This is a genomic window from Corynebacterium sp. c7Ub_26 (genome assembly GCF_053760365.1).
In genome coordinates this window covers 230,687-346,029 of record NZ_JBSNBL010000003.1, presented here as the reverse complement: position 1 = coordinate 346,029, position 115,343 = coordinate 230,687, and the positions used below count along the sequence as shown (strand labels likewise).

At 56.8% G+C, this 115,343-nt stretch carries 93 protein-coding genes, 5 tRNA genes, 1 other RNA gene and 2 pseudogenes (2 of these 101 running past the window's edge); 40 read left to right on the top strand and 61 right to left on the bottom strand.

What is annotated here, in order from left to right; all coding sequences use genetic code 11:
* The 6 genes from ACWORE_RS07230 to ACWORE_RS07205 form a co-directional block, all read right to left on the bottom strand.
* Positions 1–251: the start of a penicillin-binding transpeptidase domain-containing protein gene (locus ACWORE_RS07230; RefSeq protein ID WP_455303293.1), read on the bottom strand. The gene continues 1,213 nt to the left of window position 1, outside the view; the window shows 251 of its 1,464 coding nt (coding positions 1–251); the start codon lies at positions 249–251; its stop codon lies beyond the left edge, outside the window.
* Positions 248–1,705: an FtsW/RodA/SpoVE family cell cycle protein gene (locus tag ACWORE_RS07225; protein ID WP_406605398.1), complete on the bottom strand. Its 1,458-nt coding sequence runs from the start codon at positions 1,703–1,705 to the stop codon at positions 248–250. Before ACWORE_RS07225 ends, ACWORE_RS07230 begins: the two co-directional genes overlap by 4 nt.
* Positions 1,706–3,361, bottom strand: a complete 1,656-nt coding sequence (locus tag ACWORE_RS07220; protein WP_455303292.1) for a PP2C family protein-serine/threonine phosphatase — start codon at positions 3,359–3,361, stop codon at positions 1,706–1,708.
* A gap of 14 nt (positions 3,362–3,375) precedes the next feature.
* Complete coding sequence (locus ACWORE_RS07215) at positions 3,376–3,885, bottom strand: FHA domain-containing protein FhaB/FipA (protein ID WP_448234736.1); 510 nt, start codon at positions 3,883–3,885, stop codon at positions 3,376–3,378.
* A gap of 101 nt (positions 3,886–3,986) precedes the next feature.
* Positions 3,987–4,175: a hypothetical protein gene (locus ACWORE_RS07210; RefSeq protein ID WP_406605401.1), complete on the bottom strand. Its 189-nt coding sequence runs from the start codon at positions 4,173–4,175 to the stop codon at positions 3,987–3,989.
* 21 nt (positions 4,176–4,196) lie between these two features.
* Positions 4,197–5,183 (bottom strand): DUF3662 and FHA domain-containing protein, encoded by a 987-nt coding sequence (locus tag ACWORE_RS07205; protein ID WP_455303291.1) that lies wholly within the window; start codon positions 5,181–5,183, stop codon positions 4,197–4,199.
* A gap of 420 nt (positions 5,184–5,603) precedes the next feature.
* Here ACWORE_RS07205 and ACWORE_RS07200 point away from each other — a divergent pair.
* Together ACWORE_RS07200 and ACWORE_RS07195 are read left to right on the top strand one after the other, a co-directional pair.
* Positions 5,604–5,687, top strand: a tRNA-Leu gene (locus ACWORE_RS07200).
* Between the two features lie 961 nt (positions 5,688–6,648).
* Positions 6,649–8,127, top strand: coding sequence for an NAD-dependent succinate-semialdehyde dehydrogenase (locus ACWORE_RS07195; RefSeq protein WP_455303363.1), 1,479 nt, complete (start codon positions 6,649–6,651; stop codon positions 8,125–8,127).
* 4 nt (positions 8,128–8,131) lie between these two features.
* On the opposite strand, the gene ACWORE_RS07190 is transcribed toward ACWORE_RS07195, so the two are convergent.
* The 4 genes and pseudogenes from ACWORE_RS07190 to eat all read right to left on the bottom strand — a co-directional run bounded on the left by ACWORE_RS07190 (position 8,132) and on the right by eat (position 13,167).
* Positions 8,132–9,571 (bottom strand): glycosyltransferase 87 family protein, encoded by a 1,440-nt coding sequence (locus ACWORE_RS07190; RefSeq protein WP_455303290.1) that lies wholly within the window; start codon positions 9,569–9,571, stop codon positions 8,132–8,134.
* Between the two features lie 50 nt (positions 9,572–9,621).
* Complete coding sequence (gene eutC / locus ACWORE_RS07185) at positions 9,622–10,374, bottom strand: ethanolamine ammonia-lyase subunit EutC (RefSeq protein WP_455303289.1); 753 nt, start codon at positions 10,372–10,374, stop codon at positions 9,622–9,624.
* Positions 10,371–11,686: pseudogene (eutB, locus tag ACWORE_RS07180) on the bottom strand (ethanolamine ammonia-lyase subunit EutB). Before eutB ends, eutC begins: the two are co-directional and overlap by 4 nt.
* Positions 11,686–13,167, bottom strand: coding sequence for an ethanolamine permease (gene eat, locus ACWORE_RS07175; protein WP_455303288.1), 1,482 nt, complete (start codon positions 13,165–13,167; stop codon positions 11,686–11,688). The pseudogene eutB and the gene eat overlap by 1 nt, the downstream one beginning before the upstream one ends.
* Positions 13,168–13,723: 556 nt before the next feature.
* Here eat and ACWORE_RS07170 point away from each other — a divergent pair.
* Positions 13,724–13,924 (top strand): hypothetical protein, encoded by a 201-nt coding sequence (locus ACWORE_RS07170; RefSeq protein ID WP_448234726.1) that lies wholly within the window; start codon positions 13,724–13,726, stop codon positions 13,922–13,924.
* Positions 13,925–14,228: 304 nt separating this feature from the next.
* On the opposite strand, the gene ACWORE_RS07165 is transcribed toward ACWORE_RS07170, so the two are convergent.
* Entirely contained in the window at positions 14,229–14,396 is a 168-nt protein-coding gene (locus tag ACWORE_RS07165) for a hypothetical protein (protein WP_455303367.1), read from the bottom strand.
* A gap of 192 nt (positions 14,397–14,588) precedes the next feature.
* Between ACWORE_RS07165 and ACWORE_RS07160 the strand changes: the two genes are divergently transcribed.
* On the top strand, positions 14,589–15,704 hold the full coding sequence (locus ACWORE_RS07160; protein ID WP_455303287.1) for a TIGR00730 family Rossman fold protein: 1,116 nt from the start codon (positions 14,589–14,591) through the stop codon (positions 15,702–15,704).
* A gap of 31 nt (positions 15,705–15,735) precedes the next feature.
* On the opposite strand, the gene ACWORE_RS07155 is transcribed toward ACWORE_RS07160, so the two are convergent.
* From ACWORE_RS07155 to ACWORE_RS07115, 9 genes are all read right to left on the bottom strand, one after another.
* Positions 15,736–17,148: an aldehyde dehydrogenase family protein gene (locus ACWORE_RS07155; protein WP_455303286.1), complete on the bottom strand. Its 1,413-nt coding sequence runs from the start codon at positions 17,146–17,148 to the stop codon at positions 15,736–15,738.
* Between the two features lie 44 nt (positions 17,149–17,192).
* Positions 17,193–17,570: a DoxX family protein gene (locus ACWORE_RS07150; RefSeq protein WP_296136861.1), complete on the bottom strand. Its 378-nt coding sequence runs from the start codon at positions 17,568–17,570 to the stop codon at positions 17,193–17,195.
* A 110-nt stretch (positions 17,571–17,680) separates the two neighbouring features.
* On the bottom strand, positions 17,681–18,337 hold the full coding sequence (locus ACWORE_RS07145; RefSeq protein WP_406605410.1) for a recombination mediator RecR: 657 nt from the start codon (positions 18,335–18,337) through the stop codon (positions 17,681–17,683).
* Positions 18,338–18,450: 113 nt separating this feature from the next.
* Positions 18,451–18,753: a YbaB/EbfC family nucleoid-associated protein gene (locus tag ACWORE_RS07140; RefSeq protein ID WP_455303285.1), complete on the bottom strand. Its 303-nt coding sequence runs from the start codon at positions 18,751–18,753 to the stop codon at positions 18,451–18,453.
* Between the two features lie 152 nt (positions 18,754–18,905).
* Positions 18,906–21,821: a DNA polymerase III subunit gamma and tau gene (locus ACWORE_RS07135; protein WP_455303284.1), complete on the bottom strand. Its 2,916-nt coding sequence runs from the start codon at positions 21,819–21,821 to the stop codon at positions 18,906–18,908.
* A gap of 113 nt (positions 21,822–21,934) precedes the next feature.
* The gene (locus ACWORE_RS07130) at positions 21,935–22,636 is read right to left on the bottom strand and encodes a hypothetical protein (protein ID WP_406605412.1); all 702 of its coding nucleotides are present in this window, start codon (positions 22,634–22,636) and stop codon (positions 21,935–21,937) included.
* A 43-nt stretch (positions 22,637–22,679) separates the two neighbouring features.
* Complete coding sequence (locus ACWORE_RS07125; RefSeq protein WP_455303283.1) at positions 22,680–23,963, bottom strand: aminotransferase class I/II-fold pyridoxal phosphate-dependent enzyme; 1,284 nt, start codon at positions 23,961–23,963, stop codon at positions 22,680–22,682.
* A gap of 70 nt (positions 23,964–24,033) precedes the next feature.
* Positions 24,034–24,582: a hypothetical protein gene (locus ACWORE_RS07120; RefSeq protein WP_406605413.1), complete on the bottom strand. Its 549-nt coding sequence runs from the start codon at positions 24,580–24,582 to the stop codon at positions 24,034–24,036.
* Between the two features lie 530 nt (positions 24,583–25,112).
* Positions 25,113–25,201, bottom strand: a tRNA-Ser gene (locus tag ACWORE_RS07115).
* A gap of 191 nt (positions 25,202–25,392) precedes the next feature.
* Here ACWORE_RS07115 and ffs point away from each other — a divergent pair.
* The 4 genes from ffs to ACWORE_RS07095 all read left to right on the top strand — a co-directional run bounded on the left by ffs (position 25,393) and on the right by ACWORE_RS07095 (position 28,426).
* Positions 25,393–25,487, top strand: an RNA gene (gene ffs, locus ACWORE_RS07110) — signal recognition particle sRNA small type.
* Positions 25,488–25,854: 367 nt separating this feature from the next.
* Entirely contained in the window at positions 25,855–26,640 is a 786-nt protein-coding gene (locus tag ACWORE_RS07105) for a hypothetical protein (RefSeq protein ID WP_406605414.1), read from the top strand.
* A 423-nt stretch (positions 26,641–27,063) separates the two neighbouring features.
* The gene (locus ACWORE_RS07100; RefSeq protein WP_455303282.1) at positions 27,064–27,930 is read left to right on the top strand and encodes a hypothetical protein; all 867 of its coding nucleotides are present in this window, start codon (positions 27,064–27,066) and stop codon (positions 27,928–27,930) included.
* Positions 27,931–28,243: 313 nt separating this feature from the next.
* Positions 28,244–28,426, top strand: coding sequence for a hypothetical protein (locus ACWORE_RS07095; RefSeq protein ID WP_455303281.1), 183 nt, complete (start codon positions 28,244–28,246; stop codon positions 28,424–28,426).
* Between the two features lie 11 nt (positions 28,427–28,437).
* Here the strand turns inward: ACWORE_RS07095 and dhaM are convergent, their stop codons facing one another.
* The 3 genes from dhaM to dhaK form a co-directional block, all read right to left on the bottom strand.
* Positions 28,438–29,175: a dihydroxyacetone kinase phosphoryl donor subunit DhaM gene (gene dhaM / locus ACWORE_RS07090; protein WP_455303362.1), complete on the bottom strand. Its 738-nt coding sequence runs from the start codon at positions 29,173–29,175 to the stop codon at positions 28,438–28,440.
* Positions 29,176–29,513: 338 nt separating this feature from the next.
* Positions 29,514–30,146: a dihydroxyacetone kinase subunit DhaL gene (dhaL, locus tag ACWORE_RS07085; protein ID WP_406605417.1), complete on the bottom strand. Its 633-nt coding sequence runs from the start codon at positions 30,144–30,146 to the stop codon at positions 29,514–29,516.
* 50 nt (positions 30,147–30,196) lie between these two features.
* Positions 30,197–31,201 (bottom strand): dihydroxyacetone kinase subunit DhaK, encoded by a 1,005-nt coding sequence (gene dhaK, locus ACWORE_RS07080; RefSeq protein ID WP_455303280.1) that lies wholly within the window; start codon positions 31,199–31,201, stop codon positions 30,197–30,199.
* A 381-nt stretch (positions 31,202–31,582) separates the two neighbouring features.
* Between dhaK and trhO the strand changes: the two genes are divergently transcribed.
* From trhO to ACWORE_RS07065, 3 genes are all read left to right on the top strand, one after another.
* Entirely contained in the window at positions 31,583–32,473 is an 891-nt protein-coding gene (gene trhO, locus ACWORE_RS07075; protein ID WP_455303279.1) for an oxygen-dependent tRNA uridine(34) hydroxylase TrhO, read from the top strand.
* A 373-nt stretch (positions 32,474–32,846) separates the two neighbouring features.
* Positions 32,847–33,203, top strand: coding sequence for a trypsin-like serine protease (locus tag ACWORE_RS07070; protein WP_455303278.1), 357 nt, complete (start codon positions 32,847–32,849; stop codon positions 33,201–33,203).
* A 10-nt stretch (positions 33,204–33,213) separates the two neighbouring features.
* Complete coding sequence (locus ACWORE_RS07065) at positions 33,214–33,465, top strand: trypsin-like serine protease (RefSeq protein WP_455303277.1); 252 nt, start codon at positions 33,214–33,216, stop codon at positions 33,463–33,465.
* A 261-nt stretch (positions 33,466–33,726) separates the two neighbouring features.
* Here ACWORE_RS07065 and ACWORE_RS07060 read toward each other — a convergent pair whose 3' ends face one another.
* Positions 33,727–34,713 carry a hypothetical protein gene (locus ACWORE_RS07060; RefSeq protein WP_455303276.1) on the bottom strand — a complete coding sequence of 329 codons (987 nt, stop codon included), beginning with the start codon at positions 34,711–34,713 and terminating at the stop codon, positions 33,727–33,729.
* 449 nt (positions 34,714–35,162) lie between these two features.
* Between ACWORE_RS07060 and ACWORE_RS07055 the strand changes: the two genes are divergently transcribed.
* Positions 35,163–36,812, top strand: coding sequence for a YeeE/YedE thiosulfate transporter family protein (locus ACWORE_RS07055; RefSeq protein WP_406606012.1), 1,650 nt, complete (start codon positions 35,163–35,165; stop codon positions 36,810–36,812).
* Between the two features lie 19 nt (positions 36,813–36,831).
* Here the strand turns inward: ACWORE_RS07055 and ACWORE_RS07050 are convergent, their stop codons facing one another.
* Positions 36,832–38,619 (bottom strand): hypothetical protein, encoded by a 1,788-nt coding sequence (locus tag ACWORE_RS07050; protein ID WP_455303275.1) that lies wholly within the window; start codon positions 38,617–38,619, stop codon positions 36,832–36,834.
* A gap of 212 nt (positions 38,620–38,831) precedes the next feature.
* On the opposite strand from ACWORE_RS07050, the gene ACWORE_RS07045 reads away from it, so the two are divergent.
* Both ACWORE_RS07045 and ACWORE_RS07040 read left to right on the top strand, forming a co-directional pair.
* Entirely contained in the window at positions 38,832–39,506 is a 675-nt protein-coding gene (locus tag ACWORE_RS07045; RefSeq protein WP_406605424.1) for an LppP/LprE family lipoprotein, read from the top strand.
* 214 nt (positions 39,507–39,720) lie between these two features.
* Positions 39,721–41,472, top strand: coding sequence for a hypothetical protein (locus tag ACWORE_RS07040; RefSeq protein ID WP_455303274.1), 1,752 nt, complete (start codon positions 39,721–39,723; stop codon positions 41,470–41,472).
* A gap of 28 nt (positions 41,473–41,500) precedes the next feature.
* Here ACWORE_RS07040 and ACWORE_RS07035 read toward each other — a convergent pair whose 3' ends face one another.
* On the bottom strand, positions 41,501–43,543 hold the full coding sequence (locus tag ACWORE_RS07035) for a fructose-specific PTS transporter subunit EIIC (protein WP_455303361.1): 2,043 nt from the start codon (positions 43,541–43,543) through the stop codon (positions 41,501–41,503).
* A gap of 304 nt (positions 43,544–43,847) precedes the next feature.
* Between ACWORE_RS07035 and ACWORE_RS07030 the strand changes: the two genes are divergently transcribed.
* The gene (locus ACWORE_RS07030) at positions 43,848–45,611 is read left to right on the top strand and encodes a BCCT family transporter (RefSeq protein ID WP_455303273.1); all 1,764 of its coding nucleotides are present in this window, start codon (positions 43,848–43,850) and stop codon (positions 45,609–45,611) included.
* A 38-nt stretch (positions 45,612–45,649) separates the two neighbouring features.
* Here ACWORE_RS07030 and ACWORE_RS07025 read toward each other — a convergent pair whose 3' ends face one another.
* The 11 genes from ACWORE_RS07025 to ACWORE_RS06975 all read right to left on the bottom strand — a co-directional run bounded on the left by ACWORE_RS07025 (position 45,650) and on the right by ACWORE_RS06975 (position 60,340).
* Positions 45,650–47,029: a GntP family permease gene (locus ACWORE_RS07025; protein ID WP_455303272.1), complete on the bottom strand. Its 1,380-nt coding sequence runs from the start codon at positions 47,027–47,029 to the stop codon at positions 45,650–45,652.
* Positions 47,029–47,565, bottom strand: a complete 537-nt coding sequence (locus ACWORE_RS07020; RefSeq protein WP_455303271.1) for a gluconokinase — start codon at positions 47,563–47,565, stop codon at positions 47,029–47,031. Before ACWORE_RS07020 ends, ACWORE_RS07025 begins: the two co-directional genes overlap by 1 nt.
* Before the next feature lie 274 nt (positions 47,566–47,839).
* On the bottom strand, positions 47,840–49,048 hold the full coding sequence (locus ACWORE_RS07015; protein WP_455303270.1) for a glutamate--tRNA ligase family protein: 1,209 nt from the start codon (positions 49,046–49,048) through the stop codon (positions 47,840–47,842).
* 44 nt (positions 49,049–49,092) lie between these two features.
* Positions 49,093–50,376, bottom strand: coding sequence for a tRNA guanosine(34) transglycosylase Tgt (gene tgt / locus ACWORE_RS07010; RefSeq protein WP_455303269.1), 1,284 nt, complete (start codon positions 50,374–50,376; stop codon positions 49,093–49,095).
* A 71-nt stretch (positions 50,377–50,447) separates the two neighbouring features.
* Positions 50,448–51,734 carry a class I SAM-dependent methyltransferase gene (locus ACWORE_RS07005; protein ID WP_455303359.1) on the bottom strand — a complete coding sequence of 429 codons (1,287 nt, stop codon included), beginning with the start codon at positions 51,732–51,734 and terminating at the stop codon, positions 50,448–50,450.
* Positions 51,735–51,888: 154 nt separating this feature from the next.
* The gene (locus tag ACWORE_RS07000) at positions 51,889–53,187 is read right to left on the bottom strand and encodes a class I SAM-dependent methyltransferase (RefSeq protein WP_455303268.1); all 1,299 of its coding nucleotides are present in this window, start codon (positions 53,185–53,187) and stop codon (positions 51,889–51,891) included.
* A 173-nt stretch (positions 53,188–53,360) separates the two neighbouring features.
* Entirely contained in the window at positions 53,361–55,040 is a 1,680-nt protein-coding gene (locus ACWORE_RS06995) for an FAD-binding protein (protein WP_448234700.1), read from the bottom strand.
* Complete coding sequence (locus ACWORE_RS06990) at positions 55,037–55,975, bottom strand: type 1 glutamine amidotransferase (RefSeq protein WP_455303267.1); 939 nt, start codon at positions 55,973–55,975, stop codon at positions 55,037–55,039. Before ACWORE_RS06990 ends, ACWORE_RS06995 begins: the two co-directional genes overlap by 4 nt.
* Positions 55,965–57,506 (bottom strand): MurT ligase domain-containing protein, encoded by a 1,542-nt coding sequence (locus tag ACWORE_RS06985; protein ID WP_455303266.1) that lies wholly within the window; start codon positions 57,504–57,506, stop codon positions 55,965–55,967. The genes ACWORE_RS06990 and ACWORE_RS06985 overlap by 11 nt, the downstream gene beginning before the upstream one ends.
* A gap of 130 nt (positions 57,507–57,636) precedes the next feature.
* On the bottom strand, positions 57,637–59,547 hold the full coding sequence (locus ACWORE_RS06980; protein WP_455303265.1) for a hypothetical protein: 1,911 nt from the start codon (positions 59,545–59,547) through the stop codon (positions 57,637–57,639).
* Between the two features lie 10 nt (positions 59,548–59,557).
* The gene (locus tag ACWORE_RS06975) at positions 59,558–60,340 is read right to left on the bottom strand and encodes an SDR family oxidoreductase (RefSeq protein ID WP_455303264.1); all 783 of its coding nucleotides are present in this window, start codon (positions 60,338–60,340) and stop codon (positions 59,558–59,560) included.
* Positions 60,341–60,388: 48 nt separating this feature from the next.
* Between ACWORE_RS06975 and ACWORE_RS06970 the strand changes: the two genes are divergently transcribed.
* On the top strand, positions 60,389–61,996 hold the full coding sequence (locus ACWORE_RS06970; RefSeq protein ID WP_455303263.1) for a succinic semialdehyde dehydrogenase: 1,608 nt from the start codon (positions 60,389–60,391) through the stop codon (positions 61,994–61,996).
* 57 nt (positions 61,997–62,053) lie between these two features.
* Here the strand turns inward: ACWORE_RS06970 and leuA are convergent, their stop codons facing one another.
* On the bottom strand, positions 62,054–63,895 hold the full coding sequence (gene leuA / locus ACWORE_RS06965) for a 2-isopropylmalate synthase (RefSeq protein WP_455303262.1): 1,842 nt from the start codon (positions 63,893–63,895) through the stop codon (positions 62,054–62,056).
* A gap of 208 nt (positions 63,896–64,103) precedes the next feature.
* Positions 64,104–64,949 (bottom strand): DMT family transporter, encoded by an 846-nt coding sequence (locus ACWORE_RS06960; protein ID WP_455303261.1) that lies wholly within the window; start codon positions 64,947–64,949, stop codon positions 64,104–64,106.
* Between the two features lie 130 nt (positions 64,950–65,079).
* Here ACWORE_RS06960 and ACWORE_RS06955 point away from each other — a divergent pair, with 130 nt between their 5' ends.
* The 3 genes and pseudogenes from ACWORE_RS06955 to ACWORE_RS06945 all read left to right on the top strand — a co-directional run bounded on the left by ACWORE_RS06955 (position 65,080) and on the right by ACWORE_RS06945 (position 68,082).
* Positions 65,080–66,444 (top strand): aspartate kinase, encoded by a 1,365-nt coding sequence (locus ACWORE_RS06955; protein WP_455303260.1) that lies wholly within the window; start codon positions 65,080–65,082, stop codon positions 66,442–66,444.
* Positions 66,445–66,524: 80 nt separating this feature from the next.
* On the top strand, positions 66,525–67,577 hold the full coding sequence (locus tag ACWORE_RS06950; protein WP_296136956.1) for an aspartate-semialdehyde dehydrogenase: 1,053 nt from the start codon (positions 66,525–66,527) through the stop codon (positions 67,575–67,577).
* Between the two features lie 143 nt (positions 67,578–67,720).
* A pseudogene (locus tag ACWORE_RS06945) lies at positions 67,721–68,082 on the top strand (DoxX family protein).
* Positions 68,083–68,244: 162 nt separating this feature from the next.
* Here the strand turns inward: ACWORE_RS06945 and ACWORE_RS06940 are convergent.
* Positions 68,245–68,853, bottom strand: coding sequence for an RNA polymerase sigma factor (locus tag ACWORE_RS06940; protein ID WP_406605442.1), 609 nt, complete (start codon positions 68,851–68,853; stop codon positions 68,245–68,247).
* 204 nt (positions 68,854–69,057) lie between these two features.
* Between ACWORE_RS06940 and ACWORE_RS06935 the strand changes: the two genes are divergently transcribed.
* Together ACWORE_RS06935 and ACWORE_RS06930 are read left to right on the top strand one after the other, a co-directional pair.
* Positions 69,058–70,716 (top strand): catalase, encoded by a 1,659-nt coding sequence (locus ACWORE_RS06935; protein ID WP_455303259.1) that lies wholly within the window; start codon positions 69,058–69,060, stop codon positions 70,714–70,716.
* A gap of 144 nt (positions 70,717–70,860) precedes the next feature.
* The gene (locus tag ACWORE_RS06930) at positions 70,861–71,292 is read left to right on the top strand and encodes an organic hydroperoxide resistance protein (protein ID WP_337448696.1); all 432 of its coding nucleotides are present in this window, start codon (positions 70,861–70,863) and stop codon (positions 71,290–71,292) included.
* Between the two features lie 240 nt (positions 71,293–71,532).
* Here the strand turns inward: ACWORE_RS06930 and ACWORE_RS06925 are convergent, their stop codons facing one another.
* From ACWORE_RS06925 to ACWORE_RS06905, 5 genes are all read right to left on the bottom strand, one after another.
* Positions 71,533–71,718, bottom strand: coding sequence for a hypothetical protein (locus tag ACWORE_RS06925; protein WP_455303258.1), 186 nt, complete (start codon positions 71,716–71,718; stop codon positions 71,533–71,535).
* 203 nt (positions 71,719–71,921) lie between these two features.
* Complete coding sequence (locus tag ACWORE_RS06920; RefSeq protein WP_455303257.1) at positions 71,922–72,518, bottom strand: hypothetical protein; 597 nt, start codon at positions 72,516–72,518, stop codon at positions 71,922–71,924.
* Between the two features lie 2 nt (positions 72,519–72,520).
* Positions 72,521–72,667, bottom strand: a complete 147-nt coding sequence (locus ACWORE_RS06915) for a hypothetical protein (RefSeq protein ID WP_406605447.1) — start codon at positions 72,665–72,667, stop codon at positions 72,521–72,523.
* 198 nt (positions 72,668–72,865) lie between these two features.
* The gene (locus tag ACWORE_RS06910; protein WP_296136973.1) at positions 72,866–73,123 is read right to left on the bottom strand and encodes a hypothetical protein; all 258 of its coding nucleotides are present in this window, start codon (positions 73,121–73,123) and stop codon (positions 72,866–72,868) included.
* Between the two features lie 464 nt (positions 73,124–73,587).
* Entirely contained in the window at positions 73,588–74,658 is a 1,071-nt protein-coding gene (locus tag ACWORE_RS06905; RefSeq protein ID WP_455303256.1) for a histidinol-phosphate transaminase, read from the bottom strand.
* Between the two features lie 260 nt (positions 74,659–74,918).
* On the opposite strand from ACWORE_RS06905, the gene ACWORE_RS06900 reads away from it, so the two are divergent.
* A tRNA-Ser gene (locus ACWORE_RS06900) sits at positions 74,919–75,006 on the top strand.
* A 172-nt stretch (positions 75,007–75,178) separates the two neighbouring features.
* Positions 75,179–75,251, top strand: a tRNA-Arg gene (locus ACWORE_RS06895).
* Positions 75,252–75,747: 496 nt separating this feature from the next.
* Here the strand turns inward: ACWORE_RS06895 and ACWORE_RS06890 are convergent.
* The gene (locus ACWORE_RS06890) at positions 75,748–76,149 is read right to left on the bottom strand and encodes a hypothetical protein (RefSeq protein WP_204087889.1); all 402 of its coding nucleotides are present in this window, start codon (positions 76,147–76,149) and stop codon (positions 75,748–75,750) included.
* A 340-nt stretch (positions 76,150–76,489) separates the two neighbouring features.
* A complete protein-coding gene (locus ACWORE_RS06885) occupies positions 76,490–78,544 on the bottom strand; it encodes an OPT family oligopeptide transporter (protein ID WP_455303358.1) in 2,055 nt (684 codons plus the stop codon).
* Between the two features lie 161 nt (positions 78,545–78,705).
* On the opposite strand from ACWORE_RS06885, the gene ACWORE_RS06880 reads away from it, so the two are divergent.
* Positions 78,706–80,148, top strand: coding sequence for a GuaB1 family IMP dehydrogenase-related protein (locus ACWORE_RS06880; RefSeq protein WP_455303255.1), 1,443 nt, complete (start codon positions 78,706–78,708; stop codon positions 80,146–80,148).
* Positions 80,149–80,151: 3 nt separating this feature from the next.
* On the opposite strand, the gene ACWORE_RS06875 is transcribed toward ACWORE_RS06880, so the two are convergent.
* Positions 80,152–81,189 carry a prephenate dehydrogenase gene (locus tag ACWORE_RS06875; protein ID WP_455303254.1) on the bottom strand — a complete coding sequence of 346 codons (1,038 nt, stop codon included), beginning with the start codon at positions 81,187–81,189 and terminating at the stop codon, positions 80,152–80,154.
* A 38-nt stretch (positions 81,190–81,227) separates the two neighbouring features.
* On the opposite strand from ACWORE_RS06875, the gene ACWORE_RS06870 reads away from it, so the two are divergent.
* From ACWORE_RS06870 to ACWORE_RS06845, 6 genes are all read left to right on the top strand, one after another.
* The gene (locus ACWORE_RS06870) at positions 81,228–81,740 is read left to right on the top strand and encodes a tRNA adenosine deaminase-associated protein (RefSeq protein ID WP_046201914.1); all 513 of its coding nucleotides are present in this window, start codon (positions 81,228–81,230) and stop codon (positions 81,738–81,740) included.
* 20 nt (positions 81,741–81,760) lie between these two features.
* Entirely contained in the window at positions 81,761–82,291 is a 531-nt protein-coding gene (gene tadA, locus ACWORE_RS06865) for a tRNA adenosine(34) deaminase TadA (protein WP_455303253.1), read from the top strand.
* A 35-nt stretch (positions 82,292–82,326) separates the two neighbouring features.
* Positions 82,327–82,488 carry a hypothetical protein gene (locus ACWORE_RS06860; protein ID WP_204087892.1) on the top strand — a complete coding sequence of 54 codons (162 nt, stop codon included), beginning with the start codon at positions 82,327–82,329 and terminating at the stop codon, positions 82,486–82,488.
* 108 nt (positions 82,489–82,596) lie between these two features.
* Positions 82,597–82,684 (top strand) — tRNA-Ser (locus ACWORE_RS06855).
* Between the two features lie 148 nt (positions 82,685–82,832).
* Positions 82,833–84,332 carry a DHA2 family efflux MFS transporter permease subunit gene (locus ACWORE_RS06850; protein WP_455303252.1) on the top strand — a complete coding sequence of 500 codons (1,500 nt, stop codon included), beginning with the start codon at positions 82,833–82,835 and terminating at the stop codon, positions 84,330–84,332.
* A 97-nt stretch (positions 84,333–84,429) separates the two neighbouring features.
* A complete protein-coding gene (locus tag ACWORE_RS06845) occupies positions 84,430–85,905 on the top strand; it encodes a hypothetical protein (protein ID WP_455303251.1) in 1,476 nt (491 codons plus the stop codon).
* A gap of 23 nt (positions 85,906–85,928) precedes the next feature.
* Here ACWORE_RS06845 and ACWORE_RS06840 read toward each other — a convergent pair whose 3' ends face one another.
* Positions 85,929–87,380: a glycosyltransferase gene (locus ACWORE_RS06840; RefSeq protein WP_455303250.1), complete on the bottom strand. Its 1,452-nt coding sequence runs from the start codon at positions 87,378–87,380 to the stop codon at positions 85,929–85,931.
* A 144-nt stretch (positions 87,381–87,524) separates the two neighbouring features.
* Between ACWORE_RS06840 and ACWORE_RS06835 the strand changes: the two genes are divergently transcribed.
* The gene (locus ACWORE_RS06835; protein WP_455303249.1) at positions 87,525–88,865 is read left to right on the top strand and encodes a hypothetical protein; all 1,341 of its coding nucleotides are present in this window, start codon (positions 87,525–87,527) and stop codon (positions 88,863–88,865) included.
* A 52-nt stretch (positions 88,866–88,917) separates the two neighbouring features.
* Here ACWORE_RS06835 and ACWORE_RS06830 read toward each other — a convergent pair whose 3' ends face one another.
* The 7 genes from ACWORE_RS06830 to ACWORE_RS06800 form a co-directional block, all read right to left on the bottom strand.
* On the bottom strand, positions 88,918–90,414 hold the full coding sequence (locus ACWORE_RS06830; RefSeq protein ID WP_455303248.1) for a condensation domain-containing protein: 1,497 nt from the start codon (positions 90,412–90,414) through the stop codon (positions 88,918–88,920).
* Positions 90,415–90,812: 398 nt separating this feature from the next.
* Complete coding sequence (locus ACWORE_RS06825) at positions 90,813–91,139, bottom strand: hypothetical protein (RefSeq protein ID WP_406605456.1); 327 nt, start codon at positions 91,137–91,139, stop codon at positions 90,813–90,815.
* Between the two features lies 1 nt (position 91,140).
* A complete protein-coding gene (locus ACWORE_RS06820; protein WP_455303247.1) occupies positions 91,141–91,734 on the bottom strand; it encodes a gamma carbonic anhydrase family protein in 594 nt (197 codons plus the stop codon).
* 62 nt (positions 91,735–91,796) lie between these two features.
* Positions 91,797–92,597: an SDR family NAD(P)-dependent oxidoreductase gene (locus tag ACWORE_RS06815; protein WP_296137005.1), complete on the bottom strand. Its 801-nt coding sequence runs from the start codon at positions 92,595–92,597 to the stop codon at positions 91,797–91,799.
* A 151-nt stretch (positions 92,598–92,748) separates the two neighbouring features.
* Positions 92,749–94,098: an aminotransferase class III-fold pyridoxal phosphate-dependent enzyme gene (locus ACWORE_RS06810; RefSeq protein ID WP_455303246.1), complete on the bottom strand. Its 1,350-nt coding sequence runs from the start codon at positions 94,096–94,098 to the stop codon at positions 92,749–92,751.
* Positions 94,099–94,327: 229 nt separating this feature from the next.
* A complete protein-coding gene (locus ACWORE_RS06805) occupies positions 94,328–94,675 on the bottom strand; it encodes a metallopeptidase family protein (RefSeq protein ID WP_455303245.1) in 348 nt (115 codons plus the stop codon).
* A gap of 8 nt (positions 94,676–94,683) precedes the next feature.
* A complete protein-coding gene (locus ACWORE_RS06800; RefSeq protein WP_406605459.1) occupies positions 94,684–95,712 on the bottom strand; it encodes a septum formation family protein in 1,029 nt (342 codons plus the stop codon).
* 186 nt (positions 95,713–95,898) lie between these two features.
* On the opposite strand from ACWORE_RS06800, the gene serS reads away from it, so the two are divergent.
* Complete coding sequence (gene serS / locus ACWORE_RS06795; protein WP_455303244.1) at positions 95,899–97,170, top strand: serine--tRNA ligase; 1,272 nt, start codon at positions 95,899–95,901, stop codon at positions 97,168–97,170.
* 103 nt (positions 97,171–97,273) lie between these two features.
* On the opposite strand, the gene ACWORE_RS06790 is transcribed toward serS, so the two are convergent.
* The 4 genes from ACWORE_RS06790 to ACWORE_RS06775 form a co-directional block, all read right to left on the bottom strand.
* Entirely contained in the window at positions 97,274–98,431 is a 1,158-nt protein-coding gene (locus tag ACWORE_RS06790; protein ID WP_455303243.1) for an alpha/beta fold hydrolase, read from the bottom strand.
* An 884-nt stretch (positions 98,432–99,315) separates the two neighbouring features.
* The gene (gene glpK, locus ACWORE_RS06785; RefSeq protein ID WP_296137021.1) at positions 99,316–100,854 is read right to left on the bottom strand and encodes a glycerol kinase GlpK; all 1,539 of its coding nucleotides are present in this window, start codon (positions 100,852–100,854) and stop codon (positions 99,316–99,318) included.
* 170 nt (positions 100,855–101,024) lie between these two features.
* Positions 101,025–101,774: an MIP/aquaporin family protein gene (locus ACWORE_RS06780; RefSeq protein ID WP_455303242.1), complete on the bottom strand. Its 750-nt coding sequence runs from the start codon at positions 101,772–101,774 to the stop codon at positions 101,025–101,027.
* Position 101,775: 1 nt separating this feature from the next.
* Positions 101,776–103,503: a glycerol-3-phosphate dehydrogenase/oxidase gene (locus tag ACWORE_RS06775; protein ID WP_296137026.1), complete on the bottom strand. Its 1,728-nt coding sequence runs from the start codon at positions 103,501–103,503 to the stop codon at positions 101,776–101,778.
* Positions 103,504–104,044: 541 nt separating this feature from the next.
* On the opposite strand from ACWORE_RS06775, the gene ACWORE_RS06770 reads away from it, so the two are divergent.
* The 8 genes from ACWORE_RS06770 (at position 104,045) to glf (ending at position 114,282) form a co-directional block, all read left to right on the top strand.
* Complete coding sequence (locus ACWORE_RS06770; RefSeq protein ID WP_455303241.1) at positions 104,045–106,219, top strand: HAD-IIB family hydrolase; 2,175 nt, start codon at positions 104,045–104,047, stop codon at positions 106,217–106,219.
* Between the two features lie 8 nt (positions 106,220–106,227).
* On the top strand, positions 106,228–107,139 hold the full coding sequence (locus tag ACWORE_RS06765; RefSeq protein ID WP_455303240.1) for an HAD family hydrolase: 912 nt from the start codon (positions 106,228–106,230) through the stop codon (positions 107,137–107,139).
* 94 nt (positions 107,140–107,233) lie between these two features.
* Complete coding sequence (locus ACWORE_RS06760) at positions 107,234–108,268, top strand: aldose 1-epimerase family protein (RefSeq protein ID WP_455303239.1); 1,035 nt, start codon at positions 107,234–107,236, stop codon at positions 108,266–108,268.
* A gap of 58 nt (positions 108,269–108,326) precedes the next feature.
* On the top strand, positions 108,327–109,979 hold the full coding sequence (locus ACWORE_RS06755) for a sodium:solute symporter family protein (RefSeq protein ID WP_455303356.1): 1,653 nt from the start codon (positions 108,327–108,329) through the stop codon (positions 109,977–109,979).
* A gap of 102 nt (positions 109,980–110,081) precedes the next feature.
* Positions 110,082–110,384 carry a hypothetical protein gene (locus ACWORE_RS06750; protein ID WP_012730903.1) on the top strand — a complete coding sequence of 101 codons (303 nt, stop codon included), beginning with the start codon at positions 110,082–110,084 and terminating at the stop codon, positions 110,382–110,384.
* Between the two features lie 100 nt (positions 110,385–110,484).
* On the top strand, positions 110,485–111,669 hold the full coding sequence (gene galT, locus ACWORE_RS06745) for a galactose-1-phosphate uridylyltransferase (protein ID WP_455303238.1): 1,185 nt from the start codon (positions 110,485–110,487) through the stop codon (positions 111,667–111,669).
* A complete protein-coding gene (gene galK, locus ACWORE_RS06740; RefSeq protein WP_455303237.1) occupies positions 111,669–113,054 on the top strand; it encodes a galactokinase in 1,386 nt (461 codons plus the stop codon). The genes galT and galK overlap by 1 nt, the downstream gene beginning before the upstream one ends.
* A 46-nt stretch (positions 113,055–113,100) precedes the next feature.
* On the top strand, positions 113,101–114,282 hold the full coding sequence (gene glf / locus ACWORE_RS06735) for a UDP-galactopyranose mutase (protein WP_455303354.1): 1,182 nt from the start codon (positions 113,101–113,103) through the stop codon (positions 114,280–114,282).
* Between the two features lie 110 nt (positions 114,283–114,392).
* Here glf and betA read toward each other — a convergent pair whose 3' ends face one another.
* A protein-coding gene (gene betA / locus ACWORE_RS06730; protein ID WP_455303352.1) for a choline dehydrogenase crosses the window boundary here: on the bottom strand, positions 114,393–115,343 show its 3' portion. 768 nt of this gene lie beyond the right edge of the window; only the last 951 of its 1,719 coding nucleotides appear in the window; the start codon falls outside the window, past its right edge — the gene reads right to left on this strand; it ends in the stop codon at positions 114,393–114,395.

Here is a 115,343-nt window from a genome sequence, read left to right as displayed (position 1 = left end):
AACGCGTCGGGGTCGCTGACGTATTCGCGGTTGTACATGTCGTTAGCGCCCTTGACGGAGTGTGCCAGGATTTCGCCCCCGGCGCTGATCTGTCCGCGTTGGCGTGACTTCATGTCGTAGTACTGGCGTCGGTCAAGCGAGTTCTTGGCCAGGCGGTCGGTCTGGAACCCCTGAATCCAGGTGAGGTTGGCCACCATGGCGACAACGAGGAGGAGGCAGAAGATGGTGACTGCGCGGATGGACCGGTTCACTGTTGTGCCTCCTTCTGGTTGGTGCTGGCTTGCTGGTTGGTTTTACGGTTCGGTGTCGCGGCTGACCCGCTAACGCTAGCTGGTTGTCGCGCGGAATTGGAAATGCGCAGGATGATGGCCAGCAGCATGTAGTTGGCAAGGAGCGACGATCCACCGTGTGCGACGAATGGCGTCGTCAGTCCCGTCATTGGCAGTAGTCGTGAAATCCCGCCGACGACGACGAACACTTGGATCGCGATGGTGAGCGAGAGCCCAGAGGCGACGAGTTTGCCGTAGGTGTCGCGTGTCTTGAGCGCTGTTTTCATGCCTCTGGTGACGAAGATGGCGTAGAGAACGATGAGCGCGGAGATCCCCACGAGGCCGAGTTCCTCACCAATAGCTGCGAGGATGAAGTCGGAGTGCGCGACGGGTACCTCTTCGGGGTATCCGCGTCCAAGTCCGGTGCCGGTGATCCCACCCCACGACAGGCCGAAGAGCGCTTGCGAGAGCTGGTATCCGCCTTCGTTGTAGTGGCTGATGGGGTCGATGAAGTTATCAACGCGTGTCTGGATCTTGGCGGAGATGTTGTAGATCCCGACGGCACCGATGGCGGCCAGCCCGAGCCCGATAATGATCCATGACGGCCGCGAGGTGGCGATATAGAGCATACCGAGCACGGTTCCGAAGAGGAGGAGTGCTGGGCCGAAGTCGTTTTCGCCGGCCATGATGACGAGGGCGATTCCCCACACGACGAGGATGGGGCCGAGGTCGCGCAGCCGCGGGAATCTCATTCCCAGGAATTTGGTGCCGGCGACGTTGAACAGCGCTCGCTTTGTGGTGAGGAGTGAGGCGAAGAACAGCAGGAGCAGGATCTTCGAGAACTCTCCGGGCTGGATGGAGAACGGCCCGATTTGCACCCACACGTTGGCGTCCGCATTGAGGCTGGTGGGCCACACCATGGGGACGGCCATGAAAATCAGACCAGCGATACCGAGCAGGAATGAGTAGTCCTGGAGGGATCGGTGGTCGCGAAGTCCGACGATGACGGCGACCATCATGGCGACGCCGATCACTGTCCACATGATCTGTGAGCGGACAAGGTTATTTCCCGTGGCCAGGTCCAACCGGTAAATCATGACGAGGCCGATGGCGTTGAGCAGCGCCGCGACGGGAAGCATGATCTGGTCGGAGTAGGGCGCTTTCCACAGGATCACGAGGTGGGCGACGGTGAAGATGATGATGAACCCGCCGAGGAGGTAGGCAACATCCGTGGTCAGCGGGTGGTTAGCCGCGATTTCTACGGCGATGACCGCCAAAGCGAGGATCGCGGTGACGGCCAGCAGCAGCCCGAGCTCGATCCAGCGCCGCGACCGTTTGGGCCGCGCAGTGGGTCCTGTGTTGTCGGTTGCCTGCCCGGTTGTTGTCGCTGGGTACGCAACGGCGTTTCCCGCCGTCGATGGGTGTGAATAGGTCATTTATTTCACCTCCCGGCATGTGTCACCAGGTGTGGTGAGGTCGCCGGGTTGCCCGTTGGCGGTATCTCCCGAGGCGTTGTTGGCTGCGGATTCCCGAGTGCTGGGGGCGCCGGGTGCGGGTTCGCCGCTGGTGGCTGCGTCGGAGGGCGCATGTGGCTCGTCACTGCGGTCGTCGCGTGCTGCGTCGGGGTTATCGGCGTTTCCGTGCGACGATTCGCGGGTCACACATACAGGGAGCGCTTGCTTAGCTAGCCGCTCCATTTGGGTTTGGACGTCGTTGTAGTCCCCCGATGGCAGATTGTCGACGTTGGTCCGCGTCGATGGCGGAAGATCGGTCAGCTGGAAGCGGTGGCATTTCTTAGTGGAGTTCGCGTCCAGCAGCGTGAGGTTGCCCTTGGCATCCAAACATGCGCGTTGGTACGTGCTGTGGAGTGTTTTCCCAAGGATTGTTTCGTCGGCACCTTTATAGACGACAAGTTCGTTGTTGTCGGTGGCGATGTAATAGCGGTTATCTAGCGTTTTCTTCGCCCACCATCCGCCGGCACCGATGATGACGGCGAGGATAAGACCAATGACGCCCACCGTCAGACCGATGCGACGCCCTTTCTTATTGTGTTGCTCGTGGTTATGGCCGTGCCCTCCGGCGACGGCTGAACCGTGTGCGGAGTCAGCGCGATCCCCCGTGCCACTTGCAGGATCAGCGAGGTCACCCCGCGATGCCTGCGCTCCTCCGTTACTGGAGGTTCCACCGTTGTCGGGCGACGCCGGTTGCGATCCGGACCGCCCCCCAGGATTTCGTTGTGCCTGGGCTTCTTTGTTCTGTTGTATGAGCTTCATGCCGACGGCACGGCCGGCGGCGGTATCGGGCCGGGCGACGTCGGTCTGTTCCGGATCGAGCGCGCCGACGAGGAGGGGCGTTGCCGGGGTGTAGTCGTCGTCGCTGGTGTTGACGATCTCTCCGAGGACGACGGTGACGTTATCGGGCCCGCCGCTGCGGAGGGCGAGGTCGATAAGGCGCTCGGCAGCTTGTTCGAGCGTGCCGCGGGAGACGATATCCGCGATGGTGTCGTGGCTGACGGGGTCGGAGAGGCCGTCGGAGCACAGGAGGTATCGGTCGCCGGGGCGGACGTCGCGGAGCATCAGGGTGGGCTCCACGGGCCGGCCTGTCAGCGCTTTCAGGATGAGGGAGCGCTGCGGGTGGTTGGAGACGTCTTCGGGCGCCAGCTGGCCTTCGTCGACAAGAGATTGGACGTAGGTGTCGTCTTTGGTGATTTGCTCTAGTTGCCCGTCGCGGTAGAGGTATCCGCGTGAGTCGCCAACGTGGCAGATGGCGAGGGTGTCGTCGTTGAAGAAGAAGGCGTCGAGGGTGCACCCCATGCCTTCGGTGGCGGGGTTGATGTCGATTTGGTTGGCGATCGCGGTGTTGCCTTCGGCCATCGCGTCGGCCAGCTGTCCGCACATGTCGTCGCCAGGTCCAACATCGTCGACGTGGGCGATGTGGGAAATCATGAGCTGGGAGGCTATTTCTCCCGCCGCATGTCCACCCATGCCATCGGCCAGTGCCAGCAGGTGGGGGCCGGCGTAGGCCGAGTCTTCGTTATTTCCGCGGATCAGTCCTACGTGCGATGCGGCCGCGTAGGTCAGGGCATATGTCATCTAATGATCCCTTCCTACTGCACGTGCAGTGTGGTTCGGCCGACGCGGATGGCATCTCCGCGGGTGAGGGTTTCTAGCTGGTCGATGCGTTGCTCGTTGAGATATGTCCCGTTGCGCGATTCTAGGTCTTCCACGAACCAGTCGTTCCCGTTCTGGATGAACCGTGCGTGACGGGATGAAGCGTAGTCGTCGCTGAGGACAAGTGTGCATGATGATGCCCGTCCGACGAACACTTCGGATTGCGACGTCAGGTCGATCATTTGTCCTCTCTGGGGCCCGTTGGTCACGACGAGTTCTGGGAGCGGGGCCTTATTTCGCTGGTTCCGTCTGCCGTCGGAGTTGGGGGCGACGGTGGGGTCAGGCCCGCTTTGGGGCGCTGCTACGGCGGGTGCCGCGAGTACGGTGGCTGAGGGTGTAGCCGAATCCCGTTTGAGGGCGCGCAGGGTAAGCGCGATAAAGAGCCAGAGCAGGATGAGGATGGCTAGTTTAACGAGAAACAACACCGTGCTTTGCATGGTGGGCATCCTCCTTGGTTGTGCAGCAGCATCGGTCGTGGCTCCATGTGTGCCAGCTGGATAGTGAGCTTACAGGTACACCTGGACATCCCACCGATTCAAGTCGTGCCCTACTTTACCTTCTTTGGTGTACCCGCGCGCCAACCCCGCAGCATAAAGCCCGTGTTTGTAGAGGTGCGGTAAAGCTTTTCGACGGTGTTGGCGTCGGTATTCACACCACTATCGACGACGGTACCGCCGCTGAGTTTGATCTGCGTCGGCCTAATTTTCTCACGCGGACGCGGCCTCTGAGTTCTCACTCCGGCTTTACGTCCGTGGTCCTACTTCTGAGGCGTGTTGATTCGCACCTCTATATAAGAGTGTCCGACGGTGATGACGTCTCCGTCGGCCAGCAGCCAGTTGTCGATCGGGGTGTCGTTGACGGTGGTGCCGTTCGTGGAATGCAGATCCACCAGGACGGCTTCTTTCCCGTCCCACACGAGTTCGGCATGTCGCCGCGAAACACCGGTATCGGGGAGGCGGAAATCCACCTGATTGCCACGCCCGATGATATTTGATCCCTCGTGTACGTGGTATGTCCGGGAGGACCCATCTTGAAGTAAGAGGGTGACGACAGCTTGTTCGCTTGCCTGTCCGCTTACCGACGCCTGTCCTGGGGCATAACCGCCGTTGTCCTGCGCATTCGGCGCTGCTGCGGCATCGGCGGGGGAGACGTGCCCTGTTCCGGGGGCGGGGTTAGCAGTGTCGGCGGCGTCAGCAACTTCGGACCACGCTTGTGCATGGCGGTAACTGTCATAGTCGACGCTGTGAGGGTAGCCGGATTGTCCCTCTGGCTGTCCGGCCTGCCCCGGCTGTTCCTGGTTGGAGGAGTTGTTGTGTTGTGATGCGTAGACCTCGGTGGGCGGGCTCACTGGCCGCGCATCCTGGTGCTCCGACACGGAGGAGTGGCACTTGAGCTGGCCTGTGTGCAGGCCTTTGTCGCTTTTGAGGTCCACAGTGACGGCTTCGTACGTGCGCCATCCTTCGTTGCGGATGAAGCGTCCGAGCAGGTCAGAGAGGTCGAAGTTCAGGTCCGGATCGGCGTCGTTAATTTTGTCTAAGTCTTTTCCTGCGAGGTAAACGACGTACCGGTCGGGGGCATATAGAGTGCCGTGGGGTCCATAAACCAAGGAATCCTCGGCCTCTTGCTTCAAGAGTTCCTCAATTTCGGCAGGGACGACGGATCCGCCGAAGACGCGTGCGAATCCATTATCCATGCCGCGTTGCAGGGAGCTATCGAGCTTTCGGAAACGCCCGAGCACATCCATATGAACTAGGACACCTTTCTTGGCATCGCGCGAAACGTCAGGGCTGCACTTATGTGCGGCTGGTAGCAAACAATGTGTGGTCAGCCGCCATTCTTCCCTGATCCGCGATCGTTCGTGATGTGACCGTGGTGCTATCTACGCTATGCCATTCGAGAGAAGTTCAGGTCATTATACGAATTTCTTTCGTAAATACATAGGAGAGCAGCGTACTACGCACAGATTTTTCGTCGAGTTCGATCACTATCGACGGGATTGTGTGCGATATGAGTAAGTAATGTATGAGATATGAAGCCGATATATTAAGAGGTATAGAGGTGTTTTCGGCGGGTTCGTGGACTAGTTTGTGGACTTTTGTAAGGCTGTGACCTGCTTTTTTGTTTTCGACGTGGGACGTCGTGCTAAGCTGACGTGCGTTGTTTCGGGCGAGTGGCGGAATGGCAGACGCGCTGGCTTCAGGTGCCAGTGTCCTTTACGGACGTGGGGGTTCAAGTCCCCCTTCGCCCACAACTTCATCGTGAGTGTTAGCCCCCGTTGGTTGTGATTCTACAAGGGGTTTCGACCGACGGGGGCTTTCGCATTCTTCCTCTTCCGCCACATCGGGGAAGTAGCAGGAGTTGGTGTGGCCGGAATCCTGGAGGGTTGTGAGTTTGTGACTAACCGTAAGTACGCCCCGGAGGAGATAAAGGCTCCCTCTATAAGGTTTGATCAGCCCCAGTAGGTCATCAAAGCTATATGGGCGCTGGGCTATCCCGGCCGCTGGAGCCTGGAGATATCCTTTTCCTTTGATGTTGACGAGCTCAAACGGCAACTAGCCAGGCTCACTGTCGAAAAGGCTCTAGTCGATAAGGAGCCCGTACTAGTAAATAAGATGCCAGCCTCACTCCCGGCGAGCTGAGTAATCGGCATACGACGCGAGCCACTCGACGCGTTACGATCGTTTCTGCCGTTAAAAATTCTACCGTTAAAAATGCTGCTGGATGCTGCGGGTTTGGCGCACTTGAGTTTTTACTATCAGCTCCAGGCGCCTTGCTGGCCGGATAAGTATGCCGGACTACGCCAGGTCGTGACCGAGCACGCCCGCCGTTCCTGGTTTACCTATGGGTACCGCAGGCTGAAGTATTCACTGGCCCGTGACGGTGTCGTCGGTATTGAGCCTTAATGCGGTGATTGCTGTGGCTACGGCTTCTGCATCTTCACGGCGATGTGCCTGTCCGAAAATGTCGTATTTAGGGATGGTGACAAGCCACCATTCTCCATCCGGTTCAACTGGTGCATAAACGTGCGTTGTTATTATTTTTTATCTCCACTGTGCCGGCGTAGTAACAATGTTTGTGATAACACCTCCTTTGATTCCGCTCGGTCAGTATTTCCTCTGTTATTCCACTTCTCCGACGGAAATGCGTAGCGGGGGTTACCCTGGCGGTTAGACCTACGAGTGACCATCAACTGACTTGTGACAATCAATATGAAAGGCGTCGTTGTGTCTATTGATCCGAAAGAGCTGATAGCGAAAACTCCCACCCAGTTGTTTATTAATGGAAAGTGGGTTGATTCGTCTAGCTCAGAGACGTTTGATGTTGAGAACCCTGCTACCGGTGAGGTCATCGCAACGGTGGCTAGTGCGACAGGCGATGATGCCATTAAGGCTCTTGACGCGGCATCCGATGTTCAATACGAGTGGTCGCATACGTCGACCCGTGAGCGCAGCTCAATACTGAAAAAGGCGTTTGACCTGGTTCAAGAGAACTCTGAGGAATTAGCCACGTTGATGACGCTGGAAATGGGGAAGCCTCTGGCGGAATCCCGCGGTGAGGTCACTTACGGCGGGGAGTTCCTCCGTTGGTTCTCCGAGGAGGCGAACCGCATCGGCGGTCAATATTCCACGAGTCCGGAGGGCACTCTACGGTTCCTGGTTTCTCGCCGCCCCGTGGGGCCGTGTTTCCTCATTACTCCGTGGAATTTCCCGCTCGCGATGGGCACCCGCAAGATCGGCCCAGCGCTGGCTGCCGGCTGTACCGTCGTGTTGAAGCCCGCGCGTCTGACACCTCTCACCTCGCTCTACTTCATCGAGCTGTTGCGTCAGGCCGGCGTGCCGGATGGCGTCGTTAATGTGGTGCCGTCGAAATCCGCGTCCTCCGTGTCGGAGCCGATCATGAATGATTCGTGCTTGCGCAAGATGTCGTTCACCGGTTCGACCGGCGTCGGTAAGTACCTGCTCGAGGCTGCCTCCAAGAACGTGTTGCGCACTTCGATGGAGCTGGGTGGCAACGCTCCGTTTGTCGTTTTTGACGACGCCGATCTGAACAAGGCCGTTGAGGGCGCGATGGCTGCAAAGATGCGGAACATGGGGGAGGCGTGCACGGCTGCGAACCGGTTTATCGTGCATGAGTCGGTGGCCGAGGAGTTCTCGAGGAAGCTGGCCGAGGCAATGGGCCACCTGACGTGCGGAAATGGGTTGGATGAGGGCACAACGTGTGGCCCTCTGATTGAGAAGAAAGCCCTGGATAACGTAGCCGCTTTAGTCGATGATGCTCAAGGGAAGGGCGCGAAGGTGCTCTGTGGCGGCGAGCCTCTCGGAGGCAAGGGCTATTTCTATAAGCCGACGGTGCTGTACCCCGTTCCAACCGATGCGCGAGTATTTCGCGAGGAAATCTTCGGGCCCGTCGCCCCGATTACGACATTCTCTACGGAAAGTGAGGCACTTGAGTTAGCCAATGATACCGAGTACGGATTGTCCTCCTATTTATTTACGACGAATGTCCAGCGCGCGCTGCGGTTCTCGGAGGACCTCGAGGCTGGAATGGCCGGGTTGAATGTAGGAGTGTTGTCCAACGCTGCGGCTCCATTTGGTGGCGTGAAGCAGTCCGGCCTGGGCCGCGAAGGCGGAAACGCCGGCATCGAGGAGTACCAGGAGGTTCGCTATATCGCGATGCCGACGGAGTAGGGCCTTATAGATGGTTACGTGACGAGGACCGTGCGGGCGATCCCCATTTCTGCGGTGCTCGTCTCTGTGCCGAATGACGCGGAGTGTGAGCGGTTTGCCGAGTATGACTGGGTTGTGGAGCGTGCGTACTGGAGGTCACAGCGGATTCGATGGTGTATCTCAGTGCAACAACAATGAGAATGGCAATGCCTGTTCCGACGTAACTCCCCGGGATAATGGTGGGATCGAAGGACTCACTGTAAGCGAGATTTCGGAAAGCTGGCACGCTGTACGGGTTAACAAAGGGGACGAAAGCAACGCTTACAATTGCCACGCTTAAAAATCCACCACACTGATTCACAAACCAACGAACCCGGTTATTGTGAATCCGTTGTGTAGCCAGCGCGAAGCCTTTGGAGATATCGCAGATCAGCACAATGCCTGTGGGAACCAGAAAAACCCAGTGGTGATACCACGAAAACGGAGCAATAATCGGGGCCGTTATTCCCGATAAACACATGGCCATGGGTAAATCTTCGTGCTTAATAGCACCTCGTACTGCGATAAGAAATACGATAATGACGAGCACATCGAGTATTAACCACAGAGCAATCTGGTCTGTGTTGTGCCATCGATATAAAGCCCCACGGAGCGAGTGAGCACCCGGGTTGCTTTGGACACCGATCCGGCTAGTTTCAAACATGTATCGTGTCCAGTAACGGAGACCATCGGGAATGAGTAGGCAGCCAGCAATGACACTGACCACGAATGTACCGATAGCAACAAAAAGCGGTTTCCATCGTCGTTCAAGGACAAAGACGATGGCAGACAATGCGGGCGTAAGTTTTATTCCGGCCGCAAGGCCAGTCCCAAGGCCCCTGAGATGCCCCTTGCTTCCACGGAGGAAATCGAGAGCAACTAATCCCATCAAATAGATGTTGATTTGCCCCCAGAAAAAGTTTCCGTGAACGGCAGCGAGATTAAATGATGCGAATACTCCAGCTATAGAAATAATAAATAGAGAAGGCCATTTATATCCTCGTTGTCGAAGAGTCGCTGCGATCACTGCAAACAGAATTACAAGAGAGCCGAGCTGCCAGATCACGATGAGCGGTTTGCGCTCCATAAGGATCATCGGTGAAAAAACTACAGCGGCAAATGGTGGATAGGTGAAGGGCAAATCGAAGACATACGTAGCGTCGTAAAGACTGTGCTCACGAAATAAATGCTGGACAGCCTGATAATAAACAGTGACATCCGCAGGCCACACGAATAAGTTGCCGTTTTGACTATGACGTACTTCACGCGACGTCATGCTTAAAACTGCCCACCCAGCCAGCAGAAGAACCCCCAAGGATATTCCACCGCCCGCAACGGCAGAGGAAGAAGGAGAAGCGGGGGCGGGGGCTTGTGGTGTATCCGGATTTCGGGGGAGTTGATGCTTACCACCGCGGCCAGATTGCATAAAAGTAAGTATAGGGCGTCATTTCAACAGTAGGAATTATCAGAAACTTTTTAGGTGGAAATAGCGCGCCGCGTCGCTTTCAACGTCGCTCCCGATTTCCCGAGTTCCATCATTTTCGAGATGAGATCGGCCGCGGTGAATGCTGCGTGGTCATAACTCAGCCCGTCCGGCGGATGAATATTGGAAATACAGTTCCGGCGCTCGTCGGTCGTTCCAGGCGACGCGTTATACGTGATGTACATGCCGAGCGAGTATGGCACCGAAAGACCCGGTCGCTCGCCGATGATGACGACAACCACGCGCATATTCATGGCATGCGCAATATGATCGCCCAACGCGACCCGCGCTTGGTTAGCTTTGACAGTGGGGGCAATGGAGAGCTCTGGGCAGATGCAGTGAAGTGCGTCCCGCAACGCCTCTTCCGTAGCCTTTCCGTGGTAGGACAGCGCATCGGGGGAAAGACCATCCGCCATGACTATCCCCACATCCCAGCCGGCCTCGCGAGTGGGCAGTTTCTTGAGGTCGTAATCGTTGGGGAGTCGCCCCAGGTCAGGGCGTCGCAAATACTCGGATCGGTTCCCGGCGCGTGACCGCACGAGTGGTGCGTCGGCAAGGAAAGAAAGTCCGCTCTTGGTGCTGGAGTCACACCCGTTACATGAATGAACAGCATCGCGTGCGGCCGCATGAGCCGCGGCGAACGATAGCTTCGATGAGGTCGGCTGCGCTGCCCCGTGCCTACCTAACCCGATCCGCGCCGGGGTGAGATCACGGACTCTCTCCCACGCGTCGAGCTGCCTCGTCATGATGTCCACCCCAATTCCATGGCATGGTCGGGCGAGAGCGCAGGCGCAGGCCCTTCGTCGGCAAGCAGCCCGCCTCGATCCGTGACCCCGGTCGTGTGCAACCATTCTTCGAATTCGGGTGCCGGCTGTTTGCCCATGGTGGCGCGAACCTGCGCGATGTCGTGGAAGGACAGGGATTGATAGCCCAGCATGATGTCGTCGGCACCCGGAACGGCGATGACGAAACCGGTGTTCGCCGCCGCCAGTAGGTGCAGGAGCGTGTCCATATCGTCGCTATCCGTCTCGGCATGATTGGTGTAGCACACGTCGCAACCCATTTGAATGCCCAGAAGCCGCCCGCAGAAGTTGTCCTCCAACCCCGCGCGGATAATTTGCTTACCGTCATACAGGTATTCGGGCCCAATGAATCCCACCACCGTATTGACCAACAGCGGCCGATACGCACGCGCCACCCCGTACGCGCGAGCCTCCAACGTTTGCTGGTCAACCGGCCCATCGACACCGATATTCGCACCCGCCGACAGGCACGATCCCTGACCGGTCTCAAAATATAAAGCATTCGTGCCGACGGTTCCTCGGCGCAATTCGTTCGCGGCCTGCTCTGCTTCGGCCAGCATGTCGAGCGACACCCCGAAGGACCGCAGCGCTCCCTCTGTCCCCGCAATCGATTGGAATGGTAGGTCCACGGGCGCGTCGGCCTCCATGAGGTCAATTGTCGTCGAGATATGTGTGAGCACGCTCGACTGCATGGGGATGGAGTACCGTCGCCGCACCCAAACAGCAGTCCGTCGAGGACACTGGCCGCCACACCCGGGGGGTCATCGGTGGGGTGGTTCGGTTGCAGCCGCGACGACAAACGACCAGGTAAACCCAGGGTTGTACGGAATTTCGTGACGACGCTTAACGCGGCAGAGACCGCGATCAGTTCGCCATTGCTCATCAGTTTGGAGACCGCGGCGGCCATCTCTGGCGTCAACCCCCACGCCAAGGAGGAGATGTCGGCACCGCGGTAGGCCTGTTCCAGGAGGTATTCGCGGAATGCGCCCACGGTCATGTGCGCGAGCGGGCGGAACGCGTCGGAGTCGTGGGTTCGGTGGATGAGGTCTGTGACGGTATCGTCGATGAGCGGGCGACGGAGGAACTCGTTGAGTTCCACGTCTGCCAGCACCATGGCGGCGGCGACGCGCTCGGCCGCGGAATTGGCGGCGCACCCGGCTAGTTGGTCGCCCGAGCGGATCGGTGACGCCTTCGCCATCACCTCCGTTAAGGAAGCGAATGAGTAGGTGTGTCCGGCTAGGTGTTGGGAAAACATTAGCGGACCTCCTCGGCCTGGAGGGCGGTAGTTGTGCGCGGGGTGAGTGTGGGTTCCTTCAGATCCCTTTCAGCACGTTTCCGCGCAGCGCGTTCCTGCGCAATATCCACCGGCGACGTATTCCGGCCCCATACCGCGTAACCCACGGCCGCCAGCGCCATCAAGCCCAATGCACACCCGGCGAGCACCGGCGCATTCATGAACGTTGCTACGACCGCACCCAGCGACAACACCAACGCAACACCCGAGGTCACGACGCCACCGGGCGTCCGGTATGGCCGCGGCAGCTCCGGGCGTCGCACCCGCAACACAATGTGCGCCACCATCATCAGCGCGTACGACACCACCGCACCAAACACGGCAACAGACATCAGGGCGTCACCATCCGCCACCAGTGTCAACGCGAACCCCACGCACGCGGGGACAATCAGCGCCCACGTCGGCGCGCCGCGGCGGTTCGTCGTCGATAAGAAAGCGGGAAGCAAACCAGCGCGGGACAGCGAAAACGTTAGCCGCGAATAGCCGTAAATGATCGAAAAGAACGACGTCACCAGGCCCAACAAGGCCGCGTAATTGATGGCCACCACAACGGCGTGGTTCGCGCCGACGCGCTCAAGGGCGGCCACCAGCGGATTGCCGGACTCCGCCACGACGCTAGTGCCCGCGGCGCCCGGCCCCACGACCATCATCGTGATAGCTGCTACCAGCAAGATCATCATCGCGACGACGATTGCCTTCGGAACCGATCGCGCCGGGTCCTTCGCTTCCTCGGCGGCCATCGGAACGCCTTCGATGGCTAGGAAGAACCACATGGCGAAAGGAATAGCCGCCCAAATTCCCGCGAGGCCACCGTCGAAAAGAGAAATTCGGTCTGACGTACCGGGTGCAGTGTGAGATGACGCCCCTGACCAGCCATCGGTGAATGCGCTGATATGTACGTGCGGGGCCATCACCACGGTGTACAGCACAAGTGCGGCGATGGCAATGATGGTGACGACGCACATCGCTTTGAGAGCCTCGCCGGCGCCGGCCAGGTGGACAACCACAACCGTGACGTAGCAGAAAAGATAAATGGGCCATCCTGCGGGAACGCCCGGGATGTGGAGGGATTCGACATAACTGCTAATGAAGGTTGCGATGGCGGCGGGGGCCAACACGTACTCCAACAGAATAGCGATCGCCGTCATGAAACCGGCGAACTCACCCACCGCTACCTGCGCAAACAGGTGGCCGCCACCCGCTGAGGGGAGGGCGGCCGATAGCTCCGCGAGGGCCAGGTACATGCCCATGTACAGCACCGCAACGATAAGGAGAGCGCAGAAAAGGCCACCCCGGCCGCCCGAGCCGAGCCCGAACTGCCAACCGGCGAAGTCCCCCGAAATGACGAACGATACGCCGAGTCCAGCCAGGACAACCCAGTTGAAGGAACCCTGTTTCAAACGGGCTGATGGCTGTGCCGTGGTCTCAAGTGATGTGGTCATAGTGCGACGGTAGGTGCGCTTTCTCTCTGTCCCGTTGCTGCCATGTTGCGGAAGCGTTGCTTTTCTGAGTTTGTGTTACGGCGGGGTAACACGGGGTGGATGGTGGTGTTGGAGGACTCGAGCCCCGGCGACGGGGGTCGGCGTTCTTAAGGAAGCGCAGATTTTTACAGTGATTCCACAGGTTTGTTTTGTTGTTCGTTCAGGTGGGCTTCGTAGGTTAAGTGTCGTAAGCGAAACAGAGAACGTAAACACAGAAAAGCGGCTGACGCTTTTCATGATCTGAAAGTTTGGTGATTCATCTCGATCCTTGAGGGAGCAATGGGACAAAAGGAGCGCCGTACCTGCTGGGGAGCAAGGTGCGGCGCTTCTTTCATGCGTATGAGGAATTGAGTGCACGGGGGAGTGTGTGCCACCACGTAGGGAACAGGTTTATAGACACTAGAGAGCGGGTCCCGAGGGAACAGGGGCGCGTCGCAAACGGAGGAAATTAGAGGAAGTAGAGAGGAAAGCAGCAGAACTGAAGACTGCTGGCCGGTGTCGGACTTATAGTTTCCTTATGAGTGCTAATGAGAGCGACCGCATTGTCATTTCCGACTACCTCTACGTAACTCCCCAAACAGTTGAGATATGGGAAAAGTTAAGTGAGGAAGAAAAACAGCATCACATCAACGAAGCGGAGTATTTCTCCGAAGAGTATAACGACGGCAAGCCGTTGAGCTTTGCAGATGTGCAGGGCGCTGAGCTCAGAGGCGCCTAGCTAGTATCCGTCCTCACGCGTGGTTGTGGGTAGCGGGGCCCCTTCAGACTCTCTTCGGTTTTCTCAGTAACTACACAGGTTTATTTAGCTGTTCGTTCAGGTGGGCTTCGTAGATTAAGTCTCGTAAGCGAAACAGAGAACGTAAACACAGAAAAGCGGCACTTGCTTTTCGCGACCTGAAAGTTTGGTGATTCATCTCGATCCTCGAGGGAGCAATGGGACAAAAGGAGCGCCGTACCTGCTGGGGGGCAAGGTACGGCGCTTCTTTCTTGTTATTTTACCGTGCGTTACCTCATGCAGCTTTTTAGCTACAGGTCAGGTGGCCACACTCATCCCAGTGGTCTTCATGCTTGTGGTGGAGGTGGCCGTCGTGTACGTAGTCGACGTGGTCACCGTGGGGGATGGCCACGTGGCCGCAACCCGGACCGTGCTCGTGGGTGTGATTCTCGTGAATGACGTGCTCAGCAGTCATAGTGCGCAACCTTCCTGTGCGTTTATCGACGCTACGGATACACTCCGCGAGTTACTCAACTCTGATCTTAACGACATTCACAACATATGGAAAATAGCTGGAAAAAGAATCACAGGATCTCTTATTGAAAACTGATTAGTGTCGAGCTGGAGGCCTTTCCTCCGCCACACCCCTTTGTTAGACTCGCGACCTATGCCAATCATTCGCGTGAGCGCCGCAATCGTCCGGAATCGTGACGGCCAGTTCTTACTCGTCCGCAAGAAAGGCACAACCGCATTTATGTTCCCCGGCGGCAAGCCCGAGCCGGGCGAAACCCCAGATCAAACGCTCATTCGGGAACTCGATGAAGAACTAAATCTCCGCGTTGGAACAGAAGATTTGACCTTCGTCGGCACGTTCCGAACAAACGCTGCCAATGAGGCCAACACACAACTACTTGCCGACGTTTTTACGCTCGACGACTCGCTGCGGTGGAGTAATAGCGCCGACGGCAGTAATGATGGCGACGACATCGACGTCGGCAATAATGACAATAACGACGCGCATGACGTAACCCCGTATGCTGAGATCGACGCGGCGCACTGGTTTACCAGCGAGGATATTAAAACCGAACGCGAACCTATTGCGCCTCTGACGCGTGAGGTGGTGCCGCAGTTATATGGACGCGGATTTCTCCTGTTCACCGGTTCGGCGTTGGGGAATAATCCGGTCTATCGGGAGGCTGTGGAGTCGCTGGTGCATTCCATCGGCGCGCACAATGACCACATTGTTTATGGTGGCGGGCGCGCGGGCCTCATGGGAGTTGTGGGGGATGCCGCCGCTGGGGATGGGACGTTGTGTATCGGCGTCATCCCATATTTGCTGGCCGGTGTGGATGGCCCTAATGGGTTTAACCAGGGCGGACGGTCCTATGTTATTCCGCGGGCAGATGGGACGGTGCCCACTCCGGCGCGTGGGGAAATCGCCCACGACCGGTTGACGCGCTTAGAACTCGTGCCCACGATGTCTGCGCGTAAAACGCGGATGGGGGAATTAGCCGATATCGTCGTCGGACTCCCTGGAGGTGCCGGCACTGTTGACGAACTCTTTGACGCGTGGACCCAGCAGCAACTGGGCTACACGCAGCACGCTGTGGCGTTGCTCAATGTGAACGGTTATTGGGATCCGCTAATCAGCGCCATTAAACACATGGTGGCGGAGGGTTTCTTGAGCTCTGCGTACTTGGAGTCCCTCATTATTGCGGATACCCCACGGGAGCTGTATGAGAAGGTCGACGCCTGGGTCCCTCCGGCTCCAAAGTGGGGCTAGAACTCAGACACCGATCCTCCTTGCCAGCAACCTACATTGCCGGGGAGAGCCCTCCGCCGTTGGGGCCCTCGCTGATGCGGAAGAGGTGCTCATTAGCGAATTCCTTAACACCCCACCGCTCCATCTCGCGGCCGTATCCGGAGCGGCCAACACCGCCGAATGGCAGCCCTGCTTCGGTGACGGATGATTCGTTCACGAACGTCATACCGTCCTTCAACTGGCTGGCCACTTCCCAAGCCTTGTCCAGGTCAGAGCCCCACACGGAGCCGGACAGGCCGTAGTCGGAATAATCGTTCGCGATGTGAACGGCCTCATCCGCATCCTTCGCCGGGTACACAATCGCAACCGGCCCGAAGATCTCGTTGCATCCGACGTCCGACGCGGGGTCAACGTCGGTAAGAAGGGTGGGCTCCATGTAGGCGCCATCACGATCCAGCGCGTGCCCACCCACCTTGATGGTGGCCTTGCCTTCCTTAGCGGCCTTGTCCAGGCGTTCGACGATGCCGTCGCGAGCGTCGATGGAGGATAGCGGGCCAATGTCGGCCTTCTCGTCATCCCACGGGCCGACGGTCATCTTGCTGATGCGCTCTTCCAAGCCGGAGACAACTTTGTCGTAGAAGGATTCCATGACGATGAGCCGCTTCGGAGCGTTGCACGCCTGGCCCGTGTTGTACATGCGGATCTTCACGAAGTTGTCCAGGACGTCGTCGAGGTTGTCGTCGTCAAGAACGATGAATGGGTCGTTACCGCCCAATTCGAGCAGCGACTTCTTGTAGTGCTCGCCAGCGGTCTTGGCGACGGCTGCACCGGCTGCTTCGGAACCCGTGAGCGACACGCCCTTAATGCGCTTGTCGGCGACAAAGGCGTCCATTTGCGAACCGGAGGCGTACATGTTGATGAAGACGCCCTTGGGCAGCCCGGCCTCTTCGAGCAGGTGTTGGCATGCCTGGGAGGATAGCGGGCAGATGGAGGCGTGCTTGAGCACGAGGGTGTTTCCTAGCAGGAGGTTCGGTGCAGCCCACCGTGCAACCTGGTAATAGGGGAAGTTCCACGGCATAATGCCCAGGATCGGGCCCATCGGGTCGTGCCGTACAAAGGTCCGGATCGCGCCCTGGCGGGGCAGCTCGGTGTCCTGCATGAGCTCGTAGGCGTGCTCGGCGTACCAACGGTAAATATTGACGACGATTTGTATCTCGCCTTGGGCCCACCGCGTAAGCTTGCCCATTTCACGGCCGATGTAGCTGGCGAGCTCATCGGCGCGCTCTTCGTAGAGGTCAGCTACTTTGTTGAGGACGTTGACGCGCTCGTCAATGGAGGTTTCTTTCCACTGCTTGTAAGCCTCGGTGGATTGGTCGAGGATCTTATCGCGGTCAGCGTCGTCGATGCGGTTAAATTGGTCTTCTGTCTTGCCTGTACTCGGATTTTCTAATGCAAAAGTGCTCATACCACAGTCTTACACGGTTTGACTGGGTTTATCAGAAGGCCTGGTCAGTCCGTTGTTTCTTTCCAGATCTTCCACGATGCGTGGATCATGGGAAGTTGCAGCGGGAGGCGTGCTATCCATCCGATCTGCTCCGTCCACGGCCGATCTAGGCGCTGGCGGACGGATTCGAAATTACCCGGCCATACGGCGAGGAGCAGAGCTGCGGAAATGAGGCCACCATATTTGTTGGCTTTGTTATTGGGCGCGGCGAGGAGTGCGGCGGTGCCGAGTTCGCCAGCGCCGGAGAGGTAGTTCCAGAACCGTGCTGTGCCGGGGGCGTAGGTGGGGACGATCTCTTCGAAGGGTTTGGGTGTGACGAAGTGTCCGAATCCGGCGACGGTGTACAGGGTGGTGAGGCCCCAGCGGGCTTTATCAGAAGACATACCCCAGTTTTAACATGACGTCATTGTTTTCGCATGTCCCGGGGGGGATTTTTGTTAGGTCGGGCGGGGTGCTGTGACCGGGCGGGGTTAGAGCGGGAGCTCTCCACCTGCTAGAGCGGCAGCCGTCCGGCGAGTGCGCGTGAGAGCGTGAGTTCGTCGACGTATTCGAGGTCTCCACCGATGGGCATGCCGGACGCGAGCCGTGAGGTGGTGAGGTCGGGGAAGTCTTTGAGGAGCCGCGCGAGGTAGGAGCTGGTTGCTTCGCCTTCGGTGTTGGGGTCGGTGGCGATGATGACTTCTTTGATGGTGGGGGCCTCTTCGTAGCGGGGTTCGTCGGGCGTGGAGTCGGCAGTTTCGCGGTCGGGGAGGACTCCGGCGATGCGCTGGAGGAGCTGCGTGATGGAGAGGTCTTTGGGTCCGACGTTGGCCAGGGGGTCGAGCGCGCCGCCGAGGACGTGGTACCGCCCTTGGTATTCGCCGGTGGCTTCGATGACTTCGATGTCTTTGGGTTCTTCGATGACGCAGATGGTGGTGGCGTCGCGGTTGGGGTCGGCGCAGATGCGGCAGATGTCGTTGCGGGAGATGTTTCCGCAGATGCGGCAGAAGGTGATGCCGTCGCGGACGGAGGTGAGCGCTGCCCGGAGTCGGTCGATGTCGTCGGGGTCGGTGTGGAGCAGGTGAAACGCTATGCGCTGGGCGCTTTTGGGGCCGATCCCGGGTAGGCGTGAGAACTCATCGATGAGGTCTTGGAGTGGTCCTTCGAACAACGACGTCCTGATTTCGTGGGTGGGGTGGAATACGTGCGGGTGGCTAGGTTTGCTAAGGCCGAGTGCTGTAGGCGCCCAATCGTTTAGGCGCCGAATGGTTTTAGTCAGATGTTTTAGCCGAGTGCCTGCGAGAACGGGCCCATCTTTTTCTGCGCGTATGACTGCAACGCGGTGTTGGCGTCCTGGAGTGCTCCGAGGACCAGGTCCTGGAGAGTATCAACGTCGTCAGGATCGACGACGGACTTGTCGATGGTGACGTTGGTGACCTCGCCGGTACCCTTCATGGTGACCTTGACCAGGCCGTTTCCTGCGCTGCCGCTGATTTCGGATTGTGCGATTTCACCTTGCACGCGCTGCAGTTCTTCCTGCATTTGCTGTGCTTGCGCCATGATTTCGTTGAAGTCGGGCTCTGCCATTGTTGTCTCCTTTGTCGTTAATGATCGTCGTGTCGGTGTGTCATTGTCGCGGTTCAGTGTAACGAATATGTGCGACAAGGGTGGTTGCGGCTGGCCATGACTCCCCGGAGGGGTGGGGTTCTCGTGGCGGTGAGTGGTTCCCAGTGCGACGGCTAGAGCGGTTGCGCACCGAGTTCCTTGATGAGGAGCTCCATCGCTATGTCTTTAGCGGAGCGATGGTCGTAGTTGGGGTCGTCGCGCGTGGCGTTGACCATCTCTTCTTCGGCTTCTTCTTGCGTGTACTCGGTGCTTGCCGACGATTGTGCTTCGGCAGAGGCTCCGCCCGTGTTGGAACCACCTGCGTCGGTGTCGCCCTTGGTGTTGTCGGGGCCACCGTTGGTGTCGTCGCCGTTGGTGCCAGCGGGCGCGTTGTTGGGCGCGGAGTAGTAATCCTCCGGTGGTGGTCCGTAGCCATCTGGGTCATCGGGTTCGGGTGGCAGTGGCGATCCGTCACTGAATTCCTGCGGGGAGTTCGCTTGCGTTCCCGCTGGTGTCGTGTTCGAAGGGCGGGACTGGTCGTTCCGTGATGGCGGCGTGGCGTTGTGTCGTGGGTGGGCATGCCCGTCGTGCTGGCCTTCGCTGGTCCCGTCAGTGTTCGACTGCTGTTGTTCTTGCGCTTTTTTCCATGCTGCCGCTGCTGTTAATGCAGTGCGGGCAGAATCGGACAGTATGGATGTCGGTGAGGCCGGCGACGCGGGTGACGTGGTCCCCGGATTATCGCCAGTTGCGGAGTCGTTCTCGCTGTCGGTATTTGTGCTGGTTGCAGTGTCGTTGTTGGTGGCGGTGTAGGTGTCGGTGGCGGCGGTAGCAGCGGAGTTATCTGCTACCGCTGAGCGAGGGTGGTCGGGGTGAGCGTCCTTCCATCGTCGGAGGGCTGCGTCGTCGGTGCCGATGACCGCCTCAACAGTGACTGTTTGCCCGGTGGCGTCTGTGATTGCGTCCACGATGGACGTGTTGATGTGCTGGTCATTGAGCCTTTGCGCGAGTGCCCCGGTGTGGTGGCCAAGGACGACGTGGTTGCGGAAGACGCCAAGAATGATAGCTTCGCTGACCATGACTTGTGCGACTTTGCTTCGCTTGCCGACAGCCTGCTTGATTCGTGTCCATTGTGGCCGGAGATCATCGGCAGTGAGGCCGGTTTCGTGGTCTGTGGTGTCGCGGTCGGCCTGATCCGTTTCCGCTCCAGCACCGGCATGTTGGCCATGCTGGTTTGTTTCGGTATCGCGGGGCTGATTCTCGTGGCCGTTTGCCTCGGGATCTGCATTGGCCTCGGAATCTTCACTAGCGTCGGTAGTTGCCCTGTCCTCGGACCCCGTGGTGGGGGTGGTATCGGAACGTGCGCTGTCGGCGTGCGTGTTCTGTGAGTCGGAAGAACGTTCGCTCTCGGGGAGGACGACGGCAGGGCCTTCCTTCTCCTCGATCCTGTGCATGCGTTCTTCGGCTTCGCGGGCACGCGTTTCCCTCTCTTGTTGTAACGCCTGCTCACGCAAGTATTTAGAGAGAGTTTTCCGATCCATCGTCCGCGGATCAACAGACTCTGGTGAAGGTGCAGCTTCATTTTGCGACGATGCTGCGGCCTCATCCCGCGACGCTGTCGCGGCTTCGTCTTGCGATGATGCCGGTTCTTCAGGTGCCCCGGACTCAGCCGCCCGAGAAGCCGCGGATCCTGACGCGTCGGCAGTCTCGGTTTTCTTATTCTTGCGTGGCCAGATGATCCGCCCACCGCCTTTGGCTCGGGGTGGAGTCGCGCCCGAATCAGCCCCTGCGGTGCCACTCTCAGTGGCACCATGTCCAGCAGCTCGAGCACCGTCCTCAGAGGCAGGAGCGCTCGTGTCCCCGGAACGATGACCAATATCGCTGGCAGATCGGCTTGCCGCGGGTTGGCCGCTTTCTAACGCTTCGACGCGTTGGGACAGTGCTTCTATGCCGTCGGCCGCGCCGGGCATGACCATCCGTGCGCACATGATCTCGAGAAGCAGCCTGGGAGATGTGGCGCCTTTTAGTTCGTTGAGCCCATCACTGACGACGGCTGCGCATCGCGTGAGCGTGGCGGGTCCGAGGGATTGTGCTTCGTCGGCGAGGGTGTCGCGCTGGTCGAGGGGCGCGTCGACAAGTCCTTGGTCGAATGCGTCGGGTATGGATTGGAGGACGAGCAGGTCGCGGAAGCGGTCGACGAGGTCCGTGGCGAAGCGCCGCGGGTCGTGCCCGGCGTCGAGAACGTTGTTAATCGTGGTGAAGAGCCCGGCAGGGTCGTTGTTGGCCACGGATTCGACTGCGGCGTCGATGAGTGCGCTGTCGGTGATTCCGAGGACGCCGGCGGCGTGGGCGTACGTGATGCCGTTCTCGTCGGCTCCGGCGAGGAGTTGGTCGAGGACGGAGAGCGAGTCGCGGGGGGACCCTCCACCAGCACGGATAACTAGCGGGTAGACCGAGTCTTCGACCTGCACTTTTTCTTCGTGGCAGATCCGTTCCAGTAGGCCGCGCATGTCGTTGGGCGCGAGCAGCCGGAACGGATATTGGTGTGTCCTGGACTTGATGGTGGTCAGGACTTTTTCGGGTTCGGTGGTGGCGAAGATGAACACGAGGTGTTCGGGCGGTTCTTCGACGATTTTGAGTAGCGCGTTGAAGCCCTCTTTGGTGATCATGTGGGCTTCGTCGATGATGAAGACGCGGTACCGGGATTCGGCGGGTGCGTAGATGGCTCGGTCGCGGAGGTCTCGCATGTCTTCGACGCCGCGGTGGCTGGCTGCGTCGAGTTCGGTGACGTCGAGGGAGCTGGGGCCGCCGGGGGCGAGTGCTCGGCAGGATTCGCATTCCCCACAGGGTGTCGATGTGGGCCCATGCACGCAGTTGAGTGAGCGTGCGAGGATGCGGGCGGAGGAGGTTTTACCGCAGCCGCGGGGTCCGGAGAACAGGTACGCATGGTTGATGCGTCCGGCGTCGAGTGCCCGGCTGAGGGGCACGGTGACGTGTTCTTGGCCGACGACATCGGCGAATGTTGCGGGACGGTACTTCCTGTAAAGAGCCACGTGTGTATGCTACCGCCCGGGTAGGACACACCGTGGGCTTAGCATTTTTATACCCCTGAACTGGAGTTATATCAGGCCCGATGTTAACCACGCCCGACGTCGTACGCCCACGGTTATATAACGCTCACACGACGGAGGTCTCGGAGGTCCGCCTTTCCTTCGGCAAGCCTGGTCTGGAGTGAGTCGATCCCGTGTGTCATGCCGTGGAGGAATTCCTGCTCGGTGAGCATGATGATTTGGGCGATCAGCGTCATACGACCCGGGTGCGTGGGATTAACCGGTTGCCCGTCAGCCGTGGTGAGGTCGGGATGCTCCGTGACGGTCGGCACCCCTTTGGGCCAAATGTAGGGGACAACCAGCAGCCCGTGTTTCGTGGTGAACGCGGGGTTGACCATGGCGCCCAGCCCTGGCAGGAACGTTCCTGGTTGGGCCAGTCGCCCGGATCCTTCTTCGCTGAGCATAGTGGCCGCTGCAGCGACCAGTTGCCCCATTTCGCCCGGTCTGGCCAGGCCCACCGCAAGCAGCTCGGCGCGTACGTCCATTCCGTCTGGGCTGGTCAGCCCGGTGGAATATCGCGCCGCGTCCGCCGTGCAGGCGAGGGTTTGCCGCAGGTCATCGGCCACTTTGGCGTGCCGACCGCGCGGCTGCTCCTCATTGTCGTCGGCGGGGTCGACAGGTTCGGCCGTTCCGTCGTCGTTAATGAGGAGGGAGGTCACGGTAAACGGTGGGCTATCTGGGCTGGCTTTGATGCTGGTCCAGTGCGTTTCGCCGGGCAGGATGGATTCCAACCAGGTTTGTGTTTCCAGTAGGTTCATGGGCGTGGTGGGCGCTCACCTCTGTTGTCGGGGTCGGGGTTGGCTACTTCTCGGCGGCTTCAGCTGCTGCGAGGAGGACACAAGTGGCCACGCCGTCCATAGCTTCTTCCACCTGCTCAATGGGAGGCAGCGATGGTGCGAGCCGGATGTTGCGGTTATCGGGGTCCTTGTGCAGCGGGAAGCTGGATCCAGCTTCGGTGAGCTTAATACCTGCTTCTTTGGCCAGCTCAACGACGCGCGACGCGGTGCCGTCGGGCACGTCGAGGCTGATGAAGTACCCACCTTTCGGCTCTGTCCACGTGGCAACGTTGTAGTCGTCGAGCCGTTCGTGGAGCACCTTATCGACGGCCGCGAATTTCGGCGCCAGCGACGCGGAGTGCTTCCGCATGATGGCCTTGACGCCCTCGGCATCGTGGAAGTATTTCGCGTGGGCCAGCTGGTTGATCTTGTTCGGCCCGATGCCACGGATCCCGGCGTGGCTGGCGTACCAGTCAAGGTTGCTTGCCGACGAGGCGAAGAAGCTCACGCCCGACCCGGCGAAGGTGATTTTGGACGTGGACGTCATGAACCAGAAGCGGTTGGGGTGCCCGGCTTTCTCGGCGAGCTCCAGAACGTTGATGGGTTCGGGGAAGTCGCCGGTGAGAGTGTGAACAGCGTAGGCGTTGTCCCACACGATACGGAAATCGGGTGCGGCCGCGTCGAGTGCCGCAAGCTTTTCGCATGTCTCCCGCGAATAGCTAATCCCCGTGGGGTTGCCGAAGACGGGCACGGTCCACATGCCCTTGACCTGCGGATCTTTGAGAAGCTCGGCCACGGCGTCGAGGTCCGGCCCCTCATCCGTCATCGGGACGTTGATCATCTCGAACCCGAGGTGCTCGGTGATGGAGAAGTGGCGGTCATATCCCGGGACCGGGCAGATCCACTTAACGGTGTCTTCGTCTTTCCACGGCCGCCGCGAATCTTGGGTGCCAAAGATGTACGCCCACACGATCAGGTCGTGCATGATGTTCAGGCTGGATGCGTCCCCCGCGATGATGTTCTCAACGGGAATTCCCAGCAGGTCAGCGTAGATTTTCCGAATATCGACGATGCCGCGCAGACCACCGTAGTTGCGACAATCGGTGCCATCGTCGGCGGTGTAGTTGCCCGAGCCGGGAAGGCCGAGCAGTTCATCGCCGAAGTCCAGTTGTTCAGAGGAAGGCTTGCCGCGGGTCAGGTCCAGCGCGAGGTTCTTGGCCTTGAGTTCGTTGTATGCCTGCTCGATGTCGGCTTTGGAGCCGGTGAGCGCTTCGACGTTAATTTTCGACGGTGTGACCTGCGGTGACATGTGAACCTTCCTTGAGACCATGCGATTCACTTTCATCGTACAGGGTGGTGCGGACATGGGAAGAGGATTTTTATCGCGGAGCTTGGACCACGGCTTGGTAGTAGAAGTTGCCGTCATTTCCCCGGTAGCACGCGGTTGATTGGATCGGTTGGTGGTCGCGGTGCTGCTCACAGCCCATACCGGAGCCGAAGGGGCCTTGAGTCCTCCACTCCAACTTGGGGCCGTTCACACCTGCGTTCGGGACGTCCTCGTCCGCGTCTTCATCGCCGTAGCTGTCGTCGTAATTGCCCGTGTTCTGTGTTTGTACCGGTGCTTGTTGTGTGGTGTAGGTCTGCCGAGGTGTGTATTCCTCGGTCGGCGTTTCGTCGTCGTACGTGGGCGTGGTCGTGCGAGTGGTTGTGGTGGCCGTCTTCGTCGTGGTCTGATCGGTCGTCTTGGTCTTGGTGATCGTGCTGGGCTCGGAATCGGCGTCGTCATTTCCGCAGGCAGCAAGCGTGCCGACGACTGCCACAGCGGTTGCTACAGCCATTACTTTCTGACGAATGACGTGGGAGTTTTTGCCGGTGCTCGGTGAGGTGATCGTTGAAGAGGGGGCAGATGATGAGGCGGTGGGGAGCATGTCGGGTCCTTCGTTAGTAGCGGGGTGAGGGGAGTAAATGGTGGCGTCGCATGTGCGGCGCTTTCATTCGTTATGTGCTCTGGCCCGCGTTAATGTTCCCGATTGCGTGTTATGTGCCCCTCGTTGTGGGGGCTGTGTAGCCCTCTGACATGGGCATTACGTTTCGTCGGGGCTGTTTCTTGTGCCCATGTTCTTTCTGGGGTTATACGACACAACTGTTGGTGGTCGATGTGATCTGCTCGGGGTAGAGCACACCGTCGGATGGGGGATCGGCTGGATGAGCTTCCGGTAGTTGCTAATGGTTTCGCGTGCGCACCACCGCCAGGTGATGACGCGGTCGATTCTTCGGCATGGGACCACGTGGATATATGTCCGCCGGATATATACTTTTCATCTTTGCCTAGATCAAAGGCCAAAAATCACCGGGCTGGGGCACACTTTCCGTCGTATTACCCCTGGTGGCAGTGGATGGAAACCCTATGTATGCGAAAAACCTAGCCGCCCAGTGCGTACTGGATGGCTAGGTTTTGTGGCGGAGGATGTGGGATTTGAACCCACGAGGGTATTGCTACCCGCACGCGTTCCAGGCGTGTGACATAGGCCGCTAGTCGAATCCTCCAAACGTGGAACGCACCTGAAGTCCGCGTTCCGGTGGGCAAGCCTACCGGATGTTATGGGCATCGACAAAAACAGGTCTTGTAGGGCGTCGATAATGGGGATGTTGCGGCCATGTAGTGCGCTGTTTTCCCAGCGGAGGGGAGAGATTGCTCTGGTGGGTGGGAATATACGCCTCTGTGGGTTAGTATGGGGTCCGGATTCCGCGCGGCGTCCATCTTGTGAACTCCCCCAGGGCGGGAACGCAGCAAGGGTCAGCGAGCTCTGACGGGTGCGTGGGGTCCCCTTTTTATTTCTGCCGTTATGCCTGGACGGTGTTGGCTCGCCACGGTGTGTTGTTGCTGGTTGTAATGGGGAACGGTTACACCGTGGGGATTGCATGTCCGTGGGAACCGATGGCCTGCTTCGTCGTCTAAACCGACGTGAGAACATTGCGACAATAATTTCTAAAATCCATAGACGAGCAGGTGCCTATCTGGTAACGTCAACGCCGAAAAATAGGGGTTTTCGCGAGTTTCCGTATTTGTCGGAACTTGTTTATTTAAAAATTTTACCATTCCGTTTAGTTGTCGTTCTGGCTGTTGGGGCATAGAGCTTTCAGGATGTCCCGATATTCGGAGTGGGCGAAATTTATAACAATTATGTAGGGGGATTGGTGTGGGGGATCACTATCACAACAGAAGTGATAGAAAACGGAATATCGGACGTTCGCGTATCGTCGGAATCTCTCTAAGCGCTGCGTCGATTGCTGCTGCGGCATTGTTGGCGGGATGTTCCCAGTCGGATGGTTCTGGTTACGGGGATATGGAACCTGCGGCAGCGAACAGTGAAGATATAGATAGCGTTGGATCATCGGGGTCCGCCACTTCTCACACCAACCCGGCAGAAGAGTTGTTCTCAAAACGGAAGGCCGCCGGTTCTACAAGCTCTGTTTCCGAAGAAATTAGGTCTGGTAAGGGGAAACAGAAGGCTCTTCCCTTGTGGGAGCGTCCAGAGGTATTGGCTAAGTACCCGGTTAAAGCAAAGAAGAATCCCGATGGATCCTACGACTACTCAGATCCGCGGTTTGAGAACGCCGATCTTTGTGAGGATGCCCCGCCGGGATACTGGGAAGGGCTGGGGTACCGAGTGGTAGGGCCACATTATATAAAATTCCGAACGTTAAAGAATTGTGGACTTGAGTTTTTAGATAGAGGGCAAGAAAAATTTATTGCTGTGGGTACGGACTCGCTACCTAAAAACAACCTCACCGGTCGTCTGTATAGGGAGTACTCACCCTATCGATATGACCAGATTGATGAACTTTTTGGTGTCAAAGCCTGTATTTCGTATTTGGAGACCCCACTTGGGAGAGTTGGGGTTACCGATCTAGCGGAGTTTGATTATAGAGATTTTAAAGAATTGTGTGACGATGCAAGAAGAGAATTAGAAAGATTATTGTAAAATGGAATTATCTGTAGATCCGTGCTCCTTAGATAGAGCAGCCTCGATGCTAAATGAAGGTATTAAGCTAGGGAGAAATGATATCTTTTCACTATCCCGAGTTGTCGGAAATAATTTCACAGAAGAACCGGGATTGCGGAACCTAGGTGAGCAACATGGGAGAGTTATTTCAGGAGAAGTGGGAAGCGCACTGCAGACGCTGCGTGAACTCCGTCGTCTCATCCGCTGGTTAGCTGAAGGCACGAAGGAAATGCGGGGTGCGTTTGTTGGCCAGGACGATGCCTCAGCGGCCATACTCTGCGGACTTAAGTCGATACAGGACACAGAGTTCACCTTCCCGACACGTCCAGATGGAGCATTTAGCCCTTTGACTTTTCGGAGCCAATACCAGGGGACGGTGATGATCCTTCTGCAGTCCTCGCGATGCTCGACGCAGGTGACGATAGTGGGATTTATGCCCTTGCCGAGTACTGGCACAACCTGTCCAGTTCTTTGAACGAGACCGTCGACGCCCTGGTGCGGGCTCGTACCCAACTGGAAGAAAACACAGGAGAGGCGATTGATGCCGCCGCCGCGTGCTGTACCCAAGTGATGGCCACGGCTCAAACTTTCGCCGATAACGCCACCGCTATGCACGCTTCCGTCTCCCAACTGCCCCACATTCGGCAGGCCGCTCGTACCCAGATTGCCGCCATTGAAGCCGAGCACACCGCAGCGGTCGCCGCAGCCACTAACCCCGCCGGAGTACGCGCAGCTGGTGAAGCGGCCCGGGCAGCCACCCGTGAGTTCATGACCGGTCCTTACCAGGCCATGCTCACTGCGGCGGTGCCACCACTGCGCAACCTCACCGAACGCCCGAACGTCGGCCAGGGTGGAGGACATCTCACCGCACAGTCGCCATCGCCTATTAACAGTCCTAGCACCGTGCCCACTACGGTCACCCCAGCTATGGCTGCAACTGGGGCAGTTGGAGGAGCACCTACTGCAAACAACGCATCACTTAATCCAACCCATCCAGCAACGATCAGCGCGGATAACGTCAGCGCAACTACTAACCATCCCGCACCAGCAGTACCCATCGCGCCACCCGCACAAACGTCACCCAACCTGGCGTCCAACGCGGGGAACACACCTCGCGGCACCGCACCAACTGCAATTAACCGGGAGCAACGCTCGCGTTGCTCCCGGTGGTGTCAACGGCAACGCATATCCCCGGTCACCAGGAAATACTCCATCACTGGGCTACACTCCTCGCACAACCCCAACACCAGGCCGCAACCTGCGCTCTAGCACACCGAACAATGGGCTCGGCGGCACCAACCGCACTCCGATTAACAGCGGGCACGCCCCACACAGCAACGGTAACTATCCACGCAATGGAGTTTATGGGCCAGGTCAGCTCAGCAAACCCGGCGAAATCCCGCGGAGCAGGAGCGTCATCATCCACCCCGGGCCAGACACACCCATGCCCCGGACAGGGGACAACCCCCACTACCCAGGTTCAACCCCAGGGGAAAGCAAAAATACAACACCACATTATGGCCGTGGCGCCGCAACACCGTCACCCACCGGAGGTGATGGTTCACGCCCCGCGATGGGCAGGATGGGCATCGCGCCCATGGGCGGCTACGGCAACTCGTCTAAAAATCAAAAACAAGAACCAGAAGGGAAATATAAGCCCATCACCAGCGAATTCGAGGCCGAATACAACCTGCGGCAATTGCGAGGAGACATCGGGCTCACCACGCCACACGTCATTGGCGCACAGCTGCGGGAGCCCAAATAATCTCCGAAGAGCTATTCGTCCAGACCGGCCGCGATAGCGTCGGCAATCGAGTCAATCAACGCTTTCTCAGATCGCTCACCCGAAACAGTAACCTCCTCGCCGCACTCGGCGCCCAAACCCATCAGGGACATTGCCGAGTCAGCATCCGCGTCGTTGACCAAGATGCCTTCCTCTGAGTCCGCGGCCAACTCCGCCAACTTTGCGGCAGGGCGCGCGTGCAGGCCGGCCTTATCCGCGACCTTCACACGCCGCGAATAACGGGCGTCATTCGCATCGTCGCTATTCGTGCTGTCGCCAGCTGCATCTTCGTCCGGCGCGGCTGCCGAATCCCCATCATCACCCGCACTCTCAGATTCGAACGCAGAAATCGCACGTCGGGCCTCACGCTCCACACCATCCAAATCCTGGCCCTGCTGGGCAGCAATGGCTCCGGCAACGGTGGCCTCAACAAGCGGGGCGTCAATAAACCGAACCGGCTCGTCGTCGAGCATGTCCACAACCATCTCCACCGTCATCGTCGCAGAGCCCAGATCAGTGAAAATAGCGCAGGCCAAACCGGCGTCGACAACCTTATTAACGGCGGCCTCGATCGCGTCATACGAGGTGCCGATACCGCCACCATCGGGGTTGTCCTTATCCTCTGGGCTTGCATCCAAACCACCCGCCGGAACGATCAGCACATCCCTAGCCATTTGCGACGCCAACAGGCCCAAACCATCGGCCAAGCGCTTTGAATGGGACACCACCACGACGCCGACCTGCGGCGATGGCTTCCCTGCAGAATCCGACGGGGCAGCATCCGTCGTCGACTGTTCGGAGCCTTCGTTTGCACCAGATGCAGCGTCGTTATTGCTTGTCATCATCGTTCCTTCCGTAAGTCTTTCCTCCGTTTGTGTTCCCACCGTCGTTGTTCTGTTCGCCGAGCTATCTGCAGAGCTATCTGCGGCCTCCTTCGCAAAGCTATCTGCCGCCGTCTCGCCTGCAGTCGTGGTTGATGCCGCTGCAGCCGCCGCGTCACCAGCAGCCGCACGCGGTTTCCGAGCTTCCTCCTCGAGGCGCTGCAGCACCTCGCTCATCGCGCAACCCACTACGCATCCACGGCTTTGGAGGCCTCGGCGAGGAAATACGCGGAGCTCGTCGCGCCGGGATCCTTGTGCCCCACAGAGCGTTCTCCCAGGTAGGAGGCGCGCCCCTTGGTCGCAATCATGTCCACGGTGGCCTCGGCGCCGTCATTGGCAGCATCAGCAGCCGCGCGCAACACCTCGGCGGGACTCTTCCCATCATCCGCAGCAGACCGTGCAGCCCGCGCTGCCGGAGCCCAGGCATCCACCATGGTTTTCTCACCCTCGTTAGCCTTACCCCGCTTTTCGACGCCGCCCACTGCGGACTCCACCACGGAAGCAACACCGTCGGCGTCCAGCGCATCACCCGACACAGCCTTCGCCGCGTACATAAATGCCGTGCCCAGCAGCGGCCCGGACGCCCCGCCGACCGTCGACATCAGCGTCTTCGCGGTGAGCTTAAAGATGCCCGCAATGTCCTGGGGTTGGTCGTCGTCCAGCTTCTTCACCACGGCCTGGAAACCGCGGTCCACATTTTCGCCGTGGTCAGCGTCGCCAATAGCTCGGTCTAGATCGATCAATTCCTCGCGGTGCTCGCTCGCGGCCTCGGCGCACCCGCGGATCCACCGTTCAGCCCATGCCTTATCCAAATCTGACATTGTGTTCCTCCTCTGATTTATTTCCGTTTATTCCCGGTTTTTATTCTGGTCTATTTCTTGACGAATGCCGGCGTCTCGGCGGGATCGTCGTACAGGGAGAGCAGTTCATCATCGACGCGGAGCAGTGTGACGGACACCCCCTGCATTTCCAGACTGGTGACGAAGTTCCCAACATTGGACCGCTCGAGAGTGACGCCGAGGTCCGATAGCCGCTGTGCTACCCGTCGGAAAACGATGTATAACTCGGACAGCGGTGTACCACCCATGCCGTTGACCAGGGCAATAATGCGGTCGGACTTCTTCAGCTCCAGATCCGCCACAATCGGGTCGAGCAGCTGATCCGTGATCTCATCCGCGCTGCTCATGGGGACGCGACGTCGGCCAGGCTCGCCATGAATGCCCACACCCAGCTCAATCTCACTGTCGTCGAGATCGAAAGACGGGTTCCCGACGTGCGGCACGGTGCAGGACGTCAGCGCCACCCCCATCGACCGCACATTATTAATGGCGCTCTGCGCAACGCGTTCGACCTCGTCGAGGGACAATCCGCGCTCCGCCGCAGCACCCGTGATCTTCTCGACCAAGAAAGTGCCCGCCACCCCGCGTCGGCCAGCGGTAAATGTTGAATCCTCGACGGCGACGTCGTCGTTCACGATCACCTGACGGACCTCAATGTCCTCCATATCGGCCAGGTCAGCAGCGGTATCGAAATTGAGCACGTCACCGGTGTAATTCTTGACGACGAACACCACGCCGGCACCCTTATCGGCGCTCTTCGCGGCGTCGAGGATCGGGTCGGGTGTTGGCGACGTGAACACGGGGCCAGGGACGGCGGCATCGAGCATCCCGGTACCGACGAACCCCGCGTGGAGAGGCTCGTGCCCGGAGCCACCACCCGAAATGACGCCCACTTTGCCCTGTTCTTTGGTGTTGTCAGAACTTCGGGTGACAAACAGCGGGTCGGGATTGACCGTGACGAGCTCGGGGTGCGCCAGGCCCAGCCCTTCGATACTCTCGGTGACGACGTCATGCGGGTCGTTGATTAACTTCTTCATAAACCTGACTCCTCGGTGCTTGTGCTGGTTATTTCACCATCGAGTGGCTCTGTAGTTCCTGTTTTAGTGCGTCGATGGTGCGCAGTCTTCGTGGGCCTAGATTACTCGCGAAATAGATGTCTCCGCGGGCGACGATGACGTGGCAGGTGTGCGACGAAGCCTTGGTAAACAGGTAATGATGCAGCAGTAATGGCGCATTCCACGGTGTGATTGTGCGGTTCCAATGGGTGAGTTCAGGAATGTGTACCGCTGACGAAAAGATGTGCACTGTCTGCGACAGTGGGGTGCATAGGCGGTAGAAATAAGAGCTGGAACGAGTCGCGATCTGTTGATGCCTAACGTTTTCTTTGGTCTAACACGTGTCTTATTAGAATCAGCAGCATGTCCATGCCAAAAATTGTGCTGTTTTATGTGTTCACGCCATTAGCCGACCCCGAAGCGATTCGTCTCTGGCAGAAAGCCTTGGCTGAGAAGTGGGATCTTAAGGGCCGGGTGATCATTTCGAAAGATGGCATCAACGCGACGCTCGGCGGGGAACTTAACGACGTTAAACGTTATTGCCGTGAAACGCGTAGTTATGCGCCTTTTAAGAATGCCGATATTAAGTGGTCTGAGGGTCATGGGGGTGATTTCCCCCGCCTGAGCGTGAAAGTCCGCCCTGAGTTAGTCACATTTGGCGCTGTAGACGAGTTAAAAGTCAATGAAGAGGGCGTTGTTGGTGGTGGCACGCATCTAAGGCCAGAGGATCTTCATCGTTTGATGGATGAGCGTGGCGATGAGGTGGTGTTTTTCGATGGTCGCAATGCCATGGAGGCAGAAATAGGGAAGTTTCGCGATGCTGTGGTTCCCAATACGACGACAACTCGCGATTTCTTGGGCGAGATTGAATCCGGCAAGTACGACGACTTGAAGAAGCGGCCGGTAGTGACGTATTGCACGGGTGGTATACGGTGCGAGGTTTTATCAGTGCTCATGAAGAACCGTGGCTTCCAAGAGGTCTATCAGCTGGACGGAGGGATTGTGCGTTATGGGGAAGCGTACGGAAACGATGGGTATTGGGATGGTTCTCTTTATGTCTTTGATAAGAGAATGCATATGGAATTTGGTGATGGTGCGGAATCGTTAGGCCGTTGTGTTGAATGCGGGAAATCGACGGCACAATTCGTGAATTGTGCGAATGATAAGTGCCGGAAATTGTTCTTGCGGTGTGACGAATGTACGTCTGCTCATAAGCATAAATATTGTGGCGAATGTGAACCAGCTTTAGTGTGATTTTCCAGTCCGTGCTATGAATATTAACCGTTTTTGAGGTCAAAGCGATTGCTGAAATAGCGTTTTCTTATTCTACTTTTCTCGCTCTGTGAGATTGATCTCCGGAGTACCTCCGTACTGAACCTGTGCATAGTTGATAAAAGTGTTAACTTCCTCCGGTAGCGGCATCGTCGCACTGCAACCGACTTGTCAGACGTCATATGTAGATGATTTAATGCAATGGGAGCCGAAGTAGATATATCGGAGTGAGAGCGTGAGTTCCCACGTTTCCCTTTGTTTTCTTTCGTGTAGATCAGTGATAGGTAGAAAATTGAAGATCAGAAAAGTGCTAAGCGCTTTAGCATGTGCTGCAGCGTGTGTTGTTGGTACAACAGTGGCAGCGCCATCGGCAAATGCGGTAGCTGATGGCTACGATGCTGTTTTTGAACCGTGGTCCGCTGAAGTTCTTATTGGTGGTGTGTGTAGTGGTTCCGTTTTATCGGATCGCTGGGTAATTACTGCGGCACATTGTTTGGGTAACAGCAAAGGTCCAGGTGGTCACGTGAAGATTGGTGAGCGAGCTCAGCAAACACTCAACGTCGACCGAGTGGTTCGTGAACCAGGCGGGGCTGATGTTGCTCTGGTTCGCACTGATGTTTCGATGGGGGTTCGTCCCATTATGTTGCCGTCACCCGGCCCCGTGCCAAATCAGCCTGGGCAGTTCACTGGGTGGGGTCGCCCGCTTCCCTGAGAAACAAGGCTTGGCTTTCGTTTCGGGTCCGACGCGCGGGCCGCGCCCAGGCAATGCGGACATGTTCGAGACGAAATCCATCATTGGCCACCAGGAGCATGGCGACTCCGGTGGAGCATTCCACATCGGCCCGGTGCTTTATGGCGTCTTGTGCTCGTCGAGCGGTAAGGATGCTGAGGGGCGGACGATGGCGAACTACACGAAGGTTGATCAGTTCCTCCCGTGGATTTACGGCACCATCTTCACCCAGAGCTGGCCGTGATCGGTTAATAGGACCGATAGATCATTCGGCCTAGTAGGTCATCGGGCCCGATAGACCTTTGTTGCTGATAGGTCATTAGTACAGTCTTTTGCTGAGACGCACTGATGACCTTTTTGCTTTCGCTAGTAACAGTTGCCGGTGCTAGCGGCGGGGTAATGACTAGCGATTGTTCGTTCCTGGATTTGTCCCATCATTTACCGGCGATGGCCATCGACGGCTCTTGGGGGGGCGGCCGGTCGTAGCCACTAGAGCTTCGTTGGTTTAGTCGCGGTCTTCCTCGTCGTCGATGGCGTTTAAGGGAATGAAGAATGAGGCTCCTAACTCTTCATTGCCACAGCTAGTGGCGCGGTTTTCTCTTTTTGCGGTGGCATACGTGGGTGAAACGCAGCTCCAATCGTCGGTGGCGGAATCCCAGAATTGGAAATTGCCGCTGCGCTCTCCATCCCGGCCTCCATCGCCTTGGGGGGCCTCGTCGTAGCGCTTGAGCACTTCTTGAGCATCGGCGCACTCAATATCGCCTTTTTCTACTACTATCTGGTAAGTTTTCCCGTCAGCCCCTGGGGAATCGCATTCTCCTGCTGAACTGCTATTCGAGTTGTTACTTGAGCTGTCAGAGTCGTCGCTTTCTTCGGTTGTGTCCGCCGTTGTGTCGTCGTTATTGACGGTGGGATTGATCGCGGCGTTATTTCGGGTAGGTTCCGTGGTTTCCTGCCCAGTGGTGGAGTTAGCCGACGGGGACGCCACTTGAGACTGCGTTACCGAAGTGGCGAGCGCTGCTCCATTGTTGTCCTGTCCATTGCGGTGGTTGGACCACACGTAACTCGCTCCACCAATCGCTCCACCGAGCAACACGAGTATGCCAACAATACTGGCGACGCCTTTCGCGCCAATGCGGTTAGGTTTTGTGTTTGCGGAAACGACGGTGCTTCCGTTTCCGCCGTAAGTATTCCCACTTGGAACATTTTCGTTTTGAGGGAATCCGCCTTGAGGAAACCCTTGGTTTGGTGTTGGTGGTTGTGATGTCGGCGGTTGTCCCCATTGGGGTTGGTTGGGTGGTTGATTAGTAAATCCGGGGGTGCCTTGCCCCTGTGTTTGCCCCTGTTGGGAGTTCGGGTTGTTCACTGGCGGAAATTGCCTTGTCTCGTTGTTCTGCCCACCCGCATGGTTCCACGTGTCCTCGGGGTTATTGGGCGGAAACTGGGTGGTCTCGGGGTCATTGTGTGGTTGTTCTCCTGATTCCTCGCTCATGGTGAGTCCGTGTTCGGTGGGGTAGAAAGGCTACTTAGCTAGGGACTAGTTAGTTGTGGATTCAATTTCAGCGTGCTGACCTCATCAGGTTTGCACTCTTCTAGTAAAGCGGACGTGAAGCCCACTCTTTATTTCCCACGGCGCAAGTCTGTGTTACGTACCCGTTTTTGTGGGGAACGGTAAGGTAAACACACCCGTCCCGGGCTCTCATGCGCTTTCACACGTGCCGTCTCATGAGCTCTGGCACACGCTGGAAATCTCTCCGTTCACTCCCGCTGTAAAAGATCTACACAAAACTATAGACAGAGCGGTCTATTTTGGGCTAATCTAAGCACGAACATGATGGTGTCCACTTCGGTGGCCGCCACGTGTGACAGTCGTTACGTAGGACAGATGTCCTCCATCAGGTGGCACTCATCAAGCGTCGCCCTTCAAGCGGAAAGGTTGCCATGCTTATTACCGGTCTCGTGCTTGGAACGGTCCTCGGTTACGTCATGCAAAGGGGTCGCTTTTGTGTCACCGGTATGCTGCGTGACATCTTCACGTTGAAAACATGGCGCGGATTCGTGGCGCTTCTCGTCGTGATCGCCGTCCACGCGGTCGGCTTAGCCGCACTAACCTCGCTGGGGGCCATCACCCCGGAGGTCGACGATTTCGCCCCCTTCGCCGTCGTCATCGGAGGCTTCCTCTTCGGCGTCGGCATTGTGTTGGCCGGCGGGTGCGCGTCGGGAACGTGGTACCGCTCGGGTGAAGGGCTCGTCGGCTCCTGGATTGCGCTGCTCACGTATGGTTTGTCGGCCGCCGCGATGAAAGCGGGCGCGCTGCAGGGGATCAACAGTGCACTTCGCGAATACACGGTTCCGCTCACCACTATTCAGCAGTCACTAGGGGTGTCGACGTGGGCTTTGGCCCTCCCGCTAGCCCTGTTGACCGCGTTCCTCGTCGCGAAGTTTGTTCGTGTCGAGGCAGCTCAGCCGAAAATCGCTCAGCTCGCGGCGAAGAAGACGGGCCTCGCGCACCTGTTGGCGGAAAAGCCCTGGCACGTGTACACAACGGGGGCGATCGTCGGTGTGCTCGGCGTCATCGCATGGCCTCTTTCTGCTGCGACGGGCCGCAACGATGGTTTGGGAATCACAACACCTAGCTCAGACCTGGTTCGTTTCGTGACGACGGGTGACGCGACCCGTATCAACTGGGGAGCCCTCCTTGTGCTTGGCATCCTGATCGGGTCGTACCTGGCGGCGAAGTTGTCGGGGGAGTTCCGCGTGCGAGTTCCGTCGGGAACCCAGTCGGTGCGGTCGGTCGCCGGCGGTGTGTTGATGGGCGTCGGCGCTGCGTGGGCGGGTGGCTGCACGGTCGGAAACGGCATGGTGCAGACGTCGCTGTTTAGCTACCAAGGTTGGGTTGCTTTGCTGTTCATCGCGTTGGGGGTGGGGTTCGCCGCGAAGCTGTGGCTGAAGCCTGCCGAGCCGATCAACTCTCAAGATCCGGACGGTTACACTTTGTCCCCATTTACTGCCGACGCCACCCGCGCGGCTAGCGTTGGCGACTTGGCTGTTGTTCCCGACGCCGAATTAGCGCCTGAACCCGGTATCGACGGCTTGACGCCTGAGACTAGTGGAGTCGAGCGCAGTGCAGTGTTGGCAGAGTCTGATGATCGTCAGAATGTGGAACGCGAGCCTGTTTTAGTGGGCGCCTCTGCGGGTGGTGGTTCTGCCGCCGATTCCGAATTGAATGCCGGAGGATTCGCGACAGCCGTTGGCTTACCGGCGGTGTCTGTGCTCGAGCGCCCGGCTGATGGTGGCGTCGATGGGTGTGATGCCGCTGACGGCACGGGCCGAAAGTTTCGCGGTGGTTTACGCCGCGTCGGTGAACGACGATTTGCCCTGGATACGTTGGGTGCGGTGTGCCCGTTCCCGTTGATTGAAGCGAAGAACGCGATGCAGCAGCTCTCCAGCGGAGATGAGCTGGTCATCGACTTCGATTGCACCCAGGCGACGCACGCTATCCCGCGATGGGCGGCGACCGATGGCCACGAGGTCACGAACTTCGAGGCCACCGACGACGCCGGATGGACCATTAGTGTGCGGAAAGGATAAGTCGATAGTGATTTAGCCTTTAGAGGTAATACTCTCGCGGCGTATAAACAATCTTTCCTTCACCGTCTTTGCATAGGAAGGCGCCGGGGACTGCATTTGGCGCTGGTTCTTCGCTGTATGAATTATGTGTGGGCTCACACGTCCAACCGTTGTCATCTAAGCCAGTTGAATCTTCTTTATCGTCTGAGGAGCCTCCAAAATCCTTGGTATCAACATAGTCCTGCATTGCTTCAAGAGCGTGTGAACAATCCACATCACCTTGGTGGACGAGTACGGGTGCTTTTACGGTTCCGTAATGATATCTGTCGAGGTCCACGTTGACGTCGCCACATTTGGATCCGGTGACGCCTGTGCCATCACCTCTACGCTTGATAATGGTGTAGCCCTTATCTGTAAAGTCGACGCGGTTATTATCGATGATGCATGTTGCTTTTTTATCCTCAAATACTCCGCATACGGTGTCACCGAATGGGGCTTTTTCTCCAGGGTGGAGAACCCCGCCATCGTTGGAGAAGTCACTGTCGGTCTTGAATTCCTGATGAGAATAAACGAACTTTTGGTCAGAATTCGGTGCCGATTCTGTACTGCGATCGGGATCAGGTTTTCCGGGTTGGTAGCAGCTTAATGTGTCCATCATGTTCGCGGAAAAGGCGATATAGCAATTGAAATTGGTGTCAGCGAGGCGGAAACCCACCCCATCACCACCGCCGAGAACATCTTTTCCGATGGACATATCGTCAAAGAGATGTGTGTACGTTGTTGGTTCACTGGAATCGTCATTGGTGGTGTAGTGGTTGTAGGCCACGCCACCACCCACCACCGCGCCACCGCCAAGGATTGCCGCTCCGACGATGCCTTTTGTTGATGTCAAGATGCCAGCGGCTCCGCTTTTACTGGCTCCACCCGCAGCGACTTTGCTTCCGCCCGCTGTAATCGCGTGAGAGCCACTTATCGGATCTGGTGGTCCTGCGGTGAAAGCTTGCGAGCCACTCATTGGATCAGGTGCTGAAGGGTGAGGCCCGGTGATAGTGCCATGCCCGCCGGGTGGTGTACCTGCTGCCGATGCTCCTCCGTCATAGTTGGGGCTGACGGGATGATGCGGTGCTGGTTGGTGTGGACCGATTGATCCGCTAGCTCCTCCGTCGGAGGAGTGGTGGGGTCCCCAGCCGGACTGGCCTTCTGACGTAAGACGTTCGATCGACGGGCGTGGGAATTGAGAGCGACGCTTGTTTTCTGCACCCGTCCGTGGCGTCGGCTGTGGACCTTGCTGTGGTGGTTCTTGTGGAGACTCTACAGGTTGCGGGGGTTGGTTTCCGGACCACGGTTGATTAGGTGGCCAGGGCTGGTTCCCCTGCTGTGGTTGATGAACGAACTGTGGTTGATTCCCAGGCCAAGGCTGATTTAACGCACCGGGATATTCGACCGGTCCAGATCCAGGTTGGTTACTAGCCCACGGCTGATTTCCGTACTGTGCTTGGTTCCCCGGCCAGGGCTGGTTGACAGGCTGGGGTTGATTCCCGGGCCATGGTTGATTACCGGGCGTTGGAGGATAGTTGAATTGGCCATTGGGTGGTGGTCCGTTAAAACCTCGTGGCCCATTAAAGCCTTGAGGAGGAAAGGCCGTCGTGGGTTGTGCATCCCCCTGCGTCCCAGCACCCCACTGCCCATTGTTCTGAGTGGTTTGCCCATTCGGCACGTTGTTCTGGTCGTTGGGTCCATTATTGTCCTGGGGATTGTTACCGTTCTGATTCGCGTTGTCTCCCCACGCTTCGTCGCGGTGTTCTTGTCCCCATTGCTGTTCGTTCATATTTTTCAGCCTCCTTTATTTATTAAAACGTTGAGGAGGGTTGTTGGCATTACATTCTGCATAAGTGTCCTAAAAGAAAGTATTTTGTTATTCGCTTGTCAACTGTTTGTGATGTCGACAATGGGGGCTTCACTTATGCTAGGAAGTGCGTATTCAATTTCAGTACGCATTTAATTCCACCATGCGGTGATGAGAGGTCGAAGAGCATGAAAGTGTCATCGTCACACGCAGTCAAGGGCATTGCGTTATTAGCTAGCGTGGTCGTGCTAGCTGGATGCAACCAGGGTGGTGATAACGACAACTCGCAGGCCACTAATCAGCCGACGTCCGTGGTAACGAAGTCTTCCACCGCTACTCCGAGTTCTGAAAGCACGGCAACATCAGAGGACAGTAGTAGTGACGTCGCGGAATCTGACGAGCAAGATGCGGCGGAGGCGGAAGATAGCAACGGCAAAACTGCTGCACAGCAGCGAAAAGATCAGGAAAGTTGCACCCAAATTACCGCGATACAGGAATTTCAAACCCACGCGGCCGAGCTTCCACCACCTGAGTGGGGGCAATGGGACATTGGTTCTTCCTCTTTCTCTGAAAACCAACCATGCGCTCCATTGTCATGGACATCATTAGTTCCCACGTATATTGGTGACGGCAATCCTCCTACACAGGTCATGCTGTTCCACAATGGCCGGTTCATAAAAACTGTGTCTCAGAAGCCGACAAACCCGCCGTATATCCGGCGCATTGATGATTCAACGATCAATGTCACCTGGGAATGGCCGAAACCAGGGGAGCCTCAGGCAGCGCCAACGGGACGATCAGTTGCCATGTTCCGCTGGGATGATCAATCCGAATCCGTCGTTATGGAAGGTGAGTTACCGCCAGACTAAGTCGTGTGTGAAACCTCCTGGGCGTTACACGTAATTACGTCCGGGGGTAAGTCGGGGGATCGCGTTATTGATCTAGACATCTATTGACCGCTGCAAAACCGTCACAGAAACTAAGATTTTAAACAGCAGAGCTGTATTCGGCGGTCAATAATCCCCAAACATTGGGCTCAACTACCGCCGCTTTTTCGCACACCTGAAACAAAGGCGGGTTGTCATGCACCACCGAAACAACGTCCGACGGCATTTCCCATACGCTCATAAATCGCGGCATGTACGTAAGTCGTCGCATTCACGTTTAATTTCCGCCGCTATTGTTACGCTCTCTATTCCACTGGCTAGCGTTGCCGTCGCCAATGGTGCGCCCAGTGATTCTCCGCAGCCTGATATTCCGGCGTCTGCACAGCCGAATGCAACGTGCGTCCCTTATCTCGGCGATATCGGTAAAGGGAATGGGCAGTTTCCTCTAGGGCTGGTTGCGCCTGATTTCGGTGATGATGGTTATGATGCTTTACCCGTCGCAAATAATGAAGATCTGCCGGAACGCATTGACTTACGAGACAATCATCAAGGTTTCAACGAAAAAATTGATGTTGCCCTTCATGAGGGATCATTGATGGTTCGTCATCGAGGGGAAGAGCAGTGGCGACATCTTTCGACTCCCGATTGCTTAGATGGAAACATTGTCAGCATGTCCATCAACGGTGATTCTCTCATCGCGCTGGATAAAGATGGCTGGATGTACACGCTGAGTAATTTGCTTTCGAGCCCGGCACGATGGGGTTGGATCAGGGCCTGGGGAGGGCCCGTGTGGTTGGGCAAAGGATTGCAATCGCCCACCACTGAGGAAGGGAAATGGTCGTTTACTCTGATCGACAACAATGTGGATAAAACATATTCCACGCCCGATGGTAAAGAACAGCCAATCTCGTATGCCAAAGTCACCCAAGTAGTCGCACTCGGCCAAGATGGATCGCATCTTTACAGCCTTGATCCGTGGCTTGCGCGTGACTATTCCTATGAAATCGGTACGCCATTTAATTCGCGTTTCCAGGCCGAATCCGTGTCGGCATCAGGATCGGTCATCTTTATTACCAATAAATACGGTGATATGTATACGAAGTTGTCCGACTATGACGTTCGCGGTGCCGACCCAGCTCAATTCCGCTACCAATGGAACGACCCCAACAATCCGGACGAGCGCTCGTCGGCAACTAATGCCCTTCAACAGCGATTGGATAACAATACAGCGCCGATAGCGATTGAAGGGCAAGAGTGGACTCCCCAGCCAAAAATTCCTGGCACAATCACGAGCAGGATTTCTATTCACACGACGGCGCCTGGCTCGACGAACCGCGAACTCAGGGTAGAGGGCGCGAATTCCGATGGTGAATCGGGTTATTGGCATAAGGCTCTGGCCGCTAAAAACTGGGCTTTCACCGCAACTCACTTACCGCTAGAGGGGAAGAAACTTGAAAATTCTTCCACCGATCGAAGCACAGATACATTGGCGGACGAATCAGCCTTTAGTTACGAGGGGAAAGTAACCGACAATGCGTCATTAAGCATCGATCACTTCGCCTACGCAGGTGAGAAACATGACATCACCGTAACGGTTAATGGTAAGAAGTATCCGCTGCTCCTAGAGACCGTCGATGGTCGCCTGGGAACTCCTTTATCGCAGCGTGTGCTGCCAGGTGAAGGAGAATTCGGAAGCAGACCTGCCGGATTGGTTGAAGGGATCCCACGAAATTACGTGGCAGCACTACGTGTCCCGCAGGAAACCAAGCAGGCCGCAGAACATGACCCCGAGTTGAAGAGTTTTCTGGACACATATCTCAAGGGCGAAGACCCGCACCAAGTATTTGCGCGGGTCACGCCGAGTGAATTCCAGATTATTAATTCACCAGTGAAAGATGTGGCGGTACCGGCTCCTGGGGCCGTGGCAACGCTTAATTCAGTGGAATAAAACCGGATCCGTCCTCACTGTTAGGTGCTTATAGGTTTCCCACGGCCTCCTGAACAGCGTCGACTATCTCAGCGCGCGTTGTCGCTTCGCGGAGGCGAGTGCGGAAATTGTCTCTCATCAGGGCACGCGCTAGCTGGGCGAGAATCTTCATGTGTTTCTTATTCGCCCCTTCAGGAACGGCAATGAGGAGCACAAAACGTACGGTCGTGTTATCCGGGCTGTTCCAGTCGACGCCATCGCCCGGAATCCGGGCGAACAACACCGTCGGCGTTGCGACGCCAGCTACCCGCGCATGAGGAATGGCCACTTCATTTCCCACCGCCGTCGTAGATTGTTCCTCGCGAGCCAGCGCTGCCTGGATCACTGCTTCACCATCGGTAATTCGGCCGGCCGTGACTGCGTGGTCTATCAAACCGCGAATGACGTTTTCGCGGTCCCCAGAAGGGGCGTTATCGTCCAGGACAACGAGTGTTTCGTCGATAAGGTGAGGAGCATCTGGCTCCCCAGCGCGCTTGGTGTCGGAAACAGCCCCGGCAGGTTCAGCGCTGGTAACAGCGCCAGTGTTCTGCGGGTTAGAAGCATCAGTAGAAGCATCAGCACCAGCAGCACTCGAACGGGGCGTTGTCCTCGGTGAATTCTTACTCCGGGACATACTTATGCGCGTCAGCCCCATCATGACGGCGACCGTCGTCGCGATACCAGCGAGCACGGCGATGAAGAACCACACAACGCCGTCGATAGCCCCCAGCACGGCAACAATCGGCCCGCCGTGCATGACGTTATCTTTCACACCCCATAAACCGGCGAGCGCACCGGCCACGGCTCCACCAATAACATTGGCCGGAATAACCTGAAACGGGCGAGCCGCTGCAAAAGGAATAGCGCCCTCGGTAATACCGAAACATCCCATGATTAGGGCAGCTATGCCAGCATCTTTTTCAGGCTTAGTAAACCATTGTCGGCGAATAAAAGTAATAACGCCCATTGCCAGCGGCGGGACCGCAATAGCCGCCGCGTTCATCCCCATCGGTGCAGCATTACCGGCAGCAATTAAACCGCCGCCGAAAAGAAACGCCGTTTTATTGAACGGACCGCCCATGTCAAAAGCGATCATTGCGCCCAAGATGGCGCCCAGCACCACAGACGACGTCCCATTCATGCTGGATAGCCAGTGCGTCAGGGCGTCGAAAAGTGATGCAATTGGTGCGCCGATGACATAAATAACAAGCAGGCCGACAATGAGCGTGGTTACAATCGGAATGACAATAATCGGCCAAATAGGGGCCACATACTTATTAACGGGAATCTTTCGAATAGCCAATGCTACGTAACCGGACAAAATACCCGTGACAATGCCACCAATAAATCCAGTGCCCGCCTCGGAGCCATACAGTGAACCGGTCACAGCGACCATACCGGTAATAAAACCGGGCGCCAACGCGGACCGGTCCGCAATTCCTTCCGCGATATAGGCCGATAACACCGGCACCATCAGGCTGAACGCTAATGTGCCCAGCTGATTAATGTCGTACCAAAAGCTATTTTTTGGTATTTGCATACCTTCCGATGTCGGGTGGCCACCCAAGGACAGCGCCACGGCGATGAGCAGCCCACCCGTCACCACGAAGGGGATCATGCGAGATACCCCAGCCATCAAGGCTCGGTAGATCACCGTCGCAGGGTTCAATGATTCACCGCTCGCTGATCCGTTCATCGACGTTCCATCGGCGTCAGGGGAGGAGCCCCCGGAGGCTCCCCCACCGGCGCCCGCGCCACGGTCACCGTCGCCACCCAGGTTCCCCTTGCCATGCTGCCCCCACTGTGGAGCGACCAGTGCGCGCCGAAGAAGATTATCAGGATGGCTGATTGCAGCATCAACACCCGTCGTGACCAGCCGTTTATTCACAAACCGCTCTTTGTCAATCGCAATATCCGCCGCAATAATCACGGCATCCGCCGTCGCAATATCCGCATGAGAAAAAGCATTATCGACGCCGATCGAGCCGTGAGTTTCCACCTTGATCGTCGCACCGGCCTCCTTGGCCGCGGCCTCGAGCTTCTCCGCGGCCATATACGTGTGCGCAATACCCGTCGGACATGCAGTAATTGCCAGGACCGTTGACCCCGCGACCGTGGGGTTCTCCCCGTCAACGGCGCTGCTCCTGTTAACGGTGTTCCCGTCAACGGCGGCTGTTCCCCCTAATGACGGCTCCCTATTTCCATCTGTGCTCATGGGAACGACCCTAGTTTGTGAAAGCCGGCTTCACGTGAGAGGTATATCAAGTAGAAAAACTGACTTAAGGCGTCGATACCTATACCGTTATTAGATGGCAAGGGAGGGTTACACCTCCGTCGAACTACGAAGGGCTCACGCTGTGCCAGCCTCATCCCATAGCTCCCCGCCGGAAAAGCCCGGTTTCTCACATTCTCGCCGCGGAACACCGCAACAGGTCGGCCAGGCGCTCAAGCGAGCCGTTAACCCAGAACCTCGGCTCCACCCCGGCCTCATCCCTGGCATCAGCGTCGTCGGCGCTGACATGCAAGAATGGATCACCACTCACTTTGCATGGCTGCTGGGCGGCCTCATGATCGCGGTCCTTCTTTTCATGCTGATCGTCGGGTACGGTCCCACCGGGAACATCAAACTGGGTGCCGACGATTCTCGCCCGGATTATTCCACCGGATCGTGGATCGCCATGCTCTTTGCTGCGGGCCTCGGCATCGGCTTGATTTTCTACGGACCGCTGGAACCCCTGACGCATTTGCTCGCCCCGACGCCGGCCACCGACGCCAAGTCCGGCACGATGGCCGCGGTGTTGCCGTCGATGTCCACGACGATCCTGCACCAGGCCAGCCTGGCGTGGGCGATTTACGCCTTCGTCGGCGGTGCTATTGCCTACTCGTCGTACCGACGCGGCCGCCTCCCACTCATTTCCTCCATTTTCGAGCCTGTTTTCCCCGACGGGACGCACAAAATTCTGGGCGGATTTATTGACATCTTCGCCGTTCTTGTCACTCTCTTTGGGACGGCGATTTCCCTCGGTATCGGCGCCCTGCAAATCCGCACAGGAACGTCGCTATTAACAGGAAAAGAAATTCACGGCAACGCTTTCCTGATCGGAGCCATGGTTCTCCTTACTGTGGTGTTTGTTTTCTCTGCAGTCAGTGGAATTAAACGCGGAATCCGGATGCTATCGAACGCAAATATGATCATTGTGGTGGCATTGGCTGCTTTCGCATTAATCACCGGCCCCACCTTGTTCATTCTGGATCTTTTCCCGACGTCTATTTACGCGCTGTTCCAAAACTTCATGGCGATGATGTCCATCTCGCCGAGCCAAGGTGATGCCGAGAAGGAATTCTTGACGTCGTGGACCACGATGTATTGGGCGTGGTGGGTGTCATGGTCGCCGTTCGTCGGAATGTTTATTGCAAAAAGTTCGAAAGGGCGAACGCTGCGCCAATTCACCACCGTGGTGATTTTTGTTCCCGCGCTGATTTCCACCGCGTGGTACACGATTTATGGCGGCACCGCGATGTGGATGAATATGAAAGGCCCTGGTCTTGAGGTTAAAGGCTCGGGCGAAAACGTGATGTTCGATCTGCTGGATAATCTTCCTTTGACACCCATAACATCGACCGTCGTTCTTATTGCGGTCGTGATCTTCTTTACGACGGCTGCTGATTCCGCCACCAATGTGGTGGGCTCTATGTCTCAGTCGGGTCGAGCTTTGCCGTCCACTCCGATCACGATCATGTGGGGCGTTACCCTTGGGCTCATCGCGATTTTCTTGTTGCTGGCCGGTGGTCAAGATGCGCTGTCGGGGTTGCAATCGATCATGGTGACCAGTGCGTTCCCGTTCGTGTTCATTGTTATCGGGATCATGATTGCCTGGGCGAAGGACCTACGTCAGGATCCGTACATGATTCGACGCACCTACGCGCGCGAAGCCATTTCACGTGGTGTGCATCGCGGCATTGACATGTATGGGGATGATTTCGTGTTCGGTACCTCGCGTGTCCCGGCGGAGCAGGGTGCGGGTGCCGAATTCCGCAGCGACGATCCGTCCTTGACGGACTGGTACGTCGACCATCGAGGTGCGACCACCGAGGGCGATGACGACAACGAAAACGGATAACCCCGGCGAAAACGCAAACTCGCCGGGGTCACATAACGTCAAATAACGAGGCTGAGCAGCATAACTGAGAGCAGCCCCGTCACGGACAAAATCGTCTCCATGAGGGACCATGTTTTGAACGTCTGTCCCACGGTCATCCCGAAGTACTCTTTGACCAGCCAGAACCCGGCGTCGTTGACGTGTGAGAGAAATACCGATCCGACGCCGATGGCCAGCACGAGCAGCGCCGTGTGGGTGTCGGTTAGGTTGGCAGCTGCGGGGGCCATGATTCCGGCGGTGGTAATCGTCGACACGGTTGCTGAACCGGTAGCTAACCGAATCGCCACGGCAACCAGCCACCCGGCCAGGATGGGGGAGAGCCCCACACCGTGGATCCAATCGCCAATAACCGTCGCGACACCCGTCTCCACCAGCGTTTCTTTGAAACCGCCACCGGCGCCCACGATCAAAAGAATCCCCGCGATGGGACCGAAAGAGCCACCGGCGACATCGGATGTTTCCTTCAACGAATGTCCGGTGCGCAGCCCCAGCATGATCATCGCGTAAAACGTCGTAATGAGCAGAGCAACCAGCGGCTCGCCGACAAAGTCGAGGGCATTGCCGAAGGCGCTTCCTTTGTCGATGCCGATGGTTTCCTCGACAGTCCTGGCCAGCATCAATACAACGGGAAGCAAAATAACGGAAATCCCGACGCCAAACGAGGGGCGGGACTCGCGCGGAATGTTTTTATCCGTGTCGAACGTGTCCGGCGCCGGCACAGGAACCCACTTCGCCATGAATCGCGCGGAAATCGGACCAGAGATAATGACCGTCGGGATGGCGACGATCAACCCGAGACCCAAGGTCAGCCCAAGGTTGGCGGATAGGGAATCGATGGCAATCAGGGGACCGGGGTGTGGCGGGATCAAACCGTGCAAAGCTGACAACCCGGCGAGCGCGGGGATGCCCAATAGCACCACCGGGGCGTGAACACGTCGCGCCACCAGCATCACCACGGGGATGAGCAGAACCAGGCCGACCTCGAAGAACAGCGGAATACCAATCAGGAACGCCAGCGTCGCCATCACCCAGGGGAGACGGTGCTCAGAGGTGTGCTCGAGGAACGTGTCAACGATTTCGTCCGCCGCGCCGGTCTCAACCAGCAGCGCGCCAATAATTGCACCGAGCGCGATCAGAACCCCGACGCCGCCGACCGTCGACCCCATTCCCGACGAAAAAGCGGTGAAGGTATCAGTTAGCGTGATACCCGCCAGGAGCGCCAACGCCCCAGAGCCGACCAGCAGCGACAAGAACGGGTGCAGTTTCAGCCACGTGATCAGCACAATAATGAGCGCGATGCTCACGCACGCTGCCATGATGAGCTGCCCGTGGGAGGCGTGCACAGTGACGGTGGAGTCAGCTGCAAGCGGAGTGAGCATTACTCATGACCTCCGGCGTCGGCACTTCGCTGAGCAATGGCCAGCACTTGTTTATCCAATTCCTCAATGGTTTGAGAAATGTCGAGGGTGATCCCGTTCTCGTCACCCTCCAGCGTTTCCAGTGTGTCGAACTGCGATGGCAGCAGCGAGCGGGGCATAAAGTGGCCCGACCGTAATTCCATCCTGCTCGCAATGAGTTCCATCGGGCCATCGAGGTGGACGAAGAGAACATTGCCGTGGGCTTCGCTCAGCAGATCGCGGTAGGCGCGTTTCAGGGCAGAGCAGGTCACGACGGTTGACTCGCCGGCGTCGCCGTGCTCGGACATCCAATCCCGTAGGGCACGCAGCCACGGCCAGCGGTCGTCGTCGGTAAGCGGAATCCCAGATTCCATTTTCTGGATATTCGATTGCGGGTGGAAGTCATCGGCCTCCGCGTAGGGGAAGCCGGTCGAATCATGGAGATGCTGGGCAACGGACGTTTTCCCACTGCCACTAACCCCCATGACGACAATATGGAGAGGAGCTGAAAGGTCCATAGTCGTTCCTTGTCGATGTTTATGTGGTTTGGCTCACTTAATGCCGCGTAAGAGCCAAGGATCACACACAACCGTACTCATGAACCGGACACAACCCTCGTGTGGCTGGGGTTCCTGCCCTCATTTTCACCCCCGACATTGGCCTATCCGAGAGTGCGGCCGGTAAATCATGCACGTGAACGACGGTGATAATGTCGGGACGGTTACCCCCGGTGTCGTTCTCCTGCTGCTGTTCTCCTGTTGCAGCGAGTTCCGTTTTGTAACGGCTACTCCGTTATCGAAATGATGGGCGTCGATGAGCCTTATGGCTGAGGTGTCCCACGACGGGGTCGTGGGACATCGCGTCGATGTCGATGGCGTCCAACAACTCGGGTGCCGACGCGCACTCCGGGTGGCCGAGGGACTGTGCCACCCATGCCCATGCTGTGTCGTGGCCGAGCTCACGTACCGTGACCGCACCGTCCCGCTTAGCTAGGCGTTTGAGCTGGTGATCAGTCGTCTCGTGGCCTTTCATCTGCTCTCTCGTGACGACGAGGGGCACGTGGTTATATCGCCAGCGTGTGGGGGCAATAGCCGTTTTATGTGAGGCATCAGTAGCCCACGGCTCTAAAACAGTGGCCAAGAAGTTTTGGCCGGGTGCCGACGCGAGAAGATCGTCACCGCGTGTGATCTGGTCAATGCCCATGGTGAGGTCATCGACGACGACGGCCAGGTTGTACGCCCAATTGCCATCCCCGCGGCGAAGGACAATATCGTCGACCGGACCCGAATAACCGGTGGAAACACTGGATAGTGTGGAAGCGGGCCGGTCCTTGGATGCGGGGTCGTAATGCGGTTCGGAATGCTCGGGGGGAGTGGTGAAATCTTCGTGGATCGTCCAGAGCCGAGGGGGAGTGGTGTGGTTATCTGTGGACCGGTTATTTGTGGTGGCGTGACCATCAGCCACGATTGCGTCGTACGCTGCGTGGGCATTGAATCGAATAGCAGGTGGACGCCCTTGTGCGGCGAGTTTGTTGCGCTGCTCCTGGCGTTGTTCGTCGGTGAGATTCCTGCACGTACCGGGGTACATTCCGGGTGTCGCATGCGGTGCTCGTGAAGCTTCACGTATGTCTTTGCGGGAGCAATAGCACTCGTATACCCACCCGCGTTTGGCTAGCCAGGCGAGTACATCGTCGTAAAGAGGAAAGCGATCGGATTGCTTGACGGGATCCTCATCCCAATCCATGCCGAACGAAGCGAGGTCCTCCATTTGGTCGAGTGCGGCGCTGTCATGGGAGCGTTCCCGGTCGATATCCTCGACGCGGTACAGCATGCGACGGCCCGTTGCTCGAGCAAAAATCCAGGCCAAGGTGTAGGTGCGCAAGTTCCCGAGGTGGAAATCTCCGGAAGGGCTGGGGGCAAAACGCCCCGCACCACTTACCGAGGCTGTCTCGGGTGTTAAGACTGCCCCCGGTACTCGAGTGTTTTCCTGTGCTATGCCCACTGTGTATCCGTTATTTCCACGTTGGTGTTGTTTATTCGTGTTCGCTATTTCCACTCTGGTGCGCGCCCACCATTGGCATAATACCGACCAAGAAATTCATCACGGTATTCGTAGAAACGACCGTCGATGAGCGCCTGCCGTGCATTATGCACCAGTGACACAATGAATTGAATATTATGAATACTGCACAGAGTTCCCGCTAAAAATTCTTTAGCTTTGAGCAAATGGTGAATATATGCGCGGGAATACTGGCTAGCATATCCCTCTAGTTCATCATCGATGGGACGGAAATCACGCGTAAACCGCGCTGTTTTCAAACTCAATCGTCCATCGAGTGTGTAGACACCGCCACGCCGACCCAACCGGGTGGGGGAAACACAATCAAAAGTATCCGCACCAGCCTCGATGGCGGTGAACAAATCATCAGGCTCGCTAATGCCTAACAGGTGACGGGGTTTATTGTCTGGCAAAACATCAGTGACCCACCCGACGATAGTCCCCAGCGCACTTTTCTCCAGGGCGCCGCCAATTCCGAAACCACCGAATCCACGACGGCCTTCAGCCTCGAAGCGGTCTGACATATCGACCAATGATTGCGCAGCGTGGCGTCGTAAATCTTCATATTGAGCGCCCTGAACCACACCCCACAAGGACTGAAGTGGCTTACCGACGCGGGCCTCCGTCAGCCGGTTATGTTCCTCAAGACACCGCTCCGCCCAGCGCCGAGTTCGTTCCACTGACTCCTCTTGGTATTCCCGCGAATCCACCAATGTTGTCAGCTCATCAAACGCGAACATAATATCGGCGCCTAATCCGTGTTGGATTTGCATCGACTTTTCAGGAGTAAAGCGATGCTTGGATCCATTAATAACGCTGCGGAAATTAACGCCGTCGTCATCAACGTGGGCGTAACGCTCTTTATGTCGAGCTTTTACATCCTCCGGTTTAATATCCTTGGTCTCCATGCCTAATACTTTTTTAAACCCGACGCCCAGGCTCATGACCTGAAACCCGCCAGAATCGGTGTACGTCGGGCCATGCCAATTCTCAAATGCGGCGACGCCACCGGCTTCATCAACCAGATCAGGGCCCGGCTGAAGATAAAGATGGTAAGCGTTAGAGAGGATCGCTTGAGCACCGGTCGCTCTGATTTGCTCCGGAGTGAGCATCTTGACCGTTGCTTTTGTTGCCACAGGAATAAAAGCGGGTGTGGGAATATCGCCGTGAGGAGTGTGGATCACTCCGGCTCGCGCCTTTCCCGCGGAATTTATGACGTCGAATGACGTATCGGTGGCAGGTGAGCCCTCTATGGCAGGGGATTCAGTCATGACAGACAGAGTAGCAACGGTATGGCCGTGGGTACGAAGCCCAGCTGGACGCTCCTTGTCCGGCCAGGCTGTCAGCTCTCCCACCATTGGCGCTCGGGAACTGCCATCGTGCCGTCTTGAAGCGGTTTCACGCCCAAGGCTTGGTGCAGCTGCACAATATTGTGGTCGAATCCCCACGCAGACCCAGCCATATATACCCCATATAGCTTCGCCGTAGCTTCACTTACTTCGTCGCAGGCAGCATCCCAATTCTCTTCCAAGTTGTTGCACCATGCTTTGAGGGTTCGAGCGTAGTGAGGACGTAAGTTTTCCTCGTGCATCACTTCAAAGCCTGCGCCCTGCATATTCGCAATAATATTTCCTGAACAGTGCAATTCTCCGTCGGGGAAAATATATCGATCAAGGAACGGGCCAGCATTGGTCTTGGCCTCATTAATCGGGCGAGTAATGCAGTGGTTGAGTATCAATCCGCCCGGGCGAAGCTTGTTGAAAAGAAAGGAAAAGAAATCATGGTAATTAGCGGTACCGATGTGTTCCAGAATGCCGATAGCTGAAATGGCATCGAAATTTGTTTCTGGAATATCGCGATAGTCTTGGAACCGCACCTCAGCGAGATCGCTAAGCCCCTGACGACCAATCTCTTCATTAGCCCATTCGGCTTGTTCTCGTGACAAGGTTGCCCCGATCGCCTTGACTCCGTGGCTGGCGGCATAGCGAACCATTCCACCCCAGCCACAGCCAACATCGAGAAGTGTGTCCCCTGGCTGTAGGCGTAATTTATCGAAAATAAGGCGGTATTTATTTTCTTGCGCTTCCTCCAGGGTGGCGGAGGGGTCGGGGTAATACGCGCACGTGTAAGTCATCGACGGCCCCAAAAACAGTTCATAAAACCTATTCGAGACGTCATAATGGTGGCTAATTGATTCCGCATCACGTTGCTGAGAATGTCGGGATAACCCGTCAATGGCCCGCTGCCAAAAGGGCACCATTTCCTGCGGAGGCTGAGGCAAATTCCGGAAGGCATCCATGGCCGCCAAGGTACCGATAATCCGACGAACTGTGGACGGCGACACCTTCTTTAAGCGAGCAGTCCGCAATACCCCGAACAAGTCGTAGGGGTTCGCAGGATGAGTCCCTTTCACCCGCAAATTATCCGTTAAATACGCGCGAGCAAGACCTAATTCACCCGACGCGGTTGCGATATATGCTAAACCGTCTTTGGTGATGTGTATTCCCATCTCGCCGGAAGCGCCCGCCGAAGTCGCTGCGCCATTCGTCGCCCCAGCCGAGGAACCATCGAAAGCAGTGACACGAATGGGGAAGTCAGCGATGGCGTCGATAATCTCGCCCACCGTCATGGGGTCCGACGTGGGTCGAATCAACTTAGTCAAAGGAGTGCTGAGTAGAGCCGACATGATTGTCGGGTCAGCACCGACCATGCTGGTTGCGTGGCGGGCAAGTCCGGGAATTTTCACCATGACGATTAACTGTACTAATAGCTACGTCCGCTAGCTACGCTTTCCACCAGGGGCGCAGCGGAAGACTCCACGTCCCATCGTCGGGAAGTTTCTGCCCCAACACCTGGTGGAGCTGAATGATGTTGTGGTCGAAGCCCCACTCGGAACCGGCCATATATAGACCGAACAAACGCGCCGTGGACGGCTCCACCAACGTGCTGGCCTCGTCCCAGTTGTTCTGCAGATTCAGGCACCAATCACGCAGCGTGTGGGCATAATGCGGCCGCAGATCTTCCTCATGGACAACGTCGAAACCGACGTCCTGCATACGGGTAATGATGGTGCCCGCGCCCGTCAGCTCGCCGTCAGGGAAAATGTAGCGTCCAATGAACTGGCCCGTTCGCGTCGGGCGGTTATGTGGCCGGGTAATGCAGTGGTTAAGGATCATTCCCTCAGGCCGCAATTTGCCATAAAGGAAGCTAAAGAATGATCGATAATTCTTTGGACCAATGTGCTCCAGAATGCCGATAGCAGAAACAGCGTCGAAATCGCTCTCTGGAACATCGCGATAATCCTGGTAGCGGACCTCCGCGAATTCCTCGAGCCCCTGGCGCTTAATTTCTTCATTCGCCCACTCAGCCTGCGCATGAGACAGCGTCACGCCCAACGCATGAACACCACGCTTGGCCGCGTAGCGGACCATTCCGCCCCAACCGCAACCGACATCAAGAAGACGATCGCCCTCTTTCAGCCGCAACTTATCAAACACCAACCGGTATTTGTTTTCTTGAGCCTCTTCCAACGTCGCGTTTTCAGTGGGGTAACACGCACAGGTGTACGTCATCGATGGCCCTAAGAAATGCTCGTAAAAGCTATTGGAAACGTCATAATGATGGCTAATCGCTTGTGCATCGCGAGCCTTAGAGTGCCGACGAGTCGACTTCGCCACTCCCTCCATCGCACCCCGGAGAGCCTTGTGCCACCCAGGGATAACTTCCTGGTGAGGGATGGGAAGGCGTCGGAAAGCGTGATGATTGCGTAACTCACGGATCAGTTTGGCAATCACACGAGGATTCTTAGAGATAGAAACGGTCGAATACGCCTTTTGTAAATCGTCGAAAAGGACATATGGATGGGCAGGATGAGATCCTTTGCCCTCAACAGTCAATGCGCCCGTCACATAGGCGCGGGCAAGTCCTAAATCGCCCGGTGCCGTCGCGATATGGGCCAGAGCATCCTCGTTTTCCAGACGGACAGTAATATCGCCCGAACCAATGGAGCTTCCGTCATAAGCCTCCACCTTGAATGGCAGCGGCCCTTTCGTAATAGATGCGATGATATCTGCGACAGTCATACTCAATGCGCCCGACTCTTTCCTCTTCGTCCTCAGGTATTCGGCTGGCGCAATGGCGCTACACGGCAGGTACTGGCCTAATGACCTCGTATGTCGGTAGCGTCATCGCGTCGCAAATAGTTACAACCATAGTAGTACTGAGCGCTTCCCTAGCCACGTCGGGCGGAATTCGCTTATTTCCCGCCTACTGCTTTGTCGAAAAGACCAGGGAAACGATGGTTCGGGTCATAAATGTTCTTCACCAGCTCTGGAATACTGCCGCCATAAAGCGCGGAAAATTCCTCTTTCGAATAAAAAGCCTCCGAATAGAGTGACTTATGCCCACCCAAGTCGCGGATCTTCCTTTCAATAACACGATTAAACGCGCCGGGTTGCGGATCATCCGTCAAATCCACGGGCACCGAGGACCAAAAGCCAATATTGACCCACACATCACCCACCGACAACGGGTACAGCGGCCATGGATGGGAGCCAGCGCCGTCAGCCAGAGCAACATCGGAGGACAACACATTGCCGCGCGTCGTCAACGATGACGACTCTTCCGCCAGCTTGATTGGGCACAACCACACGGGCTGGATCTCGCTGGCCTGGAAGAACCACTCCAGGAACTCCGGTACCTTATCCGTCGTCACTTCGACATCCTGAACAACGCGCTCACGGGCGGGACGGCCGTGGTGGGCCTCAATCCGGTCCGCCAAATCCCACCGTTTATCGGCGCCCACAATCTTCCAATAGAACGATGACCGCAACAGCCCATCAGGCCACATCCGACGGATCGTGGGATTCTGTGCACCGAACGCGCGCGAGCACCAGAACCAGTCCGTATCCCAGCGCCACAGGTAATCGTGCATGGTCAGCGTGTCGCGGGCCGTGCCCTCGGGGTGCTGCAAGGAACGGTAATAAATGTGCTCACGCGTGTAATCGGACACCCGGGGCGGAACGTCCGACGATTGCCTCCCCAAGACCAAATAGCCCTCGGTAGGCGAAAACACCACACCATCTAAATAATCGACATTTTCGCCGTCGTACTCATGGCTGGACACAATGCTGTCAATAGCAGCGGCAATAGAGGTGAGGTCGTGAAAACGAACATGCCTAAGCTCCACGAACGGCTTTATTTTCTCAATCTTTATTTTGATCCGAACCGCATAACCTAATGAACCATACGAATTGGGATAAGCACGGAAAAGATCAACATTTTCGACCGGACTACAGGTCACAATATCGCCCGTGCCAGTCAGAATATCCATCTCGATGACGGATTCGTGGGGCAGACCATTGCGGAAACAGCTGGACTCCACGCCCATGCCGGTAATAGCGCCACCCAATGTAATGGTCTTCAACTCGGGCACAACATAGGGCGCGAAACCAAACGGAAGTAAGGTATCCACAAGGTTTTCATATGTGCACATGCCTTGAACGTCGGCAGTCTGTGCTTGTGTATCCACGGCAATGACCCGGCCAAGGCCCTCGACGTTCAAACCGGGCGTCTTTGTTGCTGTTCGAGAGCGGAAAAGGTTCGACGTTTTCTTCGCCAACCTCACCTGCGCTTCTGACGGAATAGCGTCAAAAGATTTCTGAAGCTCATCGATACCTTTTTGGTGTTCAAACCAGCCAATGGGATCGATGACGCGCCGGGACCCATTACCCCAATGCGCAGCGGTTAACTCCTCTGGAGGAAGACCACCCCGTGGCCCCGGAACGACATCGGGATCAACCCCGATATGGCTGCCCACTCGAGAGACCCCAGAGACCGCGGCACTGGATAATCCTTCCGTCGCAGATCGGGCGGTAGTGCCAAGGGCGGAGTCACCAAAAAGGGCAGAGGGGCGGAGATGGTCACGCAAAGTCATGACGTAAAGTCTATGCGCTCCCGGCGAAGCTGCGACACCTCATTGTTTAATTCCCTAGCTAATTCGAGATGCCGTGACCCCATATCCAGGCTATCCAGGCCACCACGAATCGAGGGATCGATGTCATCGCCCAGGGGTGGGAGATCATCTGCTTCCACACCCAAGGCCCGAGCGATAAGCACGTCGGCAAGCTGCGGATTTCTCGCTAGCGCCGGGCCATGCATGTACGTCGCAATAATCGATCCTTGGACCGCCCCCTCGGCAGAGGTCTGATGATCAGCGTCGTCGCCCTCAAGGTTGACCGCCTCTGCACCATAGGCATCACAGTTCCCGGTCCCGTGAAGCACACGTCCCAACGGGCGCGCATCCGGGCCCAAAATCGTCGCACCCATGTGGTTCGCAAAACCCGTGAGTTGGTCAGTCAGCCCGCGCGTGAAGTCATCAGTGCGTGCAGACGTCGGGCTCTGCTGCTCAGCCTGAAGCGGCTCCGAGCGAAGCTCGCCGATCATGCGGACCTTCAGGCTCGACGTCGTCGCGTCCAACAGTCCAAGGCCATCCACCATGGAACCGGAGGCGCGGAAGGATTGCCCAAACACCTGCAGACCAGCGCAAATAGCAAGGATCGGAGTGCCTTTGTTCGCGGCGCGAATAATTCCCCCGGCGGCACGAAGATGCTCGGACGCAAGAATCTGGGCAGTATCTTCACCACCGCCGACGGTGTACAAATCCAAACTGTCCGGGACGGGGTCGCCGAGGTGAATCGGAACAATCTCTGCAGCCACCCCGCGGAGGCGCAGGCGTTGGCGCACAATCAGCGCGTTGCCGTCGTCGCCATAGGTGCCCAACACATCGGGCAGAATCAGACCGATCTGGAACTGCGATGATGATCGCCGGGAACCTGACGGCGAAGACACAGCGTGGGTTTTAGCGGGCATCGGTGTCCTCCTTGTCTGCAATGTTCTGCTTCGACTCCTTGGCGACGGCCCGGTCAAGGGCCCGCTTGAGGTCGCGGAAGGCCGTGTAGTTGGCCAGCACTTCCACCCGACCAGGCGGGCACGTCCTAATCGCTTCCAGCGCATCCTTCACCAGTTGGTGGCGGACGCCAGCGTATCCCAGCCGAACGGCCAGGTCAGCGCCACGCTCACCGGCGGCGACCACAGCTAACTCGTTGAGATTCTCAAACCGAACGTCCCATAGCCAGGACAGATCGACACCGTCGGCGACCTGCCCATTTGTCGCAATGACCAGGCCATCCGCGGACCGATCAACCATACTCAGCGCCTCTTGCCAGCCAGCGGGATTCTTAGCGAGCAACAGATGAACGTCGCGCCCGGCATATGACACCGTCGAATAGCGGCCGGCCACGGACTGCACGTTTTCGGTCGCCGCCAGACCTTTCTTCACGTCCGCGCCCAAGGCCAACGCGGCCACCACCGCTTGGGCTGCGTTGCCACGGTTCGCGTCGCCCGGCAGCGACAAGGTCAAGGGCAGAACAGTTCCCGCCGGTAAACCCGTCGCCTTTGCTGCGGACGCAGAATCAATACGGAGTCCGTCGGGCGTCATTGAATAATCCGGGGAGGGGCGTCGGAAGTCGGAGCCATCGGGGAGGGGTTTCGCCGCGTACCACTCAACATGGTTGGTCGGTTGCGACGACGAGCGAGCCGCCGCGTCCGACACCTCGCGTCGAATAATCGCACCGCCAGTACGCGGGCACGATGTCGATTCACCCTGCCAACCTAAGCCAGCTGACACCCACACCACGTTCGGGCTATCCCACGCAGCCGAGGTCACCATGACATCGTCGCAGTTGGCCACCACGGTGATGTTGGGGTGCTTATTCACCGCACCTCGCAGCGCCCGCTCAATACTGTTGATCTCTCCCACGCGATCAAGCTGGTCACGGCTCAAATTGAGCAGAACCAGCACCTGCGGATCCAGCTTGTCGGCAATGGCCGGCACATGCATTTCATCGACTTCCAACGTGGCGACGTCATAATCGCCACCCGCACGCAGCGCGGACACAACTCCTGCGTCCATGTTGTCCCCGCCCTCATTGGTCGCGGTGGTGAAAGCGGTGCGCGCGGCAGCGGCCAGCATCCGAGTTGTTGTGGACTTGCCGTTCGTTCCCGTCACCAACGCGACGGGGCGGCCCGAGTTGATCCGACCCATGATCATCGGATCAATCGCTGCGGCAATCATCCCGCCAATCATCCCGCCAGAGCCACGGCCCGTTTTCTTCGAGGCCCACGTAGCTGTGTCGGCAAGAGCAAGAGCAGCCCGACCCTGAGTGTTTAATTGGGCCTTCGGAGTATCGCTGGTCACGCTCGTGATCCGAGCTTCCAGGGAGTCACTGACACTATCCGCGCTGGAGCGAAGTACCTGGTCAGCGCGCTGACGGAACGCGTGCAGCGAGCTCACGGCGCGTTCCCGTACGCCAGAACGAGTGGAATCCGAGTTTTCGGTCATTGTCCTAGAATACGTGGCTCCCGGACACATGCCACTTCAGTACGGGAGCGCTGTGAATCCTTTTTGGGGCCGCTTGCCCTGCCGGGAGTGTGAGTTATGGCTGGTCGGGGGCTATTTATTGCTGTCCGGTTTAGTGCTGCTCGACGTCGGTAGCCTCCTCGGCCAAACGCATAAACTCGGTGTCGCGAACCAGGGGAATACCCTTCCGATGTGCATGCAAGGCGCGCCCCTCGTGAGGAGCCCCATCGTGCTCTAATCCGTGGCCCGTGCCATTGAACAAAACCAACGACGTCTCGCGGGTTAGCTTTTCGGAATAAGTCAGCCCAGCCCGCACAGCTGCTTCGATCAGATCATCAGGATTCATATCGACCTCGGGCGCGACCGTGACAACCATCCCGCGCTTGAGCTTCTGACCCGGCGACCACGCACCCGGATTAGGCGCAACGACCGGGGCTAATGCCGCATCAATTCGTATTGCCGACCGCTGCAGCCCCACTCGATCCGCCCGCAGATCATGCGGATCACGCTTATCGACGTTGTCCCAGGCGTCATCATCGGCCCACACCAGCGGGGTAGGGGCATCGTCTGGACGCGCGTTATCGTTCTTGCCGACGCCGTTCTCGTCGCTGTGATCGTCGTCCTCGCTCTGGTCCCCACCATGATCCTCGTCGCCATGGTTATCCCCACGACGCTCGCGCGCCTCGTGCAACGCAAACGCCGCAGCGTTGATGGGCTCAATACCGGCGCGATCAAGCTGTTCCATAGCCAGCTCACCCACCAGAACAGCGTCGGCCTGAAGAAGTTGCAGAGGGTCGATGCTCCGTCGTCGCTCAGATGCCTGCGCCCCAACGCCGGGAAGCGTCGTGTACGTATCGGGCGAGGAATCCATGTCTAACACTGTGGTCGCCGGAAGTGTGTCGTCGACAAGATTGTAAGCGGCAGCAATTCCCCGCAGGCGAGTTTCGGCGATGGGCAGCCCCTGCCGCCGGGCCGTCGCTTGTGTGTCGACGATCGATACCGGGCGAGGGACGTGCCCATTATGGCGACGCCTGCGCTGCCGACGGTTTTTTGCCGACGCGGAACGGACCGTTCGACGTGCCTCCTGCGCGATGAAACCCCAGGTGGTGGCGGTGTCGTGGACGATCAGGACGCGGCCGTCGATAACGCGATCGATTTGCCGCAGCGTGGAACTGAAGCGCGGGGCCGTGCGGAACGCCTCGGGGGTGAGGCCGAAGAGGTGGAGCGGGCCGGGGTCGGCGTCGGTGTTGAAGACTCGTTGCCAGTTGGACACGGGCAGGCCGTCGGCGTCGAAAAATGCGGCGTCGAGGGCCAGCATGCGGCCTGTTGAGGGATGGATGTTAGTTGTGCGTAGTACGACGGCCACCATCGGCGCGTCGTCGATGGACGGGATAGGCTCCCGCGGCGAGCACACATGGGTGTTTCCGGCGTTGTATTTATCCTTGTCCGGGTTTGTGATGACGCCTTCGGCCGCCAATCCTCGGCGAGTGCGATGCGGGCCTGGGGTTGCGGGCGCTCGGGTCTCAGACTTTCGGTGTGAAGGTGCCCGGGTTACGGATGATGGCTGCGTGCTCGACGAAGACTTCCGACGTTCCGGCTGCGTCGACGAATCCGATTGTTCTGGCTGCCGCGCCGGGCGTTGGTCCTTCGGTTCGTGCTGTTGACTGCGCTGTCCGCCGTTGGGCGCCGCGGCCGGCCGGTTACTCCGCCGGGCCCGTCGGCGATTCTTATTCCTCCCATGCTGCGAGCTGGAGTTATCCCCACCCGAGGACGCGTTCGAGGCGCCGCTCCCCGAGTTCTCCTTCGCGCGCTGCTGCTTATTTCCGTGCTGTGCGGAATAGGTGGCGCGGCGTCGACGTCGCTCACGACGCGCACGCGAATTATTTCGGGAACGGCGATGCCCGTCGTTCGATCGCGACCCTCCGGTGTTGCTTCCCCCACGGTCGGGGTCGACGTCGTGTGAATGTGACGTACGAGCGTCGGAGCCCCGGCTGGTGGAGGAATGATCGGAGGTCGATGTCATGCCCGATATGCTACCCGGCGACAAACTTGTTGACGTTTCGGGTAACGAATGACGGAACAAGGCGGATCAGGTAGCGCAACGTGAGGTCCAGGCCTGACAGGGAGTAAAAATGCCGCTGCCGCTCAAAGATATTCGCGGGGTGAACAGCTTTCCACACAACCTCAGCCACCTGCTCCGGCGTGATCCGCACACCGAGTCGCTTCGTCGACGCGGCATCGACGTCGGCAAGAGCGGTTTGTGCCCACAGCGGTTGAAGAGCGACGACGCGGATCTTGCTTTTCCTCCACTCAAGATCCAGCGCCTGAGTGAACCCCGTGACGAAGAACTTGGACGCGGAATACGGCGTGATGTGCGGTTGGCCGTAGAGCGCCGCGGCGGAACCCATGTTGACCAGGTGCGCGCCGGGTGTGCGTGACAGGCACGCCAGTGCGGTCCGTGCTCCGTAAATAACGCCGGTGCAGTTGATGTCGCACTGTTTCTTGATGATTTCGGGGGACTGGTCGACGATGTCGTGGTCGCCGATGATGCCGGCGTTGTTATCGAGCACATCCAGCCGCCCACCGGTGTGCGCGGTGAAGTCTGCTAGCGCCTCTTCCCATTGCTCGTAGTTGGTGACATCGAGTTCACCAGTGATGATGTCGAGATAATCGAGGGATAGTGCCTCGAGGGCAGCGGCGTCGATATCGTACACACCGACAATCCAGCCTTCCTTGTGGAATCGGAGTGCGACTTCGCGGCCAATACCCGACGCCCCGTCCGAGATAAAAATACTTTTACGTTGTGAAGTACTCATGTGATCAATCTAACCTTTTTTGGTCGTCCCTCGCGTACACTTCGAAATATGTTTGCACCCAAATGTTCTACGTTTCTTCCGGACCGGCTGTCGCAGGGCCCTCTGCCCGACGATCTCGCCACGGAACTTCGTGCGCTCACCGTCAACACCACCACCGGCAGTGTTGCCACCGAAAAGAGGCACAACGTAGAGAATCCGTGGGACGGCACCACCGTCGGCTGGGTGGGTATCGGCACCAAAGACGACGTCACCCACGCTTTCCGACGTGCCCGCGAGGTGCAGAAAACATGGCGCGACACCCCCTTTGATCAGCGCAAACAAATACTCACGCGCTTCCACGACCTCGTGTTGAAGAAACGTGACCTCCTACTCGACATCATCCAGCTGGAAACGGGGAAGGACCGCGCCTCGGCCTTCGACGAGGTAATGGACGTCGTGAATAACGCACGCTATTACGCAAACTCGGCCGAAGAACTAATGCGTTCTGCCCGACGGACAGCCGGCATTCCCGTGCTCGGAAAAGCGCGCGAATATCGTTCGCCGAAGGGTGTGGTAGGGCAAATTACCCCATGGAATTACCCCTTCACCCTCGGAATATCCGATGCCCTCGCGGCCATCGCCGCCGGAAACACGGTGGTGGCCAAGCCTGATTCCGATACACCGTTTTGTTCGCTCATCTGCGTACAGCTGCTCAAGGATGCCGGACTGCCCGACGACGTCATCCAGATCGTCACCGGCCAAGGTCGTGTCGTCGGATCCGCCATTGCCGATGCGTGCGACTACCTGATGTTCACCGGATCGACGAAAACCGGCCAGCGCCTGGGCGAACAAGTAGGGCGACGGCTCGTCGGCTTCTCCGCAGAACTGGGCGGGAAAAACCCGATGATCATTACGGGAGATGCCGACGCGCGTCGGGCGGCGTCATGCGCCGTGAACGCGTGTTTTTCCAACTCGGGGCAGCTCTGTGTGTCCATCGAGAGGATCTACGTTGTCCAGGACATGTACGACGAGTTCGTCAGTGCTTTCATTGCCGAAGTCAACCGCATGAAACTCGGCGCTGGGTTTGATTGGTCCGTCACCATGGGGTCCTTGGTTAGTAAAGAGCAGCTCGCGACGGTGGAGTCTTTTGTCGACGACGCGCGCGAGAAGGGTGCACGCATCCTCGCAGGTGGGCGTGCTCGCCCGGATCTCGGCCCGTGTTTCTACGAGCCGACCGTGCTGGAGGGGGTCACGGATGACATGAGACTCAAGCGCGAGGAAGTCTTCCGCCCGGTGGTTTATGTCGAGAAGGTCAACACTGTGGACGACGCGCTCGCCCGTGCAAATGACACGAACTACGGGTTGAACGCGTCCGTCGTCGGCCCGTCCGACACGGCTTGGGACATTGCGCGTCGTGTTGAGGCGGGAACAATCAATATTAACGACGGCTATGCGGCGGCATGGTCGACGGTCGACGCACCTCTAGGTGGCGTGAAAGACTCCGGAATGTCCCGCAGACACGGGGCGGAGGGGCTACTGAAGTACACGGAGTCCCACACCATCGTGGAGATGCGGGGCATGCCGGTCAGTGGCCCACGTTTCCTCAGCCGGAAGCTCTATGCCTCCATCATGGGAAGGCTCCTCAGCGTCGGACAAAAACTGCGGTTCCTGAAGTAGCCACCCCGGCGGCCGGCCCGAAACCGCCACTGCTCAACTGAGCAGCCGTCGGCAGCTCTACGCCGCCGCCCGCGCCCTGTTGGCCGCGCTGGTCACCGCTTTCAGCGACGCGTAGGTAATGGAGCTTGCAATGCCAACACCCCACACCTTGGTCCCGTCGACGTCGGCCAGGATGTAGGCGGCTGCCTCCGCGTCGTCGCCGGACGTCCTGGAGTGCTGCGAGTAATCCTGCACTTCAACGTTAATTCCGACGCTTTCCAGCGCATTCGTGTACGCGGCCACGGGCCCGTTTCCGTGCCCGGTGATTGTTTGTTCCTCGCCATTGATAATGAGGTGTGCGGACACCTCCGCGCCTTCGTTCTCATTCTGGCCCCCGTCGACAGTGATGCTGATGGCGTCGATGGGGTCATCCCGGTCCAGGTATTCGCCGGCAAAGATATCCCACATGTTCTTCGAGTTGACCTCGCCGCCTTCAGCGTCGGTGACGGCTTGGACTACGCCGGAGAATTCAACCTGCATTGCGCGCGGCATGTTGATTCCATGGTCGGTCTTCATGATGTAGGACACGCCACCCTTGCCGGACTGCGAGTTCACGCGAATGACGGCTTCGTAGGTGCGGCCGACGTCCTTCGGGTCGATGGGCAGGTAAGGCACTTCCCACGGAACCCGGTGCACGATGCGCTGCCGGTCACGTTCGGTGTCCGCAGTGTCGTTGGTGGCATTCGACTTTTCGGCCTTATCCACCATCGCGTCGAGGCCCTTATTAATGGCATCTTGGTGCGATCCGGAGAACGCGGTAAACACCAGGTCACCGCCGTAGGGGTGGCGCTCGGGAACTCGCAGTTGGTTGCAGTATTCGACGGTGCGTCGGATTTTATCGATGTCGGAGAAATCGATCTGCGGATCAACGCCCTGTGCCAGCATGTTCAGCCCCAGCGTGACCAGGCACACGTTGCCCGTGCGCTCACCGTTGCCAAACAGGCAGCCCTCGATGCGGTCCGCTCCTGCCATGAACCCCAATTCAGCAGTGGCGACGCCCGTTCCGCGGTCATTGTGCGGGTGCAACGAGATGATGATGGAATCACGACGGTTCAGGTTGCGGTCCATCCATTCGATCGAGTCCGCGTACACGTTGGGCGTCGTCATCTCCACCGTCGAGGGCAGATTAATGATGATGGGGTTCTCCGGGGTGGGATCCATGATCTCGACGACGGCGTCGCAGACTTCCTTGGCATAGGCCACCTCAGTGCCGGTGTAGGACTCGGGGGAATACTCCCAGCGCCAGTTGGTCCCCGGATAATCAGCGGCGATGGATTTAATTAATTCCGCGGCATCCGTCGCTAATTTTTTAATTCCATCTTTGTCCTTACGAAAGACAACATCTCTTTGCAGAATAGAGGTGGAGTTATAGAAGTGGACGATGACGTTTTTTGCGCCTTCACACGCTTCAAACGTGCGTCGGATCAGGTGTTCGCGTGCCTGGACCAAGACCTGGATGGTGACATCGTCCGGGATCATGTCTTGTTCGATGATTTCACGAACAAAGTTAAAATCCGTTTGCGATGCTGAGGGGAACCCCACTTCAATTTCTTTGTATCCCATAGTGACCAGCAACTCGAACATCCGACGTTTCCGCTCGGGGCTCATGGGGTCAATCAGAGCCTGGTTACCGTCACGCAAATCGACGGCACACCAAACGGGTGCGTGATCAATGGTTTTATCCGGCCATGTGCGGTCGGGCAGCGTGATGTGTTCTACCTCGGTGAAGTAGGGCTGGTAGCGTCCGGCGGGCAGCCGCGACGGGCGCTGTTTATTCCACGACGGTTGATCAGCAGGAATGTCGCCGTCGGGAGTAGAAATATGGGCAGGGGCGGAAATGAATTCGTCAACGGGTGACATGCGGTTCCTCTTCGGTTTCCGGAATATGTGTCAAGTCCCGACCGGCACAGCGAACCCCCGCGACGGGGAGCCGATCGGTTATACCCGGGCTCCGCCGCGGCACATAAGGAGGAGAGCCGCGCAGCTAGATGTTCCGCTCAAAGAACGCATATGAAAACCGTAGCACGGTCACTGCGCATGTGAAGGATTATGGGAAATAGATCTCCGACTAATCGACGCCTTTACGCGAGAGCACCGTGGTGGACACGATCATGACAACCAGAGCGATGGCCATGACTACCCACCCCATGCCGTGGACCTGGAAGTATTCGCCCAACACGATGTAGCCCAAACTAAACGCGACGATTGGTTCCGTGATGGTCATCGCCGGCAACGAATTCTTCAGCGCCCCCGCATTGAAGGACGACTGCTGGACCGCCGTCCCAATCGTCGCCCCGATAATGAGGGCATAGGTTTGCCACGCCAGAAGTCCCCCGACGATTCCGTCTTGGACAAAAACGTCAATCGCAGCTTTGGAAAACACAGCGACGTAGCCGAACACGGCACCCGTGACCACCCCGAGCAGCAACGCCTGTTCACGCCGAATCTGGCGGTACGCAAATCTGTCGATAGCCGTGAGCACCACTATCCCTGTCACGACGGCAAGGATCCACGTCATTAACGACGGGTGCGTATTCCCGGGGATGGGTCGGCCGAGAATCACCAGAACGGCCACCGCCGCCGTCAGCAAACCTGCCCATGTCATTTCCGATAACGACGCACGACGCCCGTCGTACCGCGCGGACAGCGGGAGCGTGAACATGAGCGATAACACCAGAATCGGCTGCACGACCAGCAGCGTTCCGAAGGCCAACGCGATCACTTGCAGGCCGTATCCACCCAGCGCGCAGAACGTTCCCGCCCACCACAGAGGTTTGGTGATCACGGTTAAAATGGGTGCGCCGTCGTCGTCATTGGGTACTTCTTCTGCGATTCGGTGACGAACGACAGTGCCCCACGCGATTGTCAGCGCGGAGGCGAGGGCGAAAAGGATAGCAAGGGCGTTGTTATGCATCGCCCATAAATTTAGCTGCTCGGTAGTTGAGGTATCCTCAAGGCCACACGTGTCGTGTCGGTTGTTGATGGTTTCATGTTCATGATGGTTCCGTCACGAGGCCAGAGCGGATGAGGAAAGGCAGAACCCGGTGGCTCTAATCGTCCAGAAATACGGTGGTTCGTCCCTTGAAGATGCCGAGCGCATTCGTCGAGTGGCTGAGCGCATCGTCGAAACAAAGAAAAAAGGACACGACGTTGTTGTTGTGTGCTCCGCAATGGGCGACACGACCGATGAGTTCCTTGATCTTGCAGTACAGGTTAATCCAGTGCCGCCCGCCCGCGAGATGGACATGCTGCTCACCGCGGGGGAGCGCATTTCCAACGCGCTGGTAGCCATGGCTATTGAGTCCCTGGGCGCGCATGCCCAGTCTTTTACGGGCTCGCAAGCGGGGGTATTGACGACGGAGCGCCACGGGAATGCCCGGATTGTGGATGTCACGCCGGGCCGTGTGCAGGAAGCGCTGGATGAGGGCAAGATCTGTTTGGTCGCCGGCTTCCAGGGGGTCAACCGTGAGACCAAAGATGTCACGACGCTGGGCCGCGGCGGCTCGGATACCACCGCTGTTGCTCTCGCGGCGGCATTGAACGCGGATGAATGTGAGATTTATTCCGACGTCGATGGTGTGTACACCGCGGATCCGCGAATCGTGCATAATGCGCGGAAGCTCGACACCATTAGTTTTGAAGAAATGCTGGAGCTTGCGGCGGTGGGCTCCAAGATCCTTGTTTTGCGCAGTGTGGAATATGCGCGCGCGTTTAATGTTCCCATGCGTGTTCGGTCATCGTATAGCACAGATCCAGGCACTTTAGTTACCGGCTCAATGGAGGATATTCCCGTGGAAGAAGCAGTACTTACCGGTGTGGCCACCGACAAATCAGAAGCGAAAATCACCGTTTTAGGTATTCCGGATACCCCCGGGGAAGCGGCCCGCATCTTCCGCGCCGTCTCTGATGCAGAGATCAACATCGATATGGTGCTGCAGAATGTGTCGTCCCTTGCCGATAACAAGACGGACATCACATTTACTTGTCCGCGTGCCGACGCCTCCCGCGCGGTGGAAATGCTGAAGAAGCTGTGTGAAGTGCCGCGGGATGAGAACCCGACGGTGCCTGTCTCCGATACTCCAGCCGACGCGGCGAAGGCCTCGATGCAGCCGGGGTCCGGGGCGTCCGAGTCCGCAGCGACGGCACAGCCACGCGTTTTGTTTGATGATCACGTCGGCAAGGTGTCGTTGGTAGGTGCAGGAATGAAGTCGCACCCTGGTGTCACCGCCGATTTTTGTGAGGCGCTCCGTGACGCCGGTGTGAACATCGAGCTCATTTCCACGTCGGAAATTCGCATTTCTGTGTTGATCCGTGATTCGGATCTGGAGAAAGCCACCCGCGCCTTGCATGAGCGTTTCGCGCTGGGCGGCGACGAAGAAGCCGTTGTCTATGCTGGAACAGGGCGCTAAGCTGGAGTTTCACTGCTAGGTTTCACCTGGCCTGGCTTGTTTTGTTTGGCTGGTCCGTACTGTCTGGGAGGAATCACCTGATGACCACCATTGCCGTCGTTGGAGCTACTGGCCAAGTGGGGCGCGTCATGCGCTCCATCCTGGAGGAACGCAATTTCCCCTGCGATAAGGTTCGTTTCTTCGCCTCGTCCAGAAGTGCGGGAACAACATTGCCTTTCCGTGGCGACGACGTTGTGGTCGAGGATGTTGCCGCTACCTCCGATGAGGACCTCAAAGGCATCGACATCGCGATTTTCTCCGCCGGCGGTGCGGTGTCGAAAGAGCAGGCACCACGGTTTGCGGCCGCAGGCGCAACCGTGGTCGATAATTCGAGTGCTTGGCGCAAGGACCCTGAGGTCCCACTGATCGTGTCTGAAGTTAACCCCGGTGACAAGGACAAAGCCGTCAAGGGGATTATCGCTAACCCGAACTGCACCACGATGGCAGCAATGCCCGTCCTCAAAATCCTCCACGACGAGGCGGACCTGAAAGTCCTGCACGTGGCTTCGTACCAGGCGGTGTCGGGTTCCGGTTTGGCCGGCGTGAAGGCCTTGAAAGAGCAGACAGATGCTGTGGAGAAGCGTGACGACGTCGACCTAGCGCATGATGGTTCCGGTGTCCAGCGTGTCATTGATGAAGAAAAGCTTAGCTACGGCCCGTATGTAGCGCCGATCGCGTTTAATGCGTTGCCTTTTGCCGGGAATTACGTTGATGACGGTTCCGATGAGACCGATGAAGAGCAGAAGCTGCGTAATGAATCCCGGAAGATTCTGAATATCCCTGATTTGAAAGTTGCCGGCACGTGTGTGCGTATCCCAGTGTTCACTGGCCACACCATGGTGGTGCACGCCGAGTTCGCCCGGTCGATTACGCCGGAGCGGGCTCGCGAACTGCTGGATAAAGCCCCGGGCGTTGAGGTTGTGGATGTGCCGACGCCTCTGGAATCGGCCGGTATCGACGATTGCCTCGTCGGCCGCATCCGCCACGATCAAACTATCGACGATGATCGTGGATTGGTTCTTGTTGTGGCTGGCGATAACCTGCGTAAGGGCGCGGCGTTGAACACCATTCAGATCGCTGAATTGCTGGTGTAGAGAGCTGGGGGAGTCGGAAGCTCCCCATTTAGCTCATACTGCTAGTGAACCATGTTTCTTGAGTGTAACCTCACCTTCAACCTTAAAAACGAGAAATCATACCTGGGGTGCGGTGTTCGCGTTCATCCATGGAGAGGTGGATTATGAGCTCCCTAGCAGTAGTGAGCAGCTTTATCTTGGCTGTCGTTCTTGCCGGCGACGCGTTGATGTCAATCAAGCCCCTAAATTCATCAGTCGGTGCCTGAATGGTGTCAACTTCCCTCAAGATTGGTGGTGGGCACTCATTGGGATCAAGATCCTCGCAGCAGTTGGTCTTGTTGTCGGGGCTGCTTCACACAATGCGTCAATCACTACGACAGTCTCTGTCGGAGTGCTCAGTTACTTCGTCTTCGCCATCATTGCTCACGTCAAAGCAAACTTCCTCGGGCAAGAATTTTGGGTTAATTGCCTCGGCATGACAGTGTTCAGCGCGATTGTTCTTGTTCTGAATGCGGCGGCAATGTGATCATCGGGCACCGTGGCAGAACGTCCACGTCTAAGCGAGTTATGCACGTCACGTTGCCCTTGTAATGCAGCTTTTGCGGTGGATAATCCCCGCCCCTACTGGTGGATCACCTGTTTATGAGCTTTTTAGCCTAATCCTATGGGGATGTAACCGACGTCGTCGTTACCCGTGTGCCCGTTCCTGCACAACGCTGAGATGACGGTGTTTTTTCGCTGCGTGGTTTGATGTTGCGTCGATGAGGTCAGCACGTGCCCGGGCGACCCGCGACCGTATCGTTCCCACACGAACACCAACGATTGTCGCTGCTTCGTCGTAGGTGTATCCCAAGACCTGCGTCAGGATGAGCGCTTCTCGGCGGTCCGGATCCAAATTCTCCATCAGGAGCTGCACGTCGACCCAGTCCGACCAGGAATTGCTGGCGGAAGTATTCGTCGCCGTGTGCTGATCAGCCACAGTTTCCCATTCTGTACCGGTGGACCGTGGCCGAGCCATATCATGCCGAACGCTATCGACCCACACCCGTCGCGCAACAGAGAGCAGCCACGTGCGCGCACTCGATCGGCCCGCAAACGTCGGCAATGCAGAGATGATGCGCAGGTAGGTCTCTTGAGTGAGGTCGTCGGCGCGGTCAGTGTCGGCAAGGTGAGCAAGGAGACGCCAGACGTCCTTTTGGGTGCGTCGGATGAACTCGGTGAGCGCGGCCCGATCCCCCTGGCCGGCACGGAGAGCTAATGCCGTGACGCGTGCGTCGTCTTTGTCATGTCTTGTCACGGTATTCACCTTACCAAGTTGACGAAGAAAGTCACCTCTACCAGGGGTCTGTAGGAAGGCTATGGATCTATCCCTCATTAATCTTAAAAACCTCTAGGCGCAAAGAACTTTAATAGGGTACAGTTAAAGACGTATCGCACCACTGGTGGGCTCTTTACCCCTGAATGACGACGACATGAGCTCACCACATGAGAAGGAGGATCCATGTCGAACGATAGTTCGCACGATCAGCGTTTTACCTCAGACTACGTCGCACAGCGCGGAGTGTGCCCCGTCACCGGTCATGGTGCCCCGCAAGCCAATGGTCGGAGCATCTCAACCCGGGTCAACGGCGCTCCGAACGCATCTGAGGAACATAGCGTGACCGTCGGCCGTGAAGGCCCCATCGCCTTGCACGATGTGTCGCTGGTGGAAAAGTTGGCGCACTTCAACCGTGAGCGGATCCCAGAGCGTGTCGTCCACGCGAAAGGGTCAGGCGCATTCGGTGAGCTCACTATCACGGAAGACGTATCGCAGTACACGAAGGCGGACCTGTTCCAGCCAGGGCGCGTCACCCCGATGCTCGCCCGCTTTTCGACCGTCGCTGGAGAGAAAGGTAGCCCGGACGCCTGGCGCGATGTTCGTGGCTTTGCCCTAAAATTCTACACCAATGAGGGCAATTACGACCTCGTTGGCAATAACACCCCGGTCTTCTTCTTCCGCGATGGCATCAAGTTTCCGGACTTCATTCGCTCCCAGAAGCGGCTAGCGGGACGCGGCACGATTGATGCCGACATGCGGTGGGATTTTTGGACCCGTAGCCCAGAGAGCGCACACCAGGTGACCTATTTGATGGGCGACCGGGGAATTCCAAAGACCTTCCGCAATATGGATGGTTTCGGCTCCCACACCTATCAGTGGATCAACGCCAAAGGGGAGCGGTTCTGGATCAAGTACCACTTCAAGACACGCCAGGGATGGGATTTCCTGACCGACGAGGAAGCCGCAAAACTGGTCGGCGAAGATGCTGATAGCCATCGTGAGGATCTGTATGCCGCGATTGAGCGCGGTGACTACCCAACGTGGGACGTCAAGGTACAGATCATGCCTTTGGAGGAAGCCGCTGGCTACAAAGTCAATCCGTTCGATTTGACGAAGACGTGGAGCCAGAAAGATTATCCGCTGATTCCGGTGGGGCACTTCACGTTGAACCGCAACCCGGAGAACTTCTTTGCGCAGATTGAGTCTGCGGCATTTGAGCCGTCGAACCTGGTCCCAGGGATCGGGCTGTCACCGGACAAGATGCTGCTCTCCCGGGCCTTCGCTTACGCTGATGCGAAGCGTTACCGCCTCGGTGTTAATGCTGACCAAATCCCGGTTAACAAGCCAGTGTGCCCGGTGAATAGCTACGCCAAGGACGGCGCCGCTGTGTACGATTTCCCGCCGGCTTCTGAGCCGACGTATTCCCCGAACCGCTTTGAGCGTGGCGGCGGGTACATGGACGTCGACGGTACCGACGCTGAGGGCACCGGTGCTGTACAACGCGACATTGCGCCCGGTGAGTCCAAATACGGTTTTGGCCGCGGTCAGGAGTCTGGCTTAGGTGCCGCTGAAGAACTGGGCCTCTGGGACGACAACTATGGCGGCGATTTAACTCGCGGTGCCTATGTTCGTCACCCGGAGGACGACGATTTCTCACAGGCCGGCGACTTAGTCCGCAACGTCATGGACGACGCTGCTCGCGACCGCCTGGCCACCAACATTGTTGATGCAATGGCCGGTGTGTCAGACCAGGTTGCTCAGCAGGCCTTCAACTACTGGACCCACGTTGACGAGTGGTTGGGTGCAGAAGTCGAAAAGCGTTTTACCGCGTCGAAGCAATGATGTCGGAATAGGGACATCGATGTAGACATAACTCACAGTATCCCTACCGCAATAACCCCGGTCCGTTTTCACATGGGTGAAGGGATCGGGGTTTTCGCGTACCGTGGGAGGTGTTTCGTATCCACAATGAAGTTAGGAGTTTTTATGTCTGATGCTTTGTACACCGCACGCGTGACCTCTACAGGTGGCGGCCGTGATGGTCATGTAGCTAGCGACGATGGTCATATTGATCTGGATGTTCGCCCGCCGAAGGCGATGGGCGGATCTGGTGAAGGAACGAACCCCGAGCAGTTGGTTGCTGCCGGATGGGCTGCGTGCTTCAATAGCGCACTTCAGTTGATCGCTAAGCAGGGTGGCGCTGATCTGGACAAAGCCCCAGAAGTGACCGTCGAGTGCTCTTTGGTGAAAGACGAAAAAGACGGCGGTTTCAGGATTAAGGCTGCGTTAGATGTCACCATCTTCGGTGTTTCTGAGGATCAAGCGCGTGACTTCGCGGAGAAAGCCGACGCGATGTGCCCGTATTCCAAGGCGTTCCGTGGCGATAGTGAGACAAGTGTTACTGCGCACGCGAAGTAACACTGAAAGCAGCAGCTGAGCAACAGAAAGCCGCCACAAGTGTGGCAATGCCACAGCGCCCCAATGGAGATCGGGATTCTATCCTGGCTATTCCGACCATTGAGGCGCTGAGTGCTATGTGCACATAAAACCCCTCACGGTGGGTTCTCCCCTGGGGATGATTGGCCACCGTGAAGGGTTAGTGGTGAGCGCTGGAAAGGATAAAAGCAGCGTTCACACGGCTATTAGTTAACAAGCGTATTACTTGATAAGCGCGCCAACGAGCTTGATGATGTTGGAGGCGAGTCCGGAGAGGTCTCCAATCCAGCCTGCAACGGTGTTGGCGTCGATTTGTCCGGCAAGATCTCCGGCCTTGGAACCAGAGCTAACAGTGTCGTCCATTGTGGACGCTGCAGCGTCGGCTGCCTGGGAGTAGTCGAAGTTCATGGGATCCCTTTCGTACGAGGTAGCTGGAACGTCGTAGGTTATTAAACGAACTTGCCGATCGTGTCCAGGATGAACTCGACGATGTTCACAGCGTAGCGGGCTGCATCTACGTCAAAGTAACCGGGAAAAGGCTGTTGACCAGTAGGCATGAGTGACCTTTCGTTGCGAAAACCCCGTCCTCACGGAGGGGATATAGAGGTGATCTAGTTGTAGGAAATGGTTGAGTTAGCGTCGTTGAAGTCGCTGTGTGCCGCAAGGGGAGCCACACGTTCACACATCAAAGCGCATTTGCTATCAACCTTTTGGGGACGTCCGTCCTGACGCACATCGTTGGCGTTGTAGACATTGACCGTCCCGATAACCTTCTCGCCGGGCTGGATGCTGTTAGGCGATTTGATACCGAGGTCGATATTGATCTTGCCGTCCTGGGTGGCGCGGTAGGTCTGCCAGGTGTAGACCACGATGTTGCTGGTCTCGGTGGACTTCACCAGGCCAGCACGGACGGTGTAGTACTGTCCGGGAGTGAAACCGGTACCGTCAGCCTTGACCTTGACGGTAGCGCCGCTCTTTGCCTTAACCGTGTGGCTTCCGTCGCTCTCGTTGGTGAAGGAAACATTGTTCAAGGCGCCTTCGGCGTGGTCAGGGTTGACCGGGGATTCAATAACGTTTGAAGGATCCCACCAACGCGAGGGCCAGTCGGCACTTGATGCCATGGCCGGAGTGGCGGACCCGGCAACGACGGCGGTAGCTGCCAAGGTTCCAGCTGCGATACGGGAAACTTTTGACGTGAAGAAGTTCATTCTTAGAGCCTTCCGAGTGCGAAGCCGATCATCGAGTTAGCAGTCTCGATGAGGTATGGTCCAATTTCCGTGATCCAGTGAAATGCTGGGTATGGATCGTTCGGCGGATCGAGCGGCTGATATGCGTTCGGGTTGGTATCTGCACCCATGTCTTTCCTCCAAGTGTGATGAGTTTTGTCGACGACGGATGGAGCAACCACAACGTAGGGAAACTTATCGACGTCGAAAACGTGTCGTGCTGTATTCGGCGTTGGCAGGGGCCGTCGTCACTGTTTTGACTGGCTATCTGCCTGCTCATACAAGCATGCAAAAGACCCCTGAGGGGTCTTTCACGGCACGCAAATCTTTTAGCCAGCGAGGCCCTTGACTAGGCCCATGATTGCGGAAGCCAAGGTGGTGGCTGAGCCAATGAGGCTGGTCACAGTGTTGATGTTGAAGCCGTCGAAGAAGCTGCTGGCGTGCTCGCTAGCAGAAGAAGCAGCATCGGAAGCAGTTGAAGCATGCTCGCTAGCCGACGATGCAGCGGAGGAAGCGGCGTCAGAAGCGGAAGATGCGGAATCGGAAGCGGCCTGCGCTGCCTCTGCGGCGTAGGAAAAAGCGGACATAACAATCCTTCCAAGAACGTAGACAAAGTGTTGTCGCTAGCTGATGAGGACGTTAGCACCGTCTTCCCGCTGGCGGGAAAGGATCGGTCAGTCTCATCAGGCTTACCGTTCCATAACTTACGAGGCTGACAAGTTAAAAGAAAGGAGAACTGGGATTATTTCACCTTCTGTTAACCGAATCTCGCGGAGTTAAGTCGTCGAAGTTAGCGACTACCTGGCTGCAGATGTTAAGTCTTTTTGAGGAAAAAATCCACGTTAGCTGGGATCAAACCCGGCTCGATGTTGAAGACAGTTATTGGCCAGGAAGCTAAGTCTGTTGATTCTTTCACACTGTTACATTTGCCCCTATATTGGGGGTGGTTGCGCGCTGTACGCACAGTGACCGGCCGAAAGTGGCGCTATAAAACGTCCTCCTGTGGGCCTTTCTGCAGGGAAAGCTCCGCCCACTAGACGCATCGAGGACTCTATGCAATGGATCGAAGGGTACTAATGAGCTGATCGGTCTCCTCGGTATTCGTGGCTGTTATCCGTACGCCATCGCCGCTGAAGCATCGGATAAGGATATGCTCCTTCGCTAAGGCCTCGGTGAATGCATCAGATTGGTCTCCAAGAGTTAACCAAACGAAGTTCGCCTGGGACTCTGGAATATCGGCTTCGGTCAGATTCCACCGCGAGGAGTGGACGAATTCCTTAATAAGGAAGTCGCGCAGGCGATGGCGCTGCGGAATCGTCCTCGAGACTCGCTCAGCTTTACTCTCAGGGCTGTTGAGGCACGCGATTGCAGCGTCGTGGGCGAGCGTGCTCACCGAAAAAGGAATCTGGGTGCAATTGAGTGCGCTAATGATCTCTGGAGCCCCAATCACGTAACCAACACGTGCGCCGGCTAGGCCATAACATTTAGAGAACGTCCGGGCGAAGCAGACATTAGGGTGGCGCTGTACAAGGCCTAGTGAATCCGGTTTGAGGTCGTCGTCCGTGTAATCCAGGTATGCCTCGTCGATACACACAGTGATGCGATCGGGTACGCGGGCGAAGAAGGCCTCCAGTTCGTCCTCTGTAACGAGTGTTCCCGTCGGGTTATTGGGGTTACATAAAATAATGAGTGACGTTTTGTCGGTAATGGCATCGGCCATGGCGTCGAGGTCGTGGCGATGGTAGACATCGAGTGGGACCGGGACAGGGGTGGCTCCGGCGATTCTGCTGAGGATGGGGTATGCCTCGAACGATCTCCACGCGAATAGTGTTTCGTCTCCGTCCTTACAGGTGGCCAGAATTAGCTGCTGGAGAAGCGAGGAGGATCCACATCCGATAGCCACTTCATTAATGGTGACCCCGTGGAGATTGGCGATCGCGTGATGTAAAGGCGAAGTCGCCATGTGAGGGTAGCGGTTGAGGGTGTGGGCTGCGGATGTAATCGCTTCAATCGCGGCGGGGAGCGGTGGCTCAGAGGTTTCGTTGCTGGCTAGGACCAGGGCATCGTCGGCCTTTTTACCGGGCGTATATGTGGGAAGTTGGTCTAAATCGGGGCGGATCATTCTTGTAATGGTAAGCGGGGAACTATGCGGCGCAAAAGTGGCACAAAAGTATGGTGGCGGTCGCTGGAGAAATGTCGGGGGTTGTGATGGTTCTTGGTAGTGCCGTCGAGTAGGTGCTCGCGTGTTGACGTCGTAGGTAGTGGTGTTTGTCTTCTCTACTTGGTCCCGTGTAGTATCGCCTACGGAATTCGCGACAGCCGTGTCGTTTCTTCATCAGTGGAAACTGTTCAAGATCGACATCGTTTGCCGTGATTTTCGCTGGAGGTGTGCCAGAGCGGCCGAATGGGGCTCCCTGCTAAGGAGTTGACTCGCAAGGGTCCGAAGGTTCAAATCCTTTCACCTCCGCCATTGATATCAGCGCCTACTTCACTTTTGTGGAGTAGGCGCTTTTCCGATTGTGTACCACTGGGTATAAAGCAACGGTTTAACTGCGATTTCTTCGGGCCTGCGCGCTCTATTTTCCCTGATAAATAAATGAATTTGGGGGTCTGGCTGCTGCTGTGTAATATATCTCCCTGTTGCGCCCGTAGCTCAACGGATAGAGCATCTGACTACGGATCAGAAGGTTGGGGGTTCGAATCCCTCCGGGCGCACAGCCGAACCTCGCCGGTGTACACCGGCGAGGGTTTTTAGCTGTAGCAGACAGCTTTTAACGGCCCTATTTAGACTCAGGACGGGCGCTGTGAACTCGGGGCCTGCGATTCGTTCGGGGTCGCAATTGTCGCACAGGTAAACGGCGATGTAAAAAGGCAAGCTTCGTTTGATGTGAAGTCCGACCAAAGGGGGCTACATAAAGAATCGTGCTCTCCCAGTGACAATGTCAGTATTTACTGTATAAAAGATACAAGCCTGAATTATGCCTCGTAGATATAAGACATAATTCAGGCTTAAGTCATTTAATAAGTGAAAACCAATGCCCATGCATCTCGTACTAAAAACAAAAGACCGTCCCCGGCGTGAACTGCTCTTCTTGGTAGGTGGTTTTCACTCTACTAAGTAAGGACCAGCTTTGAGTGGAGAGCGATATCACCAGTTATATGACGTAGTGAGTGGTCTATTTGTTCATCGCTTATAGAGGGAAGAGATCTGTTAGCTGGCTCCACCGGTGTCCCCACCGATACTCGGTGCGATATTGCCGCTCAGAGGTAGGTTGATATCACCTGTATCCCCAGAGAGTGGCAGGTTGTTGTTAGACAGGGGCATGTCACCGGAGAGGTCGCCGGACAGCGGCGTATTGATGTCACCAACGTTTCCTGACAATGGCATGTTGATGTCGCCAGTATCTCCAGATAGTGGCATATTAATGTCACCCGTCGTTACTTGGAAATGAGGTGCAAAATCACCAACCTGCTCGGGGAAATTGACATTAAACGTGGGAGGTTCTGGGGCAGAAGCAGGTGCAGGTGCGGGTAGGCCCACGTTGTTGACCTCCACGAGGAGATCCTTGATCGGTCCTTGCGTGATTTCGTTGATTTGGAGAAGGAAGTCCATCGTGTGTCCTTTTGGGAGAGCTCTAGGTACAAGCTCAGAGTGGAGGTTGTTCATTGGTCTGGGGCGCACCCCTTTTCATAAACGATCTCCGTGGTTCAGGGGATAATTTGCAGGCTAAGTTATCTCCGAGTGTGCTGCAACTAGATCTGGAAAAATAAGCAGATGGTAAATCGATCATTTCGCGGCGGTGCGGATTGATTTTTCTGAAAAAGCTAGTGCCGCACCTATGGAAAGGCGGTAACCTGCACTTTTCTACCTTCGTTACCGTAGGTTAGGGTTGATCTACCCTAACCGCACTAATTATTAGCTTTACCCCTCTACGGAGGGTGCTGCTGTCTTACTATTTTCGGGTGGATGACCGGCGCATCAGAGTTCGTGAATAGTGGTAGGCGTACCCGACACACACGACGAAGAGGATAACGCCGGAGATCGTTGCCCCTGTCTCCCACCCATCGGGAACAATTGCCAAAACGTCACTTTTGCCTGCTGCAGCAATGATACCGGCATTAAGTACGCCAAAAAGAGATTCGCCAACAATCAAACCTGTGGCAAGTAGTACCCCGAGCCGACGGGCGAGTTCCGGATTCCTTTGTTTTTTAGCCCAACGGTTATAAAAGTACCCAATTAATGCACCGATCGGGATGATGACTGTCAAAGAACTGGGCAGATACATTCCCATTCCTACTGCTAAACCAGGCAAAGAGTATTTGCCGTGAGAAGTTGTGCTCACAATCTCATTGACGATGACAACGATGACGCCGGTGGCTGCGCCCAGCCCTATCAATGACCAGTCCAATGAATTACCGAAAATACCTTGTGCCACCGAGGACAATAATGCAGCTTGAGGTGCAGCCAATGCGTCGTCTCCTGCTCCCGGAGCGCCGGCAAATCCGAACCCGGACATCATCAGTTGAAGTACAGGAGGAATAATCGCAGATCCGAAAAGAACACCGACGACTAGCGCTACCTGCTGTTTCCACGGCGTGGCACCAACTAACTGTCCTGTCTTCAGATCTTGGAGATTGTCATTGGAGATCGTAGCCACACCGAAAACGACGGCAGAAGTAAAGAGTGTGTAGGCAATCAACACATCTGAATGAGAACTAGACTCGGAGCCCATAGCCACTTTAATAAGAAGAGCTGCGGAAATTACGACATTTATTCCTACACCTGAAATTGGAGAATTCGATGCTCCAATTAATCCCGCCATATACCCGCAAATACTTGCTACCACAAGACTAACAAGCAGGATGTAAATAATACTTATACCAATCAGCCCAGCGGTGTGATGTGCAATGGACGTGTCTTTTACGAACAACCACAGCAATAGACCGATGGGGATCATGGAGAAGACCGTCACACCCGCAACGACGGGGAACGGGATGTCTTGTTCAGTAATATCGACTTTTTTCCCGGAATGACGAGCTTTCGAGGATAGTAAGGAATCTTTCATCCCCTTTGTGATGGGCCCAATGATTTTAATAAGAGTCCACACGGCAGCGACGGCCATTGTACCGGCACCGATAAACCGAACATCACTAGAAAACGAATCGGACACGATACTTTCTAGCCCTGAAGCACCAGTTCCCGGAGGAATATGACCGGCTGTACGCAGCGGCAGTAGAACTCCATAAGAGATAATGAGCCCGACCACCATGGCAAAACCGACGGAAAGCCCCACTAAATGGCCAACTCCTATGAGAGCTAGTGATAACGATCCACCAATCATTGTTCCGCCTGAGCCGACACGGAACGCCGCTGAAATTTCTGATGCTACGGCCTTTAGGGCGGCTAGCAATGCATAGCCACCCGACGCTAAGCCACCTAGGATGATCATTCGCAGCCCCATGCGGTTTTCATCTACCGTTGATGAGGATGTCGGCCCAGAAACGTTGGTGGATGAGGACGCTGAAGGGGATTTAGCGTCGCTATCGGAATTACGTGCGTGAGTATCTCCTACTTTCAGGACTTCCGCTGCTGCGACGCCCTCGGGATAAGGGAGATCAGAGTGGGTGACAAGGGCACGGCGTAGAGGAATTGAATACATGACGCCTAAAATGCCGCCAATTGCGCACAAGGCGGCCGTTTCCCAATACGGAAAACCCGACCACCAACCGATCATAACTAGCCCAGGGAGTACGAAAATGATGGCCGATAATGTTCCGGCTGCAGAAGCAATGGTTTGAACAATATTGTTTTCTGCGATGGTGTGGTCTTTAAAATTCCGCAAAATCGCCATTGAAATGACAGCCGCGGGAATCGATGTAGCAAAAGTGAGTCCGACTTTGAGTCCGAGGTATACGTTTGCTGCGGTGAAAATCAGTGTAATTAAGCCACCGAGAATGACAGTCCGAAGAGTGAATTCTCGAGTTGATGTTGCTCGCTGTAGTGCCACGTTGCGCGAACCATTGTGGTGGTTGTGACGTAATTTAGGGGTCACATGGGTGGAGGAATCATTCTTTTCCACGATGACGTTCTTTCTGCCAAGGTCTTCCTGGGGAAGCGTACCCGCGGTATTTTACTGACAAGCCGAGTGCGACCCGTACGATAGGCTTCATGCGTTTCTTAAACGGTATGGTCCCGCAGTACGACCTCACCTATGATGACGTCTTCATGGTTCCGTCACGGTCCTCCGTGGGATCCCGTCAAAAAGTGGATTTACACACCAACGACGGCACAGGAACAACGATCCCCCTCGTCGTCGCGAACATGACCGCGGTGGCCGGGAGGCGTATGGCGGAGACAATCGCCCGGCGCGGCGGACTGGCCATCATCCCCCAGGATGTGCCGGCCGACATCGTCGCCCACACCATTGCCAGCGTGAAGTCCTCAGACCTCTTCTTTGACACCCCGATCACGGTGAAACCGCACCACACCGCGGGCTACACGCGTCACCTTCTGCCCAAACGCGCTCACGGCGCGGCCATCGTCGTCGATAACGGCAAACCCATCGGCCTGGTGACCGAAAAGGACCTGCGTGGCGTCGATAATTTCACCCAGGTTGGCCGGCTGATGAGTACATCTTTAGTTACTCTTAGCGACGACACCACCCCGCAGGAGGCCTTCGCGTTCCTGTCCGAGGCTTCGCGAAAGCTTGCTCCCGTGGTCAGCGCGGATGGCGAATTGAAGGGCATCATGACGCGCAAGGCGGCATTGCGAGCCACCCTGTATCAGCCTGCGGTCGATAAAAATAACGCGCTCCGCGTCGGTGCGGCGATCGGTATCAATGGGGACGCGACGGGTCGGGCAACTGCGCTGGTTGAGGCGGGTGCCGATGTCATCGTTGTGGACACTGCCCACGGGCACCAGCAACACATGATCGACGTTTTACGCAAGGTAAAAGCCCTGGATTTGGGCGTTCCCATTGTCGCCGGAAACATCGTGACCGCAGAGGGCGTTGAGGATCTCGCCGTTGCGGGTGCCGACATTATTAAAGTTGGGGTGGGCCCTGGCGCGATGTGTACGACGCGCATGCAGACCGGTGTCGGCCGTCCGCAATTCTCTGCCGTGAAAGAATGCGCGGATAAAGCCCGCGAGGTGGGGGTTCACGTGTGGGCCGATGGGGGAGTCCGGCACCCGCGCGATGTCGCTCTGGCATTGGCCGCCGGCGCATCCAACGTCATGATCGGATCATGGTTTGCTGGCACCCTGGAATCGCCGGGTGACTTGATCAAAGAAAATGATGGCCGTGCCTATAAAGAGTCGTTCGGCATGGCGTCTCACCGGGCGGTGGAGCACCGCAACCTGCATACGGAGGAGTTCGAGCGCGCACGCCGGTCAATGTTTGAAGAGGGCATTCCGCAGGCCCGCATGTACATTGACCCGGAGCGCCCTGGCGTAGAAGATCAGGTTGACCACATTGTTTCCGGTGTGCGCTCAGCGTTCACGTACGCAGGGGCGGACACGATCGAAACCTTCCATGAGCGGGTGATCGTCGGGATTCAATCGGCAGCTGGGTACGCGGAAGGACGGCCTCTGTCCTCGTCGTGGAAGGCGTAGCGGCTAGAACACTTCGATCCGCGCGCCGAGGTTCTCCGCCTGTTTAAGTTGATCCACCCAACCAGCATTACCGGGGCGCAGCCGCAATACCGGACGTTTCCCCGTGCGCGCTTCGTACCGAATGCGTGACCGGTGGCCAGCGTCGGCCAGTTCCGCGACGGCGGGTGGCGTCGCCCTCAAACTCGCCCGGGCCTCGTCCAACATGGTTTGGACTTCCTCAATGGCGCGGAGAACCTCCTCCACATTGTTCTCGCACATGGCCTCCGTCAGTCCGGGATCAGAACCGGCGACGCGCGTTCCATCACGGAAAGAGCCTGCAGCCAGGGACAATGCCAGTGCGCCTCCATTGTCGCCAGCCACCGCTAGAGCGTCAGCCAGCACGTGTGGCAAATGTGAGATCCGGGCAACGGCCGCGTCGTGGGACTGTGCCCGCGCCGGGACGACCTCGGCTCCGACGTCGTAGGCGAGGTTCACCACACTCATCCATTCGCGCAACCACCGGCCACCGTCGCTGTCACCCACGGGGGCATTGTCGAAAGTAACGATCCACGGTGCGCCGGTAAATAACCCCTCCTGAGACGCGTCCCACCCGTTGTGGCTGGTGCCGGACATGGGGTGTCCGCCCACGAAGCGATCATGCAATCCGCGCGCGCGAACCTCCCGCATCACAGCCTGTTTCACACTCACGACGTCGGTAATGCCGCAGTTGGGGGCGTGTTCAGCAATGCGGTCGAGCATGGTCCCCACAGCGCTCATCGGCGTGGCGATCACCACAAGAGCGTCCTCATCCTCGGCTCGTTCGAGCACAGCCGAGCAATCGTTCGACGCGTCGAAACCGTCGTCGATAATTTTTGTCACTGTGGATTGTGCGCGATCCCATCCGAAAACTCGCCGCCCCCGGGCCTTCAAGTCGCGAATGATCGAGCCACCAATGAGCCCTAGTCCGAGGATGCACACGGGTCGGTCCTCGTGGAGAATGTGGTGCTTGCCGGGGGTTGTGGCTGGGTCTGGGTAGACGCCGGATGGTGTGGAGGTGCTCATTCTGACAAGTGTGGCACAGTCCGACTACGGTTATCTATATGAATGCGGGTGTGAACGACGACGGCCAGACTCCAACTTTTGCCGTTGCACTGACAAGTCAAGATGGGCAGTGGATGGGCCGGATCCTCCCTGAACGCGCCACGTGGGACCTTGATGTGGCCACGCGGGCTGTGCGCGATTTGCGCTCCGAAGGGCCAAGTTTTGGCATGGTGTGCGTGGACGATGACTGGTTTGTCCTCATCCGTCCGACGCCACGGGGGACACAGCTTTTACTTTCCGACGCCACCGCCGCTGTTGTGGACGATTATGCCGCGGAAGTATTGGATGAGCTGGATGTCGACGTCCCGGACATGGATCCTGATGAGCGGGCCGATGCGGAACCGTGGCCGGAAGGTGACTTGGAGATTCTCGAGGACCTCGGTGTTCCCAGTGACGTGCTGGCTGTGATCTGTGATGACGATGAGTTGTGGGCATCGGAGCAGCTCCTCCGGATCGCGGAGGAAATCAATGCGGATGAGGAGCTTGCCGACGTAGCGCAGCTCGATTATTAGGGCGTTATTAGGTCGCTGACGTGATTGGTACTGGGCTGCCGCGGCCTGTTCTCGAGCAACAGGCGGAACGCTGGATGCGAATGGCGTTAGACGTGGCAAAACGAACGCCGGTGGGCGATGTCCCGGTGGGGGCTGTGGTGGTTGACGCGTCGGGTCGTGTTGTGGGGGAGGGGTGCAATGAGCGTGAGTCCACGGGGGACCCCACTGCCCACGCGGAGGTCATCGCTCTGCGAAAGGCTGCTCGAAAGGTTGGCGACGGGTGGCGCCTGGAAAACCACACTCTGGTGGTGACCTTAGAGCCGTGCGTGATGTGTGCAGGCGCTGCGGTGACGTCCCGCATTGGGGGCATTATTTTCGGGGCATACGAGCCGAAAACGGGGGCGTGCGGTTCCGTGGTTGACGTTGTCCGTGATCCGGCGTGGCCTTTTCCGCCTGTTGCAGTTAGGGGTGGTGTGCTGGAGCGAGAATGTCAGCACCTTGTGGAGGAGTTTTTTTCATCTAAAAGGCATGAAAAGGATGCATTGCAACGCGAATATCGCTACGGTCGGTAGCACAGGTGTTATCTACTGCGAAATGAGGTTTATCAATGGATCTTGACAATCTGAAGGACAAGGCCAAGGACGCTATTTCCGACAACCGCGACAAAGTTGAGGAAAAGGCTAATGATGTTGCCGACAGCAAGTTGGGCGACAAGGCCGATAAGGCGAAAGAAGGGGTCAAGAAGGGCCTCGACTCTCTCGACAAGTAATTTTTCGTGTGAGAGCGCGGTTACTACATAACGACGTTGGTTTCCTGTGTGAGCAGGGAAAACGGGCGTGATTTTGGCTGCTTGGGCTCCTAGGCTAACCTAGTTCGCGGTGGCGTGTCCGAGCGGCCGAAGGTGCGGCACTCGAAATGCCGTGTGCGGTAACCCCGTACCGAGGGTTCAAATCCCTCCGCCACCGCATGATGTAGCCCCCCAGCGGTATCAACCGTTGGGGGTTTACGCATATGTGCTCTTTGTACCTACTGTGCTTTTGTTTTTCGTTTCTCGAAATTTACTCCGCAATATGAGGTTTTATGGTTCAGCAGAGTCAGCGTTCGAGCAGCGTCGTGCTCATCGTCGTCGGTTTATCCCTAGCAATGTTTATGTTTTCGGTGAACCAGACGATGTTGAGTGTTGCGCTCCCAACGATCGTTGGAAGTCTGCACGGCGGCGACCATATTCTCTGGATTTCCACCTCATACATGCTGGCATCGACGATTTTTCTCCCCATGTACGGAAAACTGGGTGACCGATACGGGCTAAAGAAACTATTTCTTTTTTCCTTGGTCGTTTTTATAATTTCATGCGTATATGGAACGTTCGTTAACTCCATGCCGGCACTAGTTATCACCCGTTTTATTCAAGGCATGGGGGGTGGGGGCTTAGTTGTTCTTTCCCAAGCTCTCTTAGCTGCCGCTGTCCCTCGCCGTGAGCGCGGAAAATACATGGGTTTCATCGGTAGCGTATTCGTTATCTCTACCGTCGCCGGTCCCGTCTTGGGTGGATTAATCACCGAATATTGGAATTGGCGCTGGACCTTTGGCGTCAACGTTCCCTTCGGAATCGTGTCCCTATTACTGTGTCTCAAGTTTTTACGGGAGCCGGAGCCAGAAAAGCAGTCATCCCGTATCGATGTGGCTGGAATGGTTCTTATTGGTGCTGTGTCTACCTTCCTCGTTTTATGTACGGCCTGGGCCGGTCATGGTGGCTGGGGGCAACCAAAAGTTTTGCTCTGCATGGTTGGCGCAGCGGCATGCGTCGTGGCCTGCATGTGGGTAGAAAAGCATGCGGGCGACCCTGTCCTTCCCCCGTACATTCTCACTAACCGAAACTTTTTCCTCGCCACGCTTATCGGCATGGTGCTTGCTCTGGGGACGTTTGGCGTTACAACTTATATGCCTGCCTATATACAAATTGTTGAAGGAATTGATGCCGTTACCGCTGGTTTCGTTCTCCTACCGATGACCGCATTGATGTTCGCGTTTTCTCTTATCTCTGGATTTATGGTCAGCAAGACCGAAAAGTATAGAGCTTTATTGGTCACGAGTGGCGTGTTCTGTGTAGCCGGATTTCTCGCGTTAAGTACTCTCCACACCGGTTCTGGTGTATATGTCCTTATCGCTGTTTTATGCGTCCTGGGCGTCGGTTTCGGTCTTGGTACTCAGCTTTCTGTTTTAGTAGTTCAAAACTCTTTTTCGACGAAGGTGATGGGCACGGCAACAGCGTCGAATAGTTTATTCAGGGATTTAGCAGGTACCTTGGGAATGTCCGTTGTTGGGGCTTTTTTCGCCTCACGTGCCAGTGCGCGCTTTGCCGAAACCGGTACTAGTGTGTCATTCGCATCGCTGACTCCGGAGTCAGTGAAACAGCTGCACGAGCCTGTTCATAGCATCATCGCCCAGGCCTATCATGATGCATTAATTCCTGTTTTCGGGACCTTTGTTCCCTTAATGCTTGCGGTGGTTGTTGCAGCATTCTTCGTCCGGGATGACCGTTTGCGAGATACCAGGCACAACGATCCGGGTGAAATTAACGATCCGAGCGAAGTTGTGGAGACTGGCCTTTAATCACTGCCCACGAACGTTATAGCCCGCCCCGTAGCGCTCGATCGGAAAATATAGAACAATTCGGGTAGACCCAAACCCAAAGGAGAGCTGACAAAGTATGAAAGCAATCGAAAGTAGCGAGTGGGTTATCGACGGGGCGCTAACGGTATGGGAACCATCCGCCCAGATGGCGGAGGCCCCCAAGCGCACGCCGACGGATCCCACGCCGCCATCGTTTCTGCAGAAGGATCACATCCGAGGAGTCCTTACTCAACGGCAGGCGGGCAACATCCATCGCGCCTATACCTGCGCAGTGGCTACCCTTCCTGGACCGCTGAACACGGACGCAATGACCCAGGCAGTGAACGATTTTGTGCGCTCGCATGAGGGGTTGCGGAGTACCTTCGTCGTCAATACAGATACCGCAGGCGCACAGGGCGCGAATGGTGAAGCCACGGATGCTGCGGCAAACAAACCTAGTGGTGGGCAGCCTGAATTCGGTGGTGCGTCCGTAGAGCGGAAAACGGTTCCATCATCCGCTATTGATCTTGTTCCTCGCGTCCTTGCGGAGGCACCTGATGGGTCTGGCGAAACGACCGCGAATGACATTTTGAACGATTATCTGCCAACGCACGCGGTATTCGATCACTTTCCCGGTTTTGTTATCGGTGCTGTCGATAAGGGTAAGTCCTGCGAGGTTTTTTATGCAGTAGACCATGCTTTCGGCGACGGATTGTCTTTGTGCGTCGGAATTCTCGAATTAATGGCGAGGTATACCGGTACTCCGGCCCCCGGGTTGGTGGAAGATACACACCCAAGCTTTGTGGAATACACCCGCGAAGAATATCAACGAGCTGCCACGGTCACCCCTGATTCGCCAGGAGTTAAGCTCATGCAAGAGTTCGTCCGGGTCACAGGTGGTGCTCCACGATTCCCCTTGCCCACCGGAATCGAAAATAATGAGCCTCAGCCTGTGAAAGAAACGCAAGCAGATTTCACTCTTGCTGATGCTCATGACGTGAAAGTTTTACGTTCTTTAGCTCATGACAAGGGAGTTAGCTTTAGTACCGTCGTTTTCGCTTTATTGGCGCTAGCGGAACATAAGGCGGCGAGAACAAGTCGGTATTCAACCATCGTGGTAAACAGCACGCGAGGAAAGAAATACGCGACCTCACAGGGCTGGTTCTGCAACTTCAACCCTCTGACCTTTGACATGACGGGTGAAACGCTCGACGACATTCTGCCCACCGTTGCCCAGGCGCAGCAGAAAATGCGCGAGGTCCTTTACGAACCTGTTCATGCGTCAATCATGCCGCTGTTAGCGGCTGGAGCGGTGGACGCGAGCGTTTTCGATAGCCCGCAATTGGTTACCTACATGGACCTCAGCTGGTTCACGGAACCGGAAGGCTCGAACATTCGCCTGCTCACGGGTACCGGGAAAACGAAGAACGCCAGTTTGTGGGTTTTCCGTAACCCGGATGGACTGCTTGTCGGAAGTCAGGCTCCTGACAACCCCGTTGCTGCTGAGTCTTTGCAGACGTTCTTCCACGCATTCCGCGACGCAGTTGAGGACGCCGTTTCGCGCCACCAGTGATCGCCTTGGGGCGCTGCTACGAATTAGCCAGCCTCATTCTCGACCAGTCTGACCGCCGTCGATAATGCCTGGTCAGGCGACGTCATGTCGGCGGCGAATGCGTGTGCAGCCTCCCGAACTTTTGACGACAGTGCGCGGTCGAGGTCGTCCGCGAAGTGCTCAGTGGTCAAATGTGATAGTGACGACCCGACCCCGACACCGAGGTTTTCGATGCATGATGCCCAGAAAGGTTGCTCGAAGCCGAACGCGTAAATCATGGTGGGGTTCCGGGAGCGCAGACTTGCTGCAGTCGTGCCGGCTCCACCGTGATGAACCGCCGCACAGCAACGTGGCAGGATAGCAGTCTGATTCACTGCTCCGGTGAAGTACACATCGTCAGCTTTGCCATGACTTTGATTGCCAACGGGGGACGTCGCTTGTGGTTCATCGTTGGTCTCATTCGTGAAGCCGTCGAATCCGCTGAAGAGTACGCGTAGGTTTCGGCTTCGGGCGACGGAAACGATGGTGTTCACAAGACGGTCCGGATGTGATACCGGCATTGATCCGAAGCTCACGAAAAGTGGGGCGCTACCACTGGAAATCCAGTGGTCAAGGTCTGCGGGGAGAGTATCCGGTTCATCGAGGCGATGCCGCGCGGAGGCAGGAAGATCAAGGTAGCCGATGAAAATTTTGTTGGTGCCTGCCCACTCTGCAGCGATGTCCGGGACGACTTTCGGGTCACAAAGCTGTAGTTGAGGCACCGAGTGGTCGCGTAAATAGTGCGTGAATGGGTGGAAACGGGAAGAGAGCCCAAGACGGCGTCGGAATGCATTCTCCCAATGCCCGTACATCAAGAAGTCAAACCATTCCTGAATATGCCATGACTTTTTCTTTATCCACTTGGGTGCTTTGCGGGTTAATGTATGTGGCCAGCCCGAATAACTGTTATGAGAAATCGGCGCATATCGCAGAACAACGAGCGGAATGTTCCATTTTTCAGCCAGTGAGGTTCCCTGCCTTTGGCACATCGGATTCACAATTAACAGAGTTGGTTGTGTGAGCCCGGAATGATCCATATCCGACGATCCCTGGGCGCTGTTGTCAGAAAAGTAATAGGTGATGAGGTCCTGATGCAGATCATCAACGGAATGCTTAAGAAAATGCGCAGCTAATCTCGTGATCGCGATGGGGTTTTTGCTCGCTAATGTTGATCGTGCGCGATCTGTCATCTCGCCGATATTGATTCCTGCAGGGAACACTGACTGGATTCCGGCAGTGCGTGCAAAAGTGGTCAGGCTCGGCGTGCATAGAAACGTGACAGTGTGACCACGGTTCTGGAGCTCCAGGCCGAGACTAATGGCGGGTTGGATATCGCCTCGGCTACCAGACAAAACGAACAAAATATTCTGGTGAGTCGGTGTATGAGTAGGCTCAGAAGAGCCCGCAGGATTGTTGTCGGTAGGGTTTGTGTGGCTCTGGTTGGGGTGGGGGGACATAAGCTTTCCTTGAGGGAAGTTGTGGAGAGAAGTCGTTGTGAATTGTGTTGTGCGGGGCGCACCTGTGTTAGTTCGTCATCGTTACAGCGTTAATTGGTAATTATCGCAGCGGGGTAGGGGAAACGTCCTGGTACCGTCGATAACGTGGATGTGTGCTACCTCGATGATATTGCCCTTTCAGGTCCGTGTGCTCAGTATGTTCTGGACTGGGATGGAATTCCCGGTTCGGAAACCTTTCCACTGACGCTTAACCAACGTAACCACTTGGAGAGCGCACGAACGAGCGGCCGTCCATCATGGGTTGCAGGATCGTTTATCCTCCCCAGTAGTCTTCTTGCCGGCACACAGGAAGCGTCCGACACCATCACTGAAGCAATCCGCACTCTTATTGGCGATTATGACGCATTGCGGCTCGTACCCTCCGATCCGTCGGAAAGCGAAGGTAGCCAGAGAATGTGGTCGAATGATCAACTATCGATCTCGACCGCAGCATTCCTTACCGATTCTCACGCGGATTCTTCAACTATCCGCCAAGAAGTGGAGACGAGGATCGATGAGGCGTGCCAGCCGGGCCGCGCACCTGGGCTCTTTTTTGCTGTGTGTGGCAATCGGCTTGTGGTGGCAAGCGACCATTTTCATGCGGATATGGCGAGCATCCACATCATTCTCCGACGTGTGTGGGATCTTGTGACCTCATCGGCAGAGAAGCTCGGCCACCCCTCGGCCCCTGATCCCGCTGCGGCTCCGTCGTTTATTGATGTTGTGCGAAAAGAACGGGAAGCGTCCGCTCACTGGCATGACAGTAAAAACAGCGATGAATTGCAGCACGCGCTCACGGTATGGAAGCGCTTCTTTGATCACACCAGGGGAATTGTGCCGGCCTTCCCCGCCGACTTAGGAACGACGACGTCGGTGGCTCCTCATCATCGCACCGAGCTCCTTATCCCAGCTGCGAATATGAATGGACCGCTCGCGACGAGGACTTTTGCCGAACTCGTGGCCGCTCTCGCCAGTTCTGTGCGCGCAGTGGTGGGTGCGGAATCCCTGCCATGCGTGGTTCCGATCCACACCCGTGGGCGGTCGTCGAGCCCTTATCACGGAACTGTGGGGTGGATGGTCAGCAATGGCCCGGTTATCGCCGAGCCTGGGAACAGTGATGGAGTTCGTCAATGGTTGCGTGATGGTATCAATGCCGTTTCTATTCCGCTGGACATCGTCATGGAGACGTTTAACCCTGTGATGCCGACCCCGCAGCCATTCATGGTGTCATATAGCGATTTTCGCACCGGATCCGGCCGGGCGGCACCGATCCCCGGAGCCGTGTATTGTTCATCGCTTGCCCCCACAGCAACAGTGCAGCTGTGGTTCACCAGGAACGGTAAAGGTCTATCGTTGAGGGCAAAGTATCCCGGAACGTCCCAGGCAGAGGCCATCCTGAACGAGTGCGTTAACGATCTCGCTCTGAGATTATTAGGCACCGCCTAAGCGATACGGCCTAACAGTTACCGCCTAAGCGCGAACGGGGACCGTCATTAGCCTAAGCGCGGACGGGCACAGCAGTCGCGTAATCGCCCGTCGATATGACGCTATGAATGATGGCGGCAAATCGTGACAGGAATGCAGAGATGGATTCTTCCGCCTGCGCGTTATTGGGGTAGCGCATGGAAACGTTGAGTCCCTCACCAGTGCGGTTGAGCCAGATGTACACGTCGTCGTCGCTGGTCACGGAGCTACGGAGAACCCGGTCCCGGTCGCCCCAGGCGTCAGCACCCGGCACGAACCGTGTATCAACGTAGGAGATCACGAACCGAGGAGGCTCATTGATATGCAATGCGTCGCTGACAGCGGCATAGGGGTAGACGGAGAGATCCCGGTGCCGCTTCGTGGCCTGGACCGTATCCGAAAAAGCCTCGGTAAAGCTACGCGCACCGTTGAGCGGATCGTCGACGGGCATGAGACCAACAAACCACCCGGCAGACAGCATGTACTTCGGCTCGTGACGAGTGTGCATCGGCATGATATAGCGTGCCGACGACACCGGCGAGAGCTCCGTGAGCGCCAGCTTGAGGGCAGTAAGCAGTGCCGACTTGGTTGACCCGCCATTGGCTTTGGCCTGCTTGCCCAGGCGTGAAATGTCCTTCTCATCCAACAGCCACTGGGAAAGGCTGTGCTGTGCCCGGTGCTGGTCTGCCGGCGTGGCCGACCCCGACTCCGCGGATCGGATAGGCAGCGGGAACACCGGCTGTGCGGGATGCTCATCAGCGTCAGTTAGGAACTCTTTCCAGTCCTTGACCGCGCGCTCGCGAGCGGATGCCGATTCGGTAACAGCCCGTTCACCCGAACAAAAGTCTACATAGGAACCCGCAGGTGGCAGTGCTGGTTCTCGCTTATCGACGGCTGCCGAGTATAGCTCCCTAAGCTCGGCGAGAGTGAAAAGCTGCGTGTAGGCGTCCATCACCGCGTGGTCGGCGGCGAAAATGACCGTGAATTCCTGGGGCGCGTGCTCGCGGTCGTCGTCGACCTGCGCCGCTTCGGCTGCTTCAGGCTCAATTGTCGCGACGGCGACGTGTGGCCACCCGATTCCATTGACGTGCTGAGCGAAGTGCCTGTGGATTTCGTGGCGCAGCAGCTGGTCGTCCGCGTAGACGCCGAAGTCATTGCGGGACACATCAACTGCGGAAGAACCCAGCGTGTAGCGCGTAAAGCTCGTAGTCGCCTCGTTGCGGTCGTCGGCGACGGCCGTCGTGCGGTATGCCTCATGACGGCTAAACCACGTCATGAGTGCCTGACGCAAAGCGTCGGCATTGAGTGGTTGATGGATAACGAATGCGCCACCGATCCAGTCCTCGGACACGGAGGGGAGACCATGCTCTGCATTGTCCTTCTCTGCGCGGAGGACCTCGCGAAGGTGATCCTCGTGGTTGATGGAGAGGCTGCGTTCGTCTTCGCTCCACTGGCTAGCGTCGTCAATAAAATGCCAGGTGGATAGGTTTCCGGTGGGCAGGGGGTAATCAGCTAATTCGGTGTATTCCATCGTGTCGTCCTTACTTATCCAGATTTATTCCAGACTTATCCAGCTGTATTGCCGTTACTAGTGTCTTGCGAGTAGCCGTGTTACCGCACTGTGTATGTGGTTGCACGATGTGGATGATTGCACCGTGTAGGTGTGCTACGGCCTGAGTAAAACTGCTGCTCTATCGGGTCGATCGAGGACGCGGAAAGTACTCTCAAGTTTCGGTAGCGTAGGTCTTCCCGACGGCATCGTCAAGTGATTGCTTTCAATTCCGAAAAATTTTTAATGACCTGGCCGTATGATTTGCAACACAATTAGGGTGTGGTGGAAAGAGAAAAGCCCTGCTCACTCCCCCCGGAAGCAGTGAGCGCAAGGACTACATAGAAAATGCCATGAATAAAAAATGGCAGTGGCGTTACTTACATGTCCGAGACGACATAGGACGCAGCAGCGGTGAGTCCCGCCACTGTGAGAACGGAGGGCCATGCCCCGATCTTTTTAGCTAGCGGGTGCGATGCCCCGAAGGCAGCCAGATAGGCGGCGCCAAGTGCCCCAGCTTTTGCCGGGCCCCGCTTGGCAAGCCAGGTCCGTCCAGCGTAGAGGCCAGCCGCACCGAGGACGACGCCGCCCAGCGGCCGGATCCCCGTCTCACGCGCGGTGATCCACCCGCCGATCAAACCCGTCGCGACAATAGGTGCCGTATCAACGTACTTGGCTTTCTTTAGTCTCCAGTTATTCTTTGCCATATCAGTCAAAATACACGTCTTCAGGTTTCAGCGATTCCGCAAGGCGCGGTTGTGCCTCTGCGTTCTCCACATAGTGTGCAGCATGGGGGATAAATGAGTGAGATTGCTCATCGGAGAGCTGCCGTTTAACTTTCGCAGGCACGCCCGCAGCAAGCGATTGCGCAGGGATTTCTTGCCCCTCCCACACGACGGCAGCCGCGGCGATCAGGCTCCCCTCGTGGATCATGCTGTGGGAGAGGAGCGTAGATTTCATCCCCACGAGCACTCCATTGCCCACCGTGGAGCCATGAACCAGAGCCATATGCCCGACGGTGACATCGTCACCGAGCGTGCACGGAGCATCACTATCGACGTGGAGGACGCTGTTGTCCTGAATATTTGTGCGTTCACCAATCCGAATCGAGTTGACGTCGCCACGTAGAACGCAACCGTAATACACGCTGGAGTGCGCACCGATTTCAACATCGCCGATCAGTGTGGCATTAGGCGCTATCCACGCGGTGCGGTGAACTCGCGGCCGATTCCCGTTGAAGGGAAGAAGCAGCGGGCCATCCGTGGAAGAAGCCGTTTGTGGAGTGAAAGCCGAGTTTTCCATATCTCCATACTAGAAAGACGCACCCGGTCCGCGGCTACTCGTCGCAGCGTTAATCTTCGCGGCTACTCTTCGCGACGATAGACTTCCTGCGCCGAGACTTGGTCGCGAGCCATGATCGTGATGTGGTCGATATTCATCCGCGACGGCCGCGTCGCAATCCAGGCGACAGCGTCGGCAATATCCTCAGCAACCATCGGCTCTAAGCCACGGTAGACGGCGTCGGCTTTTTCCTTATCTCCACCAAAACGAACCGTCGAGAATTCCGTGTTCACCAGGCCGGGGCAGATCTCGCACACCCGGACCGGCTTGCCCAACAGCTCCAGACGAAGCACACGCGTCATTGCCGCCACCGCATGCTTGGCAGCGTTGTATCCGGCTCCGCCACGGTACGGCTCATGCCCTGCGATAGAACTAATATTGATGACCTGCCCATCGCCACTGGCCTCAATCTTGGGCAGAAGAGCACGAGTCACACGCAGCGTGCCCAACACATTGGTGTCATACATCCACTGCCAGTCCTCGACGTTGGCGTCAGCAATCGACTCCGACCCATGCGCCCCACCAGCGTTATTGACCAACACATCGCACCGCGGAACCTGCTCACAGAACTTATCGACGCTCTCCTGATCGGTTACATCCAAGGGCAAGGCCACTGCGTCGATGCCATCTGCAACTTTACGGAGCTTCTCGACGCGCCGGGCACCGATGTATACGGTGTATCCCGCGTTGGCTAGTGCCTGTGCGGACGCCGCCCCGATGCCGGAACTTGCGCCTGTAATGACGGCTACGGGTTTGGTGCCCTCGCCCTTGGCGCCAGAACCGTTCGTGCTAGCGGAAGCAGTGTTTGTAGAAGGTGATGTCATAAATAATTCTCCAAAGTTGTGAATAAAAGTTGTGAATACTTTTAAGGGGTGTGCTGATTAAACATTGTGCGCCGAGTGGGGGACGCATGTGCCCGTGCTGGACGGAACGCGCCACACCGCACTCCTCCTGAAACGCACACTTAACCCACGCTTACTGAATAGCGATCTTTTGATCCAACGTCGTCAGCGCCGTGTCCAGGATGTCAAGACCCTGGCGTGCAACGTCGTCGGGGATATTCAGCGCAGGGCAAATATGAATACGGTTCATATTCTGGAACACCACCAGGCCGTTCTCACGGCACTCCGCAACGAGTTCCTTGACCTCAGGAGCGGTGGTTCCGTAGGCACCCAGCGGCTCGCGAGTTTCCTGATCCTTCACCAGCTCAACTGCCCAGAAGCACCCGAGGCCTCGAACGTCACCGATGCTGTGGTGCTTGGCTGCCAAATCGCGCAACGCAGGTCCGAAAAGGTCTTCGCCCAAACGTCGAGCGTTATCAACCATGCCCTCGTCTTCCATGGCATTAACAGTGGCCACCGCAGCGGACGTTGCCAAAACATGGCCAGAGTAGGTCAATCCGCCAGGGTAGGGGGTGTGATCAAAATCAGCGGCGATCCCATCAGAGATTGCGACGCCACCCAGCGGAACGTAACCCGAGTTCACGCCCTTGGCGAATGTCACCAGGTCCGGCTTCGCGCCAAACTCCTCGAAGGCGAACCAGTTGCCGGTTCGGCCGAAACCAGCCATAACCTCGTCGCAAATCATGACAATGCCGTACTTATCGCAGATTTCGCGCACTCCCTGCCAATATCCTGCCGGCGGAGGCATAATTCCCGCAGTTCCAGGGATTGACTCCATGATGAGCGCGGCGAAGAGCTCTGGGCCCTCAAAGGCAATGAGATTATCCAAGTACTCGAGGGCACGCTGGCACTCTTCTTCTTCAGTGGTGGCGTGGAACTGGCTGCGGTACAAGAACGGCCCGAAGAAGTGAACCGCACCCGACGTGCCATAGTCATTTCTCCACCGGCGGTTATCGCCCGAAATATTCATGGCGATTTGAGTTGCGCCGTGGTAGCCCCGGAAGCGGGAGAGCACCTTGTAACGGCCCGTGTGTAGGCGTGCCAAACGGATAGCATGCTCAACAGCATCGGCACCACCGTTCGTGAACAACACCTTGTTGAGATGATCGGGCAGGTGTGACGTGATCAGACGCGCGGCCTCGGAACGCTTGTCATTCGCGTACGCAGGGGCAATGGTGCACAGTTGGTCTGCCTGCTCCTTGATGGCCTGCACTACTTTCGGGTGCTGGTGGCCAATATTCGTATAGACCAGTTGCGAGGAGAAGTCGATATATTCTTTTTTATCTGCATCGACAATGTAGGAGCCGTGGGCAGATTCCATCACGATCGGGTCCAACTCCGCCTGTGCAGACCACGAATGGAAAACGTGGGCTCGATCGTCGTTATAGGCGCGTTGGCCAACGTCGGACTGGGGTACTGGCACCGTAAACCTCCCTGGTGTCGGGTCATTAAAAGACGTGCGGCGTCGCTAACATAAGCTCGGCGACGCACCGGCTCAGACGAGTCTAACGGAAAAAGCGGCTTTAAATCCCTCGCGTTAACAAATGTTTACAATTGGCCGATGATCGCGCCAGCATGCGGCTATCGTGCCGGGACATGGCGTGACCGCTCGTCGCTCCAGCATGCGACTATCGCGCCGGGTCACGCGGCCCTTATGCCCACCCGAGTTCGTGAAGGCGTTCGTCGTCGATACCGAAATGATGCCCAATCTCATGGACGACGGTGACAGCAACTTGGCGGACCAATTCCTCTTCCGAATTGCAGTACGCGCAGATCGCTTCCTTATAAATGGTGATTTTGTCGGGTAGAGCAAAGCTATACGACGACGTACGTCTGGTGAGGGCAACCCCCTCATATAGGCCCAAGGTGCGGGGATTATCGCGGTTCCACGGTTCGACAACCAACGCAACGTTATTCATATTGCGCAGGAGTGGTTCAGGGATAAGCTCAATGCCTTTATCGATGAGCTCATCGAACCGTTCATCGGATACGGAGATCATGGAGAAACCTAGCTTCCTCGTTTGGGTGCGCGGCTGGGTTGTGGCGGGGGTGGATTGCCATTAATGGTGAACTCACCTTTTGCAGAGCCCTTCAAAGTGGATAGTGAGTTATTGTCCCCAGTTTTAATCAGAGAACAATTGACGTTCCGGGAGCCTCCCTTCCAAGAATCCTCCGTTAGCGTTGTCCAGAAAGGCTCGAGGGTGGAGTTGTAGAGCTTGTCATCGTCCCCGATGAATGCCGTGGCGGAATCAGTACACCGCTTATTGAGATACTCATTTTGATCTTCAGTGGATGGGTATTCTTTGAATTTTTCACCCAGATCAATGATGTCTGTCACTTCGTATTGGTGGTCAGCATTACAATCCACAACCTGAGCAGTCGCGTCCACGGGCGTACCACTGTCGGTCTGCTTCTTCTGGTCGTCTCTATTTTCTGTAACAGCCACGCACTCGCCAGGTTTGAACACCGGGGATTGATCCTGATCAGCCGCTTTGCCAGTAATCTCGCTGGCGTGTCCATTATTTCCCGTCACTTGGAGGCCACAGAGTAGTGTCCGATCACCATCCGCCCACGACTTTTGAGGTGGCAAAATAGGAGCAATGGTAAACCGCCCCGTAGGGTCAAACTTCCCGCCCAGGTAGCTGAGGGTGGGTTGTTTACACAATTCATCGCTCAACTCCGCTTGGCGTTTCCGGCTGGGCATACCGGCGTTCGATCCAAAATCACTAGCCGGATAGGTAGCCAAATTTTCTCGGTGAGATACTTCAAAGCGATGAGATTTGGCGCAGTCGACGGTTTGGAAATCGGACACAGCGCCGTCGGACGAGGTCTTCCAATCCAAGCACTGACCAGCATCCGCATTGGTAAATGAATTTTTTTTCGATTCTTTATCTTCCCCTGGCACCGTATGGGGGGTGTTCGACGTAGAATCGGAATGTTTTTCCTGGGCGTAGGTAAAAGTGCCCGCAGCTGATCCGCCACAGAGGAGTGCGACGAGGCCGACAATGACTGAGGAACGTCGGACTGTCGGTTTCATGCGTCACCTTCGTTTCCGGGGGTCGTTGGCTAATAGCGATCGACGTTTATTCGTGGCACGTGGTGCCATATGCACCGCCGCATGAGGCCCACTACTTATCATTATTCCAGTACTATTCCTGTACCTTACTTGTTTGCTTTTTGACCGGTTGAAGCTGGACAGTCCTAAAACCATTAAGCTAATGCTGTGATTGATCTGAAGCAGCTTCGTGATGACCCCGACCGTGTCCGTGAATCCCAGCGCACCCGTGGCGAAGACCCCGGCCTCGTCGACCGCCTTCTCCAGGCTGACCAGGCCCGACGTGAGGCCATTTCCGCTGCCGACGCCGCACGCGCAGAACATAAGGCCTATACCAAATCCATGGGCAAGAAGATGCGCGACGCATCCCCCGAGGAAAAGGAACGGCTACGCGCACGCGGGACTGAACTGTCCACCGTCGTGAAGGAAAAGGAGGCAGCTCAGCGACGTGCCGAAGCTTCCGTTCACGACTTGCAGATGCAGATCTCCAACATTGTCGAAGGCGCACCGGCCGGCGGGGAAGAAGACTTCGTTGTTCTCGAAAAAGTGGGGACCCCGCCACAATTCGACTTCGAGCCGAAAGACCATCTCGATCTCGGGGAATCTCTGGGGATTATCGACATGGAGCGCGGTGCGAAAGTGTCGGGATCGCGTTTTTACTTCCTCAAGGGCGCGGGCGCGCTGCTGCAGCTCGGCATGCTGCAGCTCGCGGCACAAAAGGCCGTGCAGCACGGGTTTGAACTCATGATCACCCCCGTCATTGTTAACCCGGAGTCGATGTCGGGCACCGGTTTCCTAGGGCAGCACGCCGATGAGATTTATTACTTGCAGGAGGACAACCAGTACTTGGTGGGCACCTCTGAGGTTGCGTTAGCGGGCTACCACAGCAAAGAGATTATTGATCTTTCCGCCGGTCCGAAGCGCTACGCAGGGTGGTCCTCGTGCTTCCGGCGCGAGGCCGGATCGTACGGGAAAGACACGCGGGGAATTCTCCGTGTGCACCAGTTCGACAAGGTCGAAATGTTCAGCTACTGCAAACCGGAGGACGCGGTCACTGAGCATCAGAAGCTGTTGGCTATGGAACGAGAGATGCTTGCCGCCGTCGAAGTTCCTTACCGGATTATCGACGTAGCGGGTGGCGATTTGGGCTCCTCGGCAGCGCGGAAATTCGATACCGAGGCATGGGTGCCGACGCAGAACACGTACCGCGAATTAACGTCGACAAGTAATTGCACGACGTTCCAGGCTCGCCGGCTGGGGATCCGGTACCGCGATGAGAACAATAAGACCCAGATTGCTGCCACATTGAATGGTACTTTGGCGACGACCCGCTGGTTGGTGGCCATTTTGGAGAACAATCAGCAGGCGGACGGGTCGGTGAAAGTCCCGGCGGCGCTGCAGCCGTATGTGGGGCAAGACGTGCTGAAGCCGGTGAAGTAACGCGAGGTAAGCGTCTCTTCACCGGCTATCAGGAGGATTGGCTATCAGTTGGTGTTGAGAACGATGTCGGCCCTGGAAGTGGGCCGGCCATCAGGATGAGCTCTTAGTGGGTATCCAGGAACTCGACAGCGCGGTCGATGACTTCATCGCGGGATGGTTCGTTCATGGTCTCGTGCATGGAGCCCTTCCACAGCACCATGTGCTTGTCGCTGGATCCGACTGCGTTGTACCAGTTGATGTCAAGCGGGTAGGGAACCAAACCGTCGGTGTCACCGTGCATGATAAGCGTCGGCTTGGTGTAGTTCTTCGCATGAGCGCCGGTGTAGAGCAGAGCAGATGCGACCTGGTACAGCGTCGACACGTTCAGCGTCTTGCTGTTGAGCGGATCGTTCGAGAGCTGGTCACGAACGTCAGGGTCTGAGACCACGCCGAGTTTGAAGGCATTCGGAACGTCGATGGTCTTGAGTGGCTCGGGGGATTCGATTGGCTTGCCCGCGTCCGGCGGCAACTTCAAGCCAAACTGGTCAAGAACACCCTGGACGTTGTACCCGAGCATGGCGTCGAGTGGTTCAAACGGACGTGTTCCGTCGTTAGGCAGGTACGGCCCGACGAAGAACGGGTAGGACTGCCCGTCGGCGTGCTTATACTCCGGCATCAGCGTGTTCTCGCCGTAGTTGTTGATCGGAACTCCACCACCGTTGGTCACAGTAGCGTCGATGGTGTCGGGATAAACCACGGAATACATCTGAGCGGCCATGGCGCCCATGGAGTGACCCATCATGTAAACCTTGCCGGATTGTTCGTGGTGGATCATGTCGACGAGCTGCTTCATGTCGTCGATAACGTAGTTGAAGTTATCGATAAGCCCCTTGTGAACATTATTGTAGGGCTCTGCTGAGCGGCCGTGTCCGCGGTGGTCAAGGCGGTATACGTTGTAGCCGGCTAGGTTCAGACGGTAGGCAATGTAGTCATAGCGCTGTTGGTTTTCTGCCAGACCGTGGATAAGAGCAATGCTCCCCTTGGCATTGGGAACGGTATTTTTCTTCCAGTAGATCTGGGTACCTTTGCCATCGGTTGATGTGAATGTTCCATCAGCAACCTGAGTGTCGGGGGCGACCATGCCGGTAATGCGGCCGGGGTAGGTGTTATAGGCGCGTACGACTCCGTCGGGGTTTGCTTCGGCGGCGGCAATGGTGCCCGAACCGAAGATCACTGCAAGCGAGAGAACGGCGGCGCCGCTGGCCTTCTTGAGGGACGACATTTTTAACCTCGTGTGGGGAGAGATGAACAATGGTCTGTGTGGTTAACTTTCACAGTTCTAGTAGACAGCTAGTGCGAAAATTAACCACTTCATCTATCCGATCTTTCAATGTTTCATGGTGGGGAACGTCTTAGAGTGGAAGAAACGTAGAGGCTTGAAGGTTGCTATATCGAGATTTCTTCTCGACGGGGCCTCGCTGTTTTTATACCTCTGGCTGATGTTCCCAACCTGAATATTGATTCAATCGGTAGATATCGCTAAAGAAAATACTAATGCACTTCAGAAGTTTGACGAAGAAAAAATGTTCAGTTCCACCCCCGTGTGGGGCTGGTATGTAATGAACTGAGATATGAGCTATCTCTATCGACGGGTTGAGTGGGAGGTGAGATGCTTCGGCTTGCCCTAGTGTAGCCTGGAAGTGCAGTACTATTTCGCGTTTTTCCAGGTAGAAGAACTATCTGATGGTGAGATTAAAACGTGACCGAGAGGGTGATCCTGCGGTGAATGATCGGGGGTGACTGGGTGCTTAATCTCCCGTGAAAGTAAAAATCTGGTCACGCATACGTGAGCGATAGGCTGTGGTGAGAGAGTAAGAAATAACACACCTGAACAACGATTAACTCGATGGGTTGTGCTCTATCCCAAAATGGAGTTTCACGCTAAAGAATGTGGACGCGACAAAAGTAATGCCTGGTGGATGTTGTCACGTAGGGATATATGTAATAGTGAATAAACGATGTCGGGCGTACTTCTATGCCCCGATGTGAACGAAAAAATAGCTTGGACGAAATTGTGAATTAAATAACCGGGGGAGTCGGGGAAGAATTACAAATAATCCCCGGGCTCCACGATTAACGAGCCCGAGCTTGCGGGTCCGAACCTACCTAGCTTGGCTCGTTGGTGCTCTCCTCCCAGTTGTAGGTGCGCTCGACGGCGCGGTTCCAATCGCTGTAGAGCTGCTTCCGCTCGTCTTCGCCCATCTTCGGCTTCCACACCTTGTCCACAGTGCTCTGTTCCTTGAGCTCATTGAGTGAATCCCAGAACCCAGCGGACAGGCCAGCCGCGTACGCTGCACCCAGAGCCGTGGTCTCGATGTTCTTCGGGCGGACAACCTCAGTGTTGATGATGTCGGACTGGAATTGCATGAGAAATTCATTCATCACCATGCCGCCGTCGACTTTCAGCGCGTTAATGTCGACGCCTGAGTCTGTGACCATGGCGTCAAGCACCTCGCGTGTCTGGTACGCGGTTGCCTCGAGGACCGCACGTGCCAGGTGGTTGCGGTTGGCAAAACGTGTCAGTCCGACGATCACACCGCGAGCGTCGGGACGCCACCTCGGGGCGAACAGACCAGAGAAGGCGGGGACGAAGTAGACGCCACCGTTGTCCTCCACGGACTTGGCCATGTTTTCAACCGAGGGTGCGTTAGGAATCAGCTGGAGGTTGTCGCGAAGCCACTGCACCAAGGAGCCACCCATGGCGACCGATCCTTCGAGTGCGTAGACCGGCTTTTGGTTCTCGATCTGGTAGCACACAGTGGTAATCAGACCGTTGTCGCTCCACTTCGGCTTTGCGCCGGTGTTGAGCAACATGAACAAACCGGTTCCGTAGGTGTTCTTCGCGTCGCCGTTGCCGAAGCAGCACTGGCCGAACATAGCGGCCTGCTGGTCACCGAGCACACCACGGATCGGGACGCCCGCCAGCGAACCGCGAGCACGCACCGTACGGAAATCACCGATCGACGGGCGAATCTCCGGAAGCATGGACTGCGGAATGTCCATCGCCTTGCACAAATCCTCATCCCACTGCAGCGTCTTGAGGTCCATGAGGGATGTGCGGGAAGCGTTGGTCACGTCGGTGATGTGCAAGGCAGGGTTGCCGTTGTCGCCGTCGACACCACCGGTGAGGTTCCACAAGAGCCAGGTGTCGATTGTGCCGAAGAGGAGGTCGCCCTTTTCTGCCTTCTCGCGGGCACCTTCCACGTTTTCCAAAATCCACATGATCTTGGGGCCGGCGGGGTACGAGTTCAGGCGAACACCCGTCGTCTTGCGCCAACGGTCCGGGCCTTCGTCGCCAGCAAGGCGCTGTGCGATGTCGTTAGTGCGGGTGTCCTGCCACACGATCGCGTTGTAGATGGGCTCGCCGGTGTTCTTGTCCCAGACCACCGTCGTCTCACGCTGGTTAGTGATGCCGACAGAAACGACGTCGTTGACGGAAATGTCCAGTTCCGCCATGGCTTCACCGACTGCGCGTCGGGTGTTGTCCCAAATTTCGTTGGCGTCGTGCTCAACCCAGCCCTTCTTGGGGAAGATTTGCTTGTGCTCGAACTGGGCGACGGTGGCAATAGACCCGTCGTGGCGGAAGAGAATGCACCGGGTGGAGGTGGTTCCCTGGTCGATGGCTGCTACATATTTCTCTGGCATGGGATCTCCAATAGTGTGTGGTCCAAAAGTGTGTTGGATAGTTACTGCGTTGTCGTGCTTGTGTGAGTCGAGGTCGTGGGGCTGTTGAGGGGAGTGCTGTTCCTTCGCGTATATACAAGCGCGCCCCGGGCGACACTGAGGGGTCGGGCGGAGCGCACTGTATTCATGATTTATCCGAGGGCTACGGCGGTGGGGCCGGCGGCGACAGCACCGAGCATCGGTCCGACGATCGGAACCCAAGCGTATGCCCACTGTGCTGCGCCTTTGTCCTTAATGGGCAGTACGAAGGCGTACATCACGCGCGGCCCAAGGTCACGCACGGGGTTAATCGCGTACCCGGTGGGTGTACCGAGGGACAAACCGATAGCGACGATAATGAACGCAACGCCGAAGTACTTGAGGGGTCCCAAGTCTCCACCGGACGGCCCGAGGAGAATGAAGACCAACAATGAGTACGTGGCGATGAACTCGGTTAATGCATTCCAAAAGTTGTTGGGATGAGCGGGGACGGTGAAGAAAATTCCTTGCGTCGTGGCGTTTCCCTTGACGTCATTGCCGTTCTCATCCAGGTTGTTGGCATCAAACAATTGCTTGAATGCCGCCCACGCTAGGAACGCACCAGCCATCGCGCCGAGCATCTGTCCGCCGAAATACCAGGGAACGAGTGACCACTCGAGTTTGTCGTCGATAGCAAGGGACAAGGTGACGGCCGGGTTCAGGTGGCCACCGGTTTTGTCAGCGATACTTGCGCCGATAAACACTGCAAGACCCCAGCCAAAAGCAATGGTCAGCCAGTTGGTGTTGCGAGCCGTGGACGTCCGGAGATTGACCGCGGCACACACACCGTTACCAAACAGCATCAGCATCATCGTGCCGAAGAATTCCCACCCCATGGCTTGGTGGCCTGTTAGCGTTTCCATCTCACCTGTCCTGAGAAGTATCGACGTCTGGGCGAGTATCTTCGACATTCGCCTCGATCTTGTTAGCGGACTCGTCGGTTAGCTCTTTTTCAGCCTTCTTCTGAGCCTCGACACGATCCGTGAAGACCTTGATCTCTTCCTTGCGGGCCTTTTCATCCCAGCCCATCGTGTCCGCAACCAGCTTGGAGACGGCTTCCGCACATTCGACGCCACGGTGGTCATATTCCATCGCAAGGCGCATACGGCGGTGAAGGATGTCCTCCAGGTGAGCCGCACCCTCGTGGGTAGCTGCATACAGTGCTTCAGCCATCAAGTAGGCCGGTGCGCCCGGGATCGGCTCAAGCAGGGACTTGTCCTTGTCGGCAGGTGCCAGGACTTCGTAGATGAGCGAACCATAGCGGTTGAGCAGATGCTCCACGGTCTTTTCGGAGATCCCCAGCCGCTTGGCGAGCTGCGGGATCTGGTTGGCCAGTGCGTGGTAGCCGTCGGCACCGAGAAGCGGAACATCCGTCGTGACCGAATCCGGAACATCGAAGGGAATGTCTTCCTTGGCAGCGTCGACCGTATCTGCACCAATCACGCGGTAGGTCGTGTACTTACCGCCAGCCACAGACACAAGACCAGGAGCAACGCGGGCGACGGCGTGGTTACGCGACAGGTTCGTCGTCGAGTCTGAGGAACCGGCAACCAGCGGGCGGAGTCCCGCGTACACGCCGACGATGTCGTCGTACGTGATCTGGCGCTTCACCTTGGCGTTAATGTGCTCCAAGATGTAGTCGATATCGGCCCGCGTCGGTGCGGGGTTGGCCAGGTTCATGGTCCAGTCGGTGTCGGTGGTGCCGATGATCCAGTACTCACCCCACGGGATAACGAAGAGAACGGACTTTTCGGTCACGAACGTGAGGGCAACGTCGCCAGGCAAAACCGACTTCGGAACGACGATGTGAACGCCCTTGGAGGTGTGGACGTGGAATTTGCCCTCGACGCCGGCGAGCTTTTCGATCTCGTCATTCCAAATGCCGGTGGCGTTGACGAATACCGATCCGTGAATGGTGGTTGTGCGGCCGGAATCAGTGTCGACGATCTTCGCGCCGGTGATTCGGTCCCCGTCCTTCTCAAAATCGACGACCTGGGTGGAGGGGCGGATCGTGGCGCCGAACTCTGCCGCGGTACGCAGGACGGTCATGGTGTGGCGGGCGTCGTCAACGAGGGTGTCGAAGTAACGAACACCGCCGACGAGTGCGTCTTCCTTCAACCCGGGGGAGAGCTTGAGCATGCCCTTGCGGGTGTAGTGCTTCTGCATTGGCACGGACTTTGCGCCGCCCATGAGGTCGTACAACATGAAGCCCGACGCCATGAACGGACGCTGCCAGATGCGGTGCTCCAGCGGGAAGATGAATTTCAGTGGCTTGACCAGGTGCGGGGCCAGGCCGGACATGCTGAGCTCGCGCTCGCGAAGCCCCTCGGCAACAAGCCGGAAGTCCAGCATGGCGAGGTAACGGAGTCCGCCGTGGAACATCTTGGACGAGCGTGAGGAGGTACCTCCAGCGAAGTCACGGGTTTCCAGGACGGCAACTTTCAAACCACGAGTTGCAGCGTCTAGTGCAGTACCGGCCCCGACGGATCCTCCGCCGATGATGACCATGTCGTAGTGCTCTTTACCGAAATCTTCCCACGCTTGTTCGCGCTGTTCTTTGTTCAGTGAAGTGCTAGTGGCTGAGATCGCCATAGTTGCTAGGTTCCTCCTTCAAGCTGAGCACGTGTGAAAGAGCTGACAGTAGCACTGTGTAGAGGTGATTCGTCCTCCTTGTTGGTGCCAGGGGTCTGGATCAGGAGGGGGTTTTCACCGTCGTTGTGTTACGTAGTTCTCGTACTCACTCCATGAGATGTGAAGGTCACATTATTTACGGTGTCGACGCTATCATCTGGTGCGGACCTGCGTGAGCTTCTACCTACGGTCGCGTAGGTAGTAGTTTGGCTGTGTGAACTACCGGCGGTCTCGTCGGGTGCTGGAGCTATGGCTGATAAAGGTTTATTTATGTCTGTTTGACGCATTATTTTCGTTAGTTATGCCCGTTAATGTCCGGAATTGAGCGGTAAATTAATCTTAAAATTAACCCATTACGGGGGTAGGAATCGGGGCTGTTCGATGGGTTTCGGCGCTAAGTAAGCTTCTCCGCAGTGCCCACAGATGACGCATTCGTCGTGTGGTGAACATCAAAAAGCTGGTGAATTCCTGTGTCCATAAGCTCACCATTAAGATGAGCCCTATGGCAGATCCGTTTTACTTCGGCATTATTGGCCTCGCTCGGACCCTATTCACTCTGGAAGGCCTCCGTTTTCGAGTGACAGGAACCGAGAATGTACCGGCCAAAGGAGGTGCCGTTGTGGTGATGAACCACACCGGTTACCTTGACTTTGCCTACGTGGGAATTCCCTTCCGAAGCTGCCGCCGATATGTGCACTACATGGCCAAATCCGAAGTATTCGATCACCCCATTGCGGGGCCGATCATGCGTGGGATGAAACACATCCCCGTGGACCGGATCGACGGGAGCGAGTCATACCGCCAGGCTGTGGATTATCTCCGATCGGGCCGCTTGGTCGGGGTGTTCCCAGAATCGACCATTTCCCGCAGCTTTGAGATCAAAGACTTCCGCAAAGGTGCTGTGCGGATGGCCCAGGAAGCCGGGGTGCCTTTGATCCCCGTCACCATCGTTGGTTCTCAACGTGTGTGGACCAAGGGGCACCCGAAGCGGTTGGGTCGCACGCGGACCCCGATTTATATCAACGTTCTCTCACCTATCCATCCTGATGGTGACGCGGCGACAGAGACCGATCGTCTCCGCGATGTCATGGTCAATGACCTGGACAGGCTGTGGGAGATGTACCTGCTGGACAACGGGCCAATTAAGGGGGACGAATACTGGATTCCGGCCCGGTACGGCGGAGCTGCACCACCGTTCGAAGTTGCCCAGCGTGAGGACAATGCTGTCGCGGAGGAGCGGCACCGCATCCGCAAGCTGCGGGACGATTTGAATAACTTGACGCATGTCGTGACGACGACGACCCGCGACATTGTTAACAAGAGTGTGAGCATGAGCTCCGACGCGTGGACGAAGAGTTCGGACGCCGTGAAATCTGCCTCGGCGAGCGCTCGCGACTCCGTGACTGAATCCGCAGCGGCATTGAATGAGAAAATGCCGTGGCAAGCCGATGAGGAAACGAAGCTGCGTAAACGTGCGGATAAGCTCGAAAAAAATAAACGCAAAGAGGAAATAAAGGAAGCGAAGACCGCCGAGAAAGAGGCAGAAAAGGCGGAGAAAGCGGAGAAAGCTGAGAAGGCGAAGGCTGAGAAAGCCTCGAAGAAGAAGGAAAAAGATAAGCGCGACGATGGTGCTGAAAAGATCGTCGAGTCTCTGCAGACGAGTTTCGATTCCCTTTATGAGGAGACCTCAAAGAATAATCACGAGGGAGCCTCGAAGATTATCGAAGCGCGAGATTCTTTCTACCGTTCCTCACGAGAATTGCTTCAATCAGTGCAGGCTGCCACCTCGTCAATGACGGACGCGACGCGTGATGTTGAATGGATGTCATTAGATAAGACATTAACGTCGCTTATCGGGCAAACGAAACAGATTCGTGACAAAATTCCAGCACGCATTAAATCGAAATTACCTTCAGATGTGGCTGCTGTCTGTTCCGATATAGACGGAACGATTCTTCACGAGAATAAGATCAGCGACGCTACACGCGACGCATTTGACCAGCTCAACGCCCATGGTGTCGAGGTTCTCCTGGCTACCGGTCGGGCCATTGAAGAAGTTGACCCCGTTGCCGAACAACTCCCGATCTCTCCTGTTGTTATCTGCGCTAATGGTGCCGTGGTTTATGACACGAAGAATAAACGCGTACTCCACGTGGAAGGCTTTTTCGAAGGCGGAGCGGATATTCTCACACATCAAATTGAGGAAGACATTCCCGATGCTGAGATAATCGTGCGCACAGTCGATAACACCGCCGTTAAAATTGTTGTTAAAGCGGATATGCCGAGTGAAGATATCGCTGATGCACTCGATGATAGTGTTCGGGAAAGAAGTACGCTCACATATTCCAACCCGTATGGATCTATAGAACTAGGCCCCATCGGCGTGAATAAATCGACCGGTGCCGAATGGTATTTCCACAACAAAGGAATCGATCCATCCCACGTTATTGCCTTCGGTGATATGCCCAACGACACCGAATTACTCTCCTATGTTGGCGCGGGTATCACCATGGGGAACGCCGATCGGGATCTTATTCGCGATGCGTCCTGGGTGACTTCCTCAGTGGAGGACGACGGAGTCGCCGAGGTTCTCAAATATGTTGTGAAACGCTTTGAGGACCAGGACGCGGATACTGCAGACGAAGCAGATTCATCGAGCCTCACCGCAGAGAAATAAACCCCATCGTGGATATCGACGCCAGCGGACCGCAACGGATGGGCGACCCCTGTGCGGGGCTTCCCGACGCTGTTGACCTCGCCGGCCGTGCCCCTGCGCCCCTGCTCGTCGCCTCTGACATCGATGGGACTTTTGTCACGAGCGCCGAACGCGTCACCCCGCGGTTGACGTCGGCAATTCGCCGTATGGTTCGAGCTGGGACGTCGCTTGTCTTGGCCACAGGACGCCCCGCACGGTGGACGCTCCCCGTCATCAGGCAGCTGCCTCTTCGCCCCCTCTGCGTGTGTACGAACGGATCCGTGATTTTCGATTCCGCGCGGGAAGAGGTTCTCACTGCCCATGAGATTCCCCCGGAGCACGTCGCTGATATGGTGCGACGGGTGATGGACGGCGTCGCGGCGGATCCGCGGGGGATTCATGTTGGATTCGGGGTGGAGCGCGTCGGAACTGATCTGTATTCCGAAAAGGATCAGTTCCTCATTGAGCCTAACTTTGACCACGTGTGGGAGAGCCAGGGATTTTCGCTGGTGAGTACCGAGGAGCTCATGGCTGAGCCGGCCGTCAAACTGCTGCTCCGCTCGCCTGAGGTCACTAGCGAAGAGCTCTACCAGCTCGTCGCACCGATGATTCCCGTCGATAAGGGGCATGTGACCTACTCATTTTCGGGCGGATTACTGGAAATTGCGGCGCCGGGTGTGAATAAAGCTGGTGGGTTGGCCGAGGTTGCCGATCTTCTTGGTGTCGATGCGGGCGAAACTGTTGCTTTTGGTGACATGCCGAATGACACAGAGATGCTGGAATGGGCGCGAATGGGGGTAGCGATGGGTAACGCACATCCGATGCTCCTCGGGGTGGCAAAAGCGGTAACTACCAGTAACGATGAGGATGGCGTGGCGCGCGTTATTGACGCCTGGTTCTAGAAGACGCTTCACAACCGAATCGGGTATTTCCGCCCGGTTCACGGTTTGCTAACGTCAGACATCGGGCATCCAACATGAGCCCTAAGGAGCTGCCATGAGCGACGAAGAGTCGCAGGTCAATAACCATCCCGTGGTGCATCTCTCACACGGACCCTACGCTGCGGAAATCGCTACGTATGGGGGAGGGTTACGTTCTTTCACATATCGTGGGCTGCCCCTCATGGAGGGGTATCGCGACGGTGAGTACCCACCTTTGTCCGCGAACGTCGTGCTAGCTCCCTGGCCCAACCGAATTCGGGACGGACGCTTTCACTTTCACGGTCAGCCGTACCAGCTATCGATCACGGAACCAGACCGGAACAACGCCATTCATGGTTTCGTGAGCGACGTTATGTGGGACGTTGTTTCACATACTGATGACGCCGCCGCGGTCACGTTGGCAACCACCATCGAGCCTCAGCAAGGGTGGCCGTGGACGCTCCAGGTGACGTCGACCTATGAACTTTCCGATCAAGGCCTGACGTGTACCTGCGAGATCACATATCCTGCCGACACTCCCGGGGCTGGTGCTGTGCCGGTGGCATATGGGTTCCATAGCTATCTCAGCGCACTCGGAGCCCCCATTGATGAGTGCACGCTTGACATGTTCATCCGCAGTCAGCTTCCCCTGGATCCGGACAGGAAACTGCCCTCGGGTGACGTTATCGACGTCACCGCAGGGGCCTCGGTCCGTCGGATTGAGCTTCGCGATCAACTCCTCGACGACTGTTTCGGCCGCGAGGCGGTATCGGATCGGGAGGCGGTAGCGAACAGCGCACCCCCAGAGAACGCGAGTGCTGATACCTCACCGAACGACGTCGCTCCTGATATCCGTGCAGCGCGACTAGTAAATGGCGACGGCCACGGGGTGGACATGTGGGTCTCTCCGCAGATCAAGTGGTTCCAGGTGTTCACCGCCGATCCATCGTGGGGCTATCCCTATCCCCGACGAGGACGCGCGTTGGCCGTCGAACCCATGACAGTGCCCCCCGATGGCTTTAACAGCGGGACGGACGTGGCGGAGATCGCACCGGGCGATTCACTCGTCGTGAAGTGGCGTATCGGGTACGCGGAGCCATTAACCAGATAACAGGCGTGAAAAATACATATCGATAATTCAGAAAGAATAGGACACGCGCATGGAGACTATGGTCGTGGCGGAATCTGTGCTCCGCCTTGATGCCAGTTGGGTGGATTACTCGCTGGTAGCGCTCTACTTTGTTTTTGTTTTGGGAATCGGGTGGGCAGCCCGGGCGAGGGTATCGAGCTCCATTGATTTCTTCCTCTCTGGCCGAGGGCTGCCGTCCTGGGTGACAGGTTTGGCTTTTATTTCCGCCAACCTTGGTGCAGTTGAAATCATTGGCCACTCTGCCAACGGCGTCCAGTACGGAATGCAAACAATGCAGTATTTCTGGATTGGCGCTGTTCCTGCCATGGTTTTCTTAGGCATCGTTATGATGCCTTTTTATTATGGCTCCAAGGTTCGCTCGGTCCCCGAATTCATGCTTAAACGGTTCGGGCCGACGGCACACCTGGCCAACGCCATATCGTTTGCCCTGGCACAGCTCCTCATCGCTGGTGTTAACCTGCTGCTTTTGGCGAAAGTCGTCAATTCACTTCTCGGATGGCCGCTGTGGGTCACCTTGTTGGTCGCCGCGGTCATCGTCCTGTCGTATATCACCTTGGGTGGTCTCTCTGCCGCAATTTATAACGAGGTTCTCCAATTCTTCGTCATCGTTGCAGCGCTTCTTCCTCTGACATTGATTGGTCTCCACCGTGTCGGCGGTTGGGGAGGATTGAAAGGTTCCCTGAACGCTGAATCACATTTCCATACGTGGCCAGGACAGGACATTTCGGGGTTTGATAACTCAATAATTTCCGCAATTGGTATCGCATTCGGTCTTGGTTTCGTGCTGTCCTTTGGTTATTGGACAACAAACTTCGTTGAGGTCCAGCGCGCTATGGCCTCGGAATCGTTGAGCTCTGCGCGGAAAACACCGATTATCGGTGCATTTCCGAAGATGCTGATCCCCTTCGTCGTTGTTATCCCCGGTATGGTCGCCTCTGTTCTTGTCACACCGATTAAAGACGAGACAGCGGAACCCAATGATGCCATCCTTTATTTGATGCGAGATTTATTGCCCAATGGTCTTTTAGGTGTCGCGATTGCTGGTCTTTTGGCTGCGTTTATGGCCGGTATGGCAGCAAATATTTCTGCATTTAATACCGTCATGAGTTACGACATATGGCAGACATACGTGGTTAAAGATCGTGACGACGAGTACTACCTGAAGTTCGGCCGAATTGCGACGATTCTTGCTGCGGTGATTGCCGTGGGAACTGCATTGGTAGCAATGAACTTCGGTAATGTCATGGATTATCTCCAAACGTTGTTTGGTTTCTTTAACGCTCCGCTGTTCGCCACCTTCATTTTGGGCATGTTCTGGAAACGCATGACACCTACCGCTGGTTGGGTAGGTCTAGTGACCGGTACGCTTGCCGCCGCCGTCTTCTGGGGTTTGTCATTGGGGTCCACTCCCGTGGTCAGCCTGCCTGGACAGGGAGTCGCATTCGTTGCTGCGTCGATTGCATTCGCGACGGATATCATCGTCTCGATTCTCGTGACGATGGTGACAAAGCCGAAACCAGATGAAGAACTAGTGGGCTTTGTCCGTTCTGTCACTCCGAAAGCCCAGTTGGTGGACACCACAGAAGCAGAACAACCGTGGTATCACCGGACCGTCCCATTGGGGATAGTGTGCTTGGTTTTGGTCATCGCTCTGAACATCGCATTCGCATAGCTGAGGAATGTGATGTGCGAATGATGACAACGATGTCGTACCGAACGATAAGCCAAATAACTAGTTATAGCTGGACGAGAAATAAGAAAGGCGCTGAATACGATGACTGAGCACACATCGACTCCCGCGAGCGCACCGGAGAAACACAAAGCTGGAGCTTTTGATATCCGGACTGTGATCGCGATTCTGTTAGGGATATACGGCCTTGTTCTTGTGATCTGTAGTTTCGCACTCGATCCAGGCACGAACCCGGATACCGGAGCATCAAAATCCGCAACAGACAATCTATGGGTCGGAATTGGGTTACTGGTCGTCGCCGGTGTTTTTGTGGCGTGGGCAAAACTCAAACCCATCATTGTCGACGAATCAAAGATTGTTCACGACGACGAACCCGGCGTCGGGTAACGGTGAATCGCCGGTTAAATAGTGACCTGTACGAGCTGATTCAGACCATGTGATGGACACAGAACAGCAAATGAATTCCGTAAGTGGTGAAAGATTGAATATGAATTCGGATCATCCGTATTCAGTAACGTCGATGACGCTGGCTGACGGAAGAGAACTGATTTATTTCGACGATGACCCGGACGTTCTCAACGGGTCTGTGAAACGCACCCTGACAGATTTACGCGAATTGCCACACGCGAAAACCGATTCGGAGATTCGGCGTGATCCGCTCTCGGGGGAGTGGGTCGCCTACGCGAGCCACCGCATGAACAGAACATTCATGCCACCCGCTAATGAAGATCCGTTAGCGCCCACTGTTCCGGATCACCTGCCCACAGAGATTCCGTCGCCGAATTATGACGTCGTCGTCTTTGAAAATCGGTTCCCCTCATTCAGCATGCACATGTCTCGGACGCTGAGCACCGAGAGAAATGATGGGAGAGTAGAACAGCGCAGTGCCGACGATGACGCGCTCTTAGATAACGGAATGGTTCCCCACCGTCCTGCTATAGCACGATGCGAAGTCATTTGCTTTACGCCGGACATCTCCGGTTCTTTTAAGGACTTACCTGTTAACAGAATCCGAACGGTTATCGAAGCATGGGCACACCGGACGAAAGCCTTATCTGCAATTCCAGAAGTTCGGCACGTCTATCCGTTCGAAAATCGCGGTGAGGAAATCGGGGTGACGCTGCAGCACCCTCACGGGCAGATTTATTCCTACCCAGAAATTCCGCCGCGTATTCGAAATATCGTTCACTCGTCCAAGAAATACCGTGAAGAAAACGGTAGTGATCTGTTCGATGATCTTCTCTCCGCTGAGCTCGAAGAGGGAACCCGGATTATCGATTGCACCGATCATTTCGTCGTCTTTGTTCCCGCCGCTGCGAAATGGCCATTAGAAGTTATGGTCATGCCACGGCGTTCCGTACCGGATTTTGACGCATTATCCCAGGAAGAGCGCGCAGATCTCGCTCCGCTGTTGAAGAAGCTCTACACCGCCGTCGATAAGTTTTTCGATGGAGTTGAGCAAACACCGTATATCGCGTCTTGGAATCAAGCGCCCACCGTGCCGGAGGATCGTGATTATGTTCGGCTCCACCTTCAATTGTTCTCCCTCATGCGGTCGCCACATAGGCTGAAATATTTGGCGGGCTCCGAATCCGGAATGGGATTCTGGATTAACGACACCACCCCCGAACACATTGCTCAACGATTTAGAGAAATATGGGACGACAAATAATGACAGATTCACACGCGGACCCAAAAAGCCAACCGCAGGCAAAAACCTCACACACGCCACATGATCCCGGGGCAATCAGGTTGGCGGAGGCTCGCAGCGATCAACAACTTATTGCCGACGCCACGACGTTGTTCAACGCGACGTTCGGGGACACGCCCGATGGCGTGTGGGCTGCTCCTGGTCGCGTGAACCTCATTGGTGACCACGTCGATTACGCAGGTGGAGTGTCCATCCCCTTTGCATTGCCACATGTCACCGCCGTCGCGGCACGCCGTCGCACCGACGACACGATCTTGATTGTTTCTCTTCCGCCGGGTGCCGCCACGGAATCCACAGACGCTGCAGAAGAATCCGGAGACGCCGCAACAGGGACAAATGATGTCACCCATCCCGAGGCGCTACGCACCACCGTTGCGCTCGCCGATATCGGCCCAGGTCATCCAGCTGATTGGTCCGGATACGTCGCGGGAACGATATGGGCTGGCCATCAGAATGGTGCGATACCTTCATCCGATCAGCATGATAACGGGCTGGACCTCGCCATCATTTCCGATGTTCCGCTGGGCTCAGGGCTCTCAAGCTCGGCGGCTTTGGAGTGCTCCGTCGCATTAGCCGCCCGCGAGCTTGCCGCTCCAGGGCAGCCCCTCGACCAGGCTGCCTACCAACTCCTCATCGACGCCGCGATCCGCGCAGAAAATGACGTCGTCGGCGCGTCGACAGGTGGGCTAGACCAGCGCAGTTCGCTCCTGGCGACAGCAGGCCATGCCTTAGCCATTGACTTCCGCACCAACGTCGTCAATCAAGTCGCGTGTGACGTCGAATCCGATGGGCTCGCGTTCTTGGTAGCCGACACCAACGCGCCCCACTCGCTGTCCGACGGGCAATATGCCTCGCGACGAGGCGTTATCGACGCCGTCACCGCACATGCCGGTGCGTCCACCCTCCTCGACATCGACGATCCGATCGCTGCCGCAACATCCTGGGCAGACACCGATGAATCCACCGTCACGTCCGATGTCGCACGCATGCGCGTCCAACATGTCATCGACGAAACCGCCCGCACCCGACGCGCCCAAGACGCCCTCAACAGCAAGAACTGGCACGAATTCGGGCGGCTCATGAACAAGAGCCATGAATCCCTCCGCGACCTTTACGACGTATCCACACCGGAACTGAATTCCGCACGCGACGCAGCCCTCGACGCAGGTGCCGTCGGCGCTCGCATGACCGGCGGGGGATTCGGCGGGAGCATCATCGCACTCGTCCCCACGGGCCGCATCACCGTGGTTGCGCAGGAAATTCACCAGCGCACCGTCGATAAGAAATTACCGAACCCCACATTCTTGGCAATCACCCCGGCTGCGGGTGCTCGGCGGCTGGTGTAACCCGGCGAACGAAAGATAGGCTTTAACCGTGACTGTCACCTCGAACATCAGTGAATATGACCTCTTTGTGGTCGGATCCGGACTCTTCGGGCTCACCATCGCAGAACGCATGGCAAGCGCCGGTAAGAAAGTGCTCATCGTAGAAAAACGCGAGCACATCGGCGGAAATGCCTACTCAGAAGCCGAGCCGGAGACGGGCATTGAAATCCACAAATATGGTGCCCACCTTTTCCACACTTCCAATGAGCGCGTGTGGAACTACGTTAACCAATTCACTGACTTCACCAACTACCAACACCGAGTGTTCGCCATGCACAAGGGCACGGCGTACCAGTTCCCGATGGGGCTCGGGCTGATCAACCAGTTCTTCGGGCGGTACTACAGTCCCGACGAAGCACGCCAGCTCATTAAGGACCAGACCGATGGGTTGGACCCGGCTAAGGCGAAGAACCTGGAAGAGAAGGCGATTTCGCTGATCGGGTGGCCGCTGTACGAAGCGTTCGTGCGCGATTACACCGCTAAGCAGTGGCAAACTGACCCCAAGGAACTGCCGGCGGGGAACATTTCGCGACTTCCCGTTCGGTACACGTTCGACAACCGATACTTCAACGACACCTACGAGGGCCTTCCTGTCGACGGCTATACCGCGTGGTTGGAGCGCATGGCTGACCATGAGAACATCACCGTCCGCCTGAACACCGATTGGTTCGAGGTGCGCGACGACCTTCGCGCGGCATCGCCCAAGGCTCCTGTCGTCTATACCGGGCCACTGGATAGGTACTTCAACTACTCCGAGGGACGCTTGGGATGGCGCACTCTCGATTTCGAAACGGAAGTGCTTGATACCGGAGACTTCCAGGGCACGCCGGTCATGAATTACAACGATGCCGATGTGAAATACACCCGCATCCATGAATTCCGTCACTTCCACCCTGAGCGGAAGGACCGGTACCCGCGCAATAAAACGGTCATCATGAAGGAATTCAGCCGCTTCGCCGAGAACACCGACGAACCGTACTATCCCATCAACACGCCCGAAGACCGCGACAAGCTGCTGGCTTATCGTGATCTCGCGGCGAAAGAGGCGCACGATCACAACGTTCTCTTCGGTGGCCGCTTGGGCACGTACCGCTACCTGGACATGCACATGGCGATCGGGTCTGCCCTGTCCATGGTTGATAACAAGTTGTTGCCGTTCTTCGAGGACGGGCAGCCTATCGAAGCGTAGGGAGAGTTCGAGGATAAAAGTTATCGGGCGGCGACTGGTTACATTCCCAGTGCGCCGCCCGATAAATCTAGGCCCGGCAGTCTATGCAGCTACCCACGTAGCTTAGCTGTCTACTTTTCCTGCTCCGGCGGATTGAGCGGATCACCACGCTTGACGTGGTAGAACGGCGTCTCATCGGCGGCCAGAGGGGTCTTCCCGGCAATAATGTCCGACGCCTTCTCAGCGATCATCATCGTCGGCGCGTAGATATTGCCATTCGGAATTGACGGCATGACGGAAGCGTCGACAACATAGAGACCATCCGTGCCGTGAACCTGCATCGTGGAGGGATCGACCACAGACATCGGGTCGCTCTCCGGCCCCATCGCACAGGTGCAGGACGGGTGCAGCGCGGTCTCGGCGTCATTCCGAACCCACTCGAGGATCTCCTCATCGGTCTGCACTGCAGAGCCGGGGGAAATCTCCCCGTCGGTGTATTCCTTCATCGCCGGGGTGTCCAGCAGTTTGCGTGACACCTTGATAGCTTCAACCCACTCGCGGCGGTCCTGCTCCGTCGACAAGTAGTTGAACAAAATATCCGGCTTGGTATCCACCGTCGGCGCAGTGATACGCACATACCCGCGCGCATCCGAGTACATCGGGCCAACGTGAAACTGGAATCCGTCGTCACCCTCCGGCTTCGTGCCGTCATAACGCATAGCCAGGGGCAGGAAGTGGAACATGAGGTTCGGGTAGTCCTCGTTCTCGTTCGAGCGCGCGAATCCACCAGCTTCGAAATGCGACGTAGCCACGGGGCCCTTATGCGTCGTCAACCACTGCAAGCCCAGCATCGGCCACCGCCACTTATCCAAGTAGCGCTGAGCAGACACGGGTTTGGTGCAGTTGTACTGGACATAAACCTCAAGGTGGTCCTGCAAGTTCTCGCCGACACCCGGCAAATCCTTAACGACGTTGACGCCGACCTTGTTCAGCAGATCCTTATTGCCGACGCCGGACACCTGCAGCAGCTGCGGCGAATTGATGGCTCCGCCACACAGGATCACTTTGTCGGCGCGGACCTG

Bases quoted from the DNA above. Each gene is read 5' to 3' on its own strand.
- ACWORE_RS07225 (WP_406605398.1), bottom strand. From the start codon at position 1,705: ATGACCTATTCACACCCATCGACGGCGGGAAACGCCGTTGCGTACCCA.
- ACWORE_RS07220 (WP_455303292.1), bottom strand. From the start codon at position 3,361: ATGACATATGCCCTGACCTACGCGGCCGCATCGCACGTAGGACTGATC.
- ACWORE_RS07215 (WP_448234736.1), bottom strand. From the start codon at position 3,885: ATGCCCACCATGCAAAGCACGGTGTTGTTTCTCGTTAAACTAGCCATC.
- ACWORE_RS07205 (WP_455303291.1), bottom strand. From the start codon at position 5,183: ATGGATGTGCTCGGGCGTTTCCGAAAGCTCGATAGCTCCCTGCAACGC.
- ACWORE_RS07195 (WP_455303363.1), top strand. From the start codon at position 6,649: ATGAAAGGCGTCGTTGTGTCTATTGATCCGAAAGAGCTGATAGCGAAA.
- ACWORE_RS07190 (WP_455303290.1), bottom strand. From the start codon at position 9,571: ATGCAATCTGGCCGCGGTGGTAAGCATCAACTCCCCCGAAATCCGGAT.
- eutC (WP_455303289.1), bottom strand. From the start codon at position 10,374: ATGACGAGGCAGCTCGACGCGTGGGAGAGAGTCCGTGATCTCACCCCG.
- eat (WP_455303288.1), bottom strand. From the start codon at position 13,167: ATGACCACATCACTTGAGACCACGGCACAGCCATCAGCCCGTTTGAAA.
- ACWORE_RS07170 (WP_448234726.1), top strand. From the start codon at position 13,724: ATGAGTGCTAATGAGAGCGACCGCATTGTCATTTCCGACTACCTCTAC.
- ACWORE_RS07165 (WP_455303367.1), bottom strand. From the start codon at position 14,396: ATGACTGCTGAGCACGTCATTCACGAGAATCACACCCACGAGCACGGT.
- ACWORE_RS07160 (WP_455303287.1), top strand. From the start codon at position 14,589: ATGCCAATCATTCGCGTGAGCGCCGCAATCGTCCGGAATCGTGACGGC.
- ACWORE_RS07155 (WP_455303286.1), bottom strand. From the start codon at position 17,148: ATGAGCACTTTTGCATTAGAAAATCCGAGTACAGGCAAGACAGAAGAC.
- ACWORE_RS07150 (WP_296136861.1), bottom strand. From the start codon at position 17,570: ATGTCTTCTGATAAAGCCCGCTGGGGCCTCACCACCCTGTACACCGTC.
- ACWORE_RS07140 (WP_455303285.1), bottom strand. From the start codon at position 18,753: ATGGCAGAGCCCGACTTCAACGAAATCATGGCGCAAGCACAGCAAATG.
- ACWORE_RS07130 (WP_406605412.1), bottom strand. From the start codon at position 22,636: ATGAACCTACTGGAAACACAAACCTGGTTGGAATCCATCCTGCCCGGC.
- ACWORE_RS07125 (WP_455303283.1), bottom strand. From the start codon at position 23,963: ATGTCACCGCAGGTCACACCGTCGAAAATTAACGTCGAAGCGCTCACC.
- ACWORE_RS07120 (WP_406605413.1), bottom strand. From the start codon at position 24,582: ATGCTCCCCACCGCCTCATCATCTGCCCCCTCTTCAACGATCACCTCA.
- ACWORE_RS07100 (WP_455303282.1), top strand. From the start codon at position 27,064: ATGCTCGACGCAGGTGACGATAGTGGGATTTATGCCCTTGCCGAGTAC.
- ACWORE_RS07095 (WP_455303281.1), top strand. From the start codon at position 28,244: ATGGGCATCGCGCCCATGGGCGGCTACGGCAACTCGTCTAAAAATCAA.
- dhaL (WP_406605417.1), bottom strand. From the start codon at position 30,146: ATGTCAGATTTGGATAAGGCATGGGCTGAACGGTGGATCCGCGGGTGC.
- dhaK (WP_455303280.1), bottom strand. From the start codon at position 31,201: ATGAAGAAGTTAATCAACGACCCGCATGACGTCGTCACCGAGAGTATC.
- trhO (WP_455303279.1), top strand. From the start codon at position 31,583: ATGTCCATGCCAAAAATTGTGCTGTTTTATGTGTTCACGCCATTAGCC.
- ACWORE_RS07060 (WP_455303276.1), bottom strand. From the start codon at position 34,713: ATGAGCGAGGAATCAGGAGAACAACCACACAATGACCCCGAGACCACC.
- ACWORE_RS07055 (WP_406606012.1), top strand. From the start codon at position 35,163: ATGCTTATTACCGGTCTCGTGCTTGGAACGGTCCTCGGTTACGTCATG.
- ACWORE_RS07050 (WP_455303275.1), bottom strand. From the start codon at position 38,619: ATGAACGAACAGCAATGGGGACAAGAACACCGCGACGAAGCGTGGGGA.
- ACWORE_RS07040 (WP_455303274.1), top strand. From the start codon at position 39,721: ATGCACCACCGAAACAACGTCCGACGGCATTTCCCATACGCTCATAAA.
- ACWORE_RS07035 (WP_455303361.1), bottom strand. From the start codon at position 43,543: ATGGCCGCGGAGAAGCTCGAGGCCGCGGCCAAGGAGGCCGGTGCGACG.
- ACWORE_RS07025 (WP_455303272.1), bottom strand. From the start codon at position 47,029: ATGCTCACTCCGCTTGCAGCTGACTCCACCGTCACTGTGCACGCCTCC.
- ACWORE_RS07020 (WP_455303271.1), bottom strand. From the start codon at position 47,565: ATGGACCTTTCAGCTCCTCTCCATATTGTCGTCATGGGGGTTAGTGGC.
- tgt (WP_455303269.1), bottom strand. From the start codon at position 50,376: ATGACTGAATCCCCTGCCATAGAGGGCTCACCTGCCACCGATACGTCA.
- ACWORE_RS07005 (WP_455303359.1), bottom strand. From the start codon at position 51,734: ATGACGGTGGGCGAGATTATCGACGCCATCGCTGACTTCCCCATTCGT.
- ACWORE_RS07000 (WP_455303268.1), bottom strand. From the start codon at position 53,187: ATGACTGTCGCAGATATCATCGCATCTATTACGAAAGGGCCGCTGCCA.
- ACWORE_RS06995 (WP_448234700.1), bottom strand. From the start codon at position 55,040: ATGACTTTGCGTGACCATCTCCGCCCCTCTGCCCTTTTTGGTGACTCC.
- ACWORE_RS06990 (WP_455303267.1), bottom strand. From the start codon at position 55,975: ATGCCCGCTAAAACCCACGCTGTGTCTTCGCCGTCAGGTTCCCGGCGA.
- ACWORE_RS06985 (WP_455303266.1), bottom strand. From the start codon at position 57,506: ATGACCGAAAACTCGGATTCCACTCGTTCTGGCGTACGGGAACGCGCC.
- ACWORE_RS06980 (WP_455303265.1), bottom strand. From the start codon at position 59,547: ATGACATCGACCTCCGATCATTCCTCCACCAGCCGGGGCTCCGACGCT.
- ACWORE_RS06975 (WP_455303264.1), bottom strand. From the start codon at position 60,340: ATGAGTACTTCACAACGTAAAAGTATTTTTATCTCGGACGGGGCGTCG.
- ACWORE_RS06970 (WP_455303263.1), top strand. From the start codon at position 60,389: ATGTTTGCACCCAAATGTTCTACGTTTCTTCCGGACCGGCTGTCGCAG.
- leuA (WP_455303262.1), bottom strand. From the start codon at position 63,895: ATGTCACCCGTTGACGAATTCATTTCCGCCCCTGCCCATATTTCTACT.
- ACWORE_RS06960 (WP_455303261.1), bottom strand. From the start codon at position 64,949: ATGCATAACAACGCCCTTGCTATCCTTTTCGCCCTCGCCTCCGCGCTG.
- ACWORE_RS06950 (WP_296136956.1), top strand. From the start codon at position 66,525: ATGACCACCATTGCCGTCGTTGGAGCTACTGGCCAAGTGGGGCGCGTC.
- ACWORE_RS06935 (WP_455303259.1), top strand. From the start codon at position 69,058: ATGTCGAACGATAGTTCGCACGATCAGCGTTTTACCTCAGACTACGTC.
- ACWORE_RS06930 (WP_337448696.1), top strand. From the start codon at position 70,861: ATGTCTGATGCTTTGTACACCGCACGCGTGACCTCTACAGGTGGCGGC.
- ACWORE_RS06925 (WP_455303258.1), bottom strand. From the start codon at position 71,718: ATGAACTTCGACTACTCCCAGGCAGCCGACGCTGCAGCGTCCACAATG.
- ACWORE_RS06920 (WP_455303257.1), bottom strand. From the start codon at position 72,518: ATGAACTTCTTCACGTCAAAAGTTTCCCGTATCGCAGCTGGAACCTTG.
- ACWORE_RS06915 (WP_406605447.1), bottom strand. From the start codon at position 72,667: ATGGGTGCAGATACCAACCCGAACGCATATCAGCCGCTCGATCCGCCG.
- ACWORE_RS06910 (WP_296136973.1), bottom strand. From the start codon at position 73,123: ATGTCCGCTTTTTCCTACGCCGCAGAGGCAGCGCAGGCCGCTTCCGAT.
- ACWORE_RS06905 (WP_455303256.1), bottom strand. From the start codon at position 74,658: ATGATCCGCCCCGATTTAGACCAACTTCCCACATATACGCCCGGTAAA.
- ACWORE_RS06890 (WP_204087889.1), bottom strand. From the start codon at position 76,149: ATGGACTTCCTTCTCCAAATCAACGAAATCACGCAAGGACCGATCAAG.
- ACWORE_RS06880 (WP_455303255.1), top strand. From the start codon at position 78,706: ATGCGTTTCTTAAACGGTATGGTCCCGCAGTACGACCTCACCTATGAT.
- ACWORE_RS06875 (WP_455303254.1), bottom strand. From the start codon at position 81,189: ATGAGCACCTCCACACCATCCGGCGTCTACCCAGACCCAGCCACAACC.
- ACWORE_RS06870 (WP_046201914.1), top strand. From the start codon at position 81,228: ATGAATGCGGGTGTGAACGACGACGGCCAGACTCCAACTTTTGCCGTT.
- ACWORE_RS06860 (WP_204087892.1), top strand. From the start codon at position 82,327: ATGGATCTTGACAATCTGAAGGACAAGGCCAAGGACGCTATTTCCGAC.
- ACWORE_RS06845 (WP_455303251.1), top strand. From the start codon at position 84,430: ATGAAAGCAATCGAAAGTAGCGAGTGGGTTATCGACGGGGCGCTAACG.
- ACWORE_RS06840 (WP_455303250.1), bottom strand. From the start codon at position 87,380: ATGTCCCCCCACCCCAACCAGAGCCACACAAACCCTACCGACAACAAT.
- ACWORE_RS06830 (WP_455303248.1), bottom strand. From the start codon at position 90,414: ATGGAATACACCGAATTAGCTGATTACCCCCTGCCCACCGGAAACCTA.
- ACWORE_RS06825 (WP_406605456.1), bottom strand. From the start codon at position 91,139: ATGGCAAAGAATAACTGGAGACTAAAGAAAGCCAAGTACGTTGATACG.
- ACWORE_RS06820 (WP_455303247.1), bottom strand. From the start codon at position 91,734: ATGGAAAACTCGGCTTTCACTCCACAAACGGCTTCTTCCACGGATGGC.
- ACWORE_RS06815 (WP_296137005.1), bottom strand. From the start codon at position 92,597: ATGACATCACCTTCTACAAACACTGCTTCCGCTAGCACGAACGGTTCT.
- ACWORE_RS06805 (WP_455303245.1), bottom strand. From the start codon at position 94,675: ATGATCTCCGTATCCGATGAACGGTTCGATGAGCTCATCGATAAAGGC.
- ACWORE_RS06800 (WP_406605459.1), bottom strand. From the start codon at position 95,712: ATGAAACCGACAGTCCGACGTTCCTCAGTCATTGTCGGCCTCGTCGCA.
- ACWORE_RS06790 (WP_455303243.1), bottom strand. From the start codon at position 98,431: ATGTCGTCCCTCAAGAAGGCCAGCGGCGCCGCCGTTCTCTCGCTTGCA.
- glpK (WP_296137021.1), bottom strand. From the start codon at position 100,854: ATGCCAGAGAAATATGTAGCAGCCATCGACCAGGGAACCACCTCCACC.
- ACWORE_RS06780 (WP_455303242.1), bottom strand. From the start codon at position 101,774: ATGGAAACGCTAACAGGCCACCAAGCCATGGGGTGGGAATTCTTCGGC.
- ACWORE_RS06775 (WP_296137026.1), bottom strand. From the start codon at position 103,503: ATGGCGATCTCAGCCACTAGCACTTCACTGAACAAAGAACAGCGCGAA.
- ACWORE_RS06770 (WP_455303241.1), top strand. From the start codon at position 104,045: ATGGCAGATCCGTTTTACTTCGGCATTATTGGCCTCGCTCGGACCCTA.
- ACWORE_RS06760 (WP_455303239.1), top strand. From the start codon at position 107,234: ATGAGCGACGAAGAGTCGCAGGTCAATAACCATCCCGTGGTGCATCTC.
- ACWORE_RS06755 (WP_455303356.1), top strand. From the start codon at position 108,327: ATGGTCGTGGCGGAATCTGTGCTCCGCCTTGATGCCAGTTGGGTGGAT.
- ACWORE_RS06750 (WP_012730903.1), top strand. From the start codon at position 110,082: ATGACTGAGCACACATCGACTCCCGCGAGCGCACCGGAGAAACACAAA.
- galT (WP_455303238.1), top strand. From the start codon at position 110,485: ATGAATTCGGATCATCCGTATTCAGTAACGTCGATGACGCTGGCTGAC.
- galK (WP_455303237.1), top strand. From the start codon at position 111,669: ATGACAGATTCACACGCGGACCCAAAAAGCCAACCGCAGGCAAAAACC.